The sequence below is a fragment of the uncultured Roseibium sp. genome (assembly GCF_947494555.1).
Taxonomy (GTDB): Bacteria; Pseudomonadota; Alphaproteobacteria; order Rhizobiales; family Stappiaceae; genus Roseibium.
Genome location: NZ_CANLVF010000007.1, coordinates 171637 through 286438, shown reverse-complemented (window position 1 = coordinate 286438; position 114802 = coordinate 171637). Strand labels below are relative to the sequence as shown.

The 114802-nt window shown below is 57.1% G+C and carries 110 protein-coding genes and 1 tRNA gene (2 of these 111 running past the window's edge); 70 read left to right on the top strand and 41 right to left on the bottom strand.

Features of this window, described 5'->3' with window-relative positions:
• The 3 genes in view from Q0915_RS28645 to Q0915_RS28635 are tightly spaced (at most 20 nt apart) and all read left to right on the top strand, a layout consistent with a single transcriptional unit that may run on beyond the window.
• A protein-coding gene (locus tag Q0915_RS28645) for an NAD(P)-dependent oxidoreductase (protein WP_299482632.1) crosses the window boundary here: on the top strand, positions 1-1002 show its 3' portion. It extends 45 nt beyond the left edge of the window; 1002 of the gene's 1047 nt are visible here — the last part of the coding sequence; its start codon lies off the left edge, out of view; it ends in the stop codon at positions 1000-1002.
• Between the two features lie 11 nt (positions 1003-1013).
• The gene (locus tag Q0915_RS28640; RefSeq protein WP_299482635.1) at positions 1014-2018 is read left to right on the top strand and encodes an ATP-binding cassette domain-containing protein; all 1005 of its coding nucleotides are present in this window, start codon (positions 1014-1016) and stop codon (positions 2016-2018) included.
• A gap of 20 nt (positions 2019-2038) precedes the next feature.
• A complete protein-coding gene (locus Q0915_RS28635) occupies positions 2039-3064 on the top strand; it encodes a LacI family DNA-binding transcriptional regulator (RefSeq protein WP_299482638.1) in 1026 nt (341 codons plus the stop codon).
• Positions 3065-3257: 193 nt separating this feature from the next.
• Here Q0915_RS28635 and Q0915_RS28630 read toward each other — a convergent pair whose 3' ends face one another.
• The 6 genes from Q0915_RS28630 to Q0915_RS28605 all read right to left on the bottom strand — a co-directional run bounded on the left by Q0915_RS28630 (position 3258) and on the right by Q0915_RS28605 (position 9209).
• Positions 3258-4241 carry a LacI family DNA-binding transcriptional regulator gene (locus Q0915_RS28630; protein ID WP_299482641.1) on the bottom strand — a complete coding sequence of 328 codons (984 nt, stop codon included), beginning with the start codon at positions 4239-4241 and terminating at the stop codon, positions 3258-3260.
• Positions 4242-4308: 67 nt separating this feature from the next.
• Positions 4309-5241, bottom strand: a complete 933-nt coding sequence (locus Q0915_RS28625) for a ribokinase (RefSeq protein ID WP_299482644.1) — start codon at positions 5239-5241, stop codon at positions 4309-4311.
• Positions 5238-5648, bottom strand: coding sequence for a D-ribose pyranase (gene rbsD, locus Q0915_RS28620; RefSeq protein ID WP_299482647.1), 411 nt, complete (start codon positions 5646-5648; stop codon positions 5238-5240). The genes Q0915_RS28625 and rbsD overlap by 4 nt, the downstream gene beginning before the upstream one ends.
• Positions 5645-6643 (bottom strand): ABC transporter permease, encoded by a 999-nt coding sequence (locus Q0915_RS28615; protein WP_299482650.1) that lies wholly within the window; start codon positions 6641-6643, stop codon positions 5645-5647. Before Q0915_RS28615 ends, rbsD begins: the two co-directional genes overlap by 4 nt.
• Positions 6640-8208 (bottom strand): sugar ABC transporter ATP-binding protein, encoded by a 1569-nt coding sequence (locus Q0915_RS28610; protein ID WP_299482653.1) that lies wholly within the window; start codon positions 8206-8208, stop codon positions 6640-6642. The genes Q0915_RS28615 and Q0915_RS28610 overlap by 4 nt, the downstream gene beginning before the upstream one ends.
• A gap of 80 nt (positions 8209-8288) precedes the next feature.
• The gene (locus Q0915_RS28605; RefSeq protein WP_299482656.1) at positions 8289-9209 is read right to left on the bottom strand and encodes a sugar ABC transporter substrate-binding protein; all 921 of its coding nucleotides are present in this window, start codon (positions 9207-9209) and stop codon (positions 8289-8291) included.
• Positions 9210-9679: 470 nt separating this feature from the next.
• On the opposite strand from Q0915_RS28605, the gene Q0915_RS32145 reads away from it, so the two are divergent.
• The gene (locus Q0915_RS32145; RefSeq protein ID WP_366525353.1) at positions 9680-9904 is read left to right on the top strand and encodes a substrate-binding domain-containing protein; all 225 of its coding nucleotides are present in this window, start codon (positions 9680-9682) and stop codon (positions 9902-9904) included.
• 3 nt (positions 9905-9907) lie between these two features.
• Here Q0915_RS32145 and Q0915_RS28600 read toward each other — a convergent pair whose 3' ends face one another.
• The 5 genes from Q0915_RS28600 to Q0915_RS28580 all read right to left on the bottom strand — a co-directional run bounded on the left by Q0915_RS28600 (position 9908) and on the right by Q0915_RS28580 (position 14113).
• Positions 9908-10567: a hypothetical protein gene (locus Q0915_RS28600; RefSeq protein ID WP_299482658.1), complete on the bottom strand. Its 660-nt coding sequence runs from the start codon at positions 10565-10567 to the stop codon at positions 9908-9910.
• Positions 10568-10746: 179 nt separating this feature from the next.
• On the bottom strand, positions 10747-11766 hold the full coding sequence (locus Q0915_RS28595; protein WP_299482661.1) for a CHAP domain-containing protein: 1020 nt from the start codon (positions 11764-11766) through the stop codon (positions 10747-10749).
• A 40-nt stretch (positions 11767-11806) separates the two neighbouring features.
• Positions 11807-12433, bottom strand: a complete 627-nt coding sequence (locus Q0915_RS28590; protein WP_299482664.1) for a hypothetical protein — start codon at positions 12431-12433, stop codon at positions 11807-11809.
• Positions 12433-13692 (bottom strand): PAAR domain-containing protein, encoded by a 1260-nt coding sequence (locus Q0915_RS28585; RefSeq protein ID WP_299482667.1) that lies wholly within the window; start codon positions 13690-13692, stop codon positions 12433-12435. Before Q0915_RS28585 ends, Q0915_RS28590 begins: the two co-directional genes overlap by 1 nt.
• Before the next feature lie 4 nt (positions 13693-13696).
• Positions 13697-14113, bottom strand: a complete 417-nt coding sequence (locus Q0915_RS28580; RefSeq protein WP_299482670.1) for a DcrB-related protein — start codon at positions 14111-14113, stop codon at positions 13697-13699.
• Between the two features lie 971 nt (positions 14114-15084).
• Here Q0915_RS28580 and Q0915_RS28575 point away from each other — a divergent pair.
• Complete coding sequence (locus Q0915_RS28575; protein WP_299482672.1) at positions 15085-18789, top strand: AAA family ATPase; 3705 nt, start codon at positions 15085-15087, stop codon at positions 18787-18789.
• Positions 18790-18835: 46 nt separating this feature from the next.
• Here Q0915_RS28575 and Q0915_RS28570 read toward each other — a convergent pair whose 3' ends face one another.
• Together Q0915_RS28570 and Q0915_RS28565 are read right to left on the bottom strand one after the other, a co-directional pair.
• A complete protein-coding gene (locus Q0915_RS28570; RefSeq protein WP_299482675.1) occupies positions 18836-19462 on the bottom strand; it encodes an HAD-IA family hydrolase in 627 nt (208 codons plus the stop codon).
• 126 nt (positions 19463-19588) lie between these two features.
• Positions 19589-20617, bottom strand: a complete 1029-nt coding sequence (locus tag Q0915_RS28565) for a hypothetical protein (protein ID WP_299482678.1) — start codon at positions 20615-20617, stop codon at positions 19589-19591.
• A 155-nt stretch (positions 20618-20772) separates the two neighbouring features.
• Here Q0915_RS28565 and Q0915_RS28560 point away from each other — a divergent pair, with 155 nt between their 5' ends.
• From Q0915_RS28560 to Q0915_RS28460, 21 genes are all read left to right on the top strand, one after another.
• Positions 20773-21156, top strand: coding sequence for an iron chaperone (locus Q0915_RS28560; RefSeq protein WP_299482681.1), 384 nt, complete (start codon positions 20773-20775; stop codon positions 21154-21156).
• Positions 21157-21361: 205 nt separating this feature from the next.
• A complete protein-coding gene (locus tag Q0915_RS28555) occupies positions 21362-21745 on the top strand; it encodes a hypothetical protein (protein ID WP_299482684.1) in 384 nt (127 codons plus the stop codon).
• 293 nt (positions 21746-22038) lie between these two features.
• Positions 22039-22869: a transporter substrate-binding domain-containing protein gene (locus tag Q0915_RS28550; RefSeq protein WP_299482687.1), complete on the top strand. Its 831-nt coding sequence runs from the start codon at positions 22039-22041 to the stop codon at positions 22867-22869.
• 16 nt (positions 22870-22885) lie between these two features.
• Positions 22886-23560 carry an amino acid ABC transporter permease gene (locus Q0915_RS28545; RefSeq protein ID WP_299482690.1) on the top strand — a complete coding sequence of 225 codons (675 nt, stop codon included), beginning with the start codon at positions 22886-22888 and terminating at the stop codon, positions 23558-23560.
• A complete protein-coding gene (locus tag Q0915_RS28540; RefSeq protein WP_299482693.1) occupies positions 23557-24222 on the top strand; it encodes an amino acid ABC transporter permease in 666 nt (221 codons plus the stop codon). The genes Q0915_RS28545 and Q0915_RS28540 overlap by 4 nt, the downstream gene beginning before the upstream one ends.
• A 2-nt stretch (positions 24223-24224) precedes the next feature.
• Entirely contained in the window at positions 24225-24998 is a 774-nt protein-coding gene (locus tag Q0915_RS28535) for an amino acid ABC transporter ATP-binding protein (protein WP_299482696.1), read from the top strand.
• Between the two features lie 23 nt (positions 24999-25021).
• A complete protein-coding gene (locus tag Q0915_RS28530; RefSeq protein ID WP_299482699.1) occupies positions 25022-25930 on the top strand; it encodes an aminotransferase class IV in 909 nt (302 codons plus the stop codon).
• Positions 25931-25986: 56 nt separating this feature from the next.
• Positions 25987-26682 (top strand): GntR family transcriptional regulator, encoded by a 696-nt coding sequence (locus tag Q0915_RS28525; RefSeq protein WP_299482702.1) that lies wholly within the window; start codon positions 25987-25989, stop codon positions 26680-26682.
• A 121-nt stretch (positions 26683-26803) separates the two neighbouring features.
• Positions 26804-27832, top strand: a complete 1029-nt coding sequence (locus Q0915_RS28520; RefSeq protein WP_299482705.1) for a LacI family DNA-binding transcriptional regulator — start codon at positions 26804-26806, stop codon at positions 27830-27832.
• Positions 27825-28193, top strand: coding sequence for a hypothetical protein (locus Q0915_RS28515; protein ID WP_299482708.1), 369 nt, complete (start codon positions 27825-27827; stop codon positions 28191-28193). The genes Q0915_RS28520 and Q0915_RS28515 overlap by 8 nt, the downstream gene beginning before the upstream one ends.
• Positions 28193-30178, top strand: coding sequence for an AMP-binding protein (locus tag Q0915_RS28510; RefSeq protein WP_299482711.1), 1986 nt, complete (start codon positions 28193-28195; stop codon positions 30176-30178). The genes Q0915_RS28515 and Q0915_RS28510 overlap by 1 nt, the downstream gene beginning before the upstream one ends.
• A 17-nt stretch (positions 30179-30195) precedes the next feature.
• Positions 30196-31002 carry an ABC transporter ATP-binding protein gene (locus Q0915_RS28505; protein WP_299483416.1) on the top strand — a complete coding sequence of 269 codons (807 nt, stop codon included), beginning with the start codon at positions 30196-30198 and terminating at the stop codon, positions 31000-31002.
• 13 nt (positions 31003-31015) lie between these two features.
• On the top strand, positions 31016-31969 hold the full coding sequence (locus Q0915_RS28500) for a branched-chain amino acid ABC transporter permease (RefSeq protein ID WP_299482714.1): 954 nt from the start codon (positions 31016-31018) through the stop codon (positions 31967-31969).
• Between the two features lie 2 nt (positions 31970-31971).
• Positions 31972-33048 (top strand): branched-chain amino acid ABC transporter permease, encoded by a 1077-nt coding sequence (locus Q0915_RS28495; RefSeq protein ID WP_299482717.1) that lies wholly within the window; start codon positions 31972-31974, stop codon positions 33046-33048.
• 106 nt (positions 33049-33154) lie between these two features.
• The gene (locus Q0915_RS28490) at positions 33155-34486 is read left to right on the top strand and encodes an ABC transporter substrate-binding protein (RefSeq protein WP_299482720.1); all 1332 of its coding nucleotides are present in this window, start codon (positions 33155-33157) and stop codon (positions 34484-34486) included.
• A 58-nt stretch (positions 34487-34544) separates the two neighbouring features.
• The gene (locus tag Q0915_RS28485) at positions 34545-35399 is read left to right on the top strand and encodes an ABC transporter ATP-binding protein (RefSeq protein ID WP_299482724.1); all 855 of its coding nucleotides are present in this window, start codon (positions 34545-34547) and stop codon (positions 35397-35399) included.
• 38 nt (positions 35400-35437) lie between these two features.
• Complete coding sequence (locus Q0915_RS28480; RefSeq protein ID WP_299482727.1) at positions 35438-36676, top strand: AMP-binding protein; 1239 nt, start codon at positions 35438-35440, stop codon at positions 36674-36676.
• Positions 36669-36926, top strand: coding sequence for a hypothetical protein (locus Q0915_RS28475; RefSeq protein WP_299482730.1), 258 nt, complete (start codon positions 36669-36671; stop codon positions 36924-36926). The genes Q0915_RS28480 and Q0915_RS28475 overlap by 8 nt, the downstream gene beginning before the upstream one ends.
• 283 nt (positions 36927-37209) lie before the next feature.
• Entirely contained in the window at positions 37210-38289 is a 1080-nt protein-coding gene (gene hemH / locus Q0915_RS28470; RefSeq protein WP_299482733.1) for a ferrochelatase, read from the top strand.
• A gap of 320 nt (positions 38290-38609) precedes the next feature.
• Positions 38610-39590 carry an SPFH domain-containing protein gene (locus Q0915_RS28465; RefSeq protein WP_299483417.1) on the top strand — a complete coding sequence of 327 codons (981 nt, stop codon included), beginning with the start codon at positions 38610-38612 and terminating at the stop codon, positions 39588-39590.
• Complete coding sequence (locus tag Q0915_RS28460) at positions 39587-40042, top strand: NfeD family protein (RefSeq protein WP_299482736.1); 456 nt, start codon at positions 39587-39589, stop codon at positions 40040-40042. Before Q0915_RS28465 ends, Q0915_RS28460 begins: the two co-directional genes overlap by 4 nt.
• Positions 40043-40060: 18 nt before the next feature.
• Here Q0915_RS28460 and Q0915_RS28455 read toward each other — a convergent pair whose 3' ends face one another.
• From Q0915_RS28455 to Q0915_RS28445, 3 genes are all read right to left on the bottom strand, one after another.
• Positions 40061-40915, bottom strand: a complete 855-nt coding sequence (locus Q0915_RS28455; RefSeq protein ID WP_299482738.1) for a flagellar motor protein MotB — start codon at positions 40913-40915, stop codon at positions 40061-40063.
• A 26-nt stretch (positions 40916-40941) separates the two neighbouring features.
• Positions 40942-41709 carry a MotA/TolQ/ExbB proton channel family protein gene (locus Q0915_RS28450; protein ID WP_299482741.1) on the bottom strand — a complete coding sequence of 256 codons (768 nt, stop codon included), beginning with the start codon at positions 41707-41709 and terminating at the stop codon, positions 40942-40944.
• Between the two features lie 170 nt (positions 41710-41879).
• Positions 41880-42893 (bottom strand): KpsF/GutQ family sugar-phosphate isomerase, encoded by a 1014-nt coding sequence (locus tag Q0915_RS28445; protein WP_299482744.1) that lies wholly within the window; start codon positions 42891-42893, stop codon positions 41880-41882.
• A 360-nt stretch (positions 42894-43253) separates the two neighbouring features.
• Here Q0915_RS28445 and Q0915_RS28440 point away from each other — a divergent pair, with 360 nt between their 5' ends.
• The 3 genes from Q0915_RS28440 (at position 43254) to Q0915_RS28430 (ending at position 47351) form a co-directional block, all read left to right on the top strand.
• Positions 43254-44720, top strand: a complete 1467-nt coding sequence (locus tag Q0915_RS28440; RefSeq protein WP_299482747.1) for an outer membrane beta-barrel protein — start codon at positions 43254-43256, stop codon at positions 44718-44720.
• Positions 44721-44796: 76 nt separating this feature from the next.
• On the top strand, positions 44797-46068 hold the full coding sequence (locus tag Q0915_RS28435; protein ID WP_299482750.1) for a lytic murein transglycosylase: 1272 nt from the start codon (positions 44797-44799) through the stop codon (positions 46066-46068).
• A gap of 95 nt (positions 46069-46163) precedes the next feature.
• Entirely contained in the window at positions 46164-47351 is a 1188-nt protein-coding gene (locus tag Q0915_RS28430; protein WP_299482753.1) for a DUF459 domain-containing protein, read from the top strand.
• A gap of 71 nt (positions 47352-47422) precedes the next feature.
• Here the strand turns inward: Q0915_RS28430 and Q0915_RS28425 are convergent, their stop codons facing one another.
• Complete coding sequence (locus tag Q0915_RS28425) at positions 47423-48853, bottom strand: glutamate synthase subunit beta (RefSeq protein WP_299482756.1); 1431 nt, start codon at positions 48851-48853, stop codon at positions 47423-47425.
• Between the two features lie 87 nt (positions 48854-48940).
• Entirely contained in the window at positions 48941-53674 is a 4734-nt protein-coding gene (gene gltB / locus Q0915_RS28420; protein WP_299482759.1) for a glutamate synthase large subunit, read from the bottom strand.
• A gap of 605 nt (positions 53675-54279) precedes the next feature.
• Between gltB and Q0915_RS28415 the strand changes: the two genes are divergently transcribed.
• The 6 genes from Q0915_RS28415 to Q0915_RS28390 all read left to right on the top strand — a co-directional run bounded on the left by Q0915_RS28415 (position 54280) and on the right by Q0915_RS28390 (position 58674).
• Positions 54280-54579, top strand: a complete 300-nt coding sequence (locus Q0915_RS28415) for a DUF2282 domain-containing protein (protein ID WP_299482762.1) — start codon at positions 54280-54282, stop codon at positions 54577-54579.
• A gap of 95 nt (positions 54580-54674) precedes the next feature.
• Positions 54675-55565: a DUF692 domain-containing protein gene (locus Q0915_RS28410; RefSeq protein WP_299482765.1), complete on the top strand. Its 891-nt coding sequence runs from the start codon at positions 54675-54677 to the stop codon at positions 55563-55565.
• Between the two features lie 7 nt (positions 55566-55572).
• Positions 55573-56349: a DNA-binding domain-containing protein gene (locus tag Q0915_RS28405; RefSeq protein ID WP_299482768.1), complete on the top strand. Its 777-nt coding sequence runs from the start codon at positions 55573-55575 to the stop codon at positions 56347-56349.
• Positions 56350-56396: 47 nt separating this feature from the next.
• On the top strand, positions 56397-56990 hold the full coding sequence (locus tag Q0915_RS28400; protein WP_299482771.1) for a DoxX family protein: 594 nt from the start codon (positions 56397-56399) through the stop codon (positions 56988-56990).
• Between the two features lie 45 nt (positions 56991-57035).
• Entirely contained in the window at positions 57036-58085 is a 1050-nt protein-coding gene (locus Q0915_RS28395) for a low specificity L-threonine aldolase (protein WP_299482774.1), read from the top strand.
• A gap of 169 nt (positions 58086-58254) precedes the next feature.
• On the top strand, positions 58255-58674 hold the full coding sequence (locus tag Q0915_RS28390; protein WP_299482776.1) for a RidA family protein: 420 nt from the start codon (positions 58255-58257) through the stop codon (positions 58672-58674).
• 227 nt (positions 58675-58901) lie between these two features.
• Here the strand turns inward: Q0915_RS28390 and Q0915_RS28385 are convergent, their stop codons facing one another.
• Positions 58902-59348, bottom strand: a complete 447-nt coding sequence (locus Q0915_RS28385; RefSeq protein WP_299482778.1) for an Hsp20 family protein — start codon at positions 59346-59348, stop codon at positions 58902-58904.
• A gap of 271 nt (positions 59349-59619) precedes the next feature.
• On the opposite strand from Q0915_RS28385, the gene Q0915_RS28380 reads away from it, so the two are divergent.
• Together Q0915_RS28380 and Q0915_RS28375 are read left to right on the top strand one after the other, a co-directional pair.
• Entirely contained in the window at positions 59620-60087 is a 468-nt protein-coding gene (locus Q0915_RS28380; RefSeq protein ID WP_299482780.1) for a hypothetical protein, read from the top strand.
• Between the two features lie 98 nt (positions 60088-60185).
• Positions 60186-61295, top strand: a complete 1110-nt coding sequence (locus Q0915_RS28375) for an alpha/beta hydrolase (protein ID WP_299482782.1) — start codon at positions 60186-60188, stop codon at positions 61293-61295.
• A 13-nt stretch (positions 61296-61308) separates the two neighbouring features.
• On the opposite strand, the gene hisN is transcribed toward Q0915_RS28375, so the two are convergent.
• Both hisN and Q0915_RS28365 read right to left on the bottom strand, forming a co-directional pair.
• Positions 61309-62109: a histidinol-phosphatase gene (gene hisN / locus Q0915_RS28370; RefSeq protein ID WP_299482784.1), complete on the bottom strand. Its 801-nt coding sequence runs from the start codon at positions 62107-62109 to the stop codon at positions 61309-61311.
• A gap of 271 nt (positions 62110-62380) precedes the next feature.
• Positions 62381-63226, bottom strand: coding sequence for an N-formylglutamate amidohydrolase (locus Q0915_RS28365; RefSeq protein ID WP_299483418.1), 846 nt, complete (start codon positions 63224-63226; stop codon positions 62381-62383).
• A 294-nt stretch (positions 63227-63520) separates the two neighbouring features.
• On the opposite strand from Q0915_RS28365, the gene cpdR reads away from it, so the two are divergent.
• From cpdR to Q0915_RS28340, 5 genes are all read left to right on the top strand, one after another.
• Positions 63521-63880 carry a cell cycle two-component system response regulator CpdR gene (cpdR, locus tag Q0915_RS28360; protein WP_299482788.1) on the top strand — a complete coding sequence of 120 codons (360 nt, stop codon included), beginning with the start codon at positions 63521-63523 and terminating at the stop codon, positions 63878-63880.
• A gap of 135 nt (positions 63881-64015) precedes the next feature.
• Positions 64016-64090 (top strand) — tRNA-Val (locus tag Q0915_RS28355).
• 153 nt (positions 64091-64243) lie between these two features.
• Positions 64244-64369 carry a type B 50S ribosomal protein L36 gene (gene ykgO, locus Q0915_RS28350; RefSeq protein ID WP_006932207.1) on the top strand — a complete coding sequence of 42 codons (126 nt, stop codon included), beginning with the start codon at positions 64244-64246 and terminating at the stop codon, positions 64367-64369.
• A gap of 173 nt (positions 64370-64542) precedes the next feature.
• Positions 64543-65193 (top strand): tetratricopeptide repeat protein, encoded by a 651-nt coding sequence (locus tag Q0915_RS28345; RefSeq protein WP_299482792.1) that lies wholly within the window; start codon positions 64543-64545, stop codon positions 65191-65193.
• Positions 65194-65254: 61 nt separating this feature from the next.
• Positions 65255-66259, top strand: coding sequence for an alpha/beta hydrolase (locus tag Q0915_RS28340; protein WP_299482795.1), 1005 nt, complete (start codon positions 65255-65257; stop codon positions 66257-66259).
• A 47-nt stretch (positions 66260-66306) separates the two neighbouring features.
• Here the strand turns inward: Q0915_RS28340 and pyk are convergent, their stop codons facing one another.
• Positions 66307-67743, bottom strand: a complete 1437-nt coding sequence (gene pyk / locus Q0915_RS28335; protein ID WP_299482798.1) for a pyruvate kinase — start codon at positions 67741-67743, stop codon at positions 66307-66309.
• On the bottom strand, positions 67740-68228 hold the full coding sequence (locus Q0915_RS28330; protein WP_299482801.1) for a DUF1036 domain-containing protein: 489 nt from the start codon (positions 68226-68228) through the stop codon (positions 67740-67742). The genes pyk and Q0915_RS28330 overlap by 4 nt, the downstream gene beginning before the upstream one ends.
• A gap of 424 nt (positions 68229-68652) precedes the next feature.
• Here Q0915_RS28330 and Q0915_RS28325 point away from each other — a divergent pair, with 424 nt between their 5' ends.
• The 3 genes from Q0915_RS28325 to Q0915_RS28315 all read left to right on the top strand — a co-directional run bounded on the left by Q0915_RS28325 (position 68653) and on the right by Q0915_RS28315 (position 70208).
• On the top strand, positions 68653-69462 hold the full coding sequence (locus tag Q0915_RS28325) for an N-formylglutamate amidohydrolase (RefSeq protein WP_299482805.1): 810 nt from the start codon (positions 68653-68655) through the stop codon (positions 69460-69462).
• A gap of 36 nt (positions 69463-69498) precedes the next feature.
• Positions 69499-69795 carry a DUF1244 domain-containing protein gene (locus tag Q0915_RS28320; protein WP_299482808.1) on the top strand — a complete coding sequence of 99 codons (297 nt, stop codon included), beginning with the start codon at positions 69499-69501 and terminating at the stop codon, positions 69793-69795.
• A 146-nt stretch (positions 69796-69941) separates the two neighbouring features.
• Positions 69942-70208 (top strand): DUF2312 domain-containing protein, encoded by a 267-nt coding sequence (locus Q0915_RS28315; protein ID WP_299482811.1) that lies wholly within the window; start codon positions 69942-69944, stop codon positions 70206-70208.
• 75 nt (positions 70209-70283) lie between these two features.
• Here the strand turns inward: Q0915_RS28315 and Q0915_RS28310 are convergent, their stop codons facing one another.
• A complete protein-coding gene (locus tag Q0915_RS28310) occupies positions 70284-72119 on the bottom strand; it encodes a DUF882 domain-containing protein (protein WP_299482814.1) in 1836 nt (611 codons plus the stop codon).
• A 236-nt stretch (positions 72120-72355) separates the two neighbouring features.
• Positions 72356-73915, bottom strand: coding sequence for a sigma-54 dependent transcriptional regulator (locus Q0915_RS28305; protein ID WP_299482817.1), 1560 nt, complete (start codon positions 73913-73915; stop codon positions 72356-72358).
• A 189-nt stretch (positions 73916-74104) separates the two neighbouring features.
• Here Q0915_RS28305 and Q0915_RS28300 point away from each other — a divergent pair, with 189 nt between their 5' ends.
• From Q0915_RS28300 to rluA, 5 genes are all read left to right on the top strand, one after another.
• Positions 74105-75931 carry a M3 family oligoendopeptidase gene (locus Q0915_RS28300; protein WP_299482820.1) on the top strand — a complete coding sequence of 609 codons (1827 nt, stop codon included), beginning with the start codon at positions 74105-74107 and terminating at the stop codon, positions 75929-75931.
• A gap of 20 nt (positions 75932-75951) precedes the next feature.
• The gene (locus Q0915_RS28295) at positions 75952-76845 is read left to right on the top strand and encodes a DUF3445 domain-containing protein (protein ID WP_299482823.1); all 894 of its coding nucleotides are present in this window, start codon (positions 75952-75954) and stop codon (positions 76843-76845) included.
• A gap of 126 nt (positions 76846-76971) precedes the next feature.
• The gene (locus Q0915_RS28290) at positions 76972-78351 is read left to right on the top strand and encodes an AarF/ABC1/UbiB kinase family protein (protein WP_299482826.1); all 1380 of its coding nucleotides are present in this window, start codon (positions 76972-76974) and stop codon (positions 78349-78351) included.
• A 160-nt stretch (positions 78352-78511) separates the two neighbouring features.
• Positions 78512-78793, top strand: a complete 282-nt coding sequence (locus Q0915_RS28285) for an aa3-type cytochrome c oxidase subunit IV (protein ID WP_299482829.1) — start codon at positions 78512-78514, stop codon at positions 78791-78793.
• A gap of 99 nt (positions 78794-78892) precedes the next feature.
• On the top strand, positions 78893-79564 hold the full coding sequence (rluA, locus tag Q0915_RS28280; RefSeq protein ID WP_299482832.1) for a bifunctional tRNA pseudouridine(32) synthase/23S rRNA pseudouridine(746) synthase RluA: 672 nt from the start codon (positions 78893-78895) through the stop codon (positions 79562-79564).
• Between the two features lie 20 nt (positions 79565-79584).
• Here rluA and Q0915_RS28275 read toward each other — a convergent pair whose 3' ends face one another.
• From Q0915_RS28275 to rpsU, 3 genes are all read right to left on the bottom strand, one after another.
• Positions 79585-80169: an NAD(P)H-dependent oxidoreductase gene (locus tag Q0915_RS28275; protein WP_299482835.1), complete on the bottom strand. Its 585-nt coding sequence runs from the start codon at positions 80167-80169 to the stop codon at positions 79585-79587.
• Between the two features lie 113 nt (positions 80170-80282).
• Complete coding sequence (locus tag Q0915_RS28270; RefSeq protein WP_299482838.1) at positions 80283-81098, bottom strand: tetratricopeptide repeat protein; 816 nt, start codon at positions 81096-81098, stop codon at positions 80283-80285.
• A gap of 209 nt (positions 81099-81307) precedes the next feature.
• Positions 81308-81535: a 30S ribosomal protein S21 gene (gene rpsU, locus Q0915_RS28265; protein WP_029060639.1), complete on the bottom strand. Its 228-nt coding sequence runs from the start codon at positions 81533-81535 to the stop codon at positions 81308-81310.
• Positions 81536-81921: 386 nt separating this feature from the next.
• On the opposite strand from rpsU, the gene Q0915_RS28260 reads away from it, so the two are divergent.
• Positions 81922-83319 carry an MATE family efflux transporter gene (locus Q0915_RS28260; RefSeq protein ID WP_299482841.1) on the top strand — a complete coding sequence of 466 codons (1398 nt, stop codon included), beginning with the start codon at positions 81922-81924 and terminating at the stop codon, positions 83317-83319.
• A gap of 16 nt (positions 83320-83335) precedes the next feature.
• Here the strand turns inward: Q0915_RS28260 and Q0915_RS28255 are convergent, their stop codons facing one another.
• The 3 genes from Q0915_RS28255 to Q0915_RS28245 form a co-directional block, all read right to left on the bottom strand.
• A complete protein-coding gene (locus Q0915_RS28255; protein ID WP_299482844.1) occupies positions 83336-84430 on the bottom strand; it encodes a 5-(carboxyamino)imidazole ribonucleotide synthase in 1095 nt (364 codons plus the stop codon).
• A gap of 24 nt (positions 84431-84454) precedes the next feature.
• A complete protein-coding gene (purE, locus tag Q0915_RS28250; RefSeq protein WP_299482847.1) occupies positions 84455-84949 on the bottom strand; it encodes a 5-(carboxyamino)imidazole ribonucleotide mutase in 495 nt (164 codons plus the stop codon).
• A gap of 134 nt (positions 84950-85083) precedes the next feature.
• Positions 85084-85281: a DUF465 domain-containing protein gene (locus Q0915_RS28245; protein ID WP_299482850.1), complete on the bottom strand. Its 198-nt coding sequence runs from the start codon at positions 85279-85281 to the stop codon at positions 85084-85086.
• Positions 85282-85644: 363 nt separating this feature from the next.
• On the opposite strand from Q0915_RS28245, the gene Q0915_RS28240 reads away from it, so the two are divergent.
• A complete protein-coding gene (locus tag Q0915_RS28240) occupies positions 85645-85824 on the top strand; it encodes a DUF465 domain-containing protein (protein WP_299482853.1) in 180 nt (59 codons plus the stop codon).
• Between the two features lie 62 nt (positions 85825-85886).
• Here the strand turns inward: Q0915_RS28240 and Q0915_RS28235 are convergent, their stop codons facing one another.
• Both Q0915_RS28235 and Q0915_RS28230 read right to left on the bottom strand, forming a co-directional pair.
• Positions 85887-87521 (bottom strand): acyl-CoA synthetase, encoded by a 1635-nt coding sequence (locus Q0915_RS28235; protein WP_299482856.1) that lies wholly within the window; start codon positions 87519-87521, stop codon positions 85887-85889.
• A 96-nt stretch (positions 87522-87617) separates the two neighbouring features.
• Positions 87618-88382, bottom strand: a complete 765-nt coding sequence (locus tag Q0915_RS28230) for a sulfite exporter TauE/SafE family protein (protein WP_299482859.1) — start codon at positions 88380-88382, stop codon at positions 87618-87620.
• A gap of 172 nt (positions 88383-88554) precedes the next feature.
• Here Q0915_RS28230 and Q0915_RS28225 point away from each other — a divergent pair, with 172 nt between their 5' ends.
• From Q0915_RS28225 to Q0915_RS28180, 10 genes are all read left to right on the top strand, one after another.
• Positions 88555-90462, top strand: a complete 1908-nt coding sequence (locus Q0915_RS28225) for a propionyl-CoA synthetase (RefSeq protein ID WP_299482862.1) — start codon at positions 88555-88557, stop codon at positions 90460-90462.
• Positions 90463-90597: 135 nt separating this feature from the next.
• Positions 90598-91389, top strand: a complete 792-nt coding sequence (locus tag Q0915_RS28220) for an SDR family oxidoreductase (protein ID WP_299482865.1) — start codon at positions 90598-90600, stop codon at positions 91387-91389.
• Positions 91390-91759: 370 nt separating this feature from the next.
• Positions 91760-92524 (top strand): SDR family oxidoreductase, encoded by a 765-nt coding sequence (locus Q0915_RS28215; RefSeq protein ID WP_299482868.1) that lies wholly within the window; start codon positions 91760-91762, stop codon positions 92522-92524.
• A gap of 120 nt (positions 92525-92644) precedes the next feature.
• The gene (locus Q0915_RS28210; protein WP_299482871.1) at positions 92645-93103 is read left to right on the top strand and encodes a MerR family transcriptional regulator; all 459 of its coding nucleotides are present in this window, start codon (positions 92645-92647) and stop codon (positions 93101-93103) included.
• 308 nt (positions 93104-93411) lie between these two features.
• The gene (locus tag Q0915_RS28205) at positions 93412-94932 is read left to right on the top strand and encodes an ABC transporter substrate-binding protein (protein WP_299482874.1); all 1521 of its coding nucleotides are present in this window, start codon (positions 93412-93414) and stop codon (positions 94930-94932) included.
• Complete coding sequence (locus tag Q0915_RS28200; RefSeq protein WP_299482877.1) at positions 94929-95612, top strand: ATP-binding cassette domain-containing protein; 684 nt, start codon at positions 94929-94931, stop codon at positions 95610-95612. The genes Q0915_RS28205 and Q0915_RS28200 overlap by 4 nt, the downstream gene beginning before the upstream one ends.
• A complete protein-coding gene (locus Q0915_RS28195) occupies positions 95606-96331 on the top strand; it encodes an ATP-binding cassette domain-containing protein (protein ID WP_299482880.1) in 726 nt (241 codons plus the stop codon). Before Q0915_RS28200 ends, Q0915_RS28195 begins: the two co-directional genes overlap by 7 nt.
• Complete coding sequence (locus tag Q0915_RS28190) at positions 96328-97266, top strand: ABC transporter permease (protein ID WP_299482883.1); 939 nt, start codon at positions 96328-96330, stop codon at positions 97264-97266. The genes Q0915_RS28195 and Q0915_RS28190 overlap by 4 nt, the downstream gene beginning before the upstream one ends.
• The gene (locus Q0915_RS28185; RefSeq protein WP_299482886.1) at positions 97259-98050 is read left to right on the top strand and encodes an ABC transporter permease; all 792 of its coding nucleotides are present in this window, start codon (positions 97259-97261) and stop codon (positions 98048-98050) included. Before Q0915_RS28190 ends, Q0915_RS28185 begins: the two co-directional genes overlap by 8 nt.
• Positions 98047-98952: a DMT family transporter gene (locus Q0915_RS28180; protein WP_299482889.1), complete on the top strand. Its 906-nt coding sequence runs from the start codon at positions 98047-98049 to the stop codon at positions 98950-98952. The genes Q0915_RS28185 and Q0915_RS28180 overlap by 4 nt, the downstream gene beginning before the upstream one ends.
• Positions 98953-99046: 94 nt before the next feature.
• Here the strand turns inward: Q0915_RS28180 and Q0915_RS28175 are convergent, their stop codons facing one another.
• On the bottom strand, positions 99047-100855 hold the full coding sequence (locus Q0915_RS28175) for an ABC transporter transmembrane domain-containing protein (RefSeq protein ID WP_299482892.1): 1809 nt from the start codon (positions 100853-100855) through the stop codon (positions 99047-99049).
• Between the two features lie 314 nt (positions 100856-101169).
• On the opposite strand from Q0915_RS28175, the gene rpmE reads away from it, so the two are divergent.
• Entirely contained in the window at positions 101170-101394 is a 225-nt protein-coding gene (gene rpmE, locus Q0915_RS28170; RefSeq protein WP_008196026.1) for a 50S ribosomal protein L31, read from the top strand.
• 119 nt (positions 101395-101513) lie between these two features.
• On the opposite strand, the gene Q0915_RS28165 is transcribed toward rpmE, so the two are convergent.
• Both Q0915_RS28165 and Q0915_RS28160 read right to left on the bottom strand, forming a co-directional pair.
• Entirely contained in the window at positions 101514-102563 is a 1050-nt protein-coding gene (locus tag Q0915_RS28165) for an alpha/beta hydrolase (protein ID WP_299482899.1), read from the bottom strand.
• Positions 102563-103474 (bottom strand): sterol desaturase family protein, encoded by a 912-nt coding sequence (locus Q0915_RS28160; RefSeq protein ID WP_299482902.1) that lies wholly within the window; start codon positions 103472-103474, stop codon positions 102563-102565. Before Q0915_RS28160 ends, Q0915_RS28165 begins: the two co-directional genes overlap by 1 nt.
• A gap of 133 nt (positions 103475-103607) precedes the next feature.
• Here Q0915_RS28160 and Q0915_RS28155 point away from each other — a divergent pair, with 133 nt between their 5' ends.
• The gene (locus Q0915_RS28155) at positions 103608-104201 is read left to right on the top strand and encodes a helix-turn-helix domain-containing protein (protein WP_299482905.1); all 594 of its coding nucleotides are present in this window, start codon (positions 103608-103610) and stop codon (positions 104199-104201) included.
• Between the two features lie 115 nt (positions 104202-104316).
• Here Q0915_RS28155 and Q0915_RS28150 read toward each other — a convergent pair whose 3' ends face one another.
• The gene (locus Q0915_RS28150; RefSeq protein WP_299482908.1) at positions 104317-104862 is read right to left on the bottom strand and encodes a DUF1465 family protein; all 546 of its coding nucleotides are present in this window, start codon (positions 104860-104862) and stop codon (positions 104317-104319) included.
• Positions 104863-105275: 413 nt separating this feature from the next.
• Positions 105276-105470: a DUF1192 domain-containing protein gene (locus tag Q0915_RS28145; RefSeq protein WP_299482910.1), complete on the bottom strand. Its 195-nt coding sequence runs from the start codon at positions 105468-105470 to the stop codon at positions 105276-105278.
• A 137-nt stretch (positions 105471-105607) separates the two neighbouring features.
• Here Q0915_RS28145 and Q0915_RS28140 point away from each other — a divergent pair, with 137 nt between their 5' ends.
• From Q0915_RS28140 to Q0915_RS28120, 5 genes are all read left to right on the top strand, one after another.
• Positions 105608-106621 (top strand): NAD(P)H-quinone oxidoreductase, encoded by a 1014-nt coding sequence (locus tag Q0915_RS28140; protein ID WP_299482913.1) that lies wholly within the window; start codon positions 105608-105610, stop codon positions 106619-106621.
• A 154-nt stretch (positions 106622-106775) separates the two neighbouring features.
• Positions 106776-107516 carry a cell cycle transcriptional regulator TrcR gene (locus Q0915_RS28135; protein ID WP_299482916.1) on the top strand — a complete coding sequence of 247 codons (741 nt, stop codon included), beginning with the start codon at positions 106776-106778 and terminating at the stop codon, positions 107514-107516.
• A 210-nt stretch (positions 107517-107726) separates the two neighbouring features.
• Positions 107727-108317, top strand: a complete 591-nt coding sequence (locus tag Q0915_RS28130) for a TetR/AcrR family transcriptional regulator (RefSeq protein WP_299482919.1) — start codon at positions 107727-107729, stop codon at positions 108315-108317.
• Positions 108310-109473: an aromatic ring-hydroxylating dioxygenase subunit alpha gene (locus tag Q0915_RS28125; RefSeq protein ID WP_299482922.1), complete on the top strand. Its 1164-nt coding sequence runs from the start codon at positions 108310-108312 to the stop codon at positions 109471-109473. The genes Q0915_RS28130 and Q0915_RS28125 overlap by 8 nt, the downstream gene beginning before the upstream one ends.
• A gap of 1 nt (position 109474) precedes the next feature.
• Positions 109475-109657: a hypothetical protein gene (locus Q0915_RS28120; protein ID WP_299482925.1), complete on the top strand. Its 183-nt coding sequence runs from the start codon at positions 109475-109477 to the stop codon at positions 109655-109657.
• A gap of 87 nt (positions 109658-109744) precedes the next feature.
• Here Q0915_RS28120 and Q0915_RS28115 read toward each other — a convergent pair whose 3' ends face one another.
• From Q0915_RS28115 to Q0915_RS28105, 3 genes are read right to left on the bottom strand one after another with little or no spacing between them, the layout of a single operon-like run.
• The gene (locus Q0915_RS28115; protein ID WP_299482928.1) at positions 109745-110479 is read right to left on the bottom strand and encodes a M50 family metallopeptidase; all 735 of its coding nucleotides are present in this window, start codon (positions 110477-110479) and stop codon (positions 109745-109747) included.
• A complete protein-coding gene (locus Q0915_RS28110; protein WP_299482931.1) occupies positions 110476-113418 on the bottom strand; it encodes a DUF4062 domain-containing protein in 2943 nt (980 codons plus the stop codon). The genes Q0915_RS28115 and Q0915_RS28110 overlap by 4 nt, the downstream gene beginning before the upstream one ends.
• Before the next feature lie 60 nt (positions 113419-113478).
• Complete coding sequence (locus Q0915_RS28105) at positions 113479-114084, bottom strand: hypothetical protein (RefSeq protein ID WP_299482934.1); 606 nt, start codon at positions 114082-114084, stop codon at positions 113479-113481.
• A gap of 283 nt (positions 114085-114367) precedes the next feature.
• Here Q0915_RS28105 and Q0915_RS28100 point away from each other — a divergent pair, with 283 nt between their 5' ends.
• Positions 114368-114802, top strand: the beginning of a protein-coding gene (locus Q0915_RS28100) for a LysR family transcriptional regulator (protein WP_299482937.1). Its footprint extends 450 nt past the window's final position; the window shows 435 of its 885 coding nt (coding positions 1-435); the start codon lies at positions 114368-114370; its stop codon lies off the right edge, out of view.

Genomic DNA, 114802 nt, shown 5'->3' with positions numbered 1-114802 from the left:
CAGCATTTCAGGCAGGTCGAAGAACTTTTCCGTCCAAGCGTGTTTGCAACCCTTGGATCACTCTGCCGGATCGTCGGTGGCGTCAACTGGCAGATGGCGCGCGAAGACTTCCTGGACAATTTGCCGACTGCGCAGTTTGTTGTCGCGTCCAAACCGGAACTCGCACTTGCGGAAATCGAATCCGCACGCGACCTGCGTGCCGTGATCGAGGTCTCGGGCACGTTTCAGACGGGCCTCGACTACGATGCCTGTTTTGAGCGCGGTATCGAAGTCCTTTCCTGCGCGCCCGGCTTTCGACACTCGGTCGCGGAGATGACCCTCGGTTTGATGCTGGCCGGTGCACGCGGCATCGTCGAGGAGCACGAACGCTTTCGACAAGGTTCGGAGCGATGGCTGGACGACAATTTGGGAACCGACTTTTCCTTGTACGACCAGACCATCGGATTTGTCGGCTTCGGCTCGATTGCGCGTGAATGCGCGCGCTTGCTCGGCCCGTTCTCACCTCGCATCAAAGCGTTCGACCCATGGCTTCGCGCCAGAAGTGTGGAGGTCGGATCAGTCGAGTTTTGTGATCTGGAAGAGGTGGCAACGACCTGTCGCTGTGTTGTTGTCGCGGCGACGCCGACGGATGAGAACTACCAACTCGTTTCCAGGTCGCTGATCGAAAAAATGCCTCGCGGAACACTGGTTGTCGTCATCAGCCGCGCGCATCTCGTCGATTTTGCCGCTTTGGTCGAAGCAGCCGAAGAAGGCCGTCTTCGAGTGGCCAGCGATGTTTTCCCGCATGAACCTGTTTCCAGGCGCGATCCCCTGCGACAGGCAGGAAACGTTGTCTGGTCGCCGCATAGGGCTGCTGCTGTTGAAGGTGGCAGGCATCCGATCGGCGACATGATCCTTCACGACATTCAGTCGATCTTGGGTGGCAGGCCGGAGCGGCAACTACAGCCGGCTGCACCTGACACGGTGAGAAAGATCATTCGCGCACCACTGGCTGCGGATTAAGGGAGGAAACTATGGCTGGGCTGGACCTCAAGAACCTGTCAAAAGCCTATGGGCAAGTCGAAGTGCTGCACGACATCAACCTTGCGATTGCCGATGGTGAATTCGTCGTCTTCGTGGGGCCCTCGGGATGCGGCAAGTCCACGCTTCTTCGCATGATTGCAGGCCTGGAGAAGATCACGGGCGGTGATCTTCTGATCGGGGGCAATCGCGCGAACGACCTGTCGCCGAGGCAACGCAACATTGCCATGGTGTTTCAGTCATACGCGCTTTATCCGCAAATGACCGTCGCGCAGAACATGGGCTTTTCTCTCAGCCTCGAGCGGCGCCCCAAAGCCGAGATCGCCCAAAAGGTGCAAGAAGCAGCAGACTCCCTGAAGCTGGGCCCCTATCTTGACCGCAAGCCCGGCCAGCTCTCGGGCGGTCAGCGGCAGCGCGTTGCGATTGGCCGCGCAATCGTGCGCAGCCCGCAGGTCTTTCTTCTCGACGAACCCTTGTCGAATCTCGATGCAGCGCTCCGCTCCGAGACGCGTGTGGAGATCAGCGAGCTGCACCAGCGCATGGAGACGACGATGATCTACGTAACGCACGACCAGGTCGAAGCCATGACGATGGCAGACCGGATCGTGGTCCTGAACGGCGGCTACATCGAACAGGTCGGCAGCCCGATGGAGTTGTATAACCATCCCGCGACGGAATTCGTCGCCGGGTTTATCGGGTCGCCAAAAATGAATTTCGTAAAGGGCCGGTTTGCAGACAGAGTTGGCGCCACGACCCTTGGTGTGCGGCCGGAGCATTTTGTCGTCGGCAAGGCGGATGATAGCTGGGAGGGGATCGTGACCCTCGTCGAGCGATTGGGGCACGACACGATACTGTATGTGAAGGTTCCAGACGCCGGGGTCCTGACGGTAAGCCTCAATGGGCAGCACGACCAGAATGTCGGGGACACAATATACTTGCGGCCTGTGCAGGATTTCATCCATAAATTCAATGATGCGGGTCGGCCGATCGCTGCCTGAAGGCCAAAAACAAAGTGTAGATGAACTCCAAACGACCGACATCGAGAGACGTGGCGAGAGAGGCGGGTGTTTCCGTCGCGACTGTTTCGCGCACGATCACGCGTCCCGAAGACGTCAATGCCGAAACGCGCGAACATGTGCTCGACGTCATGCGGCGTATGGGGTATCGCGCAAACCGGGCCGCCGCCGATCTGAGGCGCGGCAGCAGCAAGACCCTCCTGGTGCTGGTGTCGGACATCACCAACGCGTTCTTTGCAGAGTTTTTCAAGGGGATCGAGGAAGAGGCCAGAAGCCACGGATATGTCGTGCTGATCGGTGACACGTCCGAAGTGGCGAGCACTGAACGCGTGTATTCAAATATGCTTCTGATGAACCAGGCGGGTGGCCTGATCCTCAATACATATGATTTCCCGATGGACCTGATGCCGAGCCAGGGAGACGGCAGTTACAATGGCCCTCCGCTGGTCTCTTGCGCAGGTCACAAGGATGTGGATGTGCCGTCGGTTCGTACGGACGATGCCCTGGGTGGGCGCCTGGCCGCGGAACACCTTATCGGGCTGGGACACAAGGATATCATTCAGATTTGCGGTCCGCTTCAGGTTCACGGATTTGAGCGAAGATTTTTCGGCTTTCGGCAGGCACTCAAGCAAGGCGGCATCGACATCCAGGAGGACAGGATACTGATCGGACAATTGTCCGTGCAGTTTGGTATCGATGCCGCCCAGAAACTCGTCAATGACGGCAACCTTCCATCCGCAGTCTTCATTCACAACGATGAAACGGCAACGGGTTTCCTTCACGGGCTTGCGAATAACGGAATCCGCGTTCCTGAAGACATTTCCGTTGTCGGCTACGACGACATGCCCTACGCGGCCGTTTTCAATCCCGGGCTGACAACCATTCATCTGCCGCGCAGACAGTGGGGTCGGCTTGCCTGCCGGAAGCTGGTGGCAGTGTTGGAAGGTGAACCGGGCTCGCAGGAACCGGTGATCATTCCGCCCAGTCTCGTTGTGCGCGCCAGCACCTCGGTTTTTGAAGACCGATAGGCTCACATGATGGTACCCCGACGCGAAGAATGGTATCCCGCAGCGCCGCTATCTCCACCGGATACGGTTTGTTTCACGTTTTTCAGAAATGCGTCCTTGATTGTCAGCTGCGTTGAATAGAGCGGGCATTTCATTGTTTGGGCAGGTTACCGGCGGCCTGGAACTGGAAGCATAAGCACAAATCCTGGAAGCCCTATCTGGGTGCGGTGGACTCGCGCAAGACGATATCACCTGCGATTGCCGTGTCTTTTGAGGCCGAATTTGTTTCGAAAATCTGCTCAACAGCGGAAAGCGCAAGCGCTTCAATGGGCTGCCGCAGCGTTGTCAGACGCGGTACGACGAGCGACGCCAGCGCGATGTCGTCGAAACCGGCAACAGACAGTTCTCCAGGCACGTCGAGCTTCAAGTCGCGCGCGCATCGCAAAACGCCGATGGCCTGCTGGTCGCTGGCTGCAGCAATCGCTGTTGGGCGACTGGTCGCCGGAGCCTGTGTCAGGATGGTCCTGCCAAGTTCTTCTCCCGCATCGTAGTCAAACTGACCTTCAAAGACCGAGAGCTCGATCGGGTCCTGCTTCGTGGATAGTGCCTCGATGCGGTTCACGAAACCCTCTCTCCGGCTTTGAGCCACATCCATGCTCAACGGCCCTGCAATGTAGGCGATCCGCCGGTGACCGAGGGCATGAATGTGGTCTGCAATCTTTTGAGAACCGTCGTAGTGATCCGTTGCAATGAGTGGAAAGTTGCCAAATCGGCGGTCAAGGGAAACGATCGGCACGTCCGTTGTTTCCAGTGTGCGTCCGTCTGCAGTTGCCACGACAATGATCCCGCGGGCAGCACGATCGAGAAGTGCCGCAATCTGTGTTTTCTCTGTCTCGGCATCGTCGTGCGAGTTGGCAATCATGACAGAGTGGCTGCGCTTGGCCGCTTCCATCTCGATGTTTTTGACAAGCTGGGCAAAAAACGGATTGGTGATGTCTGGCACAACAAGACCGATGACGTCGATGCTGTTGGTGCGCAGAGCGCGCGCTGCGAGGTTCGGCTTGTAGTCAAGCTCCTTCATGGCAGCCTGTACTTTCAGCTTGAGAGGGTGCTTCACGGTTTCGTTCTTGGCCAAAACACGCGAAACAGTACCAACGGACACCCCGGCTTTCCTGGCGACGTCTTTGATCGTTGGCATGTCCCGCAGCACTCCTTAACCCCTTCTTTCCTTGAAGCATTCCTGAGCCTGCCAATCAAGCGCCGCCTTAATTCAAGGCGAAGACCGGGTTCGGCAGGTTGTCCAGCTCCGAACGGGTGGGAAGTGAACGCGATGCTCCCTTGCGCGTCGTCGCAATCGCTGCCGCACGCAAGGCAAAGGCGATTGCATTGCGCATGGTTTCCCCCTCCGCGAGGCTTGTTGCCAACGCACCATTGAAACAGTCTCCGGCAGCAACGGTATCGATGCTTTTCACCTTGAGTGCGGGCAGCGATCCCTGGCTGTCATCGAATGACCAGGCCACGCCGACGTCTCCCATTGTCACAATGGCACCGCGCAATCCCAGTTTCCTGAGTGACACCGCTGCTTTTTCGCCGTCTTCAAGCGATTTCGGCTGTGCGCCCAGCAATTCTCCGGCTTCGTGTGCATTCGGAGTCAGGATATCAAACGAGCCGAAAACCTCCTGTTTCCAGGCTGGGTCCGGGGCAGGCGCCGGATCCATGATCACGAGACTGCCTGCCGCGCGCGCAATTTTCGCGGCCTCCAGCGATGCTGACAATCCGATTTCATTTTGCAGCAATACAACGCCGCTGTTGCGGATGACTTCCGCATGCAACGCCACATGAGCCGCCGAAACAAACCCGTTGGCACCGCCGGAAATGCGGATCATGTTGTTGCCATCAGGCCCGACATCGATGAAGGCAAGCCCGGTTGATGCGTTCGGGATCTCGCTCAGACAGCACCGAACACTGGAGCTGGCAAGCTGTGCTTTGGCATCTTGACCGAAGCTGTCACCGCCGATTGCGCCCAATAGGATTGTGTCAGCGCCAAGCAGCGCGGCAGCGAACGCCTGATTGGCGCCTTTGCCGCCGAGCGATGATGTCGTGTCTCGCACCGCTACGGTTTCACCCACCTTCGGCCATCGGTCGAGATAGCTGACCAGATCGATGTTGATGCTGCCGACAATTGCTACAGGTTTCAAAATGGCACCCCGCTTCGCAGAAGTATGTTGGCGTAAGGTGTGAATTCACCTGTGCGTATGATTGCTCGAACATGCTCCGACCGGCGTTTGAACTCGGTATGGGACAACCTCGAGGTCGCGATAGCCCGCGTGGTCTCTTCAGACCATCTGTCAATCTCCTCCTGCATGAGAGCGGACAGCTCGTGAGAAGTTTCTGCCGCCCAAAGAGCGCCTTCGACAACAAGTTCGCTGCGCAAGGCTTTGAGGAGATCCCGAAATCCGGGCACGCCCTCACTGACGGCAAGATCGATCACCCTGACGCCTGGCGGAACCGGAAGACCAGCGTCGGCAATGATGATTTCTTCCTTGTGTCCGAGCGAGGCGATTAGCTCGCTCAGATGCCGGTTCAACAGGGGCGTCCGTTTCATTTCGAGGCGTACTTTGCACGGTAGTAGTCGAGAACGACGGCGACGATTATGACAACGCCGGTAATCATCTGTCGCATGAAGTCGGACAGACCGATCAGGATCAGACCGTTCGCAAGGACACCGATGATAAATGCGCCGAGAAGAGTGCCGATCACGGACCCGCGTCCGCCGCTCAGACTGGTACCACCGATAATGACGGCGGCGATGGCATTGAGTTCAAAGCCGATGCCGGCAATCGGGCTGGAGATGTTCAGCCGGGCCATATAGACGATCGCCGCGATTCCTGCGGTGAAGCCACAAATCGTGAAGGCTGCAACCTTGTACCAGTAGACGGAATGGCCGGCGAGACGCACGGCTTCCTCGTTGTTGCCGATGCCGTATAGAAGCCTGCCGAACACGGTGAAGTTCAATACGAACCAGGCAACAAGCACCAGGAAAAGAGCGACCAGAAACACCACCGGCACGCCGTAGATCATAGCGGAGCCAAACTCTTCGAAAGCATACGGGAACGAGTAGATCGTCTGTGCGTCCGAGACCTGAAGTGCGGCTCCGCGCGCGATATTGAGCATTCCCAGTGTGATGATGAAGGACGGCAGAGCCCAATAGGCGCTGATCACCCCGTTGATCATCCCGCAGGCAACGCCGGTCAGCGTTGCGGCAACGACTGCAAGCGCAATCGCTTCGGCCGGGCCAAAACCTGGCAACGTGATCGCCTTGCCGGCAACAACCGCTGCAAATGCCATCACCGATCCGACGGAAAGATCAATTCCTCCAATGAGGATGACGAAGGTCATCCCGACTGCGAGCACAAGGTTGATCGTGATCTGGGTCAGAATGTTGGTGATGTTGTTTGGTGTCAGGAAGTGCTCCGTGAACACCGAGAAGAACAGGATGAGCGCCAAGAGGGCGAGGCCGATGCCTGCGTTTTGAAGCGCGGTCCGGACGGAAAATCTTGTTGGATTTGGCATGGTTTCAGAAAGGGTCTGCGTTGTCATTGCTTCTGTCCTCCGGCCTGCCGAGCCTGGCCATAGGCCAGTTTCAGGATGTTTTCTTCCGAAAATTCGGGACGGGTCAGCTCACCCTGGATCTCGTGTTCGGCAAGAACGAGTATCCGGTCTGCTAGCGTCATCAGCTCAGGCATCTCCGACGAAACAACAAGCAGCGCGACACCATCGCGCGCCAACTCCTTCAAGATTGCGTAGATCTCCGCCTTGGCACCGACGTCGACGCCGCGTGTGGGTTCGTCCAGCAAAAGCACTTTCGGATTGCGTCCCAGCCATTTGGCGAGAACAACCTTTTGCTGGTTGCCGCCCGAGAGACTGGAAACCGCATCGGAAATTTTGCCGTATTTGAGTTTCAACCGGGCTCCGCCATCCCGAGTGCGCCGGTTCTCTTCCGAAAACTGCAGCAATCCGGATCGGGAGACCGCACGCATGTTCGCCAGTGACATGTTTGCCGCGATCGGCATGTCCAGGATCAGGCCCTCGTCCTTCCGGTCCTCGGTGACAAAACCGATGCCGGCTGCAATGGCATCGCGCGGTCCCTTGAAACGCATTTCATTGCCGGCCTGCAGGATCCGTCCGGACCGGATCGGATCGACGCCGAAAACACCTCTCAGGATTTCCGTGCGACCGGCACCGACAAGCCCTGCGATGCCAACAATCTCTCCATAGTGGAGATCAAACGAGACCCCTTTGTCCTTCGGGTTTGCCTGTGTGCAAAGATCGTCCAGTCGGAGTGCAAGTTCGCCGGGTGTCCTTGAAGGATCGACCTCGTTCGTCGACGCGGCCAGTTTCCGGCCGACCATTTTCTGGACCACGCCATCGGGCGTCGTTTCGGAAATCTGATCGGTGCCGATGGATACTCCGTTTCTGAAAACGGTCACCCGGTCGCAGATCGCAAACACCTCGTCCAGATGATGCGACACGAACACGATGGTCACGCCATCTGCCTTGATTGAGGCGACAATGTCGAAGAGACGTCTGGTTTCCCGTTCGGTCAGTGTGGCGGTTGGTTCGTCGAGGATCAGGATCTGGCTCTTGCATTGCAGCGCTCTCGATATTTCGACAAGCTGCCGGTGAGCGATCCCGAGGGAACCGACCGGTGCGTTGACATCGACATCCGTGAGCCCGACTGCATCAAGCGCCAATCGCGCACGCCGGTTCATCTCCTGTTTGTCCAGGAGGCCAAGGTGGTTCGTCGGCATACGCTCGATGGAAATATTCTCCGCGATGCTCAAGTGGTCCAACAGATTGAGTTCCTGGTGAACCACCTGCACCCCAAGTGCCTTGGCGACATGCGGGCTTGCGGGCCGATAATCCTCTCCGGAAAGGGAGATGCTGCCGGAATCGTAAGGAAACACCCCGGACAGAATTTTTATGAGTGTGGATTTACCCGCCCCGTTTTCTCCAACAAGGGCATGCACTTCACCCTTCCGGAGCGAGAAACTAACGCCATCAAGTGCTTTTACCCCACCAAAATGTTTCTTCAGTCCTTCAACGGAAAGGAAAGCCGGGCGTTCAGACGATTGGGGCATGATTGCAGGCGATACGGCTGCCATGATGTGTCCAATCAACTTGCTAGGGAAAGGGAGACGCCCCTGCGTCAGGTTTGATCAAAGCGGGGGCGCATCGGGATCGCTCAATTCGCGATTACCAGTTCGATCGGGGTCTTCACCCAACCTTCAAGCTGAGGCCCGCCCTTGACGACTTCCAGGGCAAGGTCGATGGAATTTGCCGCCATGTCGGTCCCGAACTGGTCGACGGTTGCAAGCATACGTCCATCGGAGATCATGGGTCCAACCGCCGGAATGTTGTCGAAACCGACCACAACAATGTCGTCGCGTCCGGCGCTTTCCAATGCCTTGACGACACCGATTGCCATGGAATCGTTCGCTGCCATGACGCCCTGAATGTCCGGATGGGCCGTCAGCATGTTTGAAAACACGGTGTTTGCTTCTTCCGTTTCCCAGTGAGCGGTGCGGCTGTCGAGCAGCTCAAGTTCGAATTCTGCAACGGAATCTTCAAATCCGAGGCGTCGTTCGTTCGCATTGTCGGCTCCGGGATTTCCTTCGATGATGACGACCTTGCCGCCGGCACCAAGTTTCTTGCCCAGGGCATCACCTGCCAGTTTCGCGCCACCGCGATTGTCCGGTCCGACAAAAGCCAGTTCAATGTTTTGCTGCTTCTTGGCCTCCGCATCCAGGGCGACATCGAAGTTGACAACGACAATGCCGGCTGCCATCGCCTTCTTCAGCGGACGGACCATGGCCCTGGAGTCGGCAGGTGCCACTACGATCGCATCGACACCTTGGGTGATGAAGTTTTCGACCGCGTTGATCTGCGATTCAAAGTCCGTCTCATTCTGCATTCCGACGGCCAGCAATTTGTAGTCGCCTCGCTTTTCTTCGTGAGCCTGCGCACCGGCCATCATGTTCTGGAAGAACTCGTTGGCGAGTGATTTCATGATGAGGCCCACAACGGGCTTGTCGTCGGCTTGAGCGGTTCCAGCAAGCAAAGCGAGACCGGTCGCTGCCGCGGCAGCGATTTTCAATAACTTCATGATTTTCCTCCCAAAAAAGGTAACGCCGTTTCACATCGGGCTGCTGAGGTGAAGTGGCTGATTAAGCAAAACACGGGTCATGAAATACGTCAATATGAAACGTTTCATTTTTTTGAATGCATTCATTTTTGATGCCGCCGGACGCGCGCAGGTCACTGAATTCGCTGCTGAATACTGCTCAAAAAAATATTGAGTTTTTAAGGTCAGCGAGGACCGTAAACCGAGGTGAGACACCTTGAAAGGGCCGACACGCACGTCGACAGGCTCCCACCGGTTCACGTTTTCCGGGGCCTCGCGAACAGGGCCTTTACAATCGCAAAAACGAATAAGAAGTGATCTTCCGGCGTGCGGGCTGCGGAGAAAACTGCCTGGTTTCGCGATCGGCCGCGCAGACAGAGAAAGCGACACGAGAAACGCTTCGAAACAGCGTTACGCCTGTTAGCATTCCACCTGATTTCTGAAACGAGCTCATTCCCGTAGACATTTCGGTCATCGGTTACGGCGACATGCCTTACGCAGCCGTATTCAATCCGGGCGCGACCACAATTCATCTTCCACGCAAGGTATGTGGGCAGCTTGCCTGCTGGAAGCTCATGGCGGTTCTGGAAGGTGAGCCCGGCGCGCAGGACCCGGTAATTTTGCGCCAAGTCTCGTTGCTCAACGCACGGAGTTGCGTGCGCCGAACGCAGTCTTGAGCGCTACCAGTTGTAGACCTCCACGCTTCCGACGACCGTTTGTTCGCCTGAAAGCGCCTGGGTTGCTTCGATCCCGATGTTCCAGCCATCGCCCTGCGCGGCATTGACCCGCACGCCAGCCGACAGTCGATACCTGTTGCGTGAACTGGGGCCCCGAAAGTGAACGTGAGACAGCAGCATCCCCAAGGGTTTGCTGTGCTTTGTCACCCAGCCGACAAATTTGTCCTGCCAAAGCAATTCATCGAGAATGTGCTGGATAGCATCCGGATTGTAGTATTTCTGACCATCGGGGCCGATTGCGACAAACCCGAACGTATCGATATGGACGCTGCATTCCTCAGGTGCGACTGCGATGTGCAGGCTTGGAACACCCGTTTCGCGGTAGCCTTGCCCTTTGGTCGCCATCGACGCGATCCTGTCACAGAAATGCTCCTGATTGTCGGGCGCGAATTTCGGCATCTTCAAAAGTGCCTCGAACTTTTCGGGATCACGGGCGAGAAACTCCATTCCCTGGCCGTTGCTCACCCCAACTTTGTATACCTCGGCAATATGGTCCGGTAGCTTGATACTGTGCTGCTTGTAGAACCGGTTGCAGATCTGTTTATAGACTTCGCTTCCGAGGTAACTGCTCACTCCGAGCGGTTCTCTTTTCTTCGGTGACATGTAATTTCTCCTGTTCTTAAAAATCTAGATGAAAGTTCTGGTCTGAAAATCGGTTGCTTGGCTTGGTTGCCGCTCGATCGCAGGGAAAGGTTCATGCCGGGCGTCAAACAAGCGGCATTTGTCTAAGAGGTCTGTTTCCAATGGATTTATTGGCGAACTTCACCGGCCAGGCAGGTAAATCATTGCCACTGTTCACCGCAATAGTGAGGTCCTGCCGTCGGGAGTTCGACATTGCAGTTTGCCTCGTCTTCGCCCTTGATCGGAAACAGGTAAGGGGACTTGTTGCCCTGTTGGTCCTTCGCCGCGTAAAAAGTCCAGTTGACGTACTTCTTCGAGATCACAGTGCCTATGCCCTGATTGCCGCCGAGAAGTGTAAAACTCTTGTATTTGCTGGCATCAATGTCCCCCTTCGGGTCGGTGGGCAGATTTCCCACGTCATCGAGAAACGAGACATGGTGATACCCTTTGGTTTTGTGCTCCATAACGATGACACAGCCTCGCGTTGGTTCGCTTAAGGCTTTGAATCTCCAGCGCTTTGTCTGTTTGAATGAAAAGGCTCCAGCGCTGCCGGTGTGACTGTATCCTGCTGTGTGAAGGCAGTAATTCACGAATGCCGCGCACCAGTGATTGTTGTCGAGCTTGCGTTTGTGCTGCTCCGCCAACTCCCAAGCGTCACCGCCCATGTAGGGGCATGCTTCAAAGTAACCCTCGTCGACACGTGTATCGCCTTCAGCGACTTCGTTCCCGTCGTGGCTCCGCCAGTGCGTTTCCTGTTCATCCAGGGCAATGGCCATCCAGGGTGCATCGAGGTTGGCGGCCTCGACGGAGATGCCCTTGATCGACGATTTTTGAGGTGCTTTTCTGGGCAACCAGTCCGGCATCGCAATGGTCTGCAAGACAAGCATGGCATCCGCCCGCATGCGCCGCCAGGTGTTGGGCCCCAGCATGCCGTCGGGTTTGAGACTTTTGGCAGTCTGAAACTGCGCAACATATTGACTGAAGTCCTCGGCCGACAGATATCCGACTGTTATGCCGAGAACGCGGCATACCCCGGACCAGTGATGCGACCAGCCGATCCTGCGCGCATGTTTTGCATTGTAACGCCCCGCAGCGCGGACCTTCCCAGTATCGAGAATACTTGGCGCGGATGTATTCATCACATCATAGACTTGCTGTATTGCTATACTTGAAAATGTCATATCTATCTTTCCGCTGTATCGATTGGGTTTTTACTCGCGTTTATTCGTAGTTTTTCAGAAATGTTGAGGCGTTTCGCGCAGCTGTTGCGATCTCGTCGTCGTGGTTGTCTGCAAGTTCACGAACACGTCGGGTCAGCGCGTGCACAAGCGGTGTATGTCCGGAGCCTGGCGGCAAGCCGGCCGTTGCGGTGCTGTAAATCCGCACTCCCTGGAGCGCGAAATACAAGTCGTCGGGTTCTCGTTCTTTCGACAGGGATTTGACGAGCGCGGCGCAGAGTGAGGCTCTTGTCAGTCGTTGCGCGATCAGCGGAGCCACCGCCTGATACCAGTAGCCCGGGTTGAAAGTGGCGACGATCCTTTCCAGCTGAGCGCTGGGGATCGCTATTGCTTTGGACGCGGCCAAAAGTGTCAGGCAAGCCGTCGTCGTCTCGCTGTCCCGTTCCGACAACGGTCTGCCTGCAGCCTGCTCGATGCAGATGTTCATCAGATAAGCGCAAACGATCGCGCTCAGTTGATCCGCGGAGTAGAGCGAGCCGAGTTTTGCCAGCGCGCACCTGGCAGCTTCGGCATCCAGAAAACGCTGCTCATGCGCGCCCGTTGCACCGTTCACCGACCATGGCCAGCACTTCGCCAATGTGTTTTGGAAGGTGGCCGTTTGCTGTTGCATCATCGCCTTCGGGCCTTCTGCATCATTACGTTGTAGTCATTGACCTCCGCGCCCTTCACATTCACGCCCTGGGACCCCAGTTCTTCCGTCACCAGATTGACCCGGCCGACCGGCTGGCTGTCGCCGTAGTGGCCGGTGCCTTCATCGATTTCGGCAAGTTTGCCGTTCCTGACCTTTATGTTCCCGCCGGCAGCGATTGGTTGACCCGAATTGAAACTCGAGTGATGGACCATTTCACTGCGGGGGTTTTCGTGAACGAACACGTTGCCGTGCTCGTCCATGACATAGATGCCCTTGTCGGTGTTCACGGGCCGCCCGCTTTCGGCATAGATCAGATTGCCGTCCCTGTCGGCGACAACCCTGTGGGCAGCCAACTCGGCCTCATTGAGGTATTTGACGCCGTGCTGCCTGTCATATTTCAGGTACCTTTCCGTCATCTTGATTTGCTTGGTGGCGTATTTGCCGCCGGTCTTGGTCGCCGTTGAGGTCGCAATCGGAAGCCTTGGCGCGCCTTTGAAGGCCCAAGCACCAACCACAAGACCGCCAATCACACCGGCCGCGAACCCCATGATTTTCTGGCCGTCCGACCCCTCGCCAAAGATCTTGCCACCCAGCCATCCGCCGACCTGGCCGGACACGTAACTTCCCAGGAACCCGGCTCCCAGAACTCTTCCGACCCCGACCCAGGTCAGTTTTGCGCTCATTCTCAACAGCCCGGCCCCACCAACGACTCCCAGCGCCAGCAAGCCCCACTCAAGCCAGGCAGGTACTTCGGACTGAATGGGAAGGGTTGTTGCCGCCCGATCCCCGATGATCACGCTCTTGCAGCCGGATGAAATGACGGCACCGCAGATCAGCTTGTCCTTCTCGCGCGCCGCATTGAATTTGTTGACGAAAACAGAAATCGAGCCTTGCGCAATCAGGGCGTTGGGATGTGCGAATGGCGAAAAGGGCAGTCCGCTGCACATCGAAAAATCTATTGTGGCACGTGCCGCGGGTCTCTTTCCCACAAAGACATTCGGTGAGCAGGCACCCGTAATTGTTCCGGTTGTGATGGAAAAGAACGAACCGATAAACTGCCCCAGCCCGCCGCCAAGGGAGGCTCCACTTGCAGCTGCTGCCGCGATGGCAAGTGCAGCTGCACCGCCTGTCGCGACAATGGCCGCACCGGCCAGCGCACCCAAAATCGCACCTCCGATCAGAGCTGCGAGCGCTGGTGTGTGCGCGACCTTGTCCAGAATGCGGGCTGCGGGCGGCAAAGTATCAACCTTCCCTGATCGAACCGATCGCCGACTTGAAGATCTGGCGATGTTCGTTGCTCAGGGTACCGGGAACCGTCAGCGTGAAGATGAGCGCCCGGCTGTCCATCTCCAGAAACAGCTGTAATTGATGCAGCCTGCCCTGGTCAGCCTCCCACCTGTACTCGATTTCCCGGGCTTCACACTGCTCGACCTGGTATCTGTTGCCAGCCAGAAATTCGTATTTCGGGAAGGTCTTTTCATACTGTCGCAACTGCGACAGCGCATAGGCCTCAATGCCGCCGTCCTCCAGATTTGCCCGCGTGATCACAAAACTCGTGTTCTTGAGGTCGCCGTCGAGACCTGTGAACACGTTTACGCTGTCGTCCTGATAGCCTGGCGGGAACAGGAAACTTAATTCATTGACCTTGTAATCGATCACTTCCAAACTCCTTTCGAATGAACACCCGCACAACCCATCATCAGCCGGGACGACACAGCAGCGGTCTTCGGGCTTTGTCGTTTGCCGGGAACGATGCTTCGCGCAAGAAACCGTGCACGGAAACCCGGCCTCTGCCGACTTGTGGTGCGACATTTCAGGGTGACGCATAAGCGTCTCAGTCGGGAAACTTCCTATTTTCCAATAAAATTCAGAAAAACGATTGTCATGACAGTTATGCCAACAAAAGTTCTGATCAGAGCTAGTGCCAGCTCTATCCTTTTTATTTCTCGATGTTTTAATTTCATTTGAGCGCTCAAAAAAATCATCTTTCTAATTCTTGCTTCTTCGGTCAGTTATCGTCTGGTCGCGAGGCCCAATGACGGTATGTTCATCTGTCGAAGTTGTTGCAGTCTCAAGTGACCGGGAACTTCTTTCTCAGGGGTCTTTCAACCTCGCCCTGAAACGAAAATCACCAACTCAGGACTACGGCTTGCACTATGGTTCACAGCCGTGCCGACCCAATGTCTTTTGAATTCTGCGAAACAAAACCGTTGTGGCTTCCGGCACTTGGCAGGATCTGAAACTGCATTTGCGTTCACAAAAAAAATTGCGGCGGCAAAGCCGCCAGGACCGCTATCGCTTTAATCAATAACCTTCTGACTTGTCCGAGTTTTCACATTCAAGCCAGGGACTGATTCAGGTTGGTCGTTGCCTGATCAGCCTCAGTTTTCGATGTGAAGACTCGTTTCGTCGGGAAGGACCTTCTCAAATGAAGCGTCAAAAACGCGTCAACTTGGATAGCGGCAGACCCATGCAACGACGGATTTCGCCGTGAAAAATCCGTCAAAACGTGCAAACTGGGATGATAAAGGCTCGATTTGGAGGCCGGTTCCGCGCTTAACACTTACTTTCGAAAGTCTGAAGGTAAGAGCATGCGAACTGGTGCGAGGCGAAACGAAGGACTGCTGACGATGTCTGGGACGTGCGAAGAAGCACGCTTGACGATTAGGCTGCTTGGTGGATGCGATATGCGCATCGACAATCAGCCGCTGACGCTTCCGACGCGCCACTGCGCATTGATCCTGGCCTTCCTGGCAGCGGAACACGAGATTGAACACAGCCGGGCACGTATCGCAAACCTGTTCTGGAGTGATCGGGGCGAGGACCAGGCGCGTGGATCCTTGCGGCAAGCGCTTTACCAGCTTCGCAAGGCGTTTGAACCTTTTGGACTGGCGCCGCTGACCTCAACTGCGAAGTCGATCTGCTTAAACCGCGAACAGATCTGGTGCGATGTGCACGACCTGCAAAACGGGCATATCGGATCCCTGTCCGATTTCCGTGGTGACTTCTTACTTGGTTGGGAAATTTCCGCGCCGGAGTTCAGTGATTGGATGGCTGAAAAACGGGCGGATCTGCGCACTATCGTTTCCGATCTTTCGGCTTCCGCCATCGAGGACGCCGACCGTTCCGGGGACTTCGTCGCACTGACGCGTCATGCACAAAGACTGGTGAAGCTTGATCCATTCAGTGAAGACCATGTTCGACGGTTGATGACCTTGTTTGCGCGCAACGGCGAAGTTGCCTCTGCCGTTGATACCTATCGCCGGCTGGAGGAACGTTTAAGCTCTGAACTGCAGGTGTCGCCCTCGAACGAAACCCGTGCTCTGCTGGCCGAAATCGAAAATCGGCCACGTGCCGAAGCTGTCGGGCCGGTTTCCGGGTCAGAGCAGGAGATGGCCGTTGCAGGATCGGCCAACGAAAACGTGCCACCCCTGCACAAATCTCAACTGTCCAAGCTTCCAGATGAGCGCCGGCAGCTAACGGTACTTGGCATTACCACAGAGGCTGCCGAACCCGCCGAGACTTCCACGGCACCGGAATTCATTGCAAAGCGCATGGATTTGCTGAAACACAGAATAGAGAGTGTCGCGAGGCGCCATGGCGGAAGCTGGGAGCAGAGCTCTGGCACGGCGTTTCTTGTCTATTTCGGATGGCCCGAAATGCATGAAGACACCATCAAAAGCGCCATGAAAGCAGCCGTCGATCTGCGTGAGGCAGTGGATCGTGAGACCGGCACAAGATGCCGGATCGGAATTTCAACCGGTGACGTGCTGATCGCGGCGGCGGACCGGTCGATCGTAGGTGGTCCTCCAAATCATGCGCTTCATCTTATGGGGCACGCAGCGCCGGGTGACATTGTCGTGGCTGAAGGCACGCGATCATTGCTTGGTGACCGTTTCGCATTCGAGGACTTGCCGCTTTCAAGTGGCGCCGTCGCCTACCGTTACCAGCGTCATCTGACCGGACCTGAAAATGCAACGCCGGAATTTTTGGATCTTGTCGGTAGACATCGCGAGTTCGAGCTTTTGCTTGACCGGTGGCACCTATCCGCGAATGGCGAAGGTCAGCTTGTCATCGTCAAAGGGGAACCCGGAATTGGGAAATCCAGGTTGGCGCAAGCCTTTTTGGAAGAGTTGCGCAGAGAAAGCGCACATCCCATTGTTCTTCAGTGCTCAAGGCAAACGAAAGACAGGCCGCTCTACCCGATTGGTGAACACATAATTCTTTCGGCAAATCTGGATCTGACGCAGAACCCGGAAAGAAACTGGCAGATCCTTGACAGGTTCCTGGAAAACTCGGGTGTCGTCTCCGAAGATGACCGCAATGTGATCGGCTACTGCGCCGGCATCATCCCACTTGAAAAGCAGTTGGATGGGCTCAGCTTGAGAAACGCAGTTCTGCAAGCATTGGGGAATTATCTGCAGAGCCAGTCAGAAGGCTGTCCGGTCGTTGTGCTGCTTGAAGATGCCCAATGGGCGGATCCGACAACGCTTGATCTCCTGCAACACGTCGCCGCAACACTGTCGCACCACTCTCTCATGCTGATGCTTGCAGCGCGTCCGGCATTCCAGCACCAGGCATTCGAGGCTTTCGACCCAACCGTTTTTTCCTTGTCACGGCTCTCGCGCAACCATGTCGCCGATCTGGTGCGGAAACTTGCGAAGGGCAAAAGTGTATCCACCAACGCCGTCGACGTGATCTGCGAGCGGTCGGATGGCGTGCCGCTTTTTGCCGAAGAGCTGGTTAACGGCATCGTTCAATCGGGCTCCGGGGCGGAGGCCGTCCCAAACAGTCTGAAGGACATATTGGTGGCAAGGCTCAACAAGCTCGGTGAGTCACGGCACTACGCCTTCAGAGCCGCATGCCTTGGCAGGCGCTTTACGAGAAACCTTCTGGAGTTCCTGTGCACGGATCTGCCGGGTTCTGTCGACGCTGCTCTTGAGGCAATGCTCGATGCACGTCTGATTTTCCCGTTTCCCAAGTTTGGGCCGGATGCGTTTTGCTTCAGACACGCCCTGCTGAGAGATGCTGCCTATGAGAGCATCCCGGCGATGACACGGGAAGTCATTCACAGGTCGATTTATGACTGCCTGCTAGCAAGGAACGAGACAAAACACGATCTGCTGGCATGGCACGCCGCACGTGCCGGCTTGCGTCAGGACGCCGTCCGACACCTGCGCGTGGCCGCATCCGACACCTTGCGAAAGTTTGCGCATGGTGAAGCCAGAGCGCACCTGGAACAGGCCCTCAACCTGATAGACCAAGGTGACTTTGGCGAAACCTATTCCGAAACCCGCTTGGCGCTGCTCAGCGAGCTCGCCCGCTGTTTTGCCCATTCGGATGGCTTCGGCCATGCACGGACTGCTTCGATCGTTGAAGACGCCGTCAGGCTCTCGACTGACTTGCCGGGTAATCCGGTTGCCGCTCGGGTTTTGTGGCAGTCCTATTGCGTGCATCACATTCGGGCAAATCACCATGAAATAGAACGCATTGGCAAGGAGATGCTCACGCTCAACGCCTGGGATGACTCGGTCGGAATTCAGGAAGTCGTCGGTAAACGCGCAATTGCTGTGGGCGAGTTTCTCGCAGGGCACTTCGATGCCGCCGATGAGGGTTTCGAACGTGCCATGGCGCTGATCGAAAAAACGCCTAACGCCCCCAGCATCGGGGGGGCGACGGACGTGGACCAGCTCATTTCCATGAGACTGATCAGGATACGCATTCTGGCCATGAGGGGGCATTCCGATTTGGCGCTCGAACTGTTGCACGAGATTGAGGAGATCAGCCGGAAAACCGGACACCCGCAAAATCAGATCACGACATTTGCGTCTGCATCCTACATCTATCTCATGCTTGAAAAATACGCGCGTGCTGTCGATGCGGCTGAAGTTGCACGGGCACTTGCCGCCAAGTTCAAATTGTCGATGTGGGAAGCCTATTCGGAGCTTATGTTGACAACTCCCAAGATGCACGAGGCCTTCTCAGCTGCGCTGACAGATGACTATCAGAATGCGCGGCGCAAACTGCAAACGTCATCGGCGCAGTTTTCAGTGCTGCTTTACGATGCTCATTTTGCATGTTTGCTCGCCCGGTGTGCGCAAACAGACCGCACTCAGCAGGTTTTGAAGGTGCTTTTTGATCAGATCAACCAGGGCATCGAGCCCTGGTGCCATCCGGAAGTCATTCGCCTAGCGGCTGAAGCCGGCGCAATTTCCAATAGTGTCGATCCCGCTGATGTACGAACCTGGCTTGAGAAGGCCTTGTCGATCGCCGAGACACAAGGATCGGTCCTTTGGAGGGATCGCATTCAAGCTGCACTTCATTCGGCCGGTTGAGGCTGCTGCACGAACCCGGGTGAATGTTGTGCGCTGGATCGCACCGTCAGCTCAATCTGAATTCAATTGCGCGAAAATCCGCAACTATTGGACAGGAATGCTTTGCATCATCCGGACTGGCAAAGCCAATTGCGACAACGTCACTTCCGGCATTCAGGCCCGCCTGAATGCCTGCAGATGCGTCTTCAAAAACCAGGCAGTTCTCTGCGGGCTTACCGAGTCTTTCAGCAGCCAGGAGGTAACCTGAAGGGTCCGGTTTGCCGTGCTCGATATCTTCGGCGGTTACCAGCACGTCGGGAATCGGCAGACCGGCAGCCGTCAAACGGCGGACAGCGAGGTCACGGCCGGCGGAAGTCACGATGGCCCAACGTCCGGGTAGCAACCGGTTCACCAGGTCAACCGCCCCGGGGATTGCGACGATACCTTGGACATCGTCAGTTTCTGCCTTTTCGATCCTGGCGGCTTCGGCTTCGTAATCGGTGCCGGCTTTCGCAAAGTCTCGAAGTGTATCAATCGTTCTTCTGCCATGCGAAACCGCAAGCAAGGCGACCGGATCGATATCATTGGCAACCGCCCAATTCGTCAAAACGCGTTCGACGACAGCTCGGGAATCCAGGAGGGTTCCATCCATATCGAACAAAATGGCCGCGTAAGTGCGTTCCAGGCGCAGCATTTCTAAAACTGTTCCTTTCAAAATCGGTGTGGAGCTGAATATCCGGTTTCGCTCAACTTTAGAAATCAAAATAGATCTACGTGCGATCCATTGTGCCCTGCTCTGTCCGGGGCCCGCTTTCGGTTCTTAATCCTTCTTCAGGTAGGCATCGACGATGACATCGCAGCTCCAGCCGAGAGCGTTTCCCCAAAAGCCGATCTGAGCCTCGCAATAGTCCAGGATAAATGCCTTGCGGAATGTCTTGAAATAGCGGTCGCCGATCCCCCAGTAGAAGTCGAGTTCGTTGAATTCGACATCCCGGATCTTGTAGTCGTCGATATTGAAGTTTCCTTTTTCACAGAACGAGCCGGCCTCGATTTTCCGGTCAAACCGGCGCATGCATTCGGTCTGGAGCGCGGGTGTTTCCTCGCGCAGACAGGACTGATAATAGACTTGGATATTGCGCCGGTGCCGCAGACGGCACTCGGTGTAGTCGTGTTCCCTGTAATTATAAATCCGCTTGTGCATGGACGCGAACACGCTGTGTACGGAATGCCCGGACGACTTGGTCAGGAAATAGGTCGGACAGAACCTCGCTTCCTTCATGAAATTTGTGCGGGCTCTTGCCGCTTTGCCGGGCTGTGCATCCAGATACGGTTTGAACCCGGCAAGACCGACAAACAGATCGAAATGAGGAGCGATGGCCTCTTCGCGAGCGGCTTCGGCGCTGCGCGGAAATCTTGCTTCGCACCTGGTGGCCTCGAGAATTTCACGTGCCATGGCATCATGGTTGTTGTTCCAGTCGGTAAGCGCTGTGCCGTAGACGTCGTAAAACTCGTTAAAGGCGGACACGCTGTCATCGGCGATATATTTGATGATGCGCTGGGTTTGCCGCCGCCGCTCGCGCAGCCTTGTGTCATAGACCGCCCGGGCTGCGGAAAAGGCCTCGTCCCCGTCTTTCGGGCTGGTGACAAACGCTGCGTGCTCGGCGTTGTAGGTCTGAATGTTCTTCTTGACGATCAGATCACCGAAGACGGCGCCGATCAGAATGGTAATCACCGAGGTAATGATCAGGTTCTTGTAAGGTGTGCCGGACTTCTTTTGCGTCGTTGCGGGCTTGTTTTTCTTGCGATTCGATCTTGAAATCCTGTTTCGCACAGTTCTGGCGCCGGTCATCGCGCACTCTCCTGGCAAAAAATTAAGTTACTTGAAAAAACATACCACGGAGACTGTTCTGCCGGGCCAGCTATCAGAAATTGCAGGCCGATTGTATTTGACGTCCTTGGAATGGCTCATTTGGACAGTATCCCGTACGAAAAGAGGAGGAGGCGATGCAGTACGAAGCAAGCGATCCGCAAGACTATCTGAGACAGCTCGATGACGACTGGCGTCGGCAAGGTCTTCTGGAGCTGCGTGAACTCATCCTGGCCAGCGACCCTGAGATCAGAGAATGCATCCACTACAAGATGCTGGGCTATACGCTCGGTGACGACTTCGTTTGTCACCTCAATGCACAGAAGCACTATGTAAGTCTTTATGTTGGCGATGCCGCAAAGATCGACCCGGACGGGGCACTGCTCAACGGGTTGAGCGTCGGTAAGGGTTGCATCCGTTTTTCCAAATCCAAGTCCAGGCACATTTCAGACGGCAGGATCGAAGCATTCTTGAAGCGCGCTATTGAAATGAAACGGGAGGGCGCAGATCTGGGCTGCTGACGTCTTCCCGGACAGCTGGAAAGTTTCACCGGTGGGCGGGTTTTTTGCGGTTCGCTCGTTGATTCCGCATCTGCCTGATGCAGACGCTTGCAAGATGTTGCCGGTCGGTCTCAGAGATGGTTGGTTTTCTGTTGCGAACTACAATCCCACATGTCGCGAGATGCCGCCTTCACCCAATGGTGGCGAGTGCGGCGAGGGAGGCAAGATGGTCATCTGCATTTTCGGCGTGACGTACAGGGACGACATCGACTGGGATCTTCACCAGCGTCTGAGTGACGATATGGCCAGGGCCGTTGCGGCCATGCCCGGCTTCATCTCGCTCAAATTCTACAAAGCCGACGACGGTGACCGGATCGGGATTATCCGCTTCAAGACACGCGAAGATCTCAAGAGCTGGCGGGACGACGTTGCTCACCGTGGCGCCTGGGGGCACGCACCGAGGCTTTATCACGAGTTCTGGGTGCAAAACTGCGAGACGTTCGATGACTATGTGTGGATCGACGGGCGTCATATTGATCGCGATCAGACCGACCGGTTTCAAATGAGCGAACAAGACGTGCTGACAGCGATCGAAACGGATCGCACATAACATTTTCGAAATTCACTGATTTGCGCAAGAGCATGGGATTTTCGAAAGTCCATGTGCACCTGAGCTGCGTGTTTCTTCGACACCGGTGGCGCACAGGCGTTTTGCCCTTAACATCAATTCCCTAGCACTCATACGCCAGCAACCTGAAAAGACGATGGACCGCTTCTGGGACTTCAGGCGCTGAGATGCATGTTGTAAATTGTTGACAATCTACAATAAGACGATTTTTATATTCTGACACGAGCGCATCAAACGCGGCGCCGCTTCAGAAAAAGGGGAACCAGGATATGAAAGTGAACCGTCGTACAGTTCTGACACTAACCGGAGCAACAGTCGCTTCGACATTGATCGCCGGTGCAACACCTGTTCTTGCAGCGGGATCGCTGGAGGACATCAAGGCACGCGGAAAACTTCGCGTCGGGGTGACTCAGGCACCGCCGTGGTACTCAAAAGATCCCGCGACAGGGGAATGGGCATCCGGCGTCGGCGTATCCGCCGGCAAGGCCATGGCAGAGGCTCTTGGCGTCGAATTCGAACCTGTCGAAGTCACATGGGGAACCGCGGTTGCGGCACTGCAAAGCAACAAGATCGACGTCATGTTCGTGCTCGACGCAACGGATGAGCGGAAGAAGGCTGCGAGTTTCCCGGCATCGCCTCTGCTCTACTATTCGCTCGCAGTACTGGCCAAGGACGACGTACCGGTCACCTCATGGGAAGACCTCAACAAGCCGGAGATCAAGATCGCCGTCCCTCAGGCGACGAGCATGGACAAGTTCCTGTCTGAAAACGTTGGCGATGCGGACATCCAGCGGTTCCCAGGCAACACGGAAGCAATTGCCGCGTTTCAGTCCGGGCGCGTTGATGCCGTCTGCCTGTTCCATCCACCCTTGATCGCTGCACGCCAGAAACTCGGAAGAGGCAAGATCGTTGTACCTTCTCCGGTCAAATCGAACCCGACCAGCGCAGCTGTCCGCAAAGACGATACCGAGTTTGTCGAATTCGTTGATGCCCAGCTCACGGACTATTACCAGTCTGGCAAGATCCAGACCTGGTATGAGGACTTTCTGACCGGTTTCGGGCTCGATCCGAAATCCGCACCGCCGATCATCAAGGAACTCCTCTAGGGTACCCGGTCAGGTCATGTACGAGTGGGACTTTTCACCGGTGCTTGCGGAAGGCGGCTTCCTGCTGGTCGGCTTCCGTAACACACTCATTCTGACAGCAACGGCACTTTCCGGCGGACTGGTTGTTGGATTGCTGCTTGCGTTTGCGCGGCTGTCGCACAGGCGCTGGCTGACGGTGCCTGCGGGGATTGTCATCGAAGTGTTCCGAACGACGCCACCCCTGGTGCAGTTGTTCTGGTTCTACTTCGGCCTGCCGATCGTGCTTTCGATCGAGATGACGCCATTCCTGGCCGCCTCGCTGACCTTCATGATCCAGAGCGGCGCTTTCTTTGCAGAGATCTTCCGTGCGGGCATCGTCTCGATCGAAAAGGGTCAATGGGAAGCGGCCAAGGCCATCGGCATGACTTACAATCAGTGCATGCGCAGGGTCATCCTGCCCCAGGCCGTGAAGCGCATGTTCCCGTCCATGATGGAGCGTTCCATCGAACTGATGAAAACGACGACACTGGTGGCGACGGTTTCCTATGCCGATCTGCTTTTCCAGGCGAATGAGCTTGCCCAGAAGACGTTCAGGCCACTCGAAGTGTTCACCATCGTCGCGCTGATCTACTTCGTGTCGATCTCCTTCATCAGTTTCCTCGCGTCGCGCATGGAGCGCCGCTTTGCAAAGAGCGGTGAGTTCACGCCATGAACTACATCTGGAACTTCCAGGACGTCTTCAACAACTGGTGGGCGCTTGCCATCGGCGCAGCCGGGACGCTGAGGCTGTTCGTTGTCTGTCTTGTGCTCGGCATGGGGCTTGGTCTGATCATCGCCCTTGGGAGACGATCGCGAAACCGGCCCATTCGCTGGCTGTCGACCGCGTTCGTGGAGTTCTTCCGGAACACGCCGGTTCTGGTGCAAATACTCTGGTTCTATTACGCGCTGCCGATCATCGTGCCGATCGAGATCGGGCCCTTTCTTGCCGCGATCCTTGGGATTTCTCTCAACTCGGCAGCCTATTCGGCGGAAATCTATCGCGGCGGTATCCAGTCTATCGAACCCGGACAGTGGGAAGCTGCGAAGGCGATCGGCATGAACGGGCTTCAGACCCTGCGCCGGGTGATCCTGCCACAAGCCATCAGACGCATTATCCCGGCTTTGACAAACAGAGGCGTCGAGATTTTCAAGATGACGACACTGGCGTCCGTCGTCGCCTATGTCGAGCTCTTGCAGCAAGGCAAGCTGATCGCCTCGCTCAGTTTCAATCCGCTCGAGGTCTACACCGTCATCGCGGCGATCTTCCTCATCATCCTTTATCCGATCGTGCGCCTGACCTACGCGCTCGAGCGTCACCTTGCACGGAGTGACTGAACGTGAACGCACCTGTTCTCAGACTGTCCGGTTTCGGCAAACACTTCGGTTCCCTTAACGTGTTTTCGGACGTTGATCTTGACGTCATGGCGGGCGACCGCATTGCCATTCTGGGAGCTTCCGGATCCGGCAAGAGCACGCTGCTGCGCTGTATCAACGTGCTTGAGACGCCGAGTGAGGGACGACTCGAGATCGACGGCGATCTTGTCGGCGAGCCGTCGCGTTCGGGCGACATGCGGTTCTCGGAGCGTGAATTGTGCGCCCTTCGCCAGCGCGTCGGCATGGTGTTTCAGCAATTCAATCTGTTTCCACACATGACGGTCGCTGGAAATGTCGCCGAGGGTCTGAAGACCGTTCGCGGCGTGCGGTCCCAAAAGGCGCTTGAACGGGCCGTTGCTGAACTCAAACGCGTCGGGCTCGCGGACAAGGCCGAATCCTTTCCCTCACGCCTTTCCGGTGGGCAGAAGCAGCGGGTCGCTATCGCGCGGGCGTTGGCCATGGACCCTGAAATCCTCTTGTTCGACGAGCCAACATCCGCGCTCGATCCGGCGCTGGTTGGTGAAGTTCTCGGGGTGATCGAGCAACTCGCAAACGAAGGCCGTACCATGCTGCTCGTAACCCACGAAATCGGCTTTGCCTACCATTTCGCGACGCGGATCCTCTTTCTTGCGGAGGGCGGCATTTACGAGAGCGGCACACCGGATGAAGTTCTGAAAAATCCGCAGCGCCCCATCACACAGCAGTTCCTTGCGGAACACCGGCGCTTTCAGTTCTAGCGGCCCTTTGGAGATCAAAAACAATGAACAACTCTGCAAGTGCGCAAAGCTATGTCGCAGATCCGCGGAATGAACAGGTTCTGGTTTATGTCGACGGCCGGCTCGTGCCGCGTCATGAGGCCTGTGTTTCCGTGTTCGACAGCGGGTTCGTCCTGGGTGATGGCGTTTGGGAGGGCCTGCGCGTCATCAACGGCCGCATTCTGCAACTGGATGCGCATCTGGACCGCATGTTTGAGGGTGCAAATTCCATTGCGCTCGATATCGGCCGCTGCCGTGAGGACCTGAAGGAAGCCATCCGCCAAACGCTGGAAGCCAACGGCATGGACGACGGTGTTCATATCCGGCTGATGGTCTCGCGTGGCCTGAAAAGCACACCGAACCAGGATCCGCGGTTTGTCATTGGAAAGGCGACCGTCGTAATCGTTGCCGAATACAAGGCGCCCCGGCCCGATACCAAGGCACAGGGCCTCACGCTGTTCACGTCAACCTTCCGGACAAGCGGACCGGACGTGTTTGATCTTCGGCTGAATTCACATAGCCGTCTGAACCTGATCCAGGCGCTGATCCAGGCGATCAATGCCGGCGCGGACGAGGCGCTCATGCTCGACCCGCGCGGTTTTGTTGCAAGCTGCAATTCGACAAACTTCTTCATCGTGAAAGGACGCGACCTCTGGACGTCGACGGGATCCTTTTCCTTCAAGGGACTGACACAAAAGGCAGTGATCGACAGTTGGCACAGTGCCGGCAATGTTGTGCACGAAAAGGATTTCACGCTTGCGGAGGCCTATTCGGCGGATGAAGCCTTCATTACAGGAACACTTGGTGGAATAACGCCGGTGGTGCGGATCGATGGGCGTGTCATTGGAAACGGCTCGCCAGGGGCCGTCACACTGGAAGCCGAAAAAGCGTACAAGGACTGGGTCTTGCGGTAGAACCGGCTATAAGTTTCTTCCTGAACGAGATGCGTTAGCAGAACGAACAAGTGCACATGACTATGAACGAACCGCAACTGATGTCGCAAAACCGGGTCAAGCCCATCAAGCGCCAGACATTCAGCAACCAGATTGCCGCCAATCTGCGGCGTGCGATCATCAGCGGTGAAATCGAATCGGGCAGCCAAATTACCGAATCCGACCTTGCGGCCCGCTTCGGCGTAAGCAGGGGTCCTTTGAGGGAGGCCATGGGACAGATCGCGGCGGAAGGCTTGATCGAAACCATACCCTACACCGGCACCCGCGTGCTGAAGCTGTCGCCTGAGGATGTCCGGGAAATCTATTCGTTGAGAACAGCGCTCGAAACGCTCGCATTCCGTGAAGTCTGGGCGCGCCGGGACGAGGTTTTCACTCAGGAGCTTGAGGCAAGGCACAAGGCTCTCATGGAGACACTGGGCCTTGAGGATCACGTAGCATCAAGCGGGGCGGAAGTCCGGTTTCATTCACTTGTCTACGAGGCCTGCGGGCACAAGCTTCTCCTGGAAAGCTGGCGCCGCATCGCCGGCCGAATGCAGCTTTACCTGGCCGAGCATCAGCGCGCGCATGGCAGAAAAGCTCCGATCGAGGACGCTCATCAGCGCTACCTTCAACTCGCACTCGGCGACAATCTCGATCTGATGCTGACCGAAATTGAGGTCCATATGCAGCGCGGCTGCACGCAGATGGAACAATATCTTGGCTTTGTTGACTGACACCGTCCGCAAAATGTTTTCCAAAGGCTGATCCCGGTGGCTGATCAGCGGGTTGTGCATTTTTGAGGCGAAATTGAAGATTACGTAGCGATTTCAGTTCGTAATCGGCTAAATACCGATCATGACCAAATCGGAACCCAAAAAGACAAACCCAACTGTGCAGGATGTCGCGCGTGCAGCGAAAGTTTCCACGGCAACTGTCAGCCGGGCATTGTCATCGCCGGAGCGGGTTTCGAAAAAGACACGCGACAAAGTCAGCAAGGCTGTTGAAGCAACAGGATACGTGCTCAATCACGCGGCCCGAAACCTGAGGCGCCGGGATACGGGCACGATCGTCGCGCTCGTTCCCGATATCGGAAACTCGCATTTTTCCAACATCCTCCAGGGTATCGAGACCGTTTGCGCCGGCAGGAATCTCAAGGTGCTTATCGCCGACACGCGAAAGCCTTCCATGTCCCGCCCCAGGATAAACGACGTTCTCAGCAAGAATAACTGCGACGGGATTGTCATCCTGGATGGGCATCTTTCGATTGCCGAGATCAGGGCAAGAAACCCGAAGATGCCGCCGATCGTGACCTGCGGCGAATGGAGCGACGATCCCACGGTCCCGATTGCCGTCGTCGACAATCACATGGGGGCACAGCTGGCCGTTGCGCATCTCCTTGAGCTTGGACACACCAATATCGGCCACGTTACCGGACTGCTGACCCATAAGCCGGGGAGAGACCGCCTGCAGGGCTACAAGACGGCCCTGACCGAGGCGGGGCTCGATCCGGAAAGCGCCTGGGTTTTTGACGGAGACTACACACTGGAGGCCGGCGAACAGGCCGCCAAGGCCTGGCTGAGCCTTGCCAACCGGCCGACGGCTGTCTTTTGTGCGAGCGATCGAAGTGCCTTCGGATTTATCTCCGCTTTGAATGATGCCGGCGTGCGCGTTCCTCATGATGTGTCCCTGGTCGGCTTCGATGATATCGACATTGCCGGACATTTTGTGCCGCCTTTGACCTCGGTCCACCAGCCGCGCAGGGCTGTTGGTGAGCAGGCAGCGAAACTTCTGGTCAAGCTTCTCGAAGGTGGCCATCCCGATCACGAATGCGTGCAGCTCGAACCCTGGCTGGTGGTACGCAAGAGCACCGCGGTAAGTGTCTGACGACGATTTTGTGGCGCGCTTGACTGAAAAAACCCCGGTTTCCGCGCCTATTTCACGGCCGGTTCGCACGTGCAGCGCGAATGCAACAATTCGAAATAATTGGATCATATTGCTGCAAATCGGCGTGGCTAACGTCTCCCTAACGGATTTTGAAACGGGATCCGCACCGACCTTCAACAAATTACCTGTTGAAGCATCGGGCGGCAGCTTGTTTCATATTCAGAGAATGAACGACCCCGTAAAGGGGCGCCTTCCGGACCGGAGTGCATCAATCGCGAGCGCTTCGGCAAAACAGAAAAAGGACCGTTCCAGGAAAGCCCTAGAGGGCGCATTGAACGATCCAAGGGGAAGAAACGAGTAATGGTAGGGTCGGCCAGCGCTTCGTCGCACGGTAATGACACCTTTCCGAAGATCCTTTCGCACAATGCAAAGGTTTTCGGGTCCCGGACAGCCTTCCGGGAAAAGGACTTCGGGATCTGGCAAAGCTGGACCTGGTCCGAGGTGTGTGAGGAAATCCGTGCTTTTTCAATCGGACTGAAATCTCTTGGGCTCGGAGCTGGCGACAAGGTTGCCATCGTCGGCGCGAACCGTCCCCGCCTTTACTGGGCGATGATTGCCGCACAGGCGCTCGGCGCGGTGCCAGTGCCGGTATATTCGGACTCTGTCGCCGAAGAGATGGCATATGTTCTCGGCCATGCGGAGGTGAAGTTCGCGGTCGTTGAGGATCAGGAGCAGGTCGACAAGCTGCTGTCGATGTCCGACGAGGTGCCGTCGCTCACCAATATCATCTATGATGAAGTGCGCGGGCTACGTGACTACGATCACACGCATCTGCACGGCTATGAGACCGTCCAGGAAAAAGGCCGGCAACTCCAGGCAAACGACGGCGCCCTTGCCGGCCAATGGGCAGAGGGTTTCTTCGGCGGCAAAGGCTCGGACATTGCCGTGATGCTCTATACGTCCGGAACGACAGGCCGTCCTAAGGGCGTGATGCTGTCTTTCGACAATCTTGCCGTCTCCGCCCGTAATGCCAACGTGTTCGATCATCTGGACGAAAGCGAAGAGGTGCTTGCCTATCTGCCGATGGCTTGGATCGGCGATCATGTGTTCTCGCTCGCCCAGGCCTTCACCGCCGGATACTGCGTCAACTGTCCGGAGGGCATGGACACGATCGACGTCGACCGCCGGGAAATCGCGCCAACCTATTTCTTCGCGCCGCCGCGCGTCTTTGAAAACATGCTTACCCAAATCATGGTGCGCATGGAAGATGCCGGTAAAACCAAGCGCGCGATGTTCGATTTTTTCATGAATGTCGCCCGAAAGGTCGGCGAAAAGATCCTAAACGGAGAAGAGGTCGCCTTTGGGGATCGCGTGCTCTACCGGCTTGGCGAATTCCTGGTCTATGGACCCCTCAAGAACCGGATGGGGCTGACCCGCATGAAGGTCGGCTATACCGCCGGGGAAGCGATCGGCCCGGAAATTTTCCGTTTCTATCGTGCGCTCGGCCTCAATCTGAAACAGCTCTATGGCCAGACCGAAGCCAGTGTCTACATCACGCTTCAGCCGGACGGCGAGATCTTCGGCGATACGGTTGGCAAGCCTGCGCCCGACGTTGAACTCAAGATCGCCGACAGTGGCGAGGTCATGTACCGCTCGCCCGGTGTCTTTGTCGGTTACTTCAAGAATGATGAAGCAACGGAGAGCACAAAGACGAGCGACGGTTGGGTACACACGGGTGATGCCGGGATCATCGCCGAAAACGGTCACCTGAAGATCATCGATCGCGCCAAGGATGTCGGCAAACTGAATGACGGGTCTTTGTTTGCGCCGAAGTACATCGAAAACAAGCTGAAGTTCTTCCCGAACATCAAGGAAGCGGTCGCTTTCGGTCACGAGCGCGACATGGTGGCGGTGTTCCTCAATATCGATCTGACGGCAGTCGGTTCTTGGGCGGAGCGGAACAATGTCAATTACGCGTCCTACCAGGAACTGGCAGCGCATCCTGACGTCTACTCCATGGTTGAGAGCCACGTCGACCAGGTCAACCGGGACCTGTCGAGCGAGCCGATGATGGCCGGTGCCCAGATCAAGCGCTTCCTGATCCTGCACAAGGAACTGGACGCGGATGACGGCGAACTGACGCGCACGCAAAAGGTGCGACGCTCCTTCATTGCGGATCGCTACGCCCCTTTGATCGAAGCTCTTTATGACGGCTCAACCTCGAAACACGTACGCACCGAAGTGACGTTCGAAGACGGTCGCAAAGGCGCGATCGAGGCGACTGTCGAGATCAGGAATATGGAAACTCATGATGTCGGCAAAGGAATTCAGGAGGCCGCCGAATGAATGCCTTTGCAACGGAAATGAGCGCTGAGCCTGCAAGCGTTGCGGAAGCCGTTCCGCGTGAGGAGTTGCTTCGGGTCGACAACGTGTCGCTGTCCTTTGGCGGTGTGAAGGCGATCACCGATATTTCCTTCGACATCCTGAAGGGTGAAATCCGCGCGATCATCGGCCCCAACGGTGCCGGCAAGACTTCGATGCTGAATGTCATCAACGGGTTCTACCATCCCCAGCAGGGCACGATCACCTGGCAGGGCAAGGAGCGGCGCAAGATGAAGCCCTACGAGGCGGCCAGCCAGGGCATTGCGCGCACGTTCCAGAATGTCGCGCTGTTCAAGGGCATGACGACGCTCGACAATATCATGTCGGGCCGTTCCCTGAAGATGCACCGCAATTTCTTCTGGCAGCTGATCTGGCGCGGACCGGCGGAGCGCGAGGAAATCGAACACCGCAAAAAGGTGGAGGAGATTATCGATTTCCTCGAAATCCAGGCAATCCGCAAAACGCCGGTCGGGCGTCTTCCCTACGGTCTGCAAAAGCGCGTCGAGCTTGGCCGCGCACTCGCCATGGAGCCGGATCTTCTTTTGCTCGATGAACCGATGGCCGGCATGAACCTGGAAGAGAAAGAAGACATGAGCCGGTTCATCATCGATGTGAACCAGGAATTCGGTACGACCATCGCGCTGATCGAACACGACATGGGTGTTGTCATGGACCTCTCCGACCGGGTGGTCGTTCTGGACTACGGCAAGAAAATCGCAGACGGCCCGCCAGAGGACGTGCAGGCCAATCAGAATGTGATCGATGCATATCTCGGCGTGAGCCACTAGGGGGAGAAGAACCATGCTTTACGACATATTCATCGATCCCTTCGTGCAGATGTACGATATGCCAGATTTCTTTCTTCAGGTGCTGTGGGAAGGCTTTGTCGCCGGTATCCTCTATGCGCTGATTGCACTCGGCTTCGTTCTGATCTTCAAGGCATCGGGCGTTTTCAACTTCGCGCAGGGAATCATGGTGGTGTTCGCCGGGCTGACGCTTGTCGGCCTCAATGAAAACGGCGTCCCCGCCTATCTTGCACTTGCCCTGACGATCGGAGCGATGGGCATCCTCGCCTATGGCGTGGAGCGGGTCGTGATGCGGCCGCTCGTCAACCAGCCCGACATTATTCTGCTGATGGCGACAATCGGCCTGACCTACTTCCTGATCGGATTCGGCGAATTCGTCTTCGGCGGCGAGCCGAAGCAGATGATTACCGAGGAACTCGGATTGCCGACCGGATCGACAGCAATCGAATTCGGCGACCGTGGCCTTGTCATCCTGCAGCATATCGATATCGCCGCTGCGGTGATTGCGGTGCTGATGGTGGCCGCGCTCGGCATCTTCTTCAACAAGACCCGCATCGGACGCGCGCTCAGGGCGGTCGCGGATGATCACCAGGCCGCGCTTTCCGTGGGGATTTCGCTCAATCAGATCTGGGCAATCGTCTGGTTCGCGGCCGGTCTCGTCGCACTTGCCACCGGCATCATGTGGGGCGCACGTTCCGATGTCTCGTTCGCGCTGGAAATCGTGGCCTTCAAGGCACTGCCGGTGCTGATCCTTGGAGGCTTTACATCCATTCCGGGCGCCATCGTCGGCGGGCTCATCATCGGGTTCGGTGAGAAGATCGGCGAACTTTACTGGGGCGGTCTTGTCGGCGGCGGAATCGAATCCTGGCTCGCCTATATCATCGCCCTGATCTTCCTTCTGTTCCGGCCCCAGGGCCTCTTCGGCGAACGCATCATCGAGCGGGTATAAGAATGTTTTATCGCGAAGCTGGCCAATTCAAGACGAGTTACAAGGCGGATCAGGCCCTTATGCCGATCCTGCAGGACCGGGTGGGACTGCTGGTCATCCTGGCCATTGCCTTTGTGGTCATTCCCGTCTTTGCCAACGACTTTTTCCTGACGTCAATCATGATCCCGTTCCTGGTGTTTTCGCTGGCGGCGATCGGGCTCAACGTGCTCACCGGTTTTTGCGGGCAGCTCTCTCTCGGTACCGGCGCGTTCATGGGCGTCGGGGCGTATGCGGCTTACAAACTGACCACGATCTTTCCGGATGCGAATGTCATCGTGATGGTGCTTCTGTCTGGCGTATTCTCGGCCGCAATCGGTGCCATATTCGGCCTGCCGAGCCTGCGCATCAAGGGGCTTTACCTTGCCGTGACAACCCTTGCCGCACAGTTCTTTCTGGAGTGGTGCTTCATTCGCATCGGCTGGCTCTACAATTACAATGCTTCTGGCGCGATCGAGATTCCGCATCGCGAGGCATTCGGTCTGGTGGTATCCGGCGCGGAGGCAACTCCGATCGTGCGCTACTTCATCGTCCTGTGCATCACGGCAGGGATCGCGTTCCTGATGGCGAATGTGCTGCGTGGCCGGATCGGGCGCTCTTGGATGATGATCCGCGACATGGACATTGCCGCCGAACTGATGGGCATCCGTCCGCTTCAAACCAAGCTGCTGGCGTTTGCAGTATCCTCTTACATCTGTGGTGTGGCCGGTGCCATGATGGTGTTCTTCTGGCTGAATGCTGCCGAACCGTCCTCCTACTCGATCGCACTGTCCTTCCAGATCCTGTTCATGGTGATCTTGGGCGGTCTCGGCAGTCTGGGAGGTGCTTTCATGGGGGCTGCTTTCATCTGGATCCTGCCGGTCTTCCTGAAATTCATTCCTGGTACGATCGGTATCGATGTGGCCGCGGAAACGGTTGAACACGTCACATTCATGATTGTTGGTGCCTTGATCATATTCTTCCTGATCGTTGAACCGCACGGGTTCGCGCGGCTCTGGCAGATCGCGAAACAGAAACTCAGGGTATGGCCATTCCCTTATTAGGACGGCCAACCATTTCGACGTCATCCGGACTTGGACCGATCCGGGGAGGAATGGCGCAACTGGTCTGGCGGCGCCGGGTGGTCCGGAGCCGCATGGGAGGAGAAACATGAAAAGCATTACCCAACTTGCGCTTGGAACTGCTGTTGCCGTCGGGGTCGCCTTTTCCGGCCTTGCAACGACAGCCGCCCAGGCTGAGGACAGCAACTATGTGCCGCTGCTGACGTATCGCACAGGTCCGTTTGCCGCTTCCGGTATTCATATTGCCAACGGCATGCATGACTATCTCAAAATGCTGAATGAGCGCGACGGCGGTATCGGCGGCGTCAAGCTGGAACTCGAAGAATGCGAAACCGGGTATAACGCTCAAAAAGGTGTCGAGTGCTACGAGGCAACCAAGGGCAAAGGCGCGCTGGTCTACAATCCCTATTCAACGGGCATTACCTTGCAGCTGATCCCGAAAGCCGGCGTTGACAAGATCCCGGTTCTTTCCATGGGTTACGGACTGTCGGCTGCTGCCGTCGGGTCCGTGTTCCCGTGGGTGTTCAACGTTCCGGACACATATTGGGATGGCGCGTCTGTCGTGATCAAATATATCGGCGAGCAGGAAGGCGGTCTCGACAACCTCAAGGGCAAGAAGATCGGCTACATCTTCCTGGACGCCGGATATGGCCGCGAGCCGATCCCGCTTCTGGAGCAGTTGTCCGAAAAATACGGCTTCGAGCTGATGCAGTATCCGGTTGGCGTGAAGGAAATGCAGAACCAGTCCTCGCAATGGCTGAACGTGCGCCGTGACCGTCCGGACTACATGGTCATGTGGGGTTGGGGCGCAATGAACCCGACCGCGATCAAGGAAGCTGTGAAAATCCGCTTCCCGATGGACAAGTTCATCGGAGTCTGGTGGTCAGCAGGCGATGACGACGCAGCCGCTGGCGGCGACGGAGCGAAGGGCTACAAGGCGATGAACTTCTCCGGTGTCGGCAGCGATTTCCCTGCACTTGACGACATCAAGAAACACGTCGTCGATGCCGGCCTAAGCTCGACCGATGCCGAAACCATCGGTGGAACGCTCTACAACCGTGGCGTTCTCAACTCGGTCATCATCGCTGAAGGCATCCGCACCGCGCAGGAACTGACCGGCAAGAAGGTCATTACCGGCGAGGACATGCGGATGGGACTGGAAGCCCTCAATCTGGACGAAGCCCGGTTGAAGGAACTGGGTCTGTCCGGTTTCGCGCATCCGATGAAGGTGACCTGTGATGACCATGCCGGAAGTCATCCGGTCTTTATCCAGGAATGGGACGGCAGCCAGTGGCGCCAGGCCTCCGGCTGGATCGAGCCGATGACCGACGTCGTGCGTCCGCTCTTGGAGGCAGCTGCCGCCGAGTACGCGGAAAAGAATGCGCCGTGGCCGGCGCGCACCGAACCCTGCCCGAACTGATCAGGCAGTCCGCTCCGCCGCATATTGTATGCGGCGGAGCTCTCCGGGAGAAAATGGAATGGCATTGCAGGATCTAGATCAATCGTCCTCGGACAGTGTTACGGAAGCAGCCGAGACGATCCTGTCGGTCAACAATATCGAGGTCATCTACGACCACGTTATTCTGGTGCTGAAGGGCGTGTCTCTGACGGTTCCCAAAGGCGGCATCGTGGCGCTTCTCGGCGCGAATGGTGCAGGCAAGACGACAACATTGAAGGCGGTTTCAAACCTCCTGAGCGCCGAACGCGGCGAGGTCACCAAGGGCACGATCCTGTTCGACAGCGATGAGGTCCAGGCGCTGTCGCCCAATGAGCTGGTCCGGCGGGGATGCATTCAGGTGATGGAGGGGCGCCATTGTTTCGGCCACCTGTCCATCGAGGAAAACCTGCTTACAGGTGCCTACACGCGCAAGGACGGGCATGCGGCTGTGAAAGCCGATCTGGAGATGGTCTACAACTATTTCCCGCGCCTGCGCGAGCGGCGGCAGAGCCAGGCGGGCTATACATCGGGCGGCGAACAGCAGATGTGCGCCATCGGGCGTGCTCTCATGAGCCGGCCGAAAATGATCCTGCTTGACGAACCCAGCATGGGGCTTGCGCCGCAGCTGGTTGAAGAGATTTTCGAAATTGTCCGTCAGTTGAATGAAAAGGAGGGCGTCTCCTTCCTGCTGGCGGAACAGAACACCAACGTCGCGCTGAAATACGCGACCTACGGCTATATCCTGGAATCAGGCCGCATCGTTCTGGACGGCGACGCCAAAGCGCTTCGCGAGAACGAAGATGTCAAGGAATTCTACCTGGGCGTCGGAGGCGAAGGCCGCCGTTCGTTCCGGAATGTCAAACACTACAAGCGAAGGAAGCGCTGGCTGGCCTGACGCATCCTCGACGAAAGGCCGAACAAGCGGAGACGACCATGAGCGATCAACAGTTTGATGCGCGCGAGCGGCAGGATCCCACTCAGCGTGAACGGCATCTCTTTGCCAGGTTGCCGGAACTTCTGGCACATGCGCGTAATCACGCGGCCGGCTGGGAAAAACAGCTTGCCGGTCATGATCTTGAAGGCGTTCGCGACAGGGTGGCGCTGTCCGGATTGCCTGTGCTGCGTAAATCCGATCTTATGGAACAGCAACGAGCCAATCCTCCCTTCGGCGGGTACCTAGCTGGAGATCTGTCCGAAGCGGCGCGTGTCTTCATGTCCCCCGGTCCGATCTGGGAACCGCAAGCGCCTGGGCTTGACCCCTGGAATGGGGCCCGCAGCCTGTTTGCCTCGGGCTTCCGCAAGGGCGACATTGTCCTCAACGCATTTTCCTACCACCTGACCCCTGGCGGCTTCATTCTGGATCAGGGAGCCGTGGCGCTTGGGTGCACCGTATTCCCTGCCGGTGTCGGCAATACCGATATGCAGGTAGAAGCCATTGAAGTCCTCAAGCCAACCGGTTTTGTCGGCACGCCGGACTATCTCAAGGTCCTCCTCGACCGGGGCCGGGAACAAGGCCGCGATGTCTCCTCCATCAAGAAGGCACTTGTTTCCGGCGGGGCGCTGTTTCCAACGCTCAGGGAAGAATATGAGGCTCAGGGGATAACCGTTGGACAGTGCTACGCGACTGCCGATCTTGGCGTTATCGCGTATGAAACCGTCGCCCGCGATGGGATGCTCATCAACGAAGACTTCATAGTGGAAATTGTACGCCCGGGAACGGGGGAACCTGTCGCCGACGGTGAAGTCGGCGAGCTGGTGGTGACCAACTTCAACGACCTTTATCCGCTGATACGGTTCGCGACGGGCGATCTTTCCAAGATTATCCCAGGGCAGTCCGCCTGCGGCCGCACCAACATGCGCCTTGCCGGATGGATGGGCCGCGCGGACCAGAGAACCAAAGTGAAGGGAATGTTCGTCGATCCGTCGCAGATCGCCCAGATCGTTGCGGCGCATCCGGAGGTCAGCAAGGCACGCCTTGCGGTGACCCGCGCGGGCGAAGCCGACGCAATGACGCTTGCCGTTGAAAGCGACGCGCTTGAGGACGGGCTTTCGGATCGGGTTTCCATGACCCTGACTGATATCACGCGCCTGAAAGGTGAGGTTCAGATTGTCTCGCCGGGGGCTTTGCCGAATGACGGCAAGGTTATTGCCGATGAAAGGGAATATGGCTGAGGGGAACAGCCGTCCGGAAGCCGCTGTGCCGGACGGCTTCCGTCATATGCCTGTTTCTTACCGACTTCCCTTCGTCATCCCGGCCAAGCGCAGCGCGAGCCGGGACCGGGTGGACGCAAGCGCCAGCGAAAGCAACTCCGCCACAGCGTACTGGGTCCCGGTCTTGCCGCTTGCGCGGCAAACCGGGATGACAAATCCGGGAAAAATGCGTTTCCACAAGGCTTCAGCCGCCTCCATTCGTTCTGTTTGAAGAACCTTGTGCAGCCAATAGATCAGTGAGCGGACTATCGGATCGCGGTCGTCGAGGACGAAGCAGCAAGCATTTGGTCAAGTTCTGGCGAGCCTCGGCCGTTCTCAGGCTCGAAGCATTTGGCGACAGCGGTCCAGGTTTTCGGTTCATGCCGCCGCAAAGTATCATTGCCCGGTGATCCGACGCCGTTATTCCGCGTAAGCGCTATGCCGCATTGGCCTTGTCTCCGGCTTGTCCTATGTATGGCGTAAGAGGACCAGCCGCTGAGGGATAATCCGCGCTTATGAACGTTCATTCGACCAATTCGCTTTCGGCCGACAAGACTGCCGATTTTCGCAAGCTGCAGCTGCCAAAGGACCATCCGTCGGTAAAGAGCGGCAAGGTTGGCGTGCTTCTGGTCAATCTTGGAACGCCGGACGCGACAGACTACTGGCCTATGCGCCGTTACCTTCGCGAGTTTCTGTCCGACAAGCGTGTTATCGAGTGGCCCCGGGCAATCTGGTATCCGATCCTTTACGGCATTGTCCTGATGACCCGGCCGGGAAAGTCGGGCAAGGCGTATGACGAGATCTGGAACCACGAGAAGGACGAATCGCCGCTGCGCACCATTACCCGCAGCCAGTCGGACAAACTGACGGATATGCTTGGCGCGGAAGGTGAGCGCGTAAAAGTCGACTGGGCGATGCGCTACGGTCAGCCGTCGATCCCCGACAAGCTGAAAGCACTCAAGGACGAGGGCTGCGATCGTATTCTTGTGTTTCCGCTTTATCCGCAATATTCGGCAACCACAACGGCAACCGTGAACGACGTCGTCTGCAAGACACTTCTGGAGATGCGCTGGCAGCCGGCGATCAGGACCGTACCGCCTTACCATGACGATCCGGTCTACGTGAACGCGCTGGCGCAATCCGTCAAGGACCACCTGGATACTTTGGATTTCGAGCCGGACGTGGTGCTGACCTCCTATCACGGCATTCCGCAATCCTATTTCAAGCGCGGCGATCCCTATCACTGTCATTGCATGAAAACCACGCGTCTGATGCGCGAAGTGCTCGGGTGGGATGACCAGAAGCTGCGTGTCACATTCCAGTCGCGCTTCGGGCCCGAAGAATGGCTGCAGCCCTATACCGACAAGACGGTTGAAAAACTTGCCCATGACGGGGTGCAGAACGTTGCCGTCATGAATCCGGGTTTCGTCTCCGATTGCCTGGAAACGCTTGAAGAAATCGCAGGCGAAGCAGGCGAGATCTTTGAAGAGGGCGGTGGCGAAAATTTCACGCATATCCCATGTCTCAACGACACGGATCTCGGCATGAACGTGATCGAGCACATTGTCCGGCGGGAACTGGGCGGCTGGCTCTGAGAAGGACAAACTGCAGGATTGCAGCTTGGTCTGCTGCCTTTGTCAGGCCCGTGTCGTCCTTCGTCGTGTGAAAGGCGTACTTGCGGCTCGAAATTCTTTCAGTAGGAAACCTGTCCCTGACAATCGGCCGGTTCCCGGCTCCGCACATCGGGGCCAATGAACGTCGCCTGACCTGAGCATCCTTTCAAAATAAAGAGAATTCTAACGGTGTTCGAAGCTGCCCCGTATTCTCGCGCAATGACGCTGGAACGACTCACTCAAACAGAGCATAGTGACCGCGAAATTCCAGATGTTTACGGGAGAAATTCATGCCGTTAGAAATTGATGGACCCAGCATTGTCCTGATCGGCCTATTGGTTCTGGTCATTCTGGTGTTTTTCGCCGGGGTCAAAACCGTACCCCAAGGCTACAACTATACCATCGAACGGTTCGGCAAGTACCGCAAGACGCTGCTACCGGGCCTGAATTTCATTATCCCGTTCATTGATAAGGTCGGCCACAAGCTGAACATGATGGAACAGGTTCTCGACGTTCCCTCGCAGGAAGTCATCACGCGGGACAATGCCACCGTGACGGCGGATGGCGTGACGTTCTATCAGGTGCTCGATGCGGCGCGGGCCGCGTATGAGGTGCTGGGACTTCAAAATGCGATCCTGAATTTGACGATGACCAATATCCGTTCGGTGATGGGATCCATGGATCTTGATTCCCTCCTGTCAAACCGTGACGAAATCAATGCAAAAATCCTGAGGGTTGTTGATGCGGCGGCCGAACCCTGGGGCGTGAAAATCACGCGTATCGAGATAAAGGACATCAATCCGCCACGGGATCTGGTCGACGCAATGGCGCGCCAGATGAAGGCAGAGCGGGACAAACGGGCGTCCATTCTGGAAGCGGAAGGCAAGCGACAGTCTGAAATTCTGAAGGCGGAAGGCGAGAAGCAATCACTTATCCTGGAGGCAGAGGGACGTCGCGAATCCGCTTTCCGGGATGCGGAAGCGCGCGAAAGGGAAGCCGAAGCGGAAGCGAAGGCTACCCAAATGGTCAGCGCGGCGATTGCCTCAGGTGATGTTCAAGCGATCAACTATTTCGTTGCGAACAAGTATGTCGAAGCCTTCCAGGCGCTCGCGACGTCGAGAAACCAGAAGACACTGATCCTGCCCATGGAGGCGTCCGCTCTTCTGGGATCCCTGAGTGGAATCGGTGAAATTGCCAAGGAGGCATTCGGCGACCATTCGAAGGAAAACCAGACATCGTCGCGCATCCCGAATACTGGTTCGTCTGAGGGAGGTAATCCGTGACCCTGATTGAAAGCGCTCTTGATGCACTCGGGCCCTGGAGCTGGTTTGTTCTCGGTCTGGTGCTTCTGGGCCTGGAAATAGCCGCTCCGGGGACCATTTTTCTGTGGTTCGGTCTGTCGGCACTTGTCGTCGGTGTCATTGCGCTGGTCTTTGACCCGAGCTGGCAAATCCTCGTCAGCATTTTCCTGGTTCTGTCAATTGTGAACCTGCTGATAGGCAGGCGCATGATGATCAGGCTTGCCTCGGAAAAAGGGGACCCCGGCCTAAACCAACGCGGCAGTCGTTATGTCGGGCGCGAATTCACGTTGGAAAAACCCTTGAGTGAGGGCGCAGGGAACCTGTCTATTGACGATACGATCTGGCGCATTACCGGGCCCGATCTTCCCGCCGGCACGAAAGTGCGGGTCGATTCGATTGATGGCGCAAGGCTCGTGGTCAGCCCGGCAGACTGAAACGCACGCTGCTTTGGATTAGGGCGAGTGTCCGGGCGGTACCGGGGGCTCTTCCGCCTTCAGGAGAATGCCGATCCGCCTGTTGGCGGCAAGGTAGGGATCGTTTGGAAACAGCGGTTCCGTGTCCGACTTTCCGACGACGGCAAAGAACTGATCTTCCGGAACGCCATATTCGGCAAGTATCTGCCGGGCGACATTGGCGCGTTCACTTGACAGGTCCCAGCCGGTGAAACTCGGATCGTCCGTCGGTCTCCCGGCCGTTGTATGGCCCGTGATTTCGACACGATTCGGCATCTTTGCCAGAACAGGCGCCATCTTCGCAATCAACCGCCGCGTGGTCTCATAAGGATATTTGGAGCCTTCCCTGAACATTGACCGGCCGTCCTGATCGACCAGCATGATATTCAGTCCATCCTCGGTCTCTTCAAGAATGATGTTGCTGGAGATTTCCGTAATCTCGGGCATTTCCTGCCAGGCCTGGCGCAGCGAAGCAGCGGCTGTCGCGAACTGACGCGGCTTTTCGATCTCGGCCTCCAGCGTGTCGTGCGTGTTTGCTTCCGGTCCCTGTTTGCGCCGCTTTTCATGGGGCTCCGTGGCAAAGTCGGAATCCATTTCCTGCTCGGCCTGGCTGATATCCTTCATGTAATCCCGGATCGGAATGCCTTCGACTTCGATGATGCCGGTCTTGCGAGCGGTGTCCTTCACACCGAATGCTTCACGCATGGAACCGGCGACCACCTGCAGTTTTTCCTTGTCCTGGATGGAAAAGGAGATAATCAGAACGAAGAAACAGACGAGCAGCGACATCAGGTCGGCAAAGGTTACGAGCCAATCGGGTGCCCCGCCGCCGCTTTGCTGTTTTTTTCTCGCCATGGCTCTGGTTCCGTTCGGATCTCTTCCTAGGCTGCTTCAGCCAGGTCGGCGCGCGCTTTCTCGGGCAGATACGCCACGAGCATTTCCTTGATAAGTGCCGGGCTCTTGGATTCGCGGATCTGGCAAACACCGTCGATGATCAGTGTCTGGTTGAGCTCGTCCACGTCGAATTTCGCATCGAGCTTGTCCACGAGGGGAAGACAGATGATGTTCGAGATAAGGGCGCCGTAAAGTGTGGTGAGAAGCGCGACAGCCATGGACGGACCGATTGCCGCCGGATCGTCCATGTTGGCAAGCATCTGGACAAGACCGACCAGCGTCCCGATCATGCCGAAAGCCGGAGCGGAGTCGCCGAGCGCTTTCATCACGCGACGGCCCTCGGAAAGGCGTGACAGCTGCAAGTCCCTTTCGCGTTCCATCGCTTCCTTGATGAACTCAAGCTCGTACCCGTCGGCGATGTATTGAACGCCCTTGGCGAGCACGGGATCAGAGACGTCGACATTCTCTAATCCGAGCGGGCCGGATTTACGCACGGTCTCACCGAGATTGGTGATTTCAGAGATGAGATCGCGAGGGCTGATGCCCTTGCCTGAAAGAGCGACTTTGAAGCCGGTTACGAATGCGCTTGCTATATCGGAAATTTGGAATCTGACCAGTGTGGCGGCGAGGCCGCCACCGATGACAATGAGCATCGAGGGAATATCGACAAATTGCGTGAAGCTTCCGCCCAGGAAAATAGCGGTCAAAACGATGCCAAACGCACCAAGAATACCGATGAGGGTCGCCAGATCCATTCTGTTCACACACCAAGGTCTATGGCATCAAGCCAGTGAAACTTGGGTGCAGTCTAATTGGATTATGGCTAATCAAATCCTAATGCGGATCGACAAGAAGTGGCAAAAGCAAACTTTTTTCCGCTCGTGCCTGAATTGTGATCTGCTGTGCCGGGCGGAAAACCAAGCACTCAGGCCGCCCCGATCCGGAGCAGATCGTGCAGGTGCACAATGCCGACCGGACGTCCGTCCTCAATTACAAAGACCGACGTGATGGACAGGCTGTTGACCAATTCCAGGATCGACGCGGACAAGGCATCCGGCGGCACGGTCTTGGGTGATCGTGTCATGATGTCGCCAGCGCTCTTCTCTAGGAGGTTTGCGGACACGTGACGACGAAGGTCACCATCGGTGATGATGCCGATGAGCTGGTTCAGCTCATCCGTTACACCGAGGACACCAAATCCGCGCTGGGTCATCAGCACGATGCCCTCGCTCATCGATGTGGACACGGCCACGAGCGGCAGTTGTTCGCCGGAATGCATGATGTCCCTGGCCGTTTTCAAGCTTGCACCAAGGCGTCCGCCCGGATGCAGAACGCGAAAATCCTGTGCCGTAAAGCCGCGGCCTTCCAAAAGTGCGACGGCCAGTGCATCTCCGATCGCAAGCTGGATGAGCGCAGACGTGGTCGGCGCAAGACCGTGCGGGCAGGCTTCTGCAACGCTCGGGAGTTTCAGGACGATGTCTGATGCTCTTCCAAGTGCGCTGTCCTCGCGCGACGTGACTGCGACGAGCGGCACTTTGAAACGTCTGGTGTAAGTGACAATGCTTGCAAGTTCCTGGGTTTCCCCGGACCATGACAGAGCGAGTACCACGTCGTCTGCCGTAATCATCCCCAGATCTCCGTGAGAGGCCTCACTTGCATGCACGAAGAAGGATGGTGTACCGGTCGAGGCAAGGCTCGCGGCGATTTTCGTGCCGATGTGCCCGCTCTTGCCAACCCCGGTCACGATCACGCGGCCCGGGCTGTTGCGGATCAGCTCAAACGTTCTCTTGAACGGGACTGCAAGTCCGTTCTTCAAGGCTGCCCTGACGGCGCTCAATCCGGCGATTTCCGTCTCTAGGGTCCGCTCGGCCGAAACCAGGCTCTGGGTCATATCGTCCATGCCGTCTTCTTGAAGGGAGTCGAGAGAGGAATTAGCCATCGTTTCTTTCTTTGTTCAGCGTCGAGCAGAACTATGGCACGCACCCGACTTGATCAAGAAGCTGTTCATGAAAAGTGCGAGAATTTTGCCCATCTTTTCTCTCTCGGCTCAAATTGTGCCGAATATAAGGAGAATCAGGGTCTTTCCACGTCAGCCCCAGCCATTCACGTGCTTTTTGAAGCGTATATCGAAGAAGAAACGGCGTCCCGATGCGGTGGGCCGTTACGGCTTGGGAAGCGACAGTTCGAACGCACCCGGAATTCCAAAGGGCACATTGTCAATTTGCAAAAAAATAACGAAGGATTAACCAACTTTCGTCAGTTTGGGCGTGATCACGAATTCGACCGGTCCCGAACCCGCATGCGCCGCATCCGTTACCTGATTGTCTGCTTCACTGTCTTCCAGGCAGCGCCTTTGCATGCACAGACTGCACTGTCCGACCTGAGAGGGACTGATGCGTCAGGTGACCGGTTCGCATCGGCGGGCGCGGCTGACGATGCGGTCGAAGCCGAAGACGTCAATCCAACACAATCAAACGTCTACGCCCTGCGACGAAGTTTAAACAGTGCGGAAGCGGAAACCGGCTCAACCGGGCTTGGGACCAATGGGCGCGTCGTTCCAATCCGACCGTTTTCCGACCGTATCGCGGCGGTGGATCGGGCGGTTCCGCTATCGGACGACTTCGTCGATGACGGTGTCTTTGGCGGCGACACGACATTTGACGCGCCGAGCGGCATTCGTCTCGGGTCGTTCACTTTCACGCCTCAAATCACGCTCTCGACCGGCTGGTCCGACAATACCTCTCAATCGGCAAACGGCACCGCTGGCGGGCTCTATCGCATCTCCCCGGACCTGTCTTTGATTTCAAACTGGTCAAGGCATCAGTTCGATGCGTCCTTGCGCGGCTCTTACACCGGGTATCCGGAGAACTCGGACGACAACGACGGAAACGTTACGGCGGCAGCAAACCTGCGGCTTGATATCAGCGACGCGACGCAGATCGACAGCGGTGCTTCCTATTCCTATTCCCGAGAAGAAGACGGCAGCGCGGAATCGACAGCGTCCGGGGCCGATCATGTCCAGACATTCGCAGCTGAGCTGGGCGCAACGCGCGCTGTGGGGCTCGTCGCTGCAACGGCGTCGCTCGGACTGGACAGAAACGTCTATACGTCGGATGACGACATCGAAAGCGGCCGTGACAACACGCTATATTCGGCAAACCTGAGGTTTGATCTGGAGACAGGCAGTGTCTTCACACCGTTTGTTGAAGGGTCGCTGCTATTGCGCCGCTTTGATGAAACATGCAGCGACACTATTTGTGAAAAACGGGACGCAAACGGTTATCAGCTGCGCGGCGGGTTGAGCATCGCGTCAGGTCCGAAAGTGTCCGGAAACGTTGGTGTTGGCTGGCGCATCGAGGACATTGAAGACGATCGTCTGGACAGTTTGTCGGGCCTTGTCGTGGACGGGTCGCTGGTCTGGTCGCCGACACGTCTGACGACGGTAAGCGCTGGTTTGGGGACGAGCTTTGAGGCGACCGATATTGACACGGCGAGCGGGTCGATCATTTATTCGGGAGATATACGGGTCGCTCATGCTTTCAGCGACAGGCTGGTCGCAGAAACGGGCGTTGGATACAGTTATCGTACGTATGAAGGGGTTTCCATCGAAGAGAGCACTTTGACCGGGTTTGGCGGCCTGACCTTTGCGCTGACGAACAATGTGGCTCTGATCGCGGATTATACGCATCGCCGGTTCGACAGTTCCGAAGAGGGCAGCGATTACACGGAAAACGCGGTTGAAGCAGGTGTTCGATTCCGGCATTAACGGTACAGTAACCACTAAAAGATCATTCATGGGGCGGGGCAGAAGCGAACACGAACATGGGCGTAAGGAGGCCCGGATGCGGAGCTTTGTACGGCATACTGCGAACGTGATGGCTTTGTTGCCTCGAATTGAAAGTGTGAAATCCAGCTTTCGGCGGTTGACCGGTGGCCTGGTTCTGGCCATGGGCCTTGCGGCGATGCTTGCGCCTACGCAGGCTGACCCGGGATTTGACCGGTTCGTGCGCGAGTTTTGGCCGAAAGCCAAGGCGGCCGGAATCACCTCTCAAACCTACAATTCAGTTTTCCAGGGCATGACGCCTGACGACGACACGCTGCGCCTGATGAGCAAGCAGTCGGAGTTCGTCAAGCCGATCTGGGATTATCTCGACAGCGCTGTCTCCGAGACGCGCGTCGATAAGGGCCGTGAACTGCTGCGGGAATATTCGACGGTGCTGCAGCAGATCGAATCCCGATACGGCGTCGATCGCGAGGCGGTCCTCGCTATCTGGGGCATGGAGACCAATTACGGCGGCTATATGGGCCGGCACAACGTCATCCAGGCGCTCGCAACGCTTGCCTATGCCGCGCCGCGCCGCAAGAAGTTCTGGAACAAGGAGCTTGTCACCGCGCTCGGCATCGTTCAGGCCGGTCATGTTCGTTTTCAGGACATGGAAGGCTCATGGGCCGGCGCGATGGGTCACACGCAGTTCATGCCGTCGAGCTGGAAGGCATATGCGGCCGACTACAACGGCGATGGCCGCCGCGACATCTGGACTTCTATCCCCGATGCACTTGCATCCACCGCGAACTACCTGAAGAAGCACGGCTGGCAGACCGGCAAGACCTGGGGCTATGAAGTCAAGCTTCCTTCGGGTTTCGACTACCATCTCGCCGATGGCGACAAGACGCTCACGCTCGGGCAGTGGACGAAAAACGGTGTCCGGCGCTCCAACGGCAAGGGCTTTCCAAGGCCATCCGACAAGGCGATCCTGGTGCTGCCCGCCGGTGCGAGCGGTCCTGCATTCCTGATGCTGCGAAACTTCTATGTGATCAAACGCTACAACAATGCCACCGCCTATGCGCTTGCTGTCGGGCACCTCTCCGATCGATTGATCGGTGGAGGTCCGCTGGCTGGCGACTGGTCGCGGGATCATCTGCCGCTCAGCCGCTCCGAAAGGGTGGAGCTGCAGAACTATCTGAATCGGCTGGGGTTTTCAGTGGGCGCAGCGGACGGCAAGATCGGCCCGGCAACGCGTCGCGGGATCCGGGCTTACCAGAGTTCGCGCGGGCTCGTGCCGGACGGGTATCCCTCGGTGGTACTGCTTACCCATCTCAAACTGCGTGGTTGATGCCCGGCGGCGCGGCATGGGAAGCTATATGAAGTCTTCCCATTCCGGGTGGTTGGTATAATCTCTGCCTGATTTGATCCGAACGGGAGCAGATGGTGTCGTTCAAGGTTGGAATAGGGATGTTGAAGGTGGCAACAAGGCTGACAGTGGTGTCTGCCCTTGCCGTTTCATTCTGCCTGACCGACGAGATTCTGCCGACAGCCATGGCTCAAGAAGCCCGCGACAAGGAAATTGTCGTTGCCCAAAGCGGTCTCTTGCGCGGTTTCAATCCCTTTTCGCCCTTGCAAAGGCTCTTTAACAACAAGGAAAGGCGGCGGGGCCAGCCACCGCCTCAACAGCTTCAGAAACGGCGTGCACCGGCGCGCGCAGCTGGAGTGCCTCCGAAATATGAAGCCGTGGAAAAAGACGCCAATGCGGGCGTGATCCTCGTTGTCGGGGACAGAATGGCGCGCGGTGTTGCGGACGGTCTGGACTTTATCCTTTCGGAAAAACCGCAGATCCGGGTGGAACGGGTGACCGAAGACAAGTCGGGCTTTGCCGGGGAAGGCTCCCCAGATTGGGTGGCGAAGACGCTTGCGAAAATCCGCGGTGAAGACGTCAAGGCGGTTGTCGTCATGATCGGACGCGGGGACCTCGGAAAAGAGTTCCCGGGAGAAACGCCCGTCGAATTCATGACCCAGGAATGGCTCGACGCTTATCGCGGCAAGGTCGAAGGTCTTGTGCGGGTCGTCCGGCAGGAGAAGAAACCGATTGTCTGGGCCGGCCTGCCACCGACCAATACGGAAAGCGTCAATGCCGACTTCACGCAACTGAATTCGATCTTTCAATCGCAAACGGAAGACCGGCGCGTGCGTTATGTCGATATCTGGGACATTTTCCTTGCTGAAGACGGCAGCTATTCGTCCTTCGGTCCCGATGTCGATGGCAAGAACACGCGACTGCGTACAAAGGACCGCATCGGCTTTACCTGGCCTGGCTATCAGAAGGTTGCGTTTTTCGTCGATCGCGAGCTTTTGAGACTTCTTGGGGGCTATGGTGGGCTCGCATTCGAGGGGATCGAGGATGATCCTAACTTCATCGTGCTGACCGGCCGGACAACCTCACCGGAGGCATTGTTGCTGGGCGGCGAGGACGATGAGGATGAAACGGACAGGGACAGCACGGCCTACCGCTTCTTCGTGAAGGGAGAGCCGCTTTCCCCGATGCCGGGCCGCGTCGATGATCCGCGCATCGCCGTTGAAGGCACATCTGCGCTTGAGGGTACTGCACCCAGCGGGTCCTAGGTCGCAGTACATTCAGCCCTGATGCGCATCATGATAGGCACCAGGAGCTGACTACACGTTCTAAGTTCTCATTACCGTGGCAGATCCGACGATCCGGTCAGGAATTCATCGACGGCTTTTGCCGCCTGCCGGCCCTCGCGTATCGCCCAGACAACCAGTGACTGACCCTTGCGTACGTCTCCGGCCGCAAAAATCTTGTCCATGCTGGTTTTGTAGTCTTCGGTATTGGCCTTCACATTGGTGCGGCCGTCCAGCTCGAGCTGGTCGCCGGCTTCGGCAATGTAAGTTTCCAGCGAGGGGCCGGAAAACCCGATTGCAGCCAGAACAAGATCGGCGCGCAGAATGAACTCCGTGCCTTCGATCGGTCTGCGTTTTTCGTCAACTCGAGCGCATTTGACACCGGTCACGATGCCGTCTTCGCCGACAAGAGCGAGTGTTGCCGCCGAAAACTCGCGCTCGGCACCTTCGGCCTGCGAGGACGATGTCCGAAATTTTGTCGGCCAGTAAGGCCAGACCGTCATCTTGTCTTCCTTGAGCGGCGGGATCGGGCGGATGTCCAGCTGGGTGACCGAAAGGGCGCCCTGCCGGAACGCGGTACCGACACAGTCAGACGCTGTATCGCCGCCGCCGATAACGACCACGTGCTTACCGCCGGCCCAGATCGGGAGTTCATCGCCTTCGGGCTCACCACCGACGCGGCGGTTCTGCTGAACGAGATACTTCATCGCCCAGTGGCAGCCTTCCAACTCCATTCCGGTGACGCCAGGATCGCGAGGGCGCTCGGCGCCTGCACACAGGATGACTGCATCGTGACGTTCGGCGAGTTCTTCCAGCGTGGTGTTCACGCCGACATCGACGCCATAGTGAAACGTGACGCCTTCGGCTTCCATCTGTTCCACGCGGCGGTCGATGTAGTGTTTCTCCATCTTGAAGTCGGGGATGCCGTAGCGCAGCAGGCCACCTGCTTTCGGTTCGCGTTCGTATACATGAACGGTGTGGCCCGCGCGCGCGAGTTGCTGGGCCGCAGCCATGCCGGCAGGACCGGATCCAATGATGGCAACGGCCTTGCCCGTCTTGCTTGAAGACGGCTCAGGAACGATCCAGCCTTGCTCCCATCCCTTGTCGGCAAGCGCCTGCTCAACTGTTTTGATGTTGACGGGGATGTCTTCCAGATTGAGCGTGCAGGCTTCCTCGCACGGGGCTGGGCAGATCCGGCCTGTGAATTCCGGGAAATTGTTGGTGGAGTGAAGGTTGCGGAGCGCAATGTCCCAGTCGCCCTGATACACCAGATCGTTCCAGTCCGGGATCTGGTTGTTGACCGGACACCCGTCGGGACCGTGACAGAACGGGATGCCGCAATCCATGCATCGGGCCGCCTGATTGGCCACTTCCTGATCGTTCAGCGGGATCGTGAATTCGCGGAAATGCCGGATCCGGTCAGAAGCCGGCTGGTACTTCTGCTCCTGACGATCGATTTCCAAAAACCCGGTTACCTTGCCCAAGGTGACCTCCTTAAATTTGCGTCTTTCCCAGGATGGCTGCGATCGGCCGTCACTGACGGCCGAGAGCCCTGTTGTATTGTCGGTTCGTTATTCTGCGGCGACCATTCCGAGGCGCTGTTCTTCCATCTCGCGAAGCGCGCGCCGGTACTCGACCGGCATGACCTTGACGAATTTGGGCCTGTAGTTGGTCCAGTCTTCCAGGATTGCGCGCGCCTTTGCCGAACCTGTGAGTTCGGCATGCTTTGTCAGCATCTGGCGCAGGCGTTCGTCGTCATGGCGGGTCATGTCGGACGACAGATCAACGCGACCCTTGTGCTCGATGTCGCCGCCGTGATGGTGCAGTTTTTCCAAAAGGTCGTCTTCTTCCGTGACCGGCTCAAGATCGACCATGGCGAGATTGCAGCGGGTTCCGAAGGTTCCGTCCTCATCGAGAACGTACGCAATTCCGCCGGACATGCCTGCGGCAAAGTTGCGCCCGGTCTGACCGATGACGACAACAACGCCGCCCGTCATGTATTCGCAGCCGTGATCGCCCACGCCCTCCACGACAGCAACCGCTCCGGAGTTGCGCACCGCGAAACGTTCACCGGCGACGCCGCGGAAGTAGCATTCGCCTTCCGTTGCCCCGTAAAGAACCGTGTTGCCGACGATTATGGAGTTTTCGGCAGTGATGCGCGTGTTTTCCGGCGGGCGCACGATCAGTTTGCCGCCGGCAAGGCCCTTGCCGACATAGTCGTTGGCATCGCCGACAAGATCGATCGTCACACCGCGCGCAACAAATGCTCCAAAGGCCTGTCCCGCTGTACCCTTGAGGTTGATCCTCAATGTGTCAGGCTTCTTCAGCCCCTTGTTGCCATAGCGCTTTGCGATCTCCCCGGAGAGCATTGCACCGACGGAACGGTCGACTGAAGAAATGGTCTCGTTGACGATTGTCGGTTCTTTGCTTTCCAGCGCCGGCTGCGCCGCTGCGATCAGTTTCCGGTCAAGGATGTCGACAATCGGGTGGTCCTGGGTCTGCGTCCAGCGGGTTTCTTCAGGGGCCGCTTCTGGCTGGAAGAAGATCCGTGAGAAGTCGAGGCCCTTGGCTTTCCAGTGCTCAATAGCTGCGTTCTTGTCGAGGAAATCGGATCGCCCGATGAGATCATCAAGCTTTTCAATGCCCAGTCCAGCCATGATTTCCCGGACTTCTTCAGCGACGTAGAAGAAGTAGTTGATCACATGCTCTGGCGTGCCCTTGAAGCGTTTGCGCAGAACCGGGTCCTGGGTCGCAATGCCGACAGGGCAGGTGTTGAGATGACACTTGCGCATCATCAGGCAGCCGGCGGCAATCAGCGGTGCCGTCGAGAAGCCGAACTCGTCCGCGCCGAGCAGCGCGCCCACGATCACGTCCCGACCCGTGCGCAGGCCGCCATCCACCTGAAGCGCGACGCGGGAACGCAATCCGTTCAGAACCAGCGTCTGCTGGGTTTCGGCCAGGCCGATTTCCCAAGGGCTGCCGGCGTGCTTGATCGACGTCAGCGGCGAAGCGCCCGTGCCACCGTCATAACCGGAAATTGTGATGTGGTCCGCGCGCGCCTTGGCAACGCCGGCGGCGACAGTCCCGACGCCGACTTCGGAAACCAGTTTGACTGAAATGTCGGCACCGGGATTGACGTTTTTCAGGTCGTAGATGAGCTGCGCCAGATCCTCGATAGAATAGATATCGTGATGCGGCGGTGGTGAAATCAGGCCAACGCCCGGCGTCGAGTGCCGGACCTTGGCGATCACGGCATCCACCTTGTGACCCGGCAACTGACCGCCTTCCCCGGGCTTGGCACCCTGGGCGACCTTAATCTGGATCATGTCGGAATTGACGAGATATTCCGTCGTCACGCCAAACCGTCCCGATGCGACCTGCTTGATCGCCGAGCGGCGCGGGTTTGTCGAACCGTCCGGCAGCGGGTTGAAACGCTCGGGTTCCTCGCCGCCTTCGCCTGTGTTCGACTTGCCGCCGATCTGGTTCATCGCAATGGCAAGCGTCGTGTGAGCCTCACGGGAGATCGATCCGAACGACATGGCGCCGGTGACGAAGCGTCTGACGATAGCTTCCGCCGGCTCCACCTGGTCAAGTTCGATCGCGTCACGGCCGATCTCGTCCGCTCCCCTGATGCGGAAGAGGCCCCTGATGGCGTAGCGTCCACTCTTGTCGTTCACCTCTTCGGCGAATGCCCGGTACATGTCCGGAAGTTTTGCGCGAACGGCGTGCTGCAGCTGGGCAATGGATTCAGGCGTCCACATATGGCTTTCGCCGCGTGTCCGGTAGGCGTATTCACCGCCGACTTCCAGGGAGCGGCGCAAGATGGCGACGTCGCCGAAAGCCTCCGAATGACGCAGAACGGTCTCTTCGGCGACCTCCGAAAGGCCGATGCCTTCGATCATGGTTGCGGTGCCGAAGAAGTATTTCTCGATGAATTCCGACCCGAGACCGACAGCATCGAAAATCTGGGCTCCGCAATAGGACTGGTAGGTCGAGATGCCCATTTTGGACATGACCTTCAAGATACCCTTGTCGATCGACTTGATGTAGCGCTCGACGACCTCGTACTGGTCGACCTCCTCCGGGAAATCCATTTCCATATGCATGGACAGGAGTGTTTCGAAAGCGAGATAGGGATTGATCGCTTCTGCACCGAAACCTGCCAAGACGCAGAAGTGATGAATTTCGCGGGCTTCGCCGGTTTCCACGACAAGACCAACCGAGGTTCGCAGGCCCTTGCGGATCAGGTGATGATGTACTGCCGCGGTTGCCAGCAACGCCGGGATAGCGATGCGGGAGCGGCTGATCAGACGGTCCGACACGATGATGATATTGTATCCGTCGCGCACCGCCTTTTCGGCGCGCTGGCACAACTCATCGAGCGCGGCTTCCATGCCGCTCGCGCCTTTTTCAGCGTTGTATGTGATGTCCAGCGTTTTCGCGGAGAACTGGTTGTCCGCGATGTCGCCGATTGCCCTGATCTTTTCAAGATCCTCGTTTGTGAGGATCGGCTGGCGTACTTCCAGGCGCTTTGACGACGATAGACCCTTCAGATCAAATATGTTCGGCCGTGGACCGATGAACGAGACGAGGCTCATCACCAGCTCTTCGCGGATCGGGTCGATCGGCGGGTTGGTCACCTGCGCGAAGTTCTGCTTGAAGTAGGTGTAAAGCAGTTTCGACTTGTCCGAGAGCGCCGAGATCGGTGTGTCGGTTCCCATGGACCCGATGGCTTCCTGGCCAACCGTTGCCATCGGCGTCATCAACAGCTTGATGTCTTCCTGCGTGTATCCGAAAGCCTGTTGGCGGTCGAGCATGCTTTCTCCAGCAACCGGTGCGCGCTGGCGCACGCCCGGAAGATCCTCCAGAACAATCTGGGACCGATGCAGCCAGTCCTTGTAAGGATTGGCTGTGGAGAGTTCGCGCTTGATTTCGTCGTCGGAAACGATGCGGCCTTCCTCGAGGTCGATCAGCAGCATCTTTCCAGGCTGCAGCCGCCATTTCTGAACGATGCGTTCTTCCTCCACAGGTAGAACGCCGACCTCGGAAGACATGATCACGTAGTCGTCGTCAGTGACGATGTAACGTGCCGGGCGCAGGCCGTTGCGGTCCAGTGTGGCGCCGATCTGGCGGCCATCGGTGAAGGCAACGGCAGCAGGCCCATCCCACGGCTCCATGATCGCGGCGTGGTATTCGTAAAAGGCACGACGGTTGTCGTCCATGAGCGGATTACCGGCCCAGGCTTCCGGGATCAGCATCATCGCCGCGTGTGCAAGCGAGTAGCCTCCCATGACGAGGAACTCGAGCGCATTGTCAAAACAGGCGGTATCCGACTGTCCTTCGTAGGAGATCGGCCACAGCTTGGAAATGTCGTCGCCGAGCAATGCCGACGAAACGGACGCCTGGCGGGCGGCCATCCAATTGACGTTGCCGCGCAGCGTGTTGATCTCGCCGTTGTGAGCGACCATCCTGTAGGGGTGCGACAGGTCCCACGACGGGAAGGTGTTGGTTGAAAAGCGCTGGTGCACAAGCGCCAGAGCAGAGGTAAAGCGCTCGTCTTTCAAGTCGGCATAGTAGGCGCCGAGCTGATAGGCCAGGAACATGCCCTTGTAGACAATCGTGCGGCTGGAGAGCGAGACGATGTAAAAGCCCTTTTCGACCGCATCCGTTTCCGCACGCACGGTATTGGAGATCACCTTGCGCAGAACATAAAGACGGCGCTCGAAAGCGTCCTGGTATTCGCTTCTTGCACGCTTGATGAAAACCTGACGCGAAACGGGTTCCGTGGCCGCAATGTCCGGCGCCTTGGAAAGAGAAGCATTGTCGACAGGCACATCGCGCCAGCCGATCAGATCCTCGCCTTCGGCCTTGATTACGCGCTCGACAATTTCCTCGCATGTCGCGCGAAGCGCATCGTCTTGCGGCATGAAAATGAAGCCGACACCGTAAAATCCGAAGTCAGGCAGCGATGCGCCGCTCTTTGCCATTTCGTCAGCAAAGAAGCGATGAGGGATCTGGACAAGCATGCCCGCGCCATCGCCCATCAACGGATCGGCCCCGACAGCGCCACGATGTGTCAGGTTTTCCAGAACCTGCAAACCGTCGGCAATGATCTTGTGAGATTTTTCGCCCTTCAGATGAGAAATAAAACCGACACCGCAGGCATCGTGTTCGCGCGACGGATTGTAGAGCCCTTTGTCGGCGGCCGTGCTCAGTCGTTCGGCAAGTGTGCCGGTAGCAGTGGTGTTTGTCTCCACGCTTCCTGCTTGCATGGCTGTGCTGGTCGTCAGCTCTTTTCTCGTCATGTGCGCCCTCACTGTTAACCCCAGTGGTCCCGTGACTTGAAGCGTCCGGTCCCGTTCGGGTCGCATTCCTTCAAGAATGCGGCTCGGCGAACCCTGGCCTTACGCCCCGGCTCTGTCGTTGTATTACCGCGCCGGCTTGTCAAAACAAACCGCCGCATTGACGCAGCGAATTCATCGCTGCCGAAACACCTGGTTTCGTGTTGTCGCGAATCCTCCCCGGATCCGTCGACCAGTCAGCCTGATCGCTGTTTCTTGACGACGACTGACATGCACCGCCAACGCCGTTTTAATTGGGACAGCATACCTGTCCTATTCTAGGCGCGCGGAACATGACAGATTTCACCGCCATGAGCAAGTGTGTTTCTCAGAGGCTGCATTATAATTGTTTCGCGCAAAAAGTTCCAATTGTCTCGAAAGGCCAATTTGGACCGTTTTTTCGCAATAAAATTTCATTTGTGAAAATCTCATCATTGAATGCTCGCAAATTGGTCACAGGCGTTTGATTTCCTATTGATCGGCAATATGCTCATTTACGTCCTGCGCCCGCGCTGCAGCCGAAGAGCGTTGGCCGCGATTGGATCTTGGTTCGACCAAAGGAGTTCGAAATGAAACATAAGGCTATGTCTGCAGCTATCGTTGCCGGTGCCGTTGCAACTGCAGTTGCCGGTCTGTCCGCGACTGCCCCTGCTCACGCGCAAGCAAAAGAAAAGTGCTACGGCGTGTCCCTGAAGGGCCAGAACGATTGTAAAGCAGGCGCCGGAACAACTTGCGCCGGTACGTCCACTGTTGACTATCAGGGCAACGCCTGGACTCTCGTCCCGAAAGGCACCTGCGTTTCCATGGAACTGCCGGACAATCGCAAGGGTTCTCTGACTGAACTCGACCGCGACTTGCCGGAAGCCTAATTCCAGATTGTTACCGGCTGTCTCAGCAGCCGCTTTTCGGGCAGGCGGACCCACCGCCGCCTGCCTGAACATGTTTCCCCTTTCAGGAGACTGTCATGTCAGTCCAGCCGTCCCGTTCTCAGCGAGTTGATGCCGCCATCCCGGCGCGCGCCGGTGCGGGATTGAAGGCGGAACATATCCGGGAGATTTTGGATTCCGGTGCAGATATCGGATTTTTCGAAGTTCACGCCGAAAACTACATGGGTGCCGGCGGCATGCCGCATCGGCAGCTGGAAGCGATCCGGGAAAAATATCCACTCTCGCTTCATGGTGTAGGGCTGTCCATAGGAGGTGAACAACCTCTCGATGCCGAACATCTCAAGCGACTGGCGGCTCTCAACAAAAAGTACGAGCCTGGTCTCTTTTCTGAGCACCTTGCCTGGTCGACGCACGATACGACCTATTACAACGACCTTTTGCCCGTCCCTTACGACAAGGCAACGCTGGACCGCGTTTGCGACCATATAGATGAAGTCCAGGAAGTGGTCGGCCGGAAAATGCTGCTGGAAAACCCGTCCACTTATGTCGCCTTCCAGCAAAGCACCATGAGTGAAATCGAGTTTTTGAAGCAGATCACGAAACGGACCGGTTGCGGTCTGCTCCTCGACGTCAACAACGTGTTCGTCTCATGCACCAATCATGAACGTTCTCCGGAAGAGTATCTCGCGGATTTTCCGATAACCGATGTCGGTGAAATCCATCTTGGAGGACATGCGCCGGACCGGGACGACGAGGGCCGTCCACTTCTCATCGACGCCCATGACAGGGAAGTCGATGATGCCGTCTGGAAGCTCTATGAGAGCGTGATACGGGAAAACGGATCCCTGCCGACACTCGTCGAATGGGACAACGATGTTCCGGCATGGCCGATCCTGCTCGCGGAAGCACAGGCAGCGGACAGAATTCTTGAGCAGGCACGTGAGCCGGACCTGAAACGTGCAGTCTGAGATGCCTGTGGCCGATTTCCCACCCAAAGTCAGCGTCGGAGATTTCAGTGCCGCCCTCTGGGACCCGGATGCCGAAACACCGGAAGGCCTGATCGGACCGGACGGTGCGATAGCGCCCAAGCGCTTCAGTGTCTATCGGAACAATGTAATCGTGAGCCTTTGCGACGCGCTGGGGCAGACATTTCCCGCCGTGACGAACCTTCTTGGCGAGGACTATTTCAGGGCGCTGGCGCGTGCATTCGTCGCCGAGCACCCTCCGAGCACTCCCGTCCTGATGTGGTACGGCGACATGTTCGCGGATTTCATCGAGAGCTTTCCACCGCTGCAGGCCTATCCTTATGTGCCGGACGTTGCACGGCTGGAATGGGCTTGGGTGAGCGCCTATCACGCAGCGGATGCGACGCCGCTGGATCCCGCTGCGATCGGAGCCGTCAGCCCGGACGAGGTTGGACAGGTCCGGTTCGAAAGACATCCGGCCGCTGCCGTTCTCGTGTCCCGCTGGCCGGTTTGGGATCTCGTGCGCATCAACAGGTTCGATCCTTCGGCAAAGATCGAGATTGATCTTCATGAGCCACAGTCTGTATTGATCACGCGGCCTGAGTTTGAAGTTGAGGTGCTGCTGCTTCGCCCGGGGGGCGATGTCTTCGTCAACGCGCTCATGGATGGCGCGACACTGGGTGGCGCCGCCGCAGCGGCGGGTGCACAGGTTCCGGAATTTTCGCTGTCCGACGTTCTGTCGGACTGTCTTGCAAATGGTGTTTTCTCGGATCTTCGAACGGCTTGAATGCATAACAGCCGAAGATCTTCTGTCGGAAAGGGAAGGGGCAACTAATGGGCGCTCTGATCGGTTTCTTCGTAAGATTGTACACAGCGGTTTTCGGCGCGATTGAGCGTATCACCAACGGCTGGCTCCTCGGGCTGGCGGCGCGTCTGGCATTTGCGTCGGTGCTGTTGCTGTTTTTCTGGAAATCCGCGATGACAAAGATCGGCGGGGACGACTGGAGCGTGACCAACCTCTTTGTCCCGACGGACGGTGCCTATATTCAGATCTTGCCGACTGTTTTCGAGGCTGCGGGCTACGACTCCAGCGGCATCGCCTTCTTTCCTTATGGACTCATTGTTCTTCTGGGCACTTGGGCGGAATTCATCCTGCCCGCGCTTGTCGTTGTCGGTCTTTTCACAAGAGCTGCGAGCCTTGGCATGATCGTCTTCATCATCGTCATGACCTACGTGGACATCAACGGGCATGGTGTCGACGCAGCCACGATCGGTGCGATGTTCGACGGGGATCCTTATTCAAAGATTGCCGACGACCGTCTGCTCTGGATCTTCCTGCTGCTGGTCCCGACCTTGAAAGGACCGGGTGTGATATCGCTCGACTGGCTGCTCGGGCGCATGTATCGCAAACGGGAAATGTATTACTGAGAGAAACAGGTTGCCGGTTGAAATGCGACCTGCTTAAACCGGCACATGAACTTCGCAAGCGATAATTGGGCGGGTGTGGCTCCGGCGGTGATGTCGGCGCTGGCCCGCCATAGCACAGGGTTCGCACCCGGCTACGGTGCGGACCCGCTGACAGCCAGCGTCAACGAAACTTTCAACGACATATTCGAGCGTGAAGTCGCCGTTTACTTCGTAGCGACCGGCACGGCTGCGAATGCTCTCGCACTCGCATCTTACGCCAAGCCAGGCGGCGCGGTCTTTTGCCATCGCAACAGCCATATCAATATCGACGAATGCAATTGCCCGGAATTCATGACCAGCGGCAACAAGCTCGTCGGTATTCCAGGGGTAGGGTGCAAAATAACACCTGACGCGCTGCGGGACGCCATGTCCCGTTTTCCCGACGGTGTTGTGATGCACGGTCAAGTCGCTTCAGTCTCGATCAGCCAGGCAACCGAAAGCGGAACGGTGTATCGGATCGGCGAGATTGAAGCGATTGCAGAGGCCGCTCATTCGCGCTCGGTTCCGCTGCATATGGATGGCGCAAGGTTTACCAACGCGCTTGTCACGCTTGGCTGCACACCGGCGGAAATGACCTGGAAGTCTGGCGTCGACGTCTTGTCCTTCGGCGGTACGAAAAACGGGTGCTGGTGCGCGGAGGCCGTGGTGTTTTTCGATCCCGAAAAAGCCAGGGAATTCGAATATTTCCGCAAAAGGGCCGGCCATCTGTTTTCCAAGAGCCGTTTTGTGGCTGCCCAGTTTGAAGGCTACTTTGAAGATGACAGCTGGCGCGCAACGGCAGCGCATTCCAATGCCATGGCAACGAAGCTGGCTGAGGGAATTGCATCCATGGGCGGGCGAACAGCCTGGCCAGTTGAAGCAAATGAACTTTTTCCGATCCTGAAACGCACCCAATTCGACGACCTCAAGGCCGCAGGCGCGCACATCTATGAATGGCCCGCAAACGATGTGTCGGACAATCTCGCCCCGGCCGATGACGAGGTTTGCTTTCGTATGGTCACGAGTTTTGCAACATCCGACCGGGACGTTGCGCGTTTTTTGGAAGCGCTCGCGTAGACGGTTTGAGATGAGCTAACATGGCATTGGTGTGCTCATGAGTGCCGGGCTATCCGGTATCAAGCTCAGCGATCCCAACTCTTCCGATTGCTCTTTACAACAATCACAGTCGGTTTGATGAACCTCTGTCGCGGCATTTCAGTAGGAAGAGTGTGTTGGAGGCGAAATGATGCCGACTGGTTTTGAAGCCGAAGACGTTTGGAAGGCGCATGGGCGAGGGTTCCAGATGGGTGCAGTCCAGCCAGAGGGAGTCGTCGTCCATCTGACCGGGCAAGTGGCTTGGGACAAGAATGAACAAATCGTGGGTGTCGCCAACATCGATGCGCAAACAAGGTGCTGCTTTGAGAACATTCAAAAGCTGCTCGCTGAGGTCGGTGGAAGGTTGGATGACATCGTGTCGATAACAACCTACTTCACGGATAGTGCACAAATGCCGGCAATCCAGAAAGTGCGCTCAGAGTTTCTGAGCGAAGGATCAGCACCTGTCTCGACATCCGTTATGGTGGCAGGCCTTGGGCACGAGGACTTTCTCGTCGAATTGACGCCAATTGCCGTTATCCCAAAAGAGCGCTTTCACCTTCGAGACTAGGGGGCATTCGTTTCGAACGACGGCGGATGCTCAAAGCTCATGCGCGGCTCTTTGCTTGGGCGAAGCGATCCGGTGAGCGGGTTATCGCATCAAAATTGGTTCAGTTCGCGGGCTTACTACTGGCTTCAGGTCTGCTCTGACGGACAGAGGGTTGGAAATACTCAAAAAGGGCGCCTGGTCCCCCAGACGCCCCGATTATCCGCATTTTCATTTTTTGCGCTATGCAGTTAGTGTGCCTTGGATTCGATCTGCTTCGAAGCGCTGGACGCAATTTCAATCTTGCGTGGCTTCATGGCTTCCGGAATTTCCCGGACCAGATCGACATGCAGCAATCCGTTTTCCAGGCTAGCGCCGTCCACACGTACGTGTTCGGCGATCTGGAAGCGGCGTTCGAAGGTCCGCGAGGCGATACCGCGGTACAAAATTTCCTTGTCGGAGTCTTCCTCCGCTTTTTCGCCTTTGATCGTCAGCACGTGTTCCTTGGCTTCGACCGAGAGTTCTGCGTCGGTAAAGCCTGCAACTGCCATCGTGATGCGATAGGCGTTTTCGCCGGTGCGCTCGATGTTGTAAGGCGGATAGCTCGGCGTATCGCTGCCGGCGGTATCCAGCATCGAGAAAAGACGGTCGAATCCGACCGTTGAGCGGTAAAGAGGGGAGAAGTCCAAGTGACGCATTTAAGTGTCCTCCTTTGAGCAACGGATACTTCACTGATTTTCGTCTATTCCCGACCCCCAAACTGGCGGGACGGGAGGTTGTTGCAGACCCATTTTGGCGCCTGCATGCATGAGGTGGGCATTGCGCAATTTGATTTCAAGGGCGCTGCAACCGGGTGCGCGAAAGACATGAACGTAAGATGAATAGGGCCTTCCGGTTCGGTTCAACCGGAATGGCGCATCTTCGGATCAACGTCAGCAAGATGCTGGCGATTGGATCAGGAGATTTGCCATGTTTACGATTGCTTCAAAACTGTCAGCCCCCATCGCCGGTGCCATCTTGCTGGCAACCGTCGGATTTGCACCTTCCGCATCCGCGACTACCATGTCGGGCGCAAAGCAAATTCACGCATCGTCAGATGCTCAGGTCATCCAGATCCACCACAAGAAAAAGGGCGGAAAACGCAAGGGTCATGGTTGGCAAGGTGGACATGGCGGTGGCCATTATTCCCTCGGACCGCGTCAGATCCGCCGGAGTTTGCGTCATCGCGGCTTTCACCGGATCCGGATCATCGATCGCCGTGGGCCGATGTATATCGTCAAGGCTATCGGCTGGAGGGGATGGCCGGTCAGGCTGGTCGTCGATTCGCGCAACGCGCAGATCGTTCGCAGCCGTCCGATCGGGCAAGGCAGGCACGGCGGGTATGGCGGCCGTGGTGGCCATGGCGGTCAAGGCGTCTACTGGCAGTTCCGCTGGTAATTTCCTTGCAACAACACCATAACTTCAGGGTCGGCTCGTTCGAGAGCCGGCCCGAAGTCTGTTGTCCGGCGGGCTGAAGCCCGTTATCACGTGAGACCATGAGTCTGATTCATCATCCCGAAAATCCCGTGCCCAACGGGGCGCAAACAGGGTTTGTTTCAACACCCGACGGCATCAAGATCCGCTACGCATGCTGGGCAGCAACCGGAACGCAGCGACTTGGGACTGTGACTGTGTTGCAGGGCCGGGCGGAATTTATCGAGAAATATTTCGAAGTCGTCGAAGATTTGCGCGGGCGTGGGTTCGATGTTGTGACGTTCGACTGGCGCGGTCAGGGCGGGTCCCAGCGGATCACCCGAAACCCAAGGCGCGGCTATATTTCAAGTTTCAAGAAATACCGGCTCGACTTGCGCACTGTCTTGAAAGAAGTGTCGCTTGCGAATTATCCCGGACCGCATTTTGCGCTCGCCCATTCCACAGGTGGCCTGGTGCTTTTGTCTGACACGGAGAGGCTTCGAACCATGTTGGACCGCGCGGTCATCACCGCGCCGTTGCTCGGCCTGCCTTCCGGGGCTCACGCACTCGGTCTGGTCGATGCAAGACGCCGCGTTCTGCGCACACTTACCTTTGGCCTTCTGGGCAGACCTCCGTTGAAAGCGGGCGGACCGAAAACATCGGCGGCTGTCGAGAAAATCGGATTTCCACTGGCACGCTTGTTTTGTCTGCTCGGGTTTGGATGGCTTTATGTTCCAGGCGGCAACAGCAAGCTGTTCGTTTCATTTGAAAAAAACAGGCAGACCTCTGACAGAACCCGTTACGAGCGCTCAAACAAGGTTCTGGAGCATGCGCCAAAGCTCGGCGTCGGCTCGGCGACTTTCGGCTGGTTGAACGCGGCTGCGCGTACCATGATGCCCCTTAGAAGACGCGGTGCGGGCCCAGGCATCAAACTGCCATGTCTCATGCTCGCCGCCGGGGGGGACCGAATTGTCTCAACACCGGCAATCGAGGACTTCGTCGCCCGCACGAGATCGGCCGCCTATGTCGAGATACCCGGTTCGGCTCATGAAATCATGATGGAGCGAGACGTCTACCGGGACCAGTTCTGGGCGGCATTCGATGCGTTTATTCCCGGTCTTGAGGCCGAACAGGAACTTGCAGATAGCCGCCTGAAAGCAACGGCCACGGTCGGAAGCAAGGCCAAACGCTAAAAGCGGCGCGAAACTACGCCGCTTTGGAAAGCTCCGTCAAAAGAAGGTCGTGAAGCCGCGGATTGCCACTTGCGACGATCTGCCCGCCTTCAGATGGTGAACCGCCGGTCCATGTTGTCACGACACCGCCGGCGCCTTCGACAACTGGAACAAGTGCGACAATGTCATATGGAGCAAGACCGGACTCGATGACGGCATCGCCGTGTCCTGCCGCCACCATGCAATAAGCGTAGCAGTCAGTGCCATATCGGGCGAGCCGGGCAGTTCCTTCAATCCGGTCATAGGCCTGGCGTTCCCTTTCGCTGAAAAGGGCCGGTGTCGTGGTGAAAAGAGTGGCATCTTCGAGCGTGTCGCAAGTCCTGGTGGCGAGTGCCCTGGTTCCCTGCGGGCCGTGAAACCAGGCGCTTTTTCCATCGCCGGCAAAGCGTTCACCGATGTAAGGCTGAACCATCATCCCAAGACTGGGGACGCCGCTTGTTCTCAAACCGATAAGCGTCCCCCAAGTGGGCAACCCGGTAATGAACGCCCGCGTTCCGTCGATTGGGTCGAGCACCCAGACGTTTTCCGCATCCAGGTTCTCCGGGCCGTGCTCTTCCCCCAAAATGCCGTGGTCGGGATGAGTGCTGTTAATCAATGCCCGCATGGCGGTTTCGCCGTTCTTGTCCGCAATCGTGACAGGGTCAAAACCGGTATCCCACTTGTTGTCGATTGCGAAGCCCTGGCGGAAATGCGGCATGATGGCCTGTGTCGCGGCATCCGCGAGCACGTCGAGGAAGGGCGCGAGCGGGTTCGAACTTGTCGCGGACGAGGTCATTGGTTTTTCCTAGTCAAACACGTTTCGTGAGGAGGCAAGTGCCCGGTTTTGCCGTTTGTATAACCTGATCTGCCAAAAATTGAATCTGCAAAACAGCATAAATTGCCTATAGTTTGTACAGTACACCAGCCCTTTCAGACTTGACCTTTGTGCACTGCGGTGCGATTTTATTGCGGTGCGATACTCGTATCGCATCGCCCTCCTTGGGCGTTTCCTCCCTAGACTCGGGCCGCCTCTTTTTGAGTGCGGCCTCTTTTTTTGTCGGGTGGTTTTATTCTGCTGCGATAGAGTCGGCGGGCAGGGCGGCGTCCGGCATGGCCACAAGTTCGCGGGCGAATTCGCGAAGGTTGTGGAACAGATCCTCAAACCCTTCAGAACGTTCGTGAGTGGCTTCGTTCATGTAGAGCCCGCGATTGATTTCGATCTGCAGCGCATGCAGCCCACTTGCAGGGCGTCCGTAGTGTTCCGTGATAAAGCCGCCGGCATAGGGTTTGTTTCTGCTGACGCTGTAGCCCATGTCCCGCAGGATGGAGCAGGCGAATTCGGTCAGCTCCCCATTGCAACTGGTTCCGTATCGATCCCCAAGAATGAAATCGGGCCTCGCATCCGTCGTTTGGCATTTGACGCTTGAAGGCATTGAATGGCAGTCGATGAGTACCGAATGTCCGAATGTGACATGTGTTTGCGCAAGCAGCCGGCGCAGCGTCGAATGATAGGGCTTGTAGATTTCCTCAATTCGATTGAGGGCTTCTTCCACCGGGAGCCGGTGGCGGTAGATTTCATGGTTCTCGCTGACGATCCGGGCGACGGTACCCAATCCACCTGCAACACGGATCGAACGGATATTGGCGTAAGACGGCAACCGGCCATCAAACATCTTGGGATCGAGTTCGTAGGGTTCCCGGTTCACATCGAGATATGCGCGCGGGAAATGAGCCCTCAGGAGTGGTGCGCCCAAGGGAACAACATGTGCGAACAGGTCATCGACAAAGGCATCTTCCGAGCGCCGTATCGAGCTTTCGTCCAGACGCGAGGATGCGAGAAACGTTCTGGAATATTGCCGACCTGAATGCGGTGAATTGAAAACGAAAGGAATCCGTTGGTCGGCGGGGCACAGGACCTCAAATGCCGGTGAGCCGTTGAAATCGGCTTCGAAAGGTGCATCAAATGTGGGCCGCGTTTCGTCCGTCAAATTGTCTGTCCCGCTTTCTTTACTTCCGGTTCAGGCCTCTCCAGATACTTCTGGAAGCCCTAGGCTATGGTGCCAAGGAATCAACACGCAGTCCACAGTCACCCGATCAAAACCTTTGAAGAACCAATTCTCCCTATCATTCTGTGGAATTCGAGCTATAACCGGCAAAAGGTGTAACCCGATGCCGCCAAAACGAAAGATGAGGAATGGTCGTTTACAATGCCGCGTATCCTGCTAGCTGAAGATGATAACGATATGCGCCGGTTCCTGGCGAAGGCCCTGGAAAATGCCGGCCATGATGTCGTCTCGTTCGACAATGGCAGAAGCGCCTATGAACGATTGCGTGAAGAACCGTTTTCCCTGCTTTTGACAGACATTGTCATGCCGGAGATGGATGGTATTGAGCTGGCACGGCGGGCGACAGAACTGGATCCCGACCTGAAGGTCATGTTCATTACCGGCTTTGCAGCGGTTGCGCTCAACCCTGAATCCGAGGCGCCAAAAGACGCCAAGGTATTGTCAAAACCTTTTCATTTGAAAGACCTTGTGCAGGAAGTGGAGCGCATGCTGGCGGCCTGATTAACGCGAACGCAGCAAGGCCTTTTTGAACGGGAAATTTTGACAGTTCGGTGAAGAACAGGGTTGCGCTGACTGACGATCCCCGTTATATCGCACTCCACCACGGCGCGGCGGCGCCGGACTACCGAGAAATTCGGGCGTGTAGCTCAGCGGGAGAGCACTTCGTTGACATCGAAGGGGTCACAGGTTCAATCCCTGTCACGCCCACCATGGTTGCGCTGACTGACAGTTTCAGGACGCGCCGGGTGATCTGAAGATTGGCGCATTCGTGCTGCTGCTTCCAGGGCATCCAAATTGAATGTGAGCGCCTCAGGCGCTCATTTGGTTTAAAGTAACAGGATCACCCTTACGGGGGACAGTGACATGAAGATCAAGAACTCGCTCAAAGCGTTGATGACCCGCCACCGGGATAACCGCATGGTTCGCCGGAAGGGCCGCGTATACATCATCAACAAGAAAAACCCGCGCTTCAAGGCACGCCAGGGCTAATCCCGGCGCTGTCGGCCGCGCGTCTGTGACCTGAAAATTCCTTCAATGCGAAGCGCTTAGTCAGCCGACGGTAGCGCGGAAGGGTTTCGAAAAGGCGCTGCGCACGAAGAAGTGTCAAATTCCCGGATTGACCGCCGCGTTCAACGACCCATAATCGTTGAATGCGGATTTTTGTGCTTACACTCCTCCTTTCCATAGCGCCTGCAATTGCAGGCGCGCAGCCAGTTCCGGACCTCGGACCGGAAGTGGAGCCTCCATCTGCCGAAGACTTCAGCCCGCTCCCTGACGACCCGCCGGATGCGGGCGGCCAGGTTGTTGTTGAAGAGACCGACCCTGAAGAAGAACAGTCGCGATTGGATCAGCTTTTTGCCGATCTGGCTGAGTCCGAAGGACCAAAGGCTTCGGAGCGGGCGGCGCGTGAGATCCAGAGGATCTGGATGGAATCGGGCAGCGATACCGTTGACATTCTCATGTCGCGTGCAGGCCAGGCAATTCAGACAGAAGATCATGCGCTTGCGCTCGACCTTCTCGATGTGGTCGTTGTCCTGAAGCCGTCTTATGCGGAAGGATGGAACCGCAGAGCTACGGTTCATTACATGCGTGAAGACTTCGGTAAGTCGCTCGTCGACATTGAACGCACTCTTGCGATCGAACCCAGGCATTGGGGCGCGCTTTCCGGGTTGGCGATCATACAGCGGCGGCTGGGATTCGACACGGATGCCTTGCTGACTTTCAAGCGGGCGCTAGAGGTCAATCCAGGGCTGGAGAATGCTACGGAGGCGATCGAAGACCTTGAAAAGAAAGCTGAGGGCGCACCTGCCTGAGATCTGTGAATTTGCCTTGTCTTGATAATCGGCGAGCGGATGCTATGTCCGCGCTATGTTCATGATTTTCTTTTTTGTTGTCGCTACACCGCTGTTCGCCGCGTTTTTGTACACGTTCTTCCGGGTCCGGGAAATCAATCGCCAGATCAGACCGGACGGATCCTTTGCCGAGGTCGGCGGCGCACGGCTCCACTATCATTTTTACCGGTCGGACGGCAGCGACCCTGATGCACCAGTTCTGGTCTTTCTCCACGGGGCGAGCGGAAATGCATATGATACCCGCTTGGCGTTTTTGGCATCGCTCAAGAACAAGTACGATTTGCTGTTCATCGACCGTCCAGGCCTGGGATTTTCGACCGGGCAAGGCGCGCTGCACGATTTGCCCGAAGGACAGGCACATGTTCTTTCGCTTCTTTTGGAAAGGCTCGAAATCGACAACGCGATCGTCGTTGGTCACTCCCTTGCCGGGTCTGTGACAGCAGCGCTTGGTCTCTGCGCGCCGGACAGAGTAAAGGGTCTCGTTTTTCTGGCGCCGGTGAGCCACGAATGGCCAGGAGGTGTCAACTGGTACTACACCGTTGCATCCTGGCCGGTCCTTGGCGCGATTTTCTGCTGGACACTGACACTGCCTATCGGACAGGGACAGGCAGCAAAGGCCCTGACGAATGTCTTCCTGCCGGACGGCGCGCCTCAGGGCTACCCGCGTGAGATGAAGTTGCCGCTGTTGTTCAGACCGGCATCTTTTCGCGCCAACGCACGCCAGATCGCCTTCTTAAAACGGGCGGTCATAAGCCAGTCGAAACGATATTCCGATATCCGCCAGCCCGCACTTGTCGTGACAGGTACTCACGACACTGTCGTCTGGCCGTCGATACATTGCGAGGGGCTCATTCGGGACCTTCCGAATGCAGAGCTGTTGATGCTCGACCTGGCGGGACACATGCCTCATCACACCCATACGGACGTTATCATCAGGGGGATCCAAAGGCTGGCGAAAAAGGTGGAGAGCACCGACAACGGCACTCACTTGGCTCCGAAAGCCGAAGGCTCGCTGGACAGAGTCTGACCGGCCGTCAATCAACGCCCGGTCAGGTTATTCAAACGATTAAGGGGTCAAATTCCGCCCTGACCGTCATTGCCGACAAAGGCAATCCGCAGCATGTTGGTTGATCCGGGCGTTCCGAAGGGGACACCGGCAGTCACGATGACGCGCTGACCCGGTTTGGCAAACCCTTCGGAGAAGGAAATGCGGCAGGCGCGATCGATCATGTCTTCCTCGTTTGCCGCATCTTCACTGACAACACAGTGAAGACCCCAGCCAAGCGAAAGGCGCCGAGCTGTCGCAAGGACCGGAGACAAGACGATCACGGGTGAGGAGGGGCGTTCGCGCGAAGCGCGCAGTCCGGTCGCGCCCGATGTCGTGTAGCAGACCACTGCAGCGAGATTGAGTGTTTCGGCAATCTGACGGGCGGCGGCCGAGATGGCATCCGCACCGGTTGCTTCCGGCTCTGCCCGCTGTGCATCAATGATCGTGCGGTAGTTGTTGTCCTGTTCGACCTGCTGGGAGATCTTGTCCATCGTCGCGACGGCCTCGATGGGAAAATCACCGGCTGCAGATTCAGCCGACAGCATCACTGCGTCAGCGCCTTCGAAAACCGCCGTTGCGACGTCGGAGACTTCCGCCCTGGTGGGCACCGGCGCGGAAATCATCGACTCCAGCATCTGCGTTGCAATAACGACCGGCTTGCCGGCACGGCGGCAAGCACGCGTGATGCGCTTCTGCAGGCCGGGAACCTGTTCTAGCGGCATTTCAACGCCGAGGTCGCCACGGGCGACCATGATCGCGTCTGACAGCTCAATGATCTCGTCGAGGCGCCCAATCGCCTGGGGCTTTTCGATCTTTGCCAAAACACCGGCGCGGCCGCGGGTAATCTTGCGGACCTCCGCCAAGTCGTCGGGGCGCTGAACAAACGACAGCGCAACCCAGTCAACATTCTGGTCGAGAGCCGCAATGAGATCTTTATGGTCCTTTTCCGTCATGGCGCTGGTCGCGATTTCGGAGTCCGGAACGCTGACGCCTTTGCGATCGGAAAGCTTGCCGCCGACAATGACCTCGGTAACTGCCTTGGTCGGGCTAGCCTCAACCACATTCAGCTGGATCTTGCCGTCATCAAGCAGCAACCGGTGACCTGGTTCCAGTGCCTGAAGAATTTCCGGATGTGGCAGGTGCACGCGATTTACATCTCCACCGGACGTGTCGGCGTCCAGCGTGAAAGTTGCACCGTTTTCAAGCATAACGGGCCCGTCGGAGAACGCGCCAACCCGTAGTTTCGGACCTTGCAAATCGGCCAGAATGCCGATTGGCCGCCCAACTTTTCCCTCAACAGAACGGATTCGCTCAACGAGCAGCTTTAGACGATCATGATCTGAATGGCTCATGTTGATGCGGAATACGTCCGCACCCGAGCGATAAAGATTTTCTATGATGTCTTGTTCTGAGGAAGAGGGTCCGAGAGTTGCTAGTATCTTGACTCGCCGGTTTCGCCTCATCGCCCACCTGTTCCTTGTTGCACGGGTTCGGTCAGCTGGACCGTCCAACTGCTTTGTTCACCCGTGTCGATTTCAAAAAAGCCTGTCCGCTCAAAGCCACGAGCAACGCAGTCTTCAATCCCGCGAATGGTGAACTCTTTCTCACGGGTGCACATGAATGCACGGCCGCCCCATTCGCCAAACTGGTCGTAATCAACTGCGTAGATGTAATAGTATCGTGACACCAGGGCTCCCGGCACCAAAGTCTCGCAAGAATTTGAGGCAAGGTTCCACCAGCCCTCAGTGACCCAGTCAGTCTTGTCCTTGTAGCCGATGGCCACGCCGACCTGACTGTCCGTTTTGTTGCAAAGCCTCAGATCTGCCCTGGCTTCGTCACTGGAAGTTGAGAAAAACAGCAATGCGAGGAAACCGGCGACAATTGTCCTCAAGGGCGTGCCAACGCGCGCCCGAGACCATCCATGGTACCGTTCCCCAACCTCAAACATTTGCAGTCGTTCACTTTGCTGCTTTACTGACATTCGCTTTTTGCGTCGACAACAGGGTCTTGTCAACGTCGTTAACGGGTTTTAGTGCAGGCACCCACCCAATCATGTTTCCAAAATCCGTTCAAAAAATTCTGCCCGCAAGAACGATAACGACACCTATGTGGCCAGAATTGGGGCGGGAACAAGGCAGTTTCCCCGCTGATAGGGCTTAGCCGTCAATAAAGGGTATAGATTCAGGTCTTTGCGGTGCAAAAGGCGTCTGAATTCACAGAGTTTTCCCGAGAAGCCACCAATTCTGTGACGGCGTTCGAATCGTGATGCCGAACTTGCGCAATTTGCGCATTCAGACTTGGTTCTTCGCGCGGATTGACGTAAACCTTTTCGCCTGCGCATCCCGCGACTGCAATTTTCCACGAAGCCTGACATGACACAGACAGCAGCAATGGCTGGCGAGATCTTTGAGCCGACAGAGTATATTGCCGGAGACCTGACTTCGGGGGTTCTGCTGCTATGCGATCATGCCTCCAATGCCGTGCCGTCCGGGTACGGCGACCTGGGGGTCGCGCCTGAGCAGTTTCAGCGGCATATCGGTTTTGATATCGGTGCGCGTGCGGTTACGCTCGAGCTGGCAAAACAACTTGAAGCACCTGCCTGCATGACGACCTTTTCCCGCCTGTTTATCGATCCGAACAGGGGTGAGGACGATCCGACACTGATCATGCGGTTGTCCGATGGTGCTGTTGTCCCTGGCAATGCAAGGGTGGATGCGAGCGAACGTGCCTTTCGCATAGAACAGTATTACAAGCCCTATCACGACCTTGTAGACCAGACGATCGACAAGATGATGGAAGTGACTGCGCCGCCGGTCGTGGTTTCGATACACAGCTTCACACCAGCCTGGCGCGGTGCGCCGCGTCCCTGGCATGCCACGGTTCTCTGGGATAGCGATCCAAGGGCGGTAACGCCGATGCTGGATGGGCTTCGGGCCCAGGACGACCTCGTCGTGGGCGACAATGAACCCTATGACGGGGCTCTCAAAAACGACACAATGTACCGGCACGCAACGCGCCGGGGTCTGGCCCACGTGCTGCTTGAATTGCGACAGGATCTGATCGCGACCGACAAAGGACATTCAGAATGGGCGCATAGACTTGCGCCGCTGCTGCGCCGGATCGCCAGCCTGCCGGATTGCCGGAAAATCAAATACTTCAAATCCCGAACCGACACATATTGAATGGCGGTGGAGCAAAGCGAGGGAGTTTTTGTTGCGATGGACGATCAAACGAAATTGGAATTGGAAGCTGCGGTGTTCAGACGTCTTGTCGATCATCTGCGCAAACGTACCGATGTTCAGAACATCGACATGATGAATCTGACGGGATTCTGCCGGAATTGCCTGTCGAACTGGTATCAGGACGCTGCACAGGACAAAGGTCTAGACCTTGAAAAAGCCGATGCGCGTGAAATCGTTTACGGCATGCCCTACGGCGAATGGAAAGACAAATACCAGACGGAAGCGTCCGCCGAACAGAAGGCCGCTTTTGAGACGAACAAACCTGAGCATTGAATTGAACAAGTGCTGTGCATGGTTGACGGCGGAAGTCGAGTCTGGCACGGGACAGCGCGGAACAGGATTGTCTTTCGGTTGGGCCAGAGATCAACTGGCACCGGCCGCAGACAGATCAAGAAGAATGAATAAGGAGAAAGTGTTTCATGTCCGATCCAGGTGGAGTTGCAGCAGACCAGCTGCGGGCATTTGTTGAACGCATTGAACGACTGGAAGAAGAAAAGAAGGTGATTGCCGACGACATCAAGGATGTCTATGCGGAAGCCAAGGGCAATGGGTATGACGTGAAGATCATGCGCAAGATCGTCTCGCTGCGCAAAAAACAACCTCACGAGCGCGAAGAGGAAGAGGCTGTTCTCGACCTTTATATGCACGCCCTTGGAATGGCAGGCCCGGTCGCCCCTGAGGGCTGAGTTTTCCAGCCTTTTGCAAACAAAAAGAGCGGCGTGGGTGCCGCTCTTTTTTTGATCTCGTCGCCTATGCGATCGTTATCTGGCGTATTGGACTGGCAGAACCACAACTGCCGGGCCACCGTCAAAGCGATCCGTCCTGAGCGCTCCGTAAGGCGCCTGGTTAAAGCCACCGGATACGAAGCGATTGGCCGGCATCATCACGCTCTTGAGCTTGCGCTGATTGGGATGGATCAACGACGCGAAAGTCTGGTGGCGCGTTGTGCCGTCGCCTGACAAGAGTGTCGGCTCTGATTTGTCTGGCAAACCGGCAAAGCCTGCCATCGGATCGATAATCTGGTCGCGTGGAATACGGCCGGAGAGCGAGGGCTGTGGCCGATTCGCGCTGGCAGGTGCAGAGCGCTCTACGCGTCCGAGCTCGGCCTCATCACCCGCAGAGACTGACGGGCGCAATGAGCGCTTCAGGACTGGCGGTGTCACGGTCGGCGACGCATAGGCCAGTGTCGTTTCAGGCCTCGGCGCGGGCGCAGGAAACGGCAAGGCAGTCCCCGTTGCTGCTGCAATCGCTGCAACTGGATCATCGGTAGGCGCAACGTCAGACGGATTGCCTGAACCTTCAAGGCCAAGTTCTGCTGCGGCCACTTTTGCGGCATCACTCAGGCCCCTGTCAGGTTTTTGCGCGGGAGATGCCGCGATCTGGAACCTGGAGCCAATGGCTTCGTTGCTTGTTGGCGTCTGCCCGTTTTCCAGGGCGACGCGTTGAGCATCGAGCGTGTTTGCCACCGGCGCCTGGCCAACCGGCAGCGGCGGTACCGGCCCGGAAACGAGCGGTTTGTCGCCGGGTGCGATACTGGCCACAACAATCGGTTCGGCAGTTTGCGGCTCCGGTTCTGTCTGAAGAACCTTGCGTGTTGGGACCGGTGGATTTTTAAGAACGGGCGAAACGCTTGCTGTGCGCGTAGCGCCTCTGTTGCCAACAGCGCCGGAGCGGTTGGCCTGGTCGTTGTCCTTCGTGTTACCACCGCCGAACAGGCCGGCGAACAGGTTACCGCCTCCTTCTCTGGCAGGCCGATCATTGGTTTCCGCATTGGGGATCGGTTTGCCGGGGGCGGTCAGGTTCTGGTCACGCGTCGTTGGTGCACGCGTCGTTGGTGCACGCGTCGTTGGTGCGCGCGCACCCGGTTCACTGCTTCTGCTCGACGCAACAAGTGTCGGCCGGGAGGTTGACTTGCGCTTGCCGGATTTGGATTCAGCAAGAGCGAGCTTGTAACCCTTCAACGGTTTTCCGTCTGAAGGAATGTGCAACGTTTTTCCGTTCGGGAAGACCTTCGCCAACTGCGAGCGGCTCATCTTCGGCCAGTGGCGCACCCGTCCGGTATCCATATGCACAAAGGGAGATCCGGAGCGCGGGTAATATCCGACGCCGCCAACTTCCTTGCGCAACCCTGCGGCCCTCAGTCTGGCAAGATTGACCCCGGGAATATAAAAATCCATGGCTTTGCCAAGCGTATGCTGGCTGTTCCGGGCAACGCCGGACGATCTTTTGCGCAACATGTTGTTGGTTGCAGGCGAACGGTAACTGGAGACGACGTAAATGTGCTCTCTGCCGCGCACTTCCCGGTAGACTTCCCAGATCAGATCCAAGAGTTCGGGATCCATCTTGATGATTTCATTACGGCGCCAGTCGCGCAAAAAACGGTTCACTTCCCGCAGACCTGCAGGAAGATAGCGGCCGTTTCTCTTGAACGTGATGGAAACCCGTTCCTTGGTATGCGTGTTGTAAAGCTTGAGTGTTCTGGTTTCCGCAGATGCACCGCCAGCGAAGCATGCAGACGCAATTAAAAACGCACCTGCAACTTTCGCAGCCCGCTTCAGCCAACCGACGGCGCCGAAATCAAAAAATCGGTTACGCAATCTCTATCTCGCCGTTTTTTGAGGGCTTGTGCCCGTCCCATGCTCCCCAGCAGGAGCCATACAATACCTGCTGCTAGTTAAGAAGTTTTTACCCTAATTTCGCTTGCGTGATAATCGTAGCATTAATGCAACGGCAAGCCTGCAATTTGGAAAAAACCCTGCCTGAACGCTGGATAGTGGCAGAATGCGTCAAAAAATCGTCCATTTGCCCGTCTTCGCCAGATTCTTGTCGTTATTCAGGCAGCCGCATTCTTGTCGTTGTCTTCCAGGCCGTATTCCTTGAGCTTCCTATAAAGTGTGGATCGTCCGATGCCCAGTCGCTTGGCAACCTCCGTCATGCGGCCTGAATAGTGATTGATGGCGGCTCGAATCAATTCTTCTTCGATTTCAGTCAGTTTCCGGACATGCCCCTCGTGGTCCAGGTTCCGCATGAACCCGAAAGGTGCGGCGAACTCAAAGCCGGATTGTGCCGCAGGTGCAGGGTGTGCTGGAGCAAGCTGCGGATCACCACTTTGTGCTGGCTGAGCGAAATCGGGCGGGGGAGGAGCGTTGCTTGCGGCCACAGGCTGTGCCGTGACGGCGGTTTCGACAATCGGCTGATCCACCGCCGCTGCGATCTGGGGAAAGTCATTGACGGTCAGCTGGGCACCGTCACACAGAACGACGGCCCTGAAAACGGCGTTTTCAAGTTGGCGAATGTTTCCTGGCCAATGGTAGTCCTGGAGCATTGCCACCGTATCGGTTGCCACGCCGGCCACGTGAGGTTTGCCCTCTTCAGCCGCAAACCTTGCCAGAAAATGGCGGGTGAGCGCCGGAATGTCCTCGCGCCGGTCGCGCAAAGGGGGAATCCAGATCGGAAATACGTTGAGACGATAGTAAAGATCTTCACGGAAGAGGCCTTCCTTGACCTGGTCGATCAGGCGACGGTTGGTCGCTGAAATCAGGCGGAAATCCACTTTCACCGGGCGGCGCGCCCCAATCGGATCGATTTCACTCTCCTGGATCGCGCGCAGCAATTTCACCTGCACGTCCTGTGGCAGTTCACCGACCTCGTCGAGAAACAATGTCCCGCCATGCGCTTCCTGGAATTTGCCGACATGTTTGTCGATAGCGCCGGTAAATGCGCCCTTTTCGTGCCCGAACAGGATGGATTCGACCAGATTCTCGGGAATAGCGCCGCAGTTGACGGCGACCAGCGGCTTGGATTTGCGATCGCTCGAACCTTGAATGGCACTGGCGATCATTTCCTTGCCGACGCCGCTTTCTCCTTCGATGAGGATCGGAATGTTGGACGCGGCAGCCCGTTTGCCGAGACTGATCACACGCTCCATCGCCGCGGAATGTGTGATGATATCCGCGAATGTCAGCGTTCCAGAGGCCTGTTTCCTGAACCGGGTGATCTCGTCTTCAAGAGCCGACGTTTTCAGAAGATTGCGAATGGAGACATTAAGACGCTCGGGGGCAACCGGCTTGACAACGAAGTCCTGTGCACCGGCGTTCATGACGCTTACAACCGTATCGATCCCGCCGTGCGCGGTTTGCACGATGACCGGCGTGGCGTTCTTATTCGCACGCAGCTGTTCCAGCACGCCCAATCCATCCAGCTCCGGCATGACCATGTCCAGAATTACCAGATCGATCTCGCCTGATTCGGGACCGCTCATGATCCGCATCGCTTCGATGCCGTTTTCCGCCGTCTTGGAACGGTAGCCGAATTTCCGGACGGCCTCTTCAAGAAGCCTGCGCTGGATCGGATCGTCGTCGACGATGAGAATCTTTCCACTTGTTGCTTGCATGGCCTGGATCAGTTCACTTCATCTTGTCTCGTTTCGAACCATTGTGGTCGCAATTGGGTAAATAAATCGTCCAAGTACGTTCAAAAAAAATCAGCGACCCGAATTGCGCCGCGATAGCCGTCCGGCCTACTAATCGGGAAACAGACAGTTGCTTGCTGTTGACACGGCAGGCCCTCACCGGAGTGAACAATGCCTCTACCGCACGCAGTCCACGCGCCCCAGTCGGCGGCATCCGTCGAACTCAAGAACCTGCCGGAATGGGATCTGACAGATCTTTATGCGTCCGTGGAAGCACCCGAGGTTACGCAGGATCTCAAAGAGGCTCTTGACCGGGCAAAAACATTCGAGACCTCGTACAAGGGCCGTCTGGGTGAATTGGCGCAGGAAAATGTCCCGGCACTCATAACAGCCATCAGGGCTTATGAGGATCTGGAAGACCTGATGGGCAGGCTGATTTCGTTCGCCGGACTTGTTTATGCCGGCAACACGATCGACCCGGTTTCGCAGAAGTTTTATGGCGACGTTCAGGAGCAGATCACCACTGCGAGCTCCCATCTTCTGTTCTTCACACTGGAAATGAACACCATCGACGATGCTATCGTCGAAACGGCCCTTAAGGACGAGCAGCTCGCTCATTACCGTCCATGGATCGAGGATCTGCGCAAGGGCAAACCCTACCAGCTTGAAGATCGCGTCGAACAGTTGTTTCACGAAAAATCAGTCACCGGCAGCAATGCCTGGAACAGGCTGTTCGATGAGACAATGGCGTCATTGACCTTTGATATTGATGGCGAGAAGCTTCCCATCGAGCCTGCTCTCAATCTCCTTGTCGATCCTTTGCCTGAAAAGCGAAAACTCGCCTTTGGTGCCCTGAAGGAGACATTCTCGGAGAACCTGAGAACATTTGCATTGATCACGAACACACTGGCAAAGGATAAGGAAATTTCCGACCGCTGGCGAAACTTCAAGGACATCGCCGACAGCCGCCATCTTGCAAACCGGGTTGAACGTGAGGTTGTCGATGCCCTGGTCGCAGCTGTCCGCGACGCCTATCCCCGTCTGTCGCACCGGTACTACAAACTGAAAGCGAAATGGCTCGGTGTGGAACAGCTCAACAGCTGGGATCGCAATGCGCCGCTACCGGATGCGGACACACGGGTTATTCCGTGGGACGAGGCCAGGCAAACCGTCCTGTCGGCCTATGACGCCTTCTCGCCCGATATGGCCGAAATCGCAGGACGGTTCTTCGAAAAGGGCTGGATCGATGCACCTGCACGGTCCGGCAAGGCACCAGGTGCGTTCGCGCACCCGACTGTTCCGAGTGCGCATCCTTATGTCCTGCTCAACTACCAGGGCAAAATCCGTGACGTGATGACGCTCGCACATGAACTTGGGCACGGTGTCCATCAGGTTCTTGCCGGGCACAACGGGCCGCTCATGGCTCCGACCCCGCTGACACTTGCGGAAACCGCAAGCGTGTTCGGCGAAATGCTCACGTTCAAGTCACTGCTCGCAAAAGCCGAAAGTCCGAAGACGCGCAAGATCATGCTGGCATCCAAGGCCGAAGACATGATCAATACCGTGGTCCGCCAGATCGCGTTTTACACCTTCGAGCGCAAGGTCCACACCGAGCGTCGCAACGGAGAACTGACGTCGGAAAAGATCGGTGAGCTCTGGATGTCGGTTCAGGGCGAGAGCCTCGGACCGGCGATCAAGCTGAATGACGGCTATGAAGCCTTCTGGACCTACATCCCGCACTTCATTCATTCTCCGTTCTACGTCTATGCCTATGCGTTCGGTGATTGCCTGGTGAATTCGCTTTTTGCGGTCTACGAGGATGCCGAAACCGGGTTCCAGGACAAATATTTCGACTTGCTAAAAGCTGGCGGAACCAAACATCACTCAGACCTTCTGGCACCGTTCGGCCTGAGTGCGACAGATCCGGATTTCTGGAAAAAGGGCTTGTCCGTGATCGAACGCATCATCGACGAACTTGAAGAGCTGGATGAGGAATGAGGCGCCAGGGACAAGCCTGAATGCCTTCACCCGCCAACCCGCGGTTCCGCCACAGACCCTATGACGGCTCCACGCAGCCGTTTACGGTCGGGCTCCGGCCGGTCGATGAAGATGACTGGCTTGAACCCGACCCGTTCCTGGCAGAGCATCTGAACGAAAAAGAGCGTTTGTTCGCACAAGATCTTTCAGCAGTTTTTCGGGCAGAAGACGACACGGAAGCCAGCCAGGGCGAGGTTCTTGAACTCGTCACCGGGCATCTTTCGCGTTTTCATAACGCAACGCATGTGTTCGACGGCGACACCGTATCGGTTGGGCAACCGGGCATCCAAGTGGACCTCAAAACGGCTCCTTTCCTTCTGACGGCATCCCGGCTGGTGCAGGAAGATCTGGTCATCATGCGTTCTGGGCCAGAGGGCTACCGGCTGGTTGCGGCATCGCTATGCTTTCCGTCGTCGTGGCGGCTGTCGGAAAAAATCGGCCTGACCATGACCGGGATCCACAACGGAGTGCCCGATTTTAACGATGCGCGCATGGGACAGGTGGTCGCCCGGCTGTTCGAAAATCTCAAGGTCGGCCAGCTCCTATGCCGGTTTAACTGGTCGATCTACCCGGATGACAAATTGCACCATCCGATGCCAGAAGGAATTCCGTTCGATGTCACCAGCCAGACATTTGCCAGTCTGTTTCTGCGGGTTGAGCGACAGACCCTGCGCAGGCTGCCTGAAAGTGGCGACATCCTGTTTACGATCAAGATCCACCACGACCCGCTCTCACTCCTTGCTCGGCAAGAGGATCGAATTGCCATCGCCTCAAACCTGAGGACGCAACTTCTCGCGCTGCGCAGCGACCAGCTGATCTACAAGGGCCTGGCAAAGGCCCGGGACGAAATCGCCGCGGTGTTGCTCCGGATGTGAAACCGGATGGCGACGAATTGTCGACTGGTCCAACTGGATTTCTTTGCCGTAATTCATATTTGATGTGACAGTGAGTTCTGTCCGCAATGCCCAAGTTCAGATCTGCCGCAAGGAGTAGCCTGCCGTATGGCACAGTCCAAAGACCGCGAAAGCAATCGTTTCAGCGCCAGAATGGGGCGCTATGCCAAAGTCGGCACGAATATGAGTGGCATCGCGGCGAAATTCGCCGGCGCGCGGTTTTTCGGCATGAACCTCGACAACGCCAAAAATGCCGCTGAACTCGCGGAAGCGCTTGGCGGGCTGAAAGGGCCGCTGATGAAGGTCGCGCAGCTGCTGTCGACCATTCCCGATGCGCTCCCGCCCGAATACACGACCGAGCTTGCAAAACTGCAGGCAAGCGCACCGCCCATGGGTTGGGCTTTCGTCAAGCGGCGCATGCGTGCGGAACTGGGTGCGGACTGGCAAGGCCGGTTCGCCGAATTCGGCCGAGAACCGGCCGCTGCGGCGTCACTCGGTCAGGTTCACCGGGCAACGGCGCATGACGGGCGCGTCCTGGCCTGCAAGTTGCAATACCCTGACATGGCGTCTGCGGTTGAGGCTGATCTCAAACAGCTGCAGATGCTGTTTTCGCTGCACAGGCGCATGAGCCCTGCGATCGACACGCGAGAAATCGCCAAGGAAATCAGCGCGAGGGTCAGGGAAGAACTCGACTATGCCCGCGAGGCGGCCCACATCGCCGTCTACCAGGATATCCTGTCGGACTACGATCGGGTCCGCGTGCCGAGCGTCGTCGACGAATTGTCGACACGCCGGTTGCTGACGATGGGATGGCTCACCGGAAAGCCGCTGCTTGATTACAAAGAGCACAGCCAGGAAGACAGGAACCTTCTGGCAAAAACCATGTTCCATGCCTGGTGGCACCCGTTCAGCCATTTCGGGGTTATTCATGGCGACCCGCATCTGGGCAACTACACCGTGTTCGAGCAGGAAGGAAAACCTGCCGGGATCAATCTGCTCGACTATGGCTGCATTCGTGTCTTCCCGGACGCCTTTGTAGAAGGCGTGGTCGATCTCTATCGCGGTCTTCTTGAAGAAGACAATGACCGTGTGGTGTCAGCTTATGAACGCTGGGGCTTCAAGAACCTTCAGAAGGAAATCATCGAAGTCCTCAATATCTGGGCGCGATTTATCTATGGGCCGCTTCTGAGCGATCGTGTACGTTCGATAGCAGATGGAGTGTCCGCCGCAGAATATGGCCGCAAGGAAGCCTTCAAGGTTCATTCCGCGCTCAAACGGCTCGGACCGGTCACTGTACCGCAGGAGTTTGTCTTTATGGACCGCGCTGCCATTGGGCTCGGTGGCGTGTTCCTGCATCTGCGCGCGCAGCTGAATTTCTTCCAGTTGTTCAACGAACAGATCGATTCCTTCGAAGCGGCGACCGTACGCCGCCGCCAGGACGAGGTCCTGCGGGCAGCCGGTCTTCGCGGCGCATCCCATGCTGCTTGAGGCTGCCCTTTGCTCCGAATGCTGCCCCGGAACCGGACCCTGATCCGAAACGGGCAAAAAGTCGCGTCTACCTGACCTGAATATGCGATACGCCTCATTGCCGAACCCGCGTTTTTTATTGTATGTAAGCTTCCAACAGTGAATTATTCTGGGGAACTTCATGTCTGACGAAAACGCACCCGCGATGGACTACGACTCGCACGAGCGGACCTATGAGGGGTTCATCAACTTCTCCAAGGTGGGCACCATTGCGGTTCTCAACATCGTGCTTTGCCTGATCCTGTTCGCTTTCGGCGGGACGGCGGCGGTCGTGTTCGGATGGTTGATGCTGATTGCCACGCTCGTCGCATCCGCAATCGGTCTGGCGCTGGGTGACTCTTGTTGGATTCCGCCGACGGCTGTTTTCGTGCTGACCGGCCTTTTGGCGATCATTACCGTCTGACCCGCGAAGGGTATCGGCTCGCTGATCGTGAGAACACCTTATAAGAGCGCGGCCCGCAGCCGCGCTTTTTGTTTTGACCGGAAGTCCGATACTCAGCCTATGTCCGCGTCTGCGCCCGAAACGTTTGTCTACGATCCGCCACAGGAGCCGTTCCTGTCGGTGCTTCACACCGACAGCGACTTGTTGATTGTGAACAAGCCGAGCGGATTACTGAGCGTACCGGGCAAGGCTTCGGAGCATTCCGACTGTCTTGAAGCCCGGGCGCAGAACACCTATTGCGAAGCGCGCATTGTCCATCGTCTCGACATGGACACGTCCGGTGTCATGGTCCTCGCGATGAATGCCGGCGCTCACCGGCATCTCGGCCTGCAATTCGAACGGCGCAAGACCAGGAAGACTTATGTCGCCGACGTATGGGGTCATCTGGAGAGCGATACCGGTGAAGTTGATCTGCCTTTGATCTGTGACTGGCCGAACCGCCCGAAACAGATGGTGTGCCATGAAAACGGCAAGGCGGCGCTCACGAAATGGCAGGTGATCAGCCGGTTCGACCAGACGACGCGCGTCAGGCTTTTTCCCCATACCGGTCGCTCACATCAATTGAGGGTGCATATGCTAGCGCTGGGGCATCCGATCCTGGGTGACCGCTTTTATGCCGAAGGGGAGGCGTTGGCGGCGTCGGTCCGCCTGGCGCTTCATGCAGAGAGCCTCGAGCTGCATCATCCGACCGGAGGTGAACGGGTAACGTTCCACTCGCCGTGTCCCTTCTAGCGGTTCCCCGGCTGTCGCCGTCAGACTGATTTGCTTCCGAGCTTCTCCATTGTTTTCAGCCAGCGGCCGACCTGCGCCGGTTCGGCGTGTTCGACCGCGCCGAAGACCGTGGACCTGACAGGTTTGAACCCGACGAAGCCGAGGATATTCCGCTTCAGGCTTTTCAGACTGTGTGCGCCATACCAGAGTTTGTAGGCAAGGGCAGGCATGCCGGCGGTCAGGACGATCCGCGCCGACTTCCCGCGCATCTTGCCTTTCGGCCAGCGGTCGTCCAGTGAGCGTTCGAATGCGGTGTCATAATGAAGAAGCTGTTCCAGAAAGCCCTTGGTGTAGGCCGGCAGCGTGCCGAGCCAGAGGGGATAGATCAGCACGAGGTGATCTGCCTGCAGCAGGGCGTCACGCACTGGCCGCACGGCTTCCGGGCTCGGCTCGTCGGTGAAATCCGATGGTTTGCGCAGAATGGGAAAGTCAAGATCCGCGACGCGGACAAGATTCGGGCGGTGTGCCGCCCGCTCCGCGCCAACTGAATATGCTTTGGCGAGTGCGTGACACAGGTGGCCGTTGTCCGGGTCCGGGTGGCCGTCCAGTATCAGGATGGTTTTCACGGGGCCTTCCATCGGTGTCAGAACGGATGCTGGAAGGCCTCAATGATAGATTGAGATTATTTTTTCACGTTGATTTAGATCAGAGGGCGCGCGGTTTGTGTTTGCGGCGATCGTCAGCCCTGACCGACCCGGCCGAGACCTTCACGTGCGATCTTGTTGGAATTGTCCAGCGACATTGCGCGCGAATAATTGCGGCGCGCATCTTTGGGCTTGCCCAGGAGCTCAAGCGCAAGACCGCGATTTGCCCAGGCAACAGACGATTCACGGTCAAGATTGACCGCCATGGACAAATCCTCGAATGCCGCGTCTGGATCGTTGATCGCAAGATAGGAGATGCCACGGGCGATATAAGGTGCGCTGGCCTTCGGATTCAGGCCGATCGCGGTCGCGAAATCCTCGATCGCGAGATTATCCTGCTTCTGCGCCTGATAAATCAGGCCGCGATTGTAGAATGCGCGCGCATCACTGCTGTCTCGGGCGATAACGGAATTGAAATCGGCGATCGCAGCGTTGTAGTTGCCCTGCTGGCGATAGATATTGCCGCGGCCGACATAGGCTACATCGTAGTCCGGTTTGATGTTTATGGCACGCGTATAGTCCGAAACGGCAAGATCGTTCTTGCCCTGCCGGCGCAGCACAAGCGCCCGGTTCGCGTAGGTCTGGTAGGACTGCGGATTGAGCTGGATTGCCCTGTTGAAATCCTCAATTGCCTGGTCGAGCTTGCCGGCCTGACCGTAGGCAATGCCCCGCGTGCTGTAGGCGGTCGCATCGGACGGGTTCGATTCGATCACGGCCGTAAGAGACGCGATGTTGGTGGACGATCCGGCAGATCTGTTGACCGGGACGTCATCGTAAACGCCAGACGTGTTGCACGCAGCGAGCAGTGCGGCAAGGCTTAATAGAGTCGCGTGAGGCAGAAAATTGCGCATGCGGCACATTTGCTTTCTTACAGTCTAGCGTTTGAACATGCCGTACATCAGCCTCCAATAGGGCGGTAATGTGGCTGCGCTTATTTATGCTTACTTACTTCCAGAAGATTCTTTTTGAAAACACCAAAAAGCCGACCGTATTTCGGTCGGCCTTACGGCAGATTTTCTTGATAAGGACGGATCTAACCGCCAGGCGTACTCAAGCCGCGTCAGCGGCGAGCCGGCTTGCCCGGAAGAAGACCTTCGCGCTGCGCCCGCTTGCGAGCCAGCTTACGTGCGCGGCGTACGGCTTCAGCCTTTTCGCGCGCCTTTTTTTCGGACGGCTTTTCAAAGTGGCCGCGAAGTTTCATTTCACGGAAGATGCCTTCGCGCTGCATCTTTTTCTTCAGCGCCTTGAGCGCCTGATCGACATTGTTGTCGCGAACCAAAACCTGCACGCGTTTTTTCCTGTTCTCGATGCCCTGCGGAAGCCCGCAGACAAATTGGACCTTGATTAAAGACGCCTTGCCAGCTCTCCAATCGATCATTCTGACACCACGTCGTGAACTTCCGCTGCAGCACATGGCTGCGATGCATTCACTTGTGTACAGAAACTTGATCGCCGCTGACGCGTCGCTCACATGAGGCGCGTTAATACCAGAGGGATCCGTGTGTGTCCACAGTCATTCGCAAATAATGCCGCCGAATTCGAGCATCCGGCTGCGAGCAGGCGCATTACAGCCATGGACAGAATGCGCATTCAGGACTAGAGGTGAGTTTCTCACCAGAACCCAAATGCCTCGTTCAAGAAGGCGGTTCATAGCCCCGATTGTTGGAGGAAGCAATGGCGCACCCCGCGTCACGGGATCCTGAGTCGGCCAAACGTGCCTCCTTGTGGCAAAGCGACATTCTACCGACGCTGTCGCTTGGAATGCCTCTGGCCGGAGCTCAGCTTGCGCAAATGGCGATCAACACAACCGATGTCCTGATGATCGGGCGCCTTGGTGCGGTGGAACTCGCAGCATCCGTGCTTGCTTTCAATTTCTATATGCTTTTGTGGTTCTTCGGCATGGGCGTGCTGCAGGCCGTCATACCACTTGCTGCGCGTGCACGAGGTCAACGCAGGCCGCGCGACCTGCGCCGGGCCGTGCGAATGGGTTTCTGGGTATCGGTGCTGTTCTGCATTCCCGTATGGGTCGTCCTTTTCTTCACCGAATCCATTCTCCTGATGCTCGGGCAGGAGCCGGAATTGGCCCAGCTTGCCGGGCTTTACATGCGTATCCTCCAGTGGACCATGCTGCCGGCGTTGCTGATCATGGCCATCCGGGGCTTTCTGACCGTCATGGAGCGCACGCAGGTTGTTCTTTGGGCGACGATTGCCGGTGCTATCGTGAACGCAATCCTGGACTATGTGTTTATCTTCGGCCACTTCGGTTTTCCGCGCCTGGAACTTGTCGGGGCCGGTATCGCATCGGTCTTCAGTGCAACAACCACCTTCCTGTTCCTGCTTGCCTATTCAATGCTGCATCCGAAACTGCGTCGCTACAATCTGCTTGGGCGTATCTGGCGCTCCGATTGGCCGGTCTTTTTTCAGATTGTGCGTCTGGGCACGCCTATCGGACTGACAATCGTTGCGGAAGGGTCATTGTTCACGGCGTCGGCGATCATGATCGGGTGGCTTGGCACGATTCCACTGGCGGCGCATGGTATTGCACTCCAGATCGCCTCAATCACGTTCATGGTTCCCGTTGGACTGTCGATGGCAGCGATGACCCGGGTCAGCCTTGCGGCCGGACGCGGAGACCATCCCGGGATCGGCAGGGCCGGGTGGACCTCACTCTGCGTGACCACGTTTTTCATGGGCTGCTTTGCGGTGCTGTTCTGGACCATTCCGGAAACGCTGGTGGGGCTGTATCTCGACCTCGGTGATCCCGACGCCGGCGAGGTGCTCGCCTATGGCGTCTCGTTCTTGCTGGTCGCGGCGCTGTTTCAGCTTGCCGATGGCGGACAGATCATCGGCGTGAACAATCTGCGCGGACTTGGCGATACCACCATTCCACTGTTTTACGCTCTCTTCGGCTATTGGGTCGTCGGAATCAGTCTGTCGCTGGGACTGGGTTTTCTGGCCGGTTGGGGCGGGGTTGGCGTTTGGATCGGACTGGCTGCCGGATTGGCGTCAGTCGCGCTTCTCGCCAATCTTCGATTTGCCCGCCGCGAGGAACTCGGGCTGGTCAGAGGTTGAAACAGGCAGGCGGTGATCAACCGGACTTCGGAGCAATTCGGTTGACGTGCCCCATCTTCCGGCCATCTCTCGTTTCGGCCTTGCCGTAAAGGTGGAGCTGCGCCGCCGGGTCGTTCAGAACCTCGCTCCAGGTGTCGACATCAAATCCGATGAGGTTTTCCATCACTACGTCGGAATGACGCTCCGACGACCCCAGGGGCCAACCGGCGACGGCGCGAATATGCTGGTCGAACTGAGACGTCAGGCAAGCGTCCTGTGTCCAGTGACCGGAATTGTGAACACGCGGCGCGACTTCATTCACCAACAGTCGTTCGCCGGTTTCATCGCGCACCAGAAACATCTCGACACCCATGACGCCGACATACTCCAGACCGGTAACGATCTGTTCTGCCATGCGGCGCGCTACCCCGATCGTTTCGGCATCGACTCCTGCCGGGACTGTCGAAGTCTTCAATATGTGATTTTCGTGGTGGTTGCGGGCGACGTCGTAGCAACGGACCGTTCCATCGAGGGTTCGCGCCACAATGACCGAAACCTCGCACTCGAAGGAGATCAACTCTTCCAGGACGGCGGGCACCGCACCGATGGCCTCAAAAGCGCCGGGCACCGCTTTGTCGTCGCGGATCATGAGCTGGCCCTTGCCGTCATATCCGAAGCGTCTGGTCTTTAAGACGCCAACCCCGCCAAATGCCTCAACCGCGTTTTCAAGATCTTCCTGCGAGTTGATTTCCGCATATCCGGCAATGGCGACACCGGCACCCGATAAAAATTCTTTTTCAAACAACCGGTCCTGCGAGACTTCCAGCGCACGCACGCCGGGGCGCACAGGAACCCGCTCATCCAGATGTGCGGCTGTGGGTCCCGGTACATTTTCAAATTCATAGGTGACGACGGAAACCCTGTTGGCGAAGCGGTTGAGCGCGTCAATGTCATCATAAGGTGCAACGGTGTAACTTGCGCTGACGTCAAATGCCGGGCTGTTCGGATCTGGGCAGAATACGTGTGTTATCAGACCCAGACTGGCAGCCGACTGTGCGAGCATCCTGCCAAGCTGACCGCCTCCGAGAATGCCTATCGTATCTCCGGGCTCTAGCCGTTCTTTTGTCGTCATTGCACTGTCCTGCGTTGCAGAAACCTAAAGGGTGTCGTCGGTCGGAAATTCTGCCACTGCTGCCGTCCGTTCCGCACGGTAGGCGTCGAGGGCTGCCTCGATGGATGCATTGCCAAGCGCCAGAACGGCTGCTGCAAGCAGAGCAGCGTTGGTCGCGCCGGCCTTGCCGATTGCAAGAGTTCCGACCGGGATACCACCGGGCATCTGCACGATCGAAAGCAGGCTGTCCTCACCGGACAGGGCACGGCTTTCAACCGGTACTCCGAATACCGGCAACGGGGTCAGCGAGGCCGTCATCCCGGGCAGGTGCGCAGCGCCGCCGGCACCTGCGATGATGACCTTAAATCCTTCGGCCTTGGCGCCTTTGGCAAATTCATACATGCGTTCGGGCGTGCGATGCGCTGACACAATGCGGGCCTGATATGTGACGCCCAACTGATCGAGCGTATCCGCCGCATGTTTCATTGTCGGCCAGTCGGACTGACTGCCCATGATGATAGCGACATCCGCGTTAGCCATTATTTGCTCCAAAGTCCGGCGGGCTCAGAAAGGCGCGGAGTATATGCAGCGCGCCGCGCATCGCAAGCAGGAAACGGCTGTGATGTGCAAATTTGCAGCCAGCGGGGTCGGCGACGGTGGGACCGGACGGGTTTTCAGGCGATGATGTCGGGAAACAGCTGATCTTCCAATGCCGAAATACGGTCCTTGATCATCAGTTTTTTCTTTTTCAAGCGCTGCAATTGAAGGACGTCATGGTTTGATGTCCCTGCAAGTGCCTGCACGGCGACGTCAAGATCCCTGTGTTCCTGACGAAGCTGTGCCAGCTCCATTCGCAAAGCATCCGTATCCATTTGGCCCTCGATTCCCCCAGTTTTCAGGAGACAAGTCCTAGTCCATTTTATCACTCGCGGGCAAGATATCATCTTTCACGGCTATGACGTCTCAAAATGAGGCCGGAAAAGGCTCAGGCCATCAAGAGACTGTCCAATATTTGTTCACAGCGTGAAATCTTGATCCGGCAAAGGAACTGGAGTTATTTTTCGTGCGTTTTGAAGCAGTTAATTACGACCGGTTTTTTAGAGTTTTCTAAGCATGTCGGCATGAATGCATAATTTGACGGCGAAATGAATAAGATATGCAGAATCTGCAATCGACAAGGTCAGATTTCCTGTGGCACGATGTTAATGTTGAGCCAACAGACAGGAGGTTTATCCATGTCAATGCAGTCGCATCTCGAGGAACTTGAGCGCCGTCACGCGGAAATGAAACGCAAAATCGAAAACGCTCTGATGCATCCGAGTACAGACTCACTGGAATTGGCTGACATGAAACGACAGAAGCTCAAGATCAAGGATGAGATTGAGCGAATAAGGCACGATAAAACTCTTCACTAGACAGTTTTACTGTCGAGAGAGGACCGGAACGCCGCGCTTTGTGCGGCGTTTTTTGTTTTACTTCAAAGCTTTTTCGCTTCTTCGCGCAAGGCGAACTTCTGGATTTTTCCGGTCGAAGTCTTGGGCAAGTCGCAAAAGACGATTGTCTTTGGTGTTTTAAAGCCCGCAAGGTGCTGACGGCAAAACGATATCAGGTCTGACTCGCTGACTTCCGCTCCGTCCCTGGTTTCCACAAAGGCACATGGGGTTTCGCCCCATTTCTCGTCGGGACGCGCAACGACGGCGGCGGCCTGAACATCCTTGTGCTTGTAGAGCACTTCTTCCACTTCGATCGACGAGATGTTCTCCCCGCCGGAAATGATGATGTCCTTGGAGCGGTCTTTCAGCTGGATGTATCCGTCCGGATGCATGACGCCGAGATCGCCCGAGTGAAACCAACCACCCTCGAAAGCCTTGTGGGTTGCATCGGCGTTCTTCAGATACCCTTTCATGACCACATTGCCCCGGAACATGACTTCACCGAGAGTTTCCCCGTCTGCTGGGACAGGCGCGAGCGTCTGCGGATCCAGGACCGTCAGATCCTCCAAAGCGACATAACGGACACCCTGCCGCGCTTTTTTCTGGGCCTGCTGTTCCAGTGAGAGAACGTCCCACTCCTGTTGCCAGTCATTGACCACCGCCGGTCCGTAAACTTCCGTCAAACCATAAAGATGCGTAACGTTGAAGCCGGCGGTTTTCATCGCCGCCAACACGCTTTCCGGGGGTGGCGCTGCGGCTGTGAAGAACTCGATCTCGCGGTCAAGATCCCGCTTTTGATCGGCGGACGCATTCAAGAGCGTCGACATGATGATCGGAGCGCCGCACAGGTGGGTTACGTTTTCATCGGCAATCAGGTTCCACATGGCGTCCGGCCTGACCCAGCGCAGGCACACATGCGTGCCGGCAACAATGGAGATCGACCAGGGAAAACACCACCCGTTGCAGTGAAACATCGGCAGCGTCCAGAGATAGACCGGGTGCTTTGCCATTGACGCGGTGATCACATTGGCCTGCGCCAGCAGATACGCGCCGCGGTGATGATAAACCACACCTTTGGGATTGCCGGTCGTGCCGGACGTGTAGTTCAGCGTGATCGCATCCCATTCATCGTCCGGCAGCGACCAACCGTACTCGGGATCGCCTGATTGCAGGAAAGCCTCATAGTCCAAGGTTCCCAGACGTTCGCCGTCTTGTGGAAACTCCGGATCGGAATAGTCGATCACGGTCGGGGTCACGGTTGCAAGTGAAAGGGCCTCTTTGACAACAGGCGCATATTCGCGGTCGGTAATCAGCACCTTGCAATTCGCGTGATCAAGCTGGAAGGCAATGACTTTGGCGTCGAGACGCGTGTTCATGGAATGCAGCACGGCCTTTGTCATCGGAACACCGTAGTGGGCTTCGAGCATCGACGGTACATTGGATAGCATCACGCTGACAGTGTCGTTCTTAGCAATGTCGAGGGACGATAGCGCAGATGCGAGCTGGCGGGAGCGGCGGTAGAAAGTCCGGTAATCGGTCCGCTGCTTGCCGTGGACTATGGCCGTCTTTTCCGGAAAGACATCGGCCGCACGCGCCAGAAAACTGAGCGGGCTGAGCGCTGCATAGTTGGCGGTGTTCTTGTCTAGCCCCTGGTCAAAGGGGCTCGTGCCGGCAGTCATTGCCTTCCTCCCACGGTATCGGTCTGTTTTGGATATCAAATCCGGATTTGCGCGGCGGTGCAATCACAAGCTCGAAATGAACCTGTCCGCGCCTCTTCAGGCAATCAGATTTGTCAGACCGTCATAGGTCAGTTTCACACCGATCACCGCCATGAAGACATAAATAAACTGGTAGAACGTCTCCGCCTTCACCAGCCGCACCAGCCGGATGCCGGCCAGGGTGGCAAGAAATGCCAGGGGGACCAGCACGGCCGATGTCGTCAGGTTGGTGGTGTCGAACTGGCCCAGCAGAAAATAGGGAACGAGCTTGATGGCGTTGCCCGTGGCGAAGAAAATCACTGCGGTACCGGCGTAAATCGCCTGCGGCATGCGCAAAGGCACGGTGTACATCTGGTAGGGCGGGCCGCCGGTGTGGCTGATGAAACTCGTGAATCCGGCGATGCTCCCCCAAAAATAACCTTTCACGGGGTTATGCTTGGCAGCGGTCGCCTGTTTGCGGCCCTTGAAGACGTAATCCGCGACGAAAGCCAGCGAAATCACCCCGACGAGCAGCCTGACGAAGTCGTCGTTGACATAAGCCGCCGTTGCCCAGCCAACGCCGATCCCGAACACGGTTGCCGGCAGAAGTATGGACAGGCACTGCCAGTCCGCGCGGCCCTTGTAGGCAATCAGGGCAACAATATCCATCAGGACGAGAATCGGGAGCATGATGCCCGCGGCCTGGACCGGCGAAATAGCCAGCGTCAGTATGGGAACCGCCAGCATGCCCATCGTCCCGCCAAAGCCGCCCTTGGACAGGCCGACGAGGATGACGGCCGGTATAGCGGCGGCATAAAACCAGAAATCGATGATCGGCATCATATGCGGTGGGAGTCGTTTGGGTAGAGCCGTTGGACGCGCGAAACAAGCATACCAAAGTGCTTACGTAAAGCCCCGACCGTCTAATTGCCTACACTTCGAGACTTGCATTTCCTCCTTCCCTTACAGCACTCTGTCTCCAAAATGCCGAGGCGGCTTTTGGGAGGATTATGAGATGGCGAGCCGGTATCACGAGGTCTATCAGGGCTGGAAAGAGGATCCGCTGGGTTTTTGGAAATCGGCAGCAGCGGAAATCGACTGGATCTCTACGAGCGAGAAGGTGTTCGATCCCGACCAGGGCCAATACGGTCGCTGGTATCCGGATTGGGAGTGCAACACCTGCTACAATTGTCTCGACCGGCATGTGGAACGCGGGCGCCCCGGACAACCGGCGCTCATCTACGACAGCCCAATTACCGGAAAAAGCGCGACCTATACCTATGCTGAGCTGCTTGAAGAAGTCGAGGCATTTGCCGCGATCCTCAGCGACAAGGGGCTCACGAAGGGCGATCGCGCAATCATCTATATGCCCATGATCCCCCAGGCGGTGATGGCAATGCTCGCCTGCGCGCGCCTCGGCGTCATACACTCGGTGGTGTTCGGCGGATTTGCGGCAAACGAACTGGCGACGCGGATCGACGATGCCACTCCCAAGGCGATCATTGCCGCGTCCTGCGGTATCGAACCTGGCCGTGTCATTGCCTACAAGCCTCTTGTCGACAAGGCCATAGAACTCTCCAACCACAAACCCGAAGCCTGTTTTGTTTTTCAGCGCGAGGAAATGGCTGCCGAGATGCTCGAGGGGCGGGACCACGATCTTGGCAAATTGGTCGATGATGCGATAGCCGCCGGGCGAACCATCGAGCCGGTCGCGGTCAAGGCGACTGACCCGCTTTACATTCTCTACACATCCGGCACCACCGGGCAGCCGAAGGGAGTTGTGCGCGACAATGGCGGACACATGGTGGCGCTCAAGTGGTCGATGAGCAATCTCTATGACGTTCAGCCGGGCGAAGTGTTCTGGGCCGCGTCCGATGTCGGCTGGGTGGTGGGGCACTCCTATATCTGCTACGCGCCGCTCCTGCACGGCTGCACAACGGTGCTGTTCGAAGGCAAGCCCGTTGGAACGCCTGATGCCGGCGTCTTCTGGCGTGTGATTTCCGAACACAATGTCGTATCGCTGTTCACCGCTCCAACAGCCTTTCGGGCGATCCGCAAGGAAGACCCCAATGGGGAACTGATCAAGAAATACGACCTGTCCCAGTACCGGTCCCTGTTCCTGGCCGGCGAGCGGGCCGATCCGGAAACAGTCAACTGGGCGATCGATCAGCTTCAGGTGCCGGTCATCGATCATTGGTGGCAAACGGAAACCGGCTGGTGCATCGTCGGCAATCCGCTCGGGCTTGGAAAATTGCCGGTCAAACCCGGCTCACCGACGGTGCCGATGCCGGGATACGACGTGCAGGTTCTGGATGACGCCGGCCATCCGCTCGGGACCAACACGCTTGGCAACATCGTCGTGAAGCTGCCGCTGCCGCCAAGTGTATTGCCGACGTTGTGGAACGCCGATCAGCGCTTCTTCGATGCCTATCTCGCCGAGTTTCCCGGCTACTACAAGACATCCGATGCCGGGATCATCGATGATGACGGCTATCTGTCGATCATGGCGAGAACGGACGATATCATCAACGTGGCCGGTCACAGGCTTTCAACCGGCGGCATGGAAGAGGTGCTGGCGACACATCAGGACGTTGCGGAATGCGCTGTCATCGGCATTGCCGACAAGCTCAAGGGACAGCTGCCGTGCGGTTTTGTGGTTCTGAAATCCGGTGTCGAGAGGCCGCATGAGGAGATCGAAAAGGAACTGGTGAAGCTGGTGAGGGAAAAAATCGGTCCGGTCGCGGCCTTCAAGATCGCAATCACAGTCGAGCGTTTGCCGAAAACCCGCTCCGGCAAGATCCTACGCGGAACCATGCGTCAGATTGCTGACGGCGAGAGTTACAAGATGCCCGCGACGATAGATGACCCGGCGATATTGGATGAAATTACCGACGCATTGAAATCGCACGGGATTTCCGCCTAGGTGTCACGGTTTCCGTTACTGGAGGCCGGGCTCAGCCATCGACACCGCCGTTTTTGACGCTTAAGGTCGGGCCGCCGGCAAGCGGCCCGCGTGACAATCGACGCGGATTGTAATGTGTCAACCGTGAGGTTTTTCGTGTCGTTGGAGAATAAGGTTGCGATCGTCACAGGCGGAGCCAAGGGTATCGGCTTTGCCGTTGCCAAACGCTTCTTGAGCGATGGAGCCAAGGTCGTCGTCGCAGATATCGATGACGCGGCCGGGGAAGAAGCCGCCGAGGATCTCGGCAGCCTCGGCGAAGTCATGTATATCCACTGCAACGTGGCGGAGCGTTTGGACGTGCGCAACATGGTTGCCGAAACGCTCAACGCCTTCGGCGACATCGATGTTCTGGTCAACAACGCCGGTATTGTGGTCGGCGCAGAGTTTCTCGAACTGGAAGCAGACGACTTCGACAGGATTCTGTCCGTCAATCTGAAGGGTGCATTCCTGTGTTCGCAGGCTGTTGCCCGTCATATGGTGGAGAAGGTCGAAGGGGGCGGAGACCCGGGCTGCATCATCAATATGTCGTCGGTGAACTCAGTGCTCGCCATTCCGAACCAGATCCCCTATTGCGTGTCGAAAGGCGGTCTCTCGCAGCTCACCAAGACCACGGCTCTCGCGCTTGCCCCTCACGGTATCCGTGTGAACGCCGTCGGACCGGGATCAATCATGACCGATCTGCTTTCCTCGGTGAACAACGATCCGGAAGCCAAACAGCGTCTCATGTCGCGTACGCCCCTGCTGCGTATCGGCGAACCGTCCGAGGTGGCGGGTGTCGCCGCATTCCTTGCATCGGATGATGCCGGCTACGTGACCGGCCAGACAATTTTCGCCGACGGCGGACGGATGGCGCTGAACTATACAGTTGCCGTTCCAGACGACGACTGATCAGGTGTGTATAGTCAGGGCTCTCAATTCGCGCTTCCGGCAAGAAAATTCAAGTCGGAACAGAACACGGTTAGTCATGTTTTCGAGCGTGTATTGGTTGCCCTCTCCCAGCCTTTGAGCGGGAGTGTGCGGCGGCCCGGATAGGTATCCGCAAATACCTTGAGTTCCTAAAACAGTTCGGTCTTGAAGTGCCGGTAGTCTCCCGCTTGGCCGGAGTCCGGACACACCCTCCGCCCGGATCAGCAGCTCGACCGTACAAGATACTGGTATTTTCCTGCAGATCTGCGACTTGACCCTGACACTAGTGTCAATCCGATAAGCCAATGCGCGCACCAAGATTGCAGCAATGGCAAACAGGATTAGACGCGCAATGACACGAATAACCAACTGGCAGGACAAGGTCGCGATCATTACTGGAGGCAGCTCGGGAATTGGCAGGGCCGTCGCGCTCGCGCTGGCAAGCAATGGGGCCAAAGTGCTTGTCACCGGACGCAACGAGGCGCGGCTCGCCGATATGTCCACCAGCCATGGGTCGATTGAGACGCTCAAGGCCGACAGCAGCGAACCGGCAAGCGCCAAACAGATCATCGAAACGGCGATGGACAGGTGGGGGCGGCTCGACCTGATCGTCAACAATGCAGGCGCGGGCCAACCGCTTCAGATTGCCGATTACGACGCCGGCCTGATTGCGAAGATGGCAGCGGTGAACATCATCGGACCTTCCCTGTTGTTAAAGGAAGGACACGCGGCGCTACGGGCGAGCCAAGGTGCAATTGTCAATGTCGGATCCGCGGTGTCCAGAAACGCGGTGCCGATGGTCGCCCACTATGCGGCGACAAAAGCCGCGCTGGAACATCTGACCCGCTCTTGGGCCGTCGAGTTGGCAAACGACGGTATCCGGGTGAACGCAATCGCTCCCGGACCTGTCAAAAGTGGCGCCTTGACAGGCATGATGGGATTGCCGGGCGAGGTCGCAGAGCAGATTGAAGCACAGGAAACCAAGCAAATCCCGCTGGGGCGGCGCGGGATCCCGGCCGATATTGTCGCGTGGGTTCTGCGGTTTGGAAGCCCGGACAATGAATGGCTGACGGGACAGGTCCTGACCGTGGACGGCGGCTGGACGCTTCGCTCCTGACTTCGTGATCTATACCGGGCGGGAAGCTAACCCCGTCCGGCATCGTTGACCTTCGAACACAGTCCCTACATAGAAGTCCGGCCCTACATAGAAGTCCGGGCCGAGCGGAAAGGGAATGGAATGCAAGCCAAGGAAGCTGCTGACAGGCTGGGACTTACGCAGCGCATGCTGCGTCACTATGAGAAATCCGGGTTGCTGGACATTGGCCGGACTGCAAACGGCTACCGCGTCTACAGCGAGGCTGATCTGCGCCGGGCTGCCCGCATTCGCGATTTCATTGCGACCGGTTTTTCAACGCGTGAAATCCGGGCCATGAGCGCTTGCCTCTCCGATGAGGGTGCCGGACCCTGCGAAGGCGGTGTCAAACGACTTATGGAAAAGCTTGAGCATATCGACAGGCTGAGGGCGGATCTCGACGAACGCCGCTCCGCCGTTATTGAGCGTCTTGCCGAATTGAGGGAAGGCCTAACAGGTAACGACGAAAAGCATGAGCGCGACAGAGCGCTCAACGGTTCGCCCGCCAGACATGTGAATTTCGGTTTCGACCTTCCCCTCGAGAGTTCGCAGGAAACACAATAAGTGTCCGATCTGTCGGTCATCAGACCGTCGGGCGTTTGTAGCGACAGGTTTCCGCTCAAGGCATCAAACACTTCGGTCGCTAAGTTGCGAGCGCGCTTTCGGCGGTTGACCAGGGTGGCTCGGCCGGCTTGTCAAAATTACCCGCATGCACAGACATTGTTTTGAAATGTTATAAAGTAACAAATTTCTTGCGGAAGTTTTTTTTCTACGCTAACCCGAAGGCATGAACGACCTCGATTTCGGGTGAGATCGATCGTCTGAAAATCCTTACAAAGCCTGTTGGTTTGCGGAATACAGGGAAAACGACCATGTCCATTTTAGCGAGGCTTGCCCTTGCCGTTGCTTTGATTCTTGCCGGCGCATTGCCCGCCAGTGCGCAACAAGGAAGCCTTACGATCGCTTCTGGCGGACCAACCACCGAAACGCCCGATCCGCGTGCACGCTATAACGGTTGGATGTCCAACCAGACCGGCGTCACAGAAACACTGATGGGCATCGACTACGATCTGAACCTTTATCCGCGGGTTGCAGAAAACATTGAGCAGACAGCCCCGACTACCTGGCGCGTTACCCTTCGTGAAGGCGTGACGTTCCATGACGGTTCGCCTGTCACGGCACAGGCCGTCATCGACGCGATTGCGCCGATCTCGCAGGAAGATCACGGCGGTTACAATGCACGGATCGCCAGTCTTCTGGATCTGGCCGGTATGACGGCAGATGGTGACCGGGTGATTGTTTTTGAAACAAACTCGCCAAATGCGGCCTTCCCCTGGACCTTGTCTGAGCCCGGCATTGCAGTGCTCGGTCCGGCTTCAGATGCGTTCCCGATCAATGCCACCGGACCTTATGTTTTCAAGGAAGCGATCCCGGGTCAGCTCTATCGTGCAGATGCGAACCCGAATTATCGGCTCGGCGCACCCGGACTGTCGGAAGTCCGTGTCGTCGCCGCCGACGACCCCGCAACCGCTGCTCTGGCCTTTGAAGCCGGCGAAGTCGACATGGTGATCAACTATCCCGAGACCGATTTCGAACGTATCCAGAGCACAGGCGCACAAGGCTTTTCCGCGCCGACGACCCGCCTTTATTTCTATTCGGTCAATGCGGCCAATGGCCCGATGGCCAACCCCTTGATCCGGCGCGCCGTTTCGCTGGCGATCGATCGCCAGGGTGTCGTTGATGCCACTCTTGCTGGTGTCGGCGGTATTCCTGCCGGCACGATCTTCCCCGCCGGACTGGGTTGGGCAGCCGATATTGCGCCTTCCTATGACCCGGCTGCGGCAGAAAAACTGCTCGCCGAAGCGGGCGCCGTCAAAGAAGGCGGGCGCTGGATGCTCGATGGGTCTCCTTTGGAAATCGACATCGTTACCTATTCCTCGCGGGCGGCTCTTTCGCCGACAGCAGAACTGACGCAGGCATTCCTGCAGGCCATCGGTGTCACCGCAAACGTGCGCGTGGGCGAATACGGTGCCAGCAATGATGCGATCGCCGCGGGTACGGCAGATCTTTTCCTGCAAGCCTGGGTCAGCACTCCGCAGGGTGATCCGGGTGCGTTTCCCGAAGCGCTGGTAAAAACCGGCGCCGGGTCCAATGCAGGCGGTTATTCCAACCCGCGTCTGGACAAGCTGCTTGACGAAGGCCGCCTGACTTTCGACGAGGAAAAGCGCGCGTCTATCTACGACGACGTTCAAAAAGCGATTGCTGACGATGCTGCACTGATACCCGTTTTCCACGTCAGCCAGGTCAATGTCGCCCGTCCCGGTCTCAAAGGATACAAGGTGCACCCGACGGAGACTTATTGGGTAACGCATGAGATTACGCTTGAGGAATGACCCTTTCAGTCACTGGCCTGAGCGCAAGCCGCTCAGGCCGTACCATTCTGCACCCGACATCCCTGAACATTGAGACCGGTGAGAGAATTGGATTGGTCGGTGCCTCCGGTTCTGGCAAGTCCACACTTGGGAATGCTTTGGTTGATGACCTGCGTGCGAGAGGCCAAAGCGTCGCGCATGTCCCTCAAAGCCCAGACGAAGCGCTTGATCCGCTGCGCAGTCTGAACTTTCATTGGGCCGAGACAGAACGCGCTCTTGGTCTGGCGGCTGATCCTGTGCGCCGACAAGGGATATTCAAGGCGCTGCGGATCGATGGTGGTGACCTTCGCAAGCGGCCTTGGGGCTGGAGCCGCGGCATGCAGCAGCGCTTTGTCATCGCAATGGCGTTGATGGGCGCACCCGATCTTCTGGTTCTTGATGAACCGACATCCGCTCTGGATCCGGTGGTGGCCGCACGAACAATGGATTTGCTGGATGAACACCTGTCGGGCGGCAGAACCGCGATGCTGCTGATAACCCATGACCTTGGCCTCGCAGCACGCCGGGTGGATCGATTGATTGTGATGGATGACGGGAAAATCGCCGAGGACGCCCCGACGCAAACCCTGCTCAATGCCCCCCAAACGCCAGCAGCACGGTCTTTGTCCGCGCATCGAAACTGGCTGTCATTGCCATGCTGAAGCTCGAATATGTGTCCGTCACGCGCGGTAAAACCGCGACATTGCATGACGTGTCCCTGACACTTGCGCCTGCCAAAACGCTCGCCGTCGTCGGAGAAAGCGGTGCAGGGAAATCAACGCTCCTTGCCGCTGTGCTGGGTCTTGTCAGGCTTTCGAGAGGCAGCGTCACCTGGATGGACGACGCCGTTCATCGCTGCCATCCTGCGCTGGTCATGCAGGAACCGCGCGCTGCTTTCAATCCTGCGCTGAGTTTGCGCCGATCTGTTGGAGAGCCGCTCAAGGCGCGGAAGCTGACATTGGACAAGGCGCGGCTGGAAAGACTTTGCCGGGGCCTCGAACTCCCTCCGGATTTACTGGATCGCCGACCGAGCGAAGTGTCGATCGGTCAGGCGCAGCGGGTCGGGATCCTGCGTGCTCTTATTGCTGCGCCGGCCCTTGTCCTCTTTGACGAACCACTCTCCGCGCTGGATGCGGTGACGCAAAAGCATACCGCCCGCCTGATCAGTGAATTACAGGTTGAAGAGAAATTCGCGGCACTGATTGTTACACACGATCTTGGATATGCTGCTGCGCATAGCGATGAAATTGCAGTTCTTCGCAGTGGCCGCATCGAAGAAATCGCAACGGCTGAAGCCTTCATTGAACGCCCTCAGACAGACTATGGCCGGACGCTTCGCGATGCAGCCTTCTCCCTCGGTGCGCTGGAGGGTGCTGCGTGACACAAGCGTTGTTCGGACTTCTTTTGCGCGCCGCGGTCGTGCTGGCCGGGACCGCTCTGGCCACCTTTGCCTTACTCTGGAACGCGCCGGGAGATCCCGCTCTGGCGATTACGATCGCGCGTTATCATTCGGTGGTGTCGCCGGAGATCATTGACAAGATCCGGGTTGAAGCAGGGCTCAATGCTGGCTTTTGGACTGCATTCCAATCATGGATCGGCCCGATCCTGCAGGGTGATTTCGGCAATTCATCCGTGAGCGGCCGGCCCGTATTGCCTGAACTTGCTGCGGCCGCTTTTTACACTGTGCCGCTCGCACTCGCGGGTCTGGCAATCGGCCTGGTGCTTTCCATTCCCCTTGCGATCTTTGCCGCCAAGCGGCCGGGCAGCTGGATCGATCGCGGTGCAGTCGCCATCGCTTCGCTTGGCGCAGCCATACCTGCATATTGGCTGGGGCTTCTGCTTATTCTTCTTTTTGCGGTCAATCTCGCCTGGCTGCCGGCCATGGGTGCGCGCACGCCTGCCCACGCGATCCTTCCCGCCCTAACGCTCGGGCTTGGTGTGGCGGCATCTCTGACCCGGATCATCCGATCCGGCATCCTGGAGGCACGAGGGCAGCCCTTCCTGCCTGCGTTCCGGCGGCGTGGCGTTTCGGACAAAGCCATCGGCCGCGACCACATTGCACCCCATGCCGCGATCCCGGTGGTGACCGTGTTTGGCCTGGAGCTGGCCTTTCTTCTGGAAGGCGCGGTCATGGTGGAGGTGATTTTTGCGCGTCCCGGCCTTGGCAGCTTTCTTGTGAGCGCGATTGAGGCCCGTGATTTTCCCAAAGTACAGGCGGTCGTGCTTCTTGCAGCCCTGTTGTTTGTCATCGTGAACCTGCTTATCGATCTGTTTTACCGCATGATTGACCCGCGCATTGGAGAACGGGATGCGTAGCGTCATTGTCCTGATTATCTGCCTGGTCCTTCTCGCGGTTTTTGGGCCGATGCTCGCGCCTTACGATCCGACAGCGATCGACATTCCCAACCGCCTGCAGCCGCCTGGCGGTCAATGGCTTCTTGGAACGGATGCCCTTGGGCGGGATATCCTGTCGCGTCTGCTCTATGGGGCCCGCTGGTCGTTGGGTCTGGCATTTCTCGTGTCGGTGATCGGTCTTGTTGGCGGAACCCTTGTCGGTCTGACTGCCGCGCTTGGCGGCAAGACGACGGACTGGCTAATGATGCGCACGACTGACACGTTTCTCGCATTTCCCGAACTCGTCGCCGCCGTCGTGATCGCGGGTGTATTGGGGGCCGGCACGGGCAGTCTCATTTTTGCGCTGACAGTCACCGGATGGATGCGCTACGCACGCGTCGCGCGCGGCATCGGTCTGTCGCTCGAAACACGTGGCTATGTGGTGCAGGCCAAGCTTGCCGGAGTGTCCCTGCCGTCGATCGCACGCTGGCACTATCTGCCATCCCTGGTTCCCTCGCTCATGGTGGTCTGGACGGGGATGTTCGCCCGAGCCATCCTGGGTATTTCAGCCCTGGGTTTTTTGGGGTTCGGTGTGCAGCCGCCCTTGCCGGAATGGGGCACGATGCTGCTTGATGCGCGCATTCACATGCGCTCCAGCCCGCTGCAAATGATCTGGCCCGGATTGACGGTTGTCGCCTGTGTTCTTGCGATCAATCTCGCCGGTGATGCGCTCCGCGATGCGCTCGCCAGGGAGAGCGAAGCATGAGTGGAGTGGATCGTCCCGGACTTGGCATAGGGCTGCGTATTCTGTCGGGCTTTCTGGGTGCCGGCATGTTTGTCAGCGTCAAGGCTGTGAGCGAGGATGTGCCTCTCGGCGAGATCGTTTTCTTTCGGGCGTTCTTTGCACTGATACCCCTGATCATTTTCCTCTGGCTCCGAAACGAGTTTCCCCAGGGCCTGGCAACAAAAAGACCGATTGACCATCTCATACGGTCGGCTTTCGGAGCTTTGGCTCTATTCACCTCGTTTGCTGCTATCGCCAGACTGAATGTTGCGGAAGCCATTCTGATTGCGCAGCTTTCCCCCGTGCTCATGGCTGTGGCTGCCGTTTTCCTGTTGTCGGAGAAGATAACCGTCTGGCGTGTCGGGGGCGTTGGGCTGGGTTTTGCCGGCGTTGTTGTTCTGGTCTGGCCGGAATTGCATGCGGGCGCCGCGGGTGAGGGACGCCTGATGGGCTATATTCTCGGTCTGGTATCTGCTGTTCTGACCGCTCTTGCCCTTATCATGGTGCGGAGCTTGAACCGCACGGAAAGCCCCGGTGCAATTGCCCTTTACTTCGTCATTGCGTCGATGATCGGCGCATTGTTCACGCTGCCCTCGGGGTGGATCATGCCGGATGGAATGACCCTGGTCCTTCTGATCAGTGCCGGGCTGTTTGGCGGTTTCACGCATATCGCGATGACGCTTGCGTTTCGCTACGCGGAAGCTTCCCGCCTCGCGCCATTCGAGTATGTCGCGCTGCTCTGGCCGATCGCAGCCGACCTCCTGATCTTCAGGCTGCCGCTTTCCACGTCCTTTCTGCTAGCGGCTCCGCTCGTTCTCGCCGGTGCTGCGCTGGCCGCAGCAGAAGGCAGGGCCCATGCCAAGAAAGCGCGTGCAGCATCCTGACAATCCTGTCCTTCAATGCTGCACATCTCAGGGGCGGGCAGTGGCGATCAAGTTGAGATAGTCTATGCGCGTTGCTTCGTCGAAACCGGTTGGCTTATGCGGTTTCTTTCTGCTTCTCCGCGCCGAACTGCAGGCGCGCCAGTTTTGCGTAGAGTCCACCTGCTGCGCTCAATTCAGCGTGCGTGCCTGTCTCGACAATGCGCCCGTCTTCCATGACCACAATCCTGTCCGCTTTCAGGACAGTTGCCAGCCGGTGCGCAATGACAAGTGTCGTGCGGCCGGCCATCAGCCTGTCGAGGGCTTTTTGGACCAGGTTTTCGCTTTCCGCATCAAGCGCGCTGGTCGCCTCGTCGAGAAGCAGTACCGGGGCATTTCTCAGAACGGCCCGGGCAATCGCAATCCGCTGGCGCTGGCCGCCTGAAAGCGTGATCCCGCGCTCACCGACAAGTGTGTCATAGCCGTCTGTCATGTTTTCGATAAAGGGCGCTGCCAGCGCTGCCTGCGCGGCAGCGACAATTTCCTCTCGCGAGGCATCCGGGCGTCCATAGGCAATGTTCTCGGCAATCGTGGCGCCGAAAATGGCAGTATCCTGGGGAACAAGCGCAATGTGAGCGCGCAGATCCGTGGGATCGAGCTGTTTTAATTCGACACCGTTGAGGCGGATCGCGCCCGCGCTCGGATCGTAATAGCGCATCAAGAGACTGAACAGCGTTGACTTGCCGGCCCCTGACGGTCCGACTACGGCGACCGTTTCTCCGGGTGAAACCTCCAGCGAGAGGTTGCGCACGACAGGCATGTCCTTGCTGTTGCCATATGCAAAGGAGACATGCTCGTAGGAAATCGCGCCCAGATGTGTTTCCGGCAGCTTCACCGGGTTGGCGGGGGCTTTTATCTCCGGCTCGATTTCCAGGAGTTCGGACAATCGCTCGGCAGCACCGGCGGCCTGTGAGAGTTCCCCCCAGACTTCGGAGAGTGCAGCCAGAGACCCGGCGGCCAGTATGGAATAAAGCAGAAACTGGCTCAGCTCGCCGCCGGTGATCCGGCCTGCAAAGACATCGCTTGCCCCGGTCCACAAGACCGCGACGATGCTGGAGCCGATCACAAAGATCGCAAAACCGGTGAGCGCGGCCCGGGCCATGATCGCTTGCCGGGCTGCCTGAAATGCCGTTTCGACAGCAGAGCCATAGCGTTCAGCACTGCGGCCTTCGTGGGTAAAGGCTTGCAGCGTGCGCACGGAGCCTAGCATTTCGCTGGCATAAGCGGACGCATCGGCCAGGGTATCTTGAGCAAATCTGGACCTTTTGCGCACCTTACGGCCGAAACCGAGCACCGGAACGAGAATTACAGGGATAGCCGCGAGCACAAAAACGGACAGGCGCGGACTGGTGACAACCATCATGACCGCGGCACCTGCAAACATGATCAGATTGCGCATGGCCAATGACGCGCTGGAGCCAAAAGCAGCTTTTATCTGAGTCGTGTCGGCTGTCAGGCGCGAAAGGATTTCACCGGATTTGGCGCTGTCGTAAAAGGACGGGCTGAGACGCGTCATGTGGTCGAAGACGTCGGAGCGGACCTCCGCCACAACGCGTTCACCCAACCACATCACAAGAAAATAGCGGATGGAACTCGCCATCGCCAAGGCACAGACGACGCCGATCAGAACCGCGAAGTAGGAATTTACGAGCGCCGGATCATCGGCGCCGAAGCCGTAGTCGATCATTCGGCGAACTGCTGCGGGCAGCACGAGCGTAATGACGGCAGCTGAAAAAAGCGCTGCAACGGCTGCCAGAACCATTCCCCGGTGCTTCAAAAGGTACGGCAAAAGGCGCGTTAGCGGTTTCAATGATCTGCGGGATCGATCTTCGCCGCTCTTAAGGTCTGGTGCAGGGGCGTTCGCCAAATGGGCTCTCCTTCAAATCCGGTTCTTTGCGCCCGGTACGTGTCGTCTTTATCATGTTCCGGCGTCGGTACAATGCCTCGACCCCGCTGGCCGTTTGAATGTGATGTGACAGAAAAACGCGCGCAATTCCTTGATCAATGCCAAAAGCGTATAGCAGGAAATTGCCCCTTGTCTTGACTGCTGCCTTGGGGTATATCCCCGCTTCATGTTTCTGAGGGCGGCGTCCGCATCCGGATCGGCGGCCCTTTATCTCGTTTTGCGCCCCAAGCCACGCGTTCGGCAAAGGTCTTGGGCGGCGCCTGAAAGGACCGGTCATGAAAGCGGATATTCATCCCGACTATCACACCATTAAGGTCGTCATGACCGATGGTACCGAATTCACCACCCGCTCTACATATGGTGCGGAAGGCGACACTTTGCAGTTGGACATCGACCCGACGTCCCACCCGGCCTGGACCGGCGGTGACCGTCAGCTGATGGACCGCGGCGGCCGCGTGTCCCGCTTCAAAAACAAGTTCGCAGGTTTCCTCGGCTCCTAATCGCCGCGAAATTCTCGACATTGAAAACCCGGCCAATGGCCGGGTTTTTTGTTGCACACATTTCGCGTTCCGTCTGGCAGTCACAAGTGGGACGATCGATCTGGTTTGCGATCGTATATTCAGTTGCCTGTGACAGTCTTTACCCACTTTCCTATGGTGTCGAGTGCCGTCGGATCTATCGTAGTCGGAATACGGACATATTCCGACACCCTGCCGGTTTCCGTCGGCTGCAGAAGGTGATTCAGTCCCGCCAGCACAAGTGTCTTGGACTTGGGGTGCCGCAACATCTTTTCCATCACCGGCGCATTTATCCGGGGCGAGACCTGCAGATCATGTTCGCCAAAAACGGCAAGCACAGGCACATTGAGGGTTTCCAAATAGGGGCCGGGGTCGTGACGTACATAGGCTTTCGCCCACGGCGTCGACCATAGCTCGACATTTTCCTTGATCTGGCTGCGATTTGCACCGGCCCGCTTGAAGATGAGGGACAGTTCCCCGCGAATGTCCTGCCTGGTTTTTGCCGATCGAAGCAAGGACACCACCTCGTCGACCGCACGAAGTTGCCGATCAATCTCGCTTTCCGGAACACCCTCCGCCCTGGCAATGTCGGCAACCTGTGTCGCCATGACATCGGGAAGCAATCGAAGCGCGGGCGCTGCGAGAAAAATGTGGAAGTCTGCCGAACTTTGCTTATGCGCAATCGGCGCAAGATATCCACCCTCCGAATGTCCGATGTATCCTGTCTTGCTGCCGGCAACACGCGGATGCAGTTTCAAAAACCGCATGGCAGCGGCGGCGTCGGCCGCAAGTTCTGACGGTGTGACTGAGGCAAAATCGCCGGTGCTTTTGCCGACGCCGCGATCATCATATCTGAGAACCGCCAAGCCTTGCTTTGTAAGGAAGTCGGACAGAACCAGAAACGGTTTGTGGCCTGCGACTTCCTCATTTTTGTTCTGCGGTCCCGATCCCGTAATGAGAACAACGCCGGGAACGCGCGCGCTCCCGCTTGGAACCGTCAGCTCCGCGTCGAGGGTCACACCCGGACTACCGCCCGGCAATCTGTGATGTTCAACGACGTAGTCCCGGTCACTCGGAGTTTGCGGGCGTTCGGTCAGACCGAACGCTGCGAGATAGCCTGCAAACGTTGCTGCAATGACGTCGAGCTTCATCACGTGTCCTGACGCTGTGGTGTCTGTTCGAGGGTTTCGGCCTGGTTGTTTGCTCTCTTTTCCTTGCGCCAGCCCGGCGGCATGACGATTGTCGCCAGCCGGGATTTCAGTGGTCCGGGCCGAAGCACATCCTTCAAGAGAAGCGCTGTCTCGCGAAAGTTGATGATGAAGGGGTTCGACGACCTCACCGGTTCGGTTATCCCGTACAGAACCTTCTCGGTTTCCGGTTCATACGTGCCGAACAACCTGTCCCAGACGATCAGGATGCCGCCGTAATTCTTGTCCAGATAGATCGGATTCCTGCCATGGTGTACGCGATGGTTGGAGGGTGTGTTCAAAACCCCGTCGAGAAAACCGAGTTTTCCGAGCTTTTCAGTGTGGATCCAGGATTGGTAAGCGATCACGACGGCGAGGGCGGCGATCACCTGGGCAGGGTCGAAGCCCAGCACCACCATCGGAACGAAGAAAATCCAGGTAAACAGCGCTTCGATCCAGGCCAGGCGCAATGCTGTGCTGAAATTGAATTCCGGCGAAGAGTGATGAACGCTGTGATACGTCCAAAGCAGGCGGACACGGTGTTCGCACCTGTGCATCCAGTAGTATGTCAGGTCCGCCAAAAGGACCGCGAGCAGCCAGGACCACCAAGACAGCGGTATGGTCGCAACCGCTAGATATTCCGCCGCGAAGATCCCGACAACAAAGATCGCGCCGAATGCAAGCCGTTCCAGAACATTGTTGACGATTGAAATGAGAATATTCGCGCCGGTTTCCCGAAGAGATTTCCGGTAGCCGGAAAACAGATCCCAAGCCGTTTCGGAAACCAGCAGCAGCAGGAAGACAAGACCCACCATCTCAACACCTGCGAACACGGGGTCCGCCAGTGACAAACGCGATTCTATATTGTCGAACATCACATACTCCATTAGAACGAACGTTCGTTCAGTTAACTAATATCACGCTGGTCGAATTGCAAGTCGGGTCAAAACCTGAAATGAGAAACATTCACTAACGTGGCAGGGAATCCTGAACGGACAAGAAAAGCAGATGGCGGAAAACAGACCAGAGAAGTACACGCGCGCGGACAAGACCGCACAGCGCCGCCAGCTGATCGTTGAGGCAGCGGCGACGCTCTTTATTCTCAAGGGATTTCATCAAACGGGTATGCGCGACATCGCGGGCGAGGCCGGTATCAGTCTTGGAAATCTCTATAATCACTTCAAAGGCAAACACGAGATTATCGCGGCGATCGCTGAAATCGAGGCCTCAGAGATGGAGCCGCTGCTCAATCTGCTTGAATCCGCGCCGGTTCAAGGCAGCGCTGCGCTTATTGAGTTTGCCCAGGCCTATTATGCAATCTGTTCGTCACCTGAAAATGCGGCGCTCAGTGCCGAAATCGTCGCTGAGATCTTCCGAAACCCGGAGGCCGGCGGCACGTTCCTGAGCACAAGGTCACGCCTGATCGGGGCGCTTGAACGGCACATTCCCGATATCTATTCAAGCCGGAAGGCGACTGCGGGCCTTGTGCTTGATCTTATCGAAAGAGCGGGTCAAAGCGCTGTCGGAACAAGTGCGGCGTCTCAAAAGGAGATTAGAACGTCCCTGCTGGAGATATTGACCCGCGTGATTGAGCCGTCCTGAAATCTGCTGGCGGTTGAACGGCTGGGACCCTGAACATGATGTCCGCGCGGTCCGGCCGGCGTGAAAAAAAAGCCGCCAAATGGCGGCTTTTCATTGAAGCGGATTGGGCGTCTGGTCAGCCGAGTTTGGCGAAGGCTGCATGAAGCTGGTTCAGTTGCGATGCGACCGGATTGTCGTTGATCGCTTCTTCTTTGTGGTTCTCTTCGACGCCCTTGCGATAAAGCATCTTGTCGAGATGGACGACGCGTTCCTGAAGACGGGTGGAGCGTTCGATCAGGTCGCGCAGTGTTTGCGGCAGGTCTTCCCAGGCCGGGCCGCCGGTGGCGCTGCTCAGCTTATCGAGGCGGACCTTGTTTTTCTCGCTGCCTGCCTGCTCGCGGGACATTTCGCCTTCATTGACGGCGCGCTGAAGGAGGAGCCACGATGCAAGCTGCATCAGGCGTGTTGTCAGCCGCATGGATTCTGTCGCGTAGGCGAGTGAAGCTGGGCGCGGCAGCTGCTTGGCTTCTTCGCGGCCTTCTCCATCCAGATACATGGCGGTTTCTTCAACGAGAGACATGCCTTCCTGAAACAGGTTCTGGAAGTTGTCCGAGTTGGCTAGGTGATGCGCAATGTGTACCGCACTTGCAGGACCACCGGCTTTTTTCATGTCTTCCGTCATAGGATTCTACGCCTCAACTACTCTTCCGGTTCGCCGCGCCTTTGTTCTGTTGTCCCGGCCCGAAACACCCCAAAGAAGGATGTTCCGTTTCGAAACGCTGCGCGCTTTCATGCCAACAAAGGAGCAAGCGCCGTGCCAAACTCGTTCCTGACGGCGATTAACCAGAACGCTCACACGATACTATGGGGAGGAGACAAAAAAAAGAGCCGCACGGTAGCGGCTCTGAGTCTTTAACAGGGAGGCGTCAAACAGAGTGGACAGGAGCCACTCAAATCCAGATGACTGGATGGGTTTATTTATACTTTGGAAAGATTAATGAGAGGTAAACGTGTAAAAATTTACCTACCTGATTTACCGTGTAATCGGTAAATACCTGAGTTTATTTCAAAATATTGTCACAATTTACATGGAGTTCACCGGAAAACCGAGTTTGCGGCATCGCGAATAGTGCTGCGTTGTTCCAGCTCCTGCTGCGTACGGTTAATTTCGGCCTCCAGGGCTGAAATGCGTTCGGTAAGATCTTCCTCCGACAAACTTGAAAGTTCTTCCCCTACGGTAATTTTTCCTGTCTCCAACTTTTTGGGGACATCTTCGTCAAAAAGGCTCATTGTCTGGCTCCCTGAAGCGTGGCACTCACATTCCCGCGAACTGTTTGCGTGTTGATCTTTCCTTTCGACACACTCTTCTCAAGTTTACCATAAGACAGTCTCGGATCGACCCACCAGTCCCAAAATGAACCAGAGGAATGGCCCATATGCAAAATTTGCCGGACACCATGACCGCAATTGCGATTAGCGAGCCTGGAGGACCGGAGGTGCTTGTTGCCGAAGAGCGGCCGCTGCCGGTTCCGGGCCCGCATGAGATCCTGATCCGGGTTGAGGCCGCCGGCGTCAATCGTCCGGACGTTCTTCAACGAAAAGGGGCTTACCCGCCCCCGAAGGGTGCGTCTGACCTGCCGGGTCTCGAGGTCGCCGGTGAGATCGTTGTTTGTGGTGATGAGGTCAAGCGCTACAAGGTTGGTGACAAGGTAACGGCGCTCGCCCCCGGGGGAGGCTATGCCGGCTATTGCAAGGTTTCCGCCGGTCATGCATTGCCGATTCCAGCAGGTTTGTCGATGATCGAGGCTGCAGCTCTGCCCGAGACCTTTTTCACGGTATGGACCAATGTCTTTGACCGCTGCGCCCTTGCCGCCGGAGAACGGTTTCTCGTTCATGGCGGGACGTCGGGAATAGGTACCACCGCGATCCAGCTTGCGAAGGCCTTCGGTGCGGAAGTGTTCACCACGGTCGGTTCCGAAGACAAGGCCGACGCCGTTCGAAATCTGGGAGCGGATCATGTGATCAACTACCGCACGGATGCCTTTGAGAAAGTCATTCACGAAATTACCGGCGGTGAAGGTGTCAACGTGATCCTCGACATGGTCGGTGGTGACTATGTCGAACGGAACTGGAAGGCGGCGGCGGTCGAGGGGCGGGTCTGCCAGATTGCCACGCTGAACGGCGTTGCGGAAAACGCCAATTTTTCACGCCTGATGGTCAAGCGGCTGACGCATACCGGGTCGACGCTGCGCCCGCGCAGCGATGCCTTCAAAACCGCGATTGCTGAAAACCTGGAAGCGAAGGTCTGGCCGCTGATCGAGTCGGGAAAAGTGAAGCCGGTTATGGATTCGACCTTTCCGCTTGCACAGGCCGCCGAGGCCCACCGGCGGATGGAAAGCTCTGGACACATTGGCAAAATCGTCCTGACCGCAAGTAGCTGAACAAGGCACTTAAAGCGAGGAAACGCAGATTGAATGACAGCATTTGCGTTTCCGCAGCGTTCGGCATATATTCCCGCCACTTTCCATGAAATACAAAGAGAACACCGCTTTTTCGCCCTGCCGGGCGAGGGAGCACACGAGAGGAATTTATCCGATGGCGAACACGCCGCTAATGCCGAAGGCCACCGCTGTCTGGCTCGTGGACAACACGGCTCTGAGCTTCACCCAGATCGCGACGTTCTGCAAATTGCATCCGTTGGAGGTCAAGGCCATTGCCGATGGTGAGGCTGCTCAGGGTATCAAGGGACTTGATCCCATTCTGACCGGCCAGTTGACGCGTGAAGAAGTTGAAAAGGCGCAAAACGATCCGAATTACCATCTGAAGCTTCAGGGCTCGAAGGTGGTCGTACCTGAGTCCAAGCGCAAGGGTCCGCGTTATACGCCTGTTTCCCGCCGTCAGGACCGTCCGAACGCCATCCTCTGGCTGGTCCGCAACCATCCGGAAATGAAAGATGCGCAGATCATGCGCCTTGTTGGCACGACCAAGCCGACGATTGCGGCAATCCGGGACCGGACGCACTGGAATTCTGCAAACCTGACACCGTCCGACCCGGTAACGCTTGGCCTTTGCAGCCAGCTCGAACTGGACATGGAAGTTGAAAAGGCTGCGAAGAATGCGCCGCAGCCTGTCGCCGGCGAACCGGTCGAAACACTGATGCCCGTTGAGGACAGCACCAGTGAAGACGCCATTGCCGCCGCTTTCTCACTGGATCCGAGCCAGCCTGTGAAGCGCGAAGAGGAAGAGGAAATCGACGCGGACGCCGTCTTTGCGAAGCTCAATTCGCTGAAGGGTGATGACGTCGAAGACGCCGAGGGCGACGAAGAAGCCAAGTAACACCGCACTATTGCAATGTGTGTTTAACCGCCGGCTGGCCTCAGCCGGCGGTTTTTTTGTTGCAGAATTCCTGCCCGATGAGCGCAAAACGTGCTTTGAAACCGGAAAGAAGCACTTCTCGCGCTCCGAGCAGGTAAATTATCATTCTTGACAATTAAAGGTATTTTCCTAAATTGATTGTCAATCCTGATAATTTACTGGAGATGCAGTTTGGCAAGACCTGAAATCAAGGATGACCGTCGAGAGCAGATTCTGGATGCGTTCGAACTGTGCGTTGCGCGCTATGGGCTTGAGGGAGCAACCCTCGGCAAGACGGCAGAGTTCGCTGGTCTTGCACGCCCGCTCATCCGGCACAATGTCGGCAACAGGGAAGATCTTCAAGAAGCCCTTGTCGAACGGTTCCTGACGCGCAGCCGGGACGCCACGGAACATTTGCTCGCGTCGCTCCCGGATACAAATCGTCTCGAAACGCTCCTGGACGTGTTGTTCGATCGCAAAAGCGCTAATCCTCACCTTGTCCTGGTGTTCAACGCCTTGAGTGCCGCCGCCCCGGACGATGCCGTGCTGGCAGCACAGCTTCAGCAGTGGCTTACGGATTTTGTGGGTCACTTGAAGGCAGAGATTGTACGTGCTCATCCGGAAACGCCCACCTCGCACCTGGAGGCTGCCGCGGTAGGGATTTCCGGCATCTATTTCAACGTGGAAGCACTTTACCCGATTGGCATTTCCGACCGTTTCGTAACCTCGTCACGACAGGCAGCCCACCTGCTCGTCTCAACACTGGAGGCCGGCAATGACTGATGCTTTCCGCCTGCAACCCGATGCTTATTTCAGCGATGACTGGTTCAGACTGGAACAGCAGACCCTGTTCCGAGATGCCTGGAGTTTTGCCGGGACCGTCGCGGACTTCGCTGAACCGGGTGATTACCGGCTCGTCCACATCGGTGCGGCGACCCTTTTTGTTATCCGCGACAAGACCGGCTCTCTGAATGCCTTTCACAATTTTTGCCGACACCGCGGGGCGACACTGCTGGACGCAGCCGAGGGAAACACTGGTGGTGCAATCGTTTGCCCCTACCACCGCTGGACCTACGGTCTCGGTGGTGAGTTGCGCGGCGTTCCGGACAGACAGAGTTGTTTCGCCGACCTCGACCGTGCAAGTCTCGCCCTCAAACCGGCCGCAATCGGCGTATTCAAGGAGTTCGTTTTTGTGAACCCGAATGCGCAGGCACGGTTCGATGATTGGATCGCACCCGTCAGGGATCAGGTCTGGCCGCACGACATTTTCGCCAGTGATGTCAAGGAAGCCGCACCACTTGTCTATGACGTCAAATGCAACTGGAAGGTCTTCGCCGAAAATGCGATCGACGGATATCACCTTGCCTATCTCCACGAGCATACCCTTGGCGGTCCGACACCGGACAAGAACGTTTGGGAAAACGCCGGTGATCACATGATCTGGTTTGCGAACGAGGATGGGGTCCGGCACCGCCTGCCAAAGAAAATCCGGGAGGAGACGGGCTCCACCGGCGTGATTAGCAGCGCGTCCGAGCCAGGATATGGTGGCGTGTTTTTCCTCTTTCCCGCAACACTGATTGTTCCGACCCCGTACGGTCTGTCAGTCACATCACTGCGACCGTTGGCACCGGGTAGAACGCAGCTTGATGTGCGCCAGTGGGTCGGTCCCTGGCAATGGACCGACGAGCGCAAATACATACCTGGCTTCGACAAGAAAACCGGAATCATCTCGTCGGACAACTGGACGAAACCAGCACTGGAAACGGGTGATTTTCAAACGGAGGATATCTGGATCTGCGAGAAGGTTCAGCGGGGTCTAAGTATGCCGGGGTTCAACTTTGGACCGCTTTCGGAAGGACCGGGAGCCGAAGACCCGATCCGCTGGTTTCATGAAAGCCTGCGACGGCAGATGAACCTGGACCGCAAGGAGGCTCTCTGAGATGGCGCTATCGACCATCCTTGGCATCATGCTTCTGGTTTGGGTTGCGTATGATCTTTACGCCGGAGAAGTCTGGCTGCATCGCAGCTTCAAACGAAAAACAGAACCGGTCGGCTACTGGTTGACGATCTGCGGCTGGTTTCTGGTCGCGCTGTCATCTTTTTTCTGGTCGGGATTTTCGTAGGGTCCGATTGAATTGTGAGGGCCGCTCTCGAAGGCTCCAAAACAGCGCATGGATCAGGCCGTACTGCAGTTCGCAGAAACAGGCGCTTCAATTCCGGGCTTCTTCGCGAAACGAAAGATTGCTTTTTTCGCCCAGTCCATACCGGACGCAGCAAAAGATTGCCGCGAGACTTAGGACCAGCCAGAGACCACCCCAGAAGACAGTCGGGCCGCCGAACTCTTCCGCAAGCATATACGCGTCCGACCGGGCGCCTGATCGGCGGATCGTGTCGTCGAATATGTCGTAGGGCACATAGATGATACTCGACAGTCCGATCACGCGAAGGACCATGTCATTGATCGGGCGGCTGAGATAGCGGGCGATCGCCAACATTCCGAGACCGGTTGCCGCGCAGAACAGAATCGCGAACCAGTCGCGCACGTAAAGGATCGTGACCAGCAGCGTCAGGCAGCCGAACAGCGCCAGAACGGTGCGATCGGCTTTGGTACGCAATGCAATCATCAAGAGGGCGATGCCGATCAGTAGCGAGCCGAGATAGCCGGCTGACAGTGTAATGAACCGGTTCCCGCCGCGCGAGATCACGTGACCGCCCTGCTGCGGCGAAACCGATAGATCCACAACGGAACCGCCGGTCAAGACGGTGGCAATCGCGTGAGCGAGCTCGTGCAGGAAAACAACCAGTATCTTCAGGGGTATCACGAAAGGTGTGTTCCAAAGGAGGAACAACACAACCGTGATCGCAATGAGTTGCCAGTGGCCTTTAAGCAGCTGCATGGATGTGAAAGGACATGTTGCCGGCGTGAAGTCAAGCAGTGGCGTCAAGAGGTGCGGCTGTTGTCGGTATTTGCCGCCTCAGGTGCCTTGCGTGCCTGTTCTGCTTCTTCGAAACGCTCCTGTTTTTCAAGGAGATCTGCCAGCATTGCGTAACACGAGGCTTGAACCCTGTGCAGCTCTGAAAGGTCCGGGCCTTTTACCGAGGTTGCTTCACGGGCAAACGCCTCGGCCTCTTGCAAACGGTTTTCGCACAAGTGGACATAGGCTTCATTCGCCAGGCTTGACGCGTAGATCACCGGGTCCGCATCACAGTCTATCGTTTTCCTGACCTCCTGAAATTGCGCGAGCGCATATTGCCGCCTGGACGGGTCGCGAATTTTCATGCCTCCGGAGCTAAGCAGCAGACTTGCACGGGCGAGCCGCGAGGTGTCAGAGCCGAGTTCACACCGCAAGAGAACGCGTTCAATGACCTTATCGATTTCCTCAGTTTGCATTTGCGCGTTGCGTACGGTGTTCGCAAAGGCCTGGGCTATGTGAACAAATTCCTGCTCCCCAATCTGAACGGACAATGCCGCACTCATTGCTCCGACTGCAATTTCGGCTGCGGCGTCATGCTGACCAACCACCATGAGAACCTGGGCCTTGCTAATCTCCAACTGTATCTTGGAAAGAGATGCCTCATCTGCGGGGGGCAAGTAGTTCTCGGCCTCAAGAAACCAGTCGCAAGCCTTTTCAGCTTCGCCGCGCTCCAACGCGATCCAGCCAAGTGCGAAGTAACCTTCAAAAAGTGCATCTCCGTACGACGCCGTCTGTTTGCTGCAGAGTTTTACCGCGTTCTGCAAACCTCGTCCGAGGTCAATCTTGTCGACCTGTGTGTTCAGCGCAAAGTACCGTGCTTCGGCTAGAAATCTCGACACCAGCTCAGTGTCAGTGGCTTCTGTAAGCGCTCTCAGGCCGGGAATGTAATACCCTTCGCAGAGGAGACTGTTTTCTGAGCGCCTTCCAATTCGGGTCTGCACATAACACCAACAAGGGTCCGAACCGTAGTCGCTCGTGAGCACCTGCGCCTGGTTCAAGGTTTGCAAATATGCCTTGTCTCCTTCGTGAGGCCTGAGCGCCTCGTCGAAGGCATCCCATTCCTTGGCCTTGGCAAGATGGTAAGCGCGAAGAGCGAGGCTGCTACCGTTGTCGACCTGAATGCCTTTTTCCCCGGTGACGTCGACCAGGTGCTGCACGTAACCATCGGCGATCTTCATGTTGGCAGCGTGCTCCAAAGCATCCGTGCCCAAGAATTCCCGCTTTACCGCGGCAATGGCCGGTGTCCGGAGTTTCACAATGTACGGGGTTTCATCGTCCAGAAGGGGCGAGGCTGCCGCAAGCAGCTGGACAAATGTCAACTCAGTCGTTCCGAGATACGCCAGGGCTTCCGTATCCCGCATTGAGCCCTCCCTTATCGTTGCGAGACCGACCAGCAGACGCTCCAGGCACTTGCCAAGACCCTCTCCCAGAGTGGCTATGATCCATTTGCAGAGATTTGCATGGAACTCAATGCCGTTCCTGTCCAAGACCAATTGAGCGATCGCATCATTGAGTTCTTCAAACTCACCGAAAACCCTTAGCTCTTCAGCCATGCTTTTCAGTGCGCCAAAAGACAGGCCGAGCGCCGCCTTCAACAACAATTCGACTTGCCCGGGATCGAGCCGCTTGCCGTATTGTTCGAAATATTGCTCAAAGAAGACCTTGGCCTCGCTCCGATCCGGGGGAAGGCAGTTGTAAACGCTCCAGCCAGCCGGAAGCGGATCGGGAATAGCCTCAGGACGCGAAGTTGCGATCACCAGCAGATGTCCTTTCGGCAATCCGCCGGCTGTCCACGCCAAAGCTTCAAATGTCTCTTTTTCAGCACCATCAATTGCGATCAGGGTCGGTACTTCGCCTCGAGTTTCGGCCAAAGCATCCATGACAGCTGTACCGTCGAGCCGGTTGTTGTTCCACACAGGCTCATCCGTTGCTCCAGACAGAATCCAATAGAGATAGGTATTCAGCGGATGGTGCCCGACCTCCTGGCTGTGAATACCGATGACTGACCGTCCTTCTTGCCGTGCTGACCGCTTTAAAGCACGCAACAATGTGGACTTCCCCGAGCCAGGCTCGCCGGGAACAACAACGACGGAGTTTCCCGAAGCGCCCAACCGGTCGATTGCGTTGAGCCTGCCGCGCTGATCTATGAATTGCGTGCTGACGAGATTATCCGCTGCAGCGTTTCGGCTTCTGAAATATTTCAGAAGGCTGGCCTGCACTCTCTTTGTGCCCTTCTTGTCGTTGATGATCTCGATATAGGTGGGCTGTTTTGCCCCTTTGGCCGGTAACGCGGCTCCGACAACGTCCTGAAGGTCAGCCCACAGGTCCTGAACGACCTGGTCCGCAAGTACGAGAGGATCATCGTAGGTGAAACTCGGGAACCCGGACGCGAGAACTTCGCGCCTGAGCGCGGATTGCCGTTGATGTTTCCCGGTATCGGCTTCGAGGTAATCAGCCCGGTCTTCCTCGGCGAGTGACTTTATCCAAGCATCGTCTCTCAGGTAGAACAGGGCCCTGTTATGCTCCGGTTCCTCTCCCTCAAGAGCGGCATATCGAATCTCGAGTTCGGTCAGGCTTATCGTCGGGTGGGCCACCAGCCACGGGAGCCTTCTTTTCAAACGCAATGAAACACTTGACGCGATCGAGCCATATCGCTGGCCCAGCAGACAGAGGAAATAGGGACGGCAACGGTCAATTTGCGAGAGGCAGGCGTCCACCACGCCTTCTTCGCTGGCCTGCTGGTCGCTGACACCCCAGCGCAGATCCACAAATCGCAGTTCCGTTCCACGTTCCAGGCAAAGGCGTCGCAGCCTGGGAAACGCAATCTCGACCAGCGCTTTCCGCTCGCGTTGCATATCGCGGAACGTGGATGACAGAAACACCGAAATTAACTGACGGCCCGGTTCCAATTGATCGCCCGCAGGTTTTAAGTCCCGTGATTGATACCTGCAGACTAACGCATGTTCGGATCACAGTCCTCGTGCGATCCACCATTCCTCGCAGAAATACGCGGCGTCGAGACGATTGCGGGCGTCGGCAGTCGTCCAATCCTCCGTGCCCATAAGTTCGTCCATCAGGTCAAACCAGTCGTCGGCGAGGTCCGGCGGCAGCTTCCTGCCGCTCCAAGGGCAGTGGCTGATGACCCGCATCGCCGGTCCCCATGTCTCCTTGAGCGCGAAACGGCGGATCGAAGGGTCGTAAAGTACCGGAACCTGTGGGTCGCAGGCCTTTTGAAGAAGTTCGGGGAAGCTCTTGAACAAAGCCGACCGGCGCGGATCAAGACCCAGTTGTTCCAAGACATGACGATTGTCGACCGCGATGGACGTCAGGCCGCGATCATGAAAAGCGTCCCAGGCTTTTTCCTCATCGGTTGCACTGAAGGGGAGTGTTTTCCCTTGTGCCTCCGCAGCTTGTTCAGCCCGCTCGCGTTCTGTTTCCTGCACTTCCGCCGCATCGCAAAACTTCTCATGCAATTCCAGGCCCCGTCGGAGCAAAACAATGTTTCGTTCGGTGATCTCATCCAGGCGTTCGCTTGTTATTGCGAGACCGGGGATCTTGCGGACGGACTTCGACATGATGTTTTCTTCTCCGGAACTGGCGTTCTACCGAATTGCGTTTCTAGCCGACCGAAATCAGGGGCTTAAGGCTCCCTCCATGCCCGAGGCGCTTCAAGGCGGTATCCAAAAACGCAAAAAACGCTGCCATCAGCAATAATGTTCAAGACCGGGTGTCCTTGCAAAGACTAGCCTTGTGAAAATCAACATTCGAGTGTCTGGCGCACGAATGCCCGGCGCTGAACCGAACTGCCGCTTTGTGCGGCTGGCGCAAACTTCGACTGATTTCACGAGGTATTTCAAGGTGAATTGGGACGATATACGCATTTTGCTTGCATTGGTGAGAGCGGGGTCGCTGACCCGCGCTTCACAGATGCTCGGCATAGATCAATCGACGGTCGGCCGGCGGCTCTCCTCGCTTGAGGCAGCCCTCGGTGCGCCGCTGTTTCTGAGATCCAAATCCGGGATCATTCCGACGGAACTTGGCGAGAAACTGGTATCGGATGCCATGGAAATCGAGCGGCGCACGGAAAACATGCTGGAGGCTGCCTCGCCTGAAAATGAACCGGTGGGCGAACTCCGTGTCATGGGAGACCACTGGGTGTTGCAGCATCTTGCCAACACCTTTTTTCCGTCGCTGATCGATGAATTTCCAAAATTGTCCGTGCGCTTGAATTCCGGAGCACCGTCACCCTCTTTCTGGAGTGCGGCAACAGTTTCCCTGTGGTTCGAGGATCCT

Excerpts from the sequence above, each read along its gene's own strand:
- Q0915_RS28455 (WP_299482738.1), bottom strand. The coding sequence starts at position 40,915 with ATGGCGAGAAAAAAACAGCAAAGCGGCGGCGGGGCACCCGATTGGCTC.
- Q0915_RS28230 (WP_299482859.1), bottom strand. The coding sequence starts at position 88,382 with ATGATGCCGATCATCGATTTCTGGTTTTATGCCGCCGCTATACCGGCC.
- ykgO (WP_006932207.1), top strand. The coding sequence starts at position 64,244 with ATGAAGATCAAGAACTCGCTCAAAGCGTTGATGACCCGCCACCGGGAT.
- Q0915_RS28195 (WP_299482880.1), top strand. The coding sequence starts at position 95,606 with ATGCTGAAGCTCGAATATGTGTCCGTCACGCGCGGTAAAACCGCGACA.
- Q0915_RS28255 (WP_299482844.1), bottom strand. The coding sequence starts at position 84,430 with ATGACGACAAAAGAACGGCTAGAGCCCGGAGATACGATAGGCATTCTC.
- Q0915_RS28490 (WP_299482720.1), top strand. The coding sequence starts at position 33,155 with ATGAAAAGCATTACCCAACTTGCGCTTGGAACTGCTGTTGCCGTCGGG.
- cpdR (WP_299482788.1), top strand. The coding sequence starts at position 63,521 with ATGCCGCGTATCCTGCTAGCTGAAGATGATAACGATATGCGCCGGTTC.
- Q0915_RS28160 (WP_299482902.1), bottom strand. The coding sequence starts at position 103,474 with ATGTTCGACAATATAGAATCGCGTTTGTCACTGGCGGACCCCGTGTTC.
- Q0915_RS28215 (WP_299482868.1), top strand. The coding sequence starts at position 91,760 with ATGACACGAATAACCAACTGGCAGGACAAGGTCGCGATCATTACTGGA.
- Q0915_RS28300 (WP_299482820.1), top strand. The coding sequence starts at position 74,105 with ATGCCTCTACCGCACGCAGTCCACGCGCCCCAGTCGGCGGCATCCGTC.
- Q0915_RS28435 (WP_299482750.1), top strand. The coding sequence starts at position 44,797 with ATGCGGAGCTTTGTACGGCATACTGCGAACGTGATGGCTTTGTTGCCT.
- Q0915_RS28155 (WP_299482905.1), top strand. The coding sequence starts at position 103,608 with ATGGCGGAAAACAGACCAGAGAAGTACACGCGCGCGGACAAGACCGCA.
- Q0915_RS28590 (WP_299482664.1), bottom strand. The coding sequence starts at position 12,433 with ATGCAACAGCAAACGGCCACCTTCCAAAACACATTGGCGAAGTGCTGG.
- Q0915_RS28305 (WP_299482817.1), bottom strand. The coding sequence starts at position 73,915 with ATGCAAGCAACAAGTGGAAAGATTCTCATCGTCGACGACGATCCGATC.
- Q0915_RS28525 (WP_299482702.1), top strand. The coding sequence starts at position 25,987 with ATGACTATGAACGAACCGCAACTGATGTCGCAAAACCGGGTCAAGCCC.
- Q0915_RS28400 (WP_299482771.1), top strand. The coding sequence starts at position 56,397 with ATGGGCGCTCTGATCGGTTTCTTCGTAAGATTGTACACAGCGGTTTTC.
- Q0915_RS28330 (WP_299482801.1), bottom strand. The coding sequence starts at position 68,228 with ATGTTTGAGGTTGGGGAACGGTACCATGGATGGTCTCGGGCGCGCGTT.
- Q0915_RS28315 (WP_299482811.1), top strand. The coding sequence starts at position 69,942 with ATGTCCGATCCAGGTGGAGTTGCAGCAGACCAGCTGCGGGCATTTGTT.
- Q0915_RS28415 (WP_299482762.1), top strand. The coding sequence starts at position 54,280 with ATGAAACATAAGGCTATGTCTGCAGCTATCGTTGCCGGTGCCGTTGCA.
- Q0915_RS28260 (WP_299482841.1), top strand. The coding sequence starts at position 81,922 with ATGGCGCACCCCGCGTCACGGGATCCTGAGTCGGCCAAACGTGCCTCC.
- Q0915_RS28495 (WP_299482717.1), top strand. The coding sequence starts at position 31,972 with ATGTTTTATCGCGAAGCTGGCCAATTCAAGACGAGTTACAAGGCGGAT.
- hisN (WP_299482784.1), bottom strand. The coding sequence starts at position 62,109 with ATGACCTCGTCCGCGACAAGTTCGAACCCGCTCGCGCCCTTCCTCGAC.
- rluA (WP_299482832.1), top strand. The coding sequence starts at position 78,893 with ATGTCCGCGTCTGCGCCCGAAACGTTTGTCTACGATCCGCCACAGGAG.
- Q0915_RS28125 (WP_299482922.1), top strand. The coding sequence starts at position 108,310 with ATGACTGATGCTTTCCGCCTGCAACCCGATGCTTATTTCAGCGATGAC.
- Q0915_RS28475 (WP_299482730.1), top strand. The coding sequence starts at position 36,669 with ATGGCTGAGGGGAACAGCCGTCCGGAAGCCGCTGTGCCGGACGGCTTC.
- purE (WP_299482847.1), bottom strand. The coding sequence starts at position 84,949 with ATGGCTAACGCGGATGTCGCTATCATCATGGGCAGTCAGTCCGACTGG.
- Q0915_RS28210 (WP_299482871.1), top strand. The coding sequence starts at position 92,645 with ATGCAAGCCAAGGAAGCTGCTGACAGGCTGGGACTTACGCAGCGCATG.
- Q0915_RS28505 (WP_299483416.1), top strand. The coding sequence starts at position 30,196 with ATGAGCGCTGAGCCTGCAAGCGTTGCGGAAGCCGTTCCGCGTGAGGAG.
- pyk (WP_299482798.1), bottom strand. The coding sequence starts at position 67,743 with ATGAGGCGAAACCGGCGAGTCAAGATACTAGCAACTCTCGGACCCTCT.
- Q0915_RS28630 (WP_299482641.1), bottom strand. The coding sequence starts at position 4,241 with ATGCCAACGATCAAAGACGTCGCCAGGAAAGCCGGGGTGTCCGTTGGT.
- Q0915_RS28605 (WP_299482656.1), bottom strand. The coding sequence starts at position 9,209 with ATGAAGTTATTGAAAATCGCTGCCGCGGCAGCGACCGGTCTCGCTTTG.
- Q0915_RS28140 (WP_299482913.1), top strand. The coding sequence starts at position 105,608 with ATGGCCCATATGCAAAATTTGCCGGACACCATGACCGCAATTGCGATT.
- Q0915_RS28450 (WP_299482741.1), bottom strand. The coding sequence starts at position 41,709 with ATGGATCTGGCGACCCTCATCGGTATTCTTGGTGCGTTTGGCATCGTT.
- Q0915_RS28555 (WP_299482684.1), top strand. The coding sequence starts at position 21,362 with ATGGTCATCTGCATTTTCGGCGTGACGTACAGGGACGACATCGACTGG.
- Q0915_RS28440 (WP_299482747.1), top strand. The coding sequence starts at position 43,254 with ATGCGCCGCATCCGTTACCTGATTGTCTGCTTCACTGTCTTCCAGGCA.
- Q0915_RS28135 (WP_299482916.1), top strand. The coding sequence starts at position 106,776 with ATGGCGAACACGCCGCTAATGCCGAAGGCCACCGCTGTCTGGCTCGTG.
- Q0915_RS28640 (WP_299482635.1), top strand. The coding sequence starts at position 1,014 with ATGGCTGGGCTGGACCTCAAGAACCTGTCAAAAGCCTATGGGCAAGTC.
- Q0915_RS28530 (WP_299482699.1), top strand. The coding sequence starts at position 25,022 with ATGAACAACTCTGCAAGTGCGCAAAGCTATGTCGCAGATCCGCGGAAT.
- Q0915_RS28445 (WP_299482744.1), bottom strand. The coding sequence starts at position 42,893 with ATGGCTAATTCCTCTCTCGACTCCCTTCAAGAAGACGGCATGGACGAT.
- Q0915_RS28225 (WP_299482862.1), top strand. The coding sequence starts at position 88,555 with ATGGCGAGCCGGTATCACGAGGTCTATCAGGGCTGGAAAGAGGATCCG.
- Q0915_RS28200 (WP_299482877.1), top strand. The coding sequence starts at position 94,929 with ATGACCCTTTCAGTCACTGGCCTGAGCGCAAGCCGCTCAGGCCGTACC.
- Q0915_RS28240 (WP_299482853.1), top strand. The coding sequence starts at position 85,645 with ATGTCAATGCAGTCGCATCTCGAGGAACTTGAGCGCCGTCACGCGGAA.
- rpmE (WP_008196026.1), top strand. The coding sequence starts at position 101,170 with ATGAAAGCGGATATTCATCCCGACTATCACACCATTAAGGTCGTCATG.
- Q0915_RS28570 (WP_299482675.1), bottom strand. The coding sequence starts at position 19,462 with ATGCTGCGCCTGGAACGCACTTACGCGGCCATTTTGTTCGATATGGAT.
- Q0915_RS28390 (WP_299482776.1), top strand. The coding sequence starts at position 58,255 with ATGCCGACTGGTTTTGAAGCCGAAGACGTTTGGAAGGCGCATGGGCGA.
- Q0915_RS28325 (WP_299482805.1), top strand. The coding sequence starts at position 68,653 with ATGACACAGACAGCAGCAATGGCTGGCGAGATCTTTGAGCCGACAGAG.
- Q0915_RS28105 (WP_299482934.1), bottom strand. The coding sequence starts at position 114,084 with ATGTCGAAGTCCGTCCGCAAGATCCCCGGTCTCGCAATAACAAGCGAA.
- Q0915_RS28295 (WP_299482823.1), top strand. The coding sequence starts at position 75,952 with ATGCCTTCACCCGCCAACCCGCGGTTCCGCCACAGACCCTATGACGGC.
- Q0915_RS28520 (WP_299482705.1), top strand. The coding sequence starts at position 26,804 with ATGACCAAATCGGAACCCAAAAAGACAAACCCAACTGTGCAGGATGTC.
- rbsD (WP_299482647.1), bottom strand. The coding sequence starts at position 5,648 with ATGAAACGGACGCCCCTGTTGAACCGGCATCTGAGCGAGCTAATCGCC.
- Q0915_RS28290 (WP_299482826.1), top strand. The coding sequence starts at position 76,972 with ATGGCACAGTCCAAAGACCGCGAAAGCAATCGTTTCAGCGCCAGAATG.
- Q0915_RS28385 (WP_299482778.1), bottom strand. The coding sequence starts at position 59,348 with ATGCGTCACTTGGACTTCTCCCCTCTTTACCGCTCAACGGTCGGATTC.
- Q0915_RS28510 (WP_299482711.1), top strand. The coding sequence starts at position 28,193 with ATGGTAGGGTCGGCCAGCGCTTCGTCGCACGGTAATGACACCTTTCCG.
- Q0915_RS28485 (WP_299482724.1), top strand. The coding sequence starts at position 34,545 with ATGGCATTGCAGGATCTAGATCAATCGTCCTCGGACAGTGTTACGGAA.
- Q0915_RS28285 (WP_299482829.1), top strand. The coding sequence starts at position 78,512 with ATGTCTGACGAAAACGCACCCGCGATGGACTACGACTCGCACGAGCGG.
- Q0915_RS28165 (WP_299482899.1), bottom strand. The coding sequence starts at position 102,563 with ATGAAGCTCGACGTCATTGCAGCAACGTTTGCAGGCTATCTCGCAGCG.
- Q0915_RS28235 (WP_299482856.1), bottom strand. The coding sequence starts at position 87,521 with ATGACTGCCGGCACGAGCCCCTTTGACCAGGGGCTAGACAAGAACACC.
- gltB (WP_299482759.1), bottom strand. The coding sequence starts at position 53,674 with ATGACGAGAAAAGAGCTGACGACCAGCACAGCCATGCAAGCAGGAAGC.
- Q0915_RS28395 (WP_299482774.1), top strand. The coding sequence starts at position 57,036 with ATGAACTTCGCAAGCGATAATTGGGCGGGTGTGGCTCCGGCGGTGATG.
- Q0915_RS28410 (WP_299482765.1), top strand. The coding sequence starts at position 54,675 with ATGTCAGTCCAGCCGTCCCGTTCTCAGCGAGTTGATGCCGCCATCCCG.
- Q0915_RS28340 (WP_299482795.1), top strand. The coding sequence starts at position 65,255 with ATGATTTTCTTTTTTGTTGTCGCTACACCGCTGTTCGCCGCGTTTTTG.
- Q0915_RS28600 (WP_299482658.1), bottom strand. The coding sequence starts at position 10,567 with ATGTCACCGAAGAAAAGAGAACCGCTCGGAGTGAGCAGTTACCTCGGA.
- Q0915_RS28120 (WP_299482925.1), top strand. The coding sequence starts at position 109,475 with ATGGCGCTATCGACCATCCTTGGCATCATGCTTCTGGTTTGGGTTGCG.
- Q0915_RS28595 (WP_299482661.1), bottom strand. The coding sequence starts at position 11,766 with ATGACATTTTCAAGTATAGCAATACAGCAAGTCTATGATGTGATGAAT.
- Q0915_RS28270 (WP_299482838.1), bottom strand. The coding sequence starts at position 81,098 with ATGCGCAATTTTCTGCCTCACGCGACTCTATTAAGCCTTGCCGCACTG.
- Q0915_RS28500 (WP_299482714.1), top strand. The coding sequence starts at position 31,016 with ATGCTTTACGACATATTCATCGATCCCTTCGTGCAGATGTACGATATG.
- Q0915_RS28610 (WP_299482653.1), bottom strand. The coding sequence starts at position 8,208 with ATGGCAGCCGTATCGCCTGCAATCATGCCCCAATCGTCTGAACGCCCG.
- Q0915_RS28150 (WP_299482908.1), bottom strand. The coding sequence starts at position 104,862 with ATGACGGAAGACATGAAAAAAGCCGGTGGTCCTGCAAGTGCGGTACAC.
- Q0915_RS28185 (WP_299482886.1), top strand. The coding sequence starts at position 97,259 with ATGCGTAGCGTCATTGTCCTGATTATCTGCCTGGTCCTTCTCGCGGTT.
- Q0915_RS28380 (WP_299482780.1), top strand. The coding sequence starts at position 59,620 with ATGTTTACGATTGCTTCAAAACTGTCAGCCCCCATCGCCGGTGCCATC.
- Q0915_RS28205 (WP_299482874.1), top strand. The coding sequence starts at position 93,412 with ATGTCCATTTTAGCGAGGCTTGCCCTTGCCGTTGCTTTGATTCTTGCC.
- Q0915_RS28375 (WP_299482782.1), top strand. The coding sequence starts at position 60,186 with ATGAGTCTGATTCATCATCCCGAAAATCCCGTGCCCAACGGGGCGCAA.
- Q0915_RS28635 (WP_299482638.1), top strand. The coding sequence starts at position 2,039 with ATGAACTCCAAACGACCGACATCGAGAGACGTGGCGAGAGAGGCGGGT.
- Q0915_RS28575 (WP_299482672.1), top strand. The coding sequence starts at position 15,085 with ATGTCTGGGACGTGCGAAGAAGCACGCTTGACGATTAGGCTGCTTGGT.
- Q0915_RS28480 (WP_299482727.1), top strand. The coding sequence starts at position 35,438 with ATGAGCGATCAACAGTTTGATGCGCGCGAGCGGCAGGATCCCACTCAG.
- Q0915_RS28615 (WP_299482650.1), bottom strand. The coding sequence starts at position 6,643 with ATGACAACGCAGACCCTTTCTGAAACCATGCCAAATCCAACAAGATTT.
- Q0915_RS28320 (WP_299482808.1), top strand. The coding sequence starts at position 69,499 with ATGGACGATCAAACGAAATTGGAATTGGAAGCTGCGGTGTTCAGACGT.
- Q0915_RS28180 (WP_299482889.1), top strand. The coding sequence starts at position 98,047 with ATGAGTGGAGTGGATCGTCCCGGACTTGGCATAGGGCTGCGTATTCTG.
- Q0915_RS28560 (WP_299482681.1), top strand. The coding sequence starts at position 20,773 with ATGCAGTACGAAGCAAGCGATCCGCAAGACTATCTGAGACAGCTCGAT.
- Q0915_RS28545 (WP_299482690.1), top strand. The coding sequence starts at position 22,886 with ATGTACGAGTGGGACTTTTCACCGGTGCTTGCGGAAGGCGGCTTCCTG.
- Q0915_RS28565 (WP_299482678.1), bottom strand. The coding sequence starts at position 20,617 with ATGACCGGCGCCAGAACTGTGCGAAACAGGATTTCAAGATCGAATCGC.
- hemH (WP_299482733.1), top strand. The coding sequence starts at position 37,210 with ATGAACGTTCATTCGACCAATTCGCTTTCGGCCGACAAGACTGCCGAT.
- Q0915_RS28245 (WP_299482850.1), bottom strand. The coding sequence starts at position 85,281 with ATGGATACGGATGCTTTGCGAATGGAGCTGGCACAGCTTCGTCAGGAA.
- Q0915_RS28540 (WP_299482693.1), top strand. The coding sequence starts at position 23,557 with ATGAACTACATCTGGAACTTCCAGGACGTCTTCAACAACTGGTGGGCG.
- Q0915_RS28145 (WP_299482910.1), bottom strand. The coding sequence starts at position 105,470 with ATGAGCCTTTTTGACGAAGATGTCCCCAAAAAGTTGGAGACAGGAAAA.